Genomic DNA, 115,343 nt, shown 5'->3' with positions numbered 1-115,343 from the left:
AGGCTCATGGGGCGGAGATTTTTATCAATTTGATTTGGACGATGATGGTAACTTCTTTTTAGGAGTCTGCGGAAATTTGGGTTTAGATTACAAATTTGATGGAGCTCCTATTAATCTCTCCGTAGATTGGATCCCAACTTTTCATTTTATCGGTTGGGGCAATGGCTTCAATGAAGAAGCTGGTGGATTTGCAATTCGCTATACTTTTTAAAAAATAATATTTTTATAATATTTAAAAACCGCTTTGGATCAAAGCGGTTTTTTTTTTGCCTTATCAGCGCAACTAATTTTTTGCAAGTCGGGAACGGTGTTTCCTCCATATCATAGCCAAGACAAAAACCATAAGGTAAGGTATCGCCAACAAATACAAAATTCCTGTATTTAAACCTTTACCTGCAGATCCTCCACTTTCTAAATTGGATTCTGCGGCCATTCTGCACATTGGGCATTGCGCAAATATATCATTCGAAACCACCAGTATAACAAGAATAAGAGTGAAAATAAATTTCATATAATTGATCATAGTGCAGTGGGCTTAAATCATACAGGGTCGCAACATCAAATAACAAGCAGGGCCTGAAAAACAAATATACAACCAAATCGGAAATACCCATCTCGCCATCCGCTCGTGTGCCGGATGCTGATGAGTCAATCCTCTGATGTAAGTAAAAAGTATAAATGGAAAAGCAAAGGCAGACAAAACAATATGAGAAATTAATAATATAAAATAAATTGTTCGTATCCCACCTTCTTTACAAAATCTCACTTCAGGTGTAGTAACGTGGTATAATACATAAGATATTAAAAAGGCTGAAGAGCATAAAATGGCTGCCGTCATAAATCGCTTGTGTGCATGAATATTTTTCATGCGAATAAAATAATACGCAATCAATAATAAAACACCACAAAACGCATTTAGACTAGAATGAAAGGCAGGCAGAAAACTAAAATCAATGGAGCTTTCAATTTTAATTTGGCGCATACTCGCTACGACCAATAACACTATAGCTGAAACTAAATAAGCAAATACATTTAATTTTTTGATCGATGAATTGCTCCAGCTCATGTTACTTTTTTAAACTAAGAAAAACTGGAATTTCTCTTACGGCAGTTTTGATTTCTTCCTTGTCTTCAAGTTTGTAATAATTTCTCATTCTGCCTTCTTCGTCGACAAGGGCAATAATATTCTGGTTAGCGTGAGACTCCGGTACCGAAAAAGCATCTGCAGAAAAAGGAAAAACATGATTAGATGCCATATAAGTTTTTACCCAATCAGTTTCTCTGCCAATTTCTAATTTATCAGACATTTCAGTGATCAATTCACCTTGAAACAAACCAATAATGGTAAACACATTTACAGCAAACTCTAGTTTTGCCTGCCCCACCAAATCCCTTAAAGCTTTGATGTGACTAAGTCTCATGGAATCTGCACCAATAATTCCTACGATCCATCTTTTGCCTTGTAAACTTTGACTGTAATATAGAGAGTCCTTTTCTGTAACCGTTTGAAAATTGCCCATTTCAGACTTTGGACTCAAATTTTCCATTGCAGATTTTCGCATTTGAGTACCCTTGTTCAAATAGTACCATGCGAAAGCCGGAAGACCTATGATGATCAAAAGAATAAGACCAAGTTGTATCTTCCTGTTCAAAAGCTATTTAATTATTCGGTTAAGTCCTCATCAATGCATGCCTTTATTGCCATTGGAAGTATCCACAGCTTGATGCAAAGAATCTATTGTTATAACATTTGTTTTAGCTGCTGGTTCACCAACAGGATCTTTATGATGCATTTGCATTTTTTCTAAAGTAAGTTTTGGCCTGTCATTCACATTCGCCCTCCAAACATTCCATGTATGTCCTTCAGAGAAAAAAGCTATGATAGCCCAGATGAGTAGTAAAGTAGGCAACAACACACTTTTTACCAACCCTGGTACTTCATAGCGCATATGCATGAATTCATAGACAATAAAATATGCTTTATATAAGGAAAGTATGATCATCGCTAGGTACATAATAGAACGAGGAAGGTGAAATCCTTCAACGATATAACCTTTTCCCAATAATGCAATGATTACTTCGACAACCGTAACAATACCCAGTAGTACAAACCCTTTAAACGCGGTTTTCTTTGCTTCTTCGTAACTTAAATGTGCCATTGTTGAAAATATATTTTTGAATTAAAGGAGATAAAAAACGAGAAATACAAACACCCATACCAAATCGACAAAGTGCCAATACAAACCGATTTTTTCAACCATCTCATAATGGTTTTTCCTGTTTGCATAGATCCCCGATAATACATTGATTAATATGATTGCTAAAAATACAACTCCACTAAAAACGTGAAATCCATGAAATCCAGTAATAAAAAAGAACAATGCACCAAATGCTTTCGGTCCGAATTGCTGTTCCTTGATATCTCCTGCTTCGTTTTTATAACGCAATGGAGCCCACTCGTCACCATGTTTGTGGATCAGGTAAGATTGACCCGGTTTAAATGTATCTCCAACTTTAATATCATGCCCATCAGCATCCATGTAAGTTCCTGCTTCAACATGTGTTCCGAACGGATTCACCCGAATTGACATATGTTCGGCGCCCATTAAAGTGGTCCACTCCCAAGCCTGGCAACCTAAAAATGTAAGTCCACCAAAAATGGTCATCAACATCCAAAATGCAACTCCTTTTTTGTTATAGCGTTGTCCTTCCTGAACAGCACGAACCATTGTAACACTACTCACGATCAAAACAAAAGTCATAAATGTTACAAAAATCAATGGTTTATGATGAAATCCACCCGGTAAGGTAGAGAATACAAAATCGGGAACAGGCCAGGTTGGACTGCTAAACCTCAAAGTTCCATAAGCTATAAGAAAGCCTGCAAAAGTAAAGGCGTCCGATAATAGGAAATACCACATCATCAACTTTCCGTAACTCGCCTTAAAAGGCTCCTTGCCTCCAGACCAGGACCCTTCGTGTGGATGAGTATCTTGCGCGTGTAAAGAATGATCAGTTGCCATCGAATAATTTTAAACTATTGTAATATGAGAAATATCAATAAGTAAATCCATATCAAATCGACAAAATGCCAATATTGTCTAACGAGATCCATTTTAAAAATCCGCCCGGGTGTCGCTTCGAAAGGCATGGAATATGCTACAATTAATGTTACAATAATAGCAGCAACTCCGCCGAGTACATGCAATGCATGTAATCCCGATAATGCATAAAGAAACGATCCACTTACATTTAAATCAAGCGTAATTCCTTGATTAAATAATGCCTTCCAGGATATTACCTGAAAAACTAAAAACGCAATACCAAAAATACAAGCCAATAAAATCCCCGATTTGTAACCAGCGGAAATATTGTTTTTAAAATTTTTATATGATCGCTCCATAAAAAATGAAGAAAGTAAAATACACATCGTACTTGCAAAAAACTGAACCGGAAGTTTGAATTCATACCAGTTACCTGCTGCCTTACGAACGATGTATGCACTTGTCAGTGCCGCAAACATCATTAATATTGAAGCCATGGCAATCCAAAGACCGAACCTGATCGCATGCAGTCTGCTAGGTTCTAAATTTTTATCGATCATTTGAAATAAAGCCATTATTGCAAAATAGAATTGAAGTAAAATAAAATCAAAAGTAAAGGCAGATAAATAAAAGATGCAAACATCAGCTTTTTGGCTGCAACAGCATTGTTGATTTTGTATAATTTCCAGCCGTAAGCTGCATATATAGCCACTAAGCTCACTAAACAAATGAGTACAACAATATTTATGGGTGAAAAACTATGAAACATTGCAATTAAAAAAACACTCAATCCTGCATAGACTGCAGAATACAATCCATATTTTGGATCCGGGTGCCCATCAACATCATTAATCAATTTAAATCCTGCTCTTTTATAATCTTGATGTCCGATCCATGCAATAGACCAAAAATGTGGAAACTGCCATAAATATTGAAGTCCGAAAATGCAGATTGCCTCAACAGTAAAACCATTGGTTGCTACAATACCGGCGATCAAGGTCGGGAGCGCACCTGGGATTGCCCCTACCGGAATTGCAATGGTAGAATATCGCTTTAATGGCGTATAAATAAAAGCATAAATTACAAATGACAGCATTCCCAAAACAGCCGCTGGTAAGCTGAGCATCACAAAGAGCAAAACGCCGACGGTACAAAACACACCTGCAATAAGTACCCCAAAAGAAAGGCTCATCCGCCCTGCTGCTATGGGTCTGTTTGCAGTGCGCGTCATCAGCTTATCGTATTCTCTTTCGAGGCTTTGATTGAGTGCATTTGCTGCAAAAGTGATAAATAAACCCCCTGCAATCAACAATGAGAATTCAAGAATCGAAAAATTCGATTTCGCAAGGATCAAATAACTCAATGCTGATGATATTACGACCATCAAACTAAGTTTGAATTTGACCAATACTCCAATATCTTCAATAAGAGAGTATTTAACAACTGTTGATTGCGTCTGTCTCAATGTATCTGGTATTACTATTTAATGACTGCTTTCTTCTTCTCCCTCAGCTAATGGTGTATGCTGTGGAATAAATTCTTTACCATCTTTTCCATAATCGTAAGACCACCTTTGAACAGTAGGAATTTTTCCGGGCCAGTTTCCATGTCCGGTATTAATAGGAGTTGTCCATTCAAGGGCGTTTGATCCATAAGGATTTTGTTCGGTCATTTTTTTGCCTTTGTAAATACTCCAGAAAAAGTTTACGACAAAAACCATTTGGCCAAGAAAAGTAATTGCAGCCGCAATGGTGATAAATTTATTCATATCATCGAAATCCTTGAACGCATCAAAATTATCAAAGCGATAATAACGTCTCGGAACTCCAGCCATACCAAGATAGTGCATCGGACCAAAAACAGCATAAGCACCAACCATGGTTACCCAAAAATGGATTTTGCCCAAAGTGTCATTCATAAATCTGCCAAACATTTTTGGAAACCAGTTATATACGCCGGCAAACATTCCAAAAAATGCAGCCACTCCCATTACAATATGAAAATGTGCAACTACAAAATAAGTATCATGCTGTTGAATATCAATGGCAGAATTTCCTAAAAACACTCCAGTCAAACCACCTGATATAAACATGGAAACAAATCCAATAGAAAATAACATCTGCGTATTCAATCGAATGTTCCCGCCATATAATGTACTGATCCAGTTAAATACTTTAACAGCTGAAGGAACTGCAATAATAAGTGTAAATACTACGAAGAAATTGGAAATAAACGGATTGACTCCGGACATAAACATATGGTGTGCCCAAACGATAAATGACAGAAATCCAATCGCGAGAATGGAATAAACCATCGCTCTATAACCAAATATGGGCTTTCGCGCATGCACTGCCATAACCTCTGAAACAATTCCCATCGCAGGTAATATAATGATGTAAACCTCCGGGTGCCCGAGAAACCAAAAAAGATGCTGAAACAAAATAGGGCTTCCTCCAATTCGATCTAAAGCCTGGCCATTGATGAAAATATCTGATAAATAAAAACTTGTACCTAAACTTCTATCGAACATCAATAGGAAAAATCCTGATGCTAAAACAGGAAATGAAAGTAACGCCAAAATTGCGGTCACCAGAAACGCCCAAATTGTCAAGGGCATTCTCCACATCGTCATTCCTTTTGTACGCAAATTCAATACAGTCGTAATATAATTCATCCCTCCGAGTAATACCGAAACGACAAACAGTACCAATGATACCAACCATAAGGTCATCCCCGCTCCACTTCCTATAGAGGCTTGAGGCAATGCGCTTAATGGAGGATATCCGGTCCATCCACCAGAAAACGGGCCGGTGCTGATAAACAAACTGTATAACATCACCACAGATGACATAAAAAAGAACCAGTAAGACAACATGTTTAGAAAGGGAGATGCCATATCTCTGGCTCCAACCTGAAGTGGAATTAATAAGTTGCTAAATGTACCACTTAATCCTGCCGTCAATACAAAAAACACGATAATGGTTCCATGCATCGTAACCAATGCATAATAAAATTCTGCATCAAGCCTTCCTATTCCTGCATATGGTCTTAACCATGAAATATCAGCATCTGGATAACCAAGCTGTATTCTGAAAATTAAAGACATGCCGGCTCCAACAATTGCCCAGAAAATTCCCGTTATGAGAAATTGCCGTGCAATCATTTTATGATCCTGCGAAAAAAGGTAGGTGGTCAGAAAGTTGGTTTGATATTTATCACCATGATGATGTTCATGAAAATGATCATCGTAACCCAACTTTTCTATGAGTTGGTCTGTCTCCAGATGTGTGTTATGGTTTGCTGACATGGTAAATTATTGATTATTAATTCAATTTTTTAATGCTGTTTTGTAGTCGAATCCAAAGCAGGAACCACCTTTGTTGTATCTATCGGATGATTCGTCGTACTATTTGTAGAATCTTTTTTGATCATATGATCTGCCTTGACCGCTTTGCCATTGAAAGGATCTTCATCTGTATTTCGAATGCTTGTCAGGTAAAATGATTTTTGAGTAGCATGCCATTTTTCCCATTCTTCCGGACTCACAATTTTCACGACCCTTCTCATACTGTAATGTCCTTTTCCGCATAATTCTGCACAAGCCAATTCAAAATTAAAAGCTTTCCATTTAGGTTCACTTGCAGGATCATTTGGATCAGAAGGCATTTGATATTCCGGATATTTTCGGAGTTCTTGTCTGAATTCATCAGTAGTTTTAATCGGGGTAAAGATGAAATAGGTAGGAATACCGGGTACTGCATCCATTTTTACTCTAAAATGAGGCAGATAAAAATTGTGCAAAACATCTCTGCCGATGATACGAACGCGTACTTTTTTTCCTTTAGGAAGCACAAGTTCATCCGCGTTGAAATCATCATGATTTCTTTCATCTGTCCAATCCTGTCCCAATTCATTGACGCCAGGTTTGATAAGTCTAAAATCTTTTACTCCTAATTCTCCATCAGGGCCAGGATATCTAAGATTCCATGCAAACTGCCAGCCTGTTGCTTCTATTTCAATATAGGATTCACCTTTCTGAACATCGGACATCACCGCATTCCAGGTAACCAATCCTTTTACCACAAGAATGGTCATCACCAAAGCAGGCACTGCCGTCCAAATAACTTCAAGCCTGTTATCGTGAGGAAAGAACAAAGCTTTGCGGCCTTTTTGATAGCTATATTTATAGGAGAACCAAAAAAGCACGATATGACAAATAATAAATACAATTCCTGTAAAAATCAAAGTCAAATCAAATAAAGAATCTATGGAACTTCCATGTTCGGATGCTGCTTTTAAGGGACCATATCCAAGCATTCTGTTCGCATAATAGAAGGCTCCCCAAAACGAAGAGCCAATAAATACCACCCCAAAAATCAATAACCATTTGGCGTTGGTAAGGCTGGTTTTTTCCTGATGTTCATCGGTGTCCATCAAGTCAGCCGTTAACTCATTAATTTTTGCAATCTGTACCAAAACCACAAAAAGCAAAAGAACTGATAATATCGTAATTAAAGCCGTCATGAGCGTTTAAATATATTTTGTTTGATCAAACATGGTGATGTAAACTTTCCTGCAAAAAAGGATCATTCTTGGGCACTAAAGGTGCTTTCGATAAAAAGTGCAGCGTCACAGTATAAAACAAAGCCAGAAAACCTATCAGTAATCCAATATCCGCCAACCCTGGTATATAATAACCAATATCTGGTTTTAATTCCCCATGATTATTGGACTTAGCTTCATGTCCATGGTCTCCTGTTGTTGTATGCCCACTTTCCTGATGAGCCGTTTGCTCCAATACCGGAGTACTTGAATGATGCCCGGGTCCCATACTAATTTCATGAGCTGTATGAAGGATTCCGGGTTTCAACATTTGAAATGTATCAACCCAGTGACCAAAGAAAACAATCATAGAAACTGTGATGAGGGTGCCGTATTTTCTTTTATTGTCATTTCTCATTAAAATTAAAAAAGGCAAGACAAAATTCAGAACGAGATTTCCATAAAAAAGCACCGGGTACTTTTCAATTCGCGTTTTAAAATATACGGTCTCTTCGCCGATATTTCCATACCATATAAGCATGTATTGAGAGAACCACAAATAGGTCCAAAAAATAGAAAATGCAAACATGAATTTACCCAGATCATGGAAATGTTCCTGATTTACATTATGATAATATCCTCTTGATTTTAAATAAATCAAGAGTAAAATGGTAAGTGCTATCATACTTACGAATGTACTAGCACCAGTATACCATGCATAGAGGGTACTATACCAATGTGGATCTACTGACATATTCCATAACCAAATAACAACAGCACTTGAAAATCCGGCGATAGGAAGGAATATGGCAGCATAGACTTTCATTTTATTATAGTGCTCAAACTTTTGATCTCCATGATCATCTTCTTCGATACTAAGATTGCGCATTTTTACTGCAAAAAATATCCAGGAAGCAAGTATCCCAAGACCAACAAAAGTGTAAAAATTTTTATTGAGGAATGAAGATTTGCCTTGAAGGATTTTGTCGTTTGCTACTACATCCGTATCTGCCCAATGGTATAAATGATGCCATCCCAAATAAACACCCATCGCAATTAAAAACATGATGGCAAAACCGACCCATAAAAACTGAGACATCGCCTCCCATACTCTTTTGAAACCGACATTCCAGCCTGCGTAAGCAGTGCGGCTGACACAGACAAAGAAAATAGCCATCATCGAAATCAGTGTAAAAAATGTTCCATTATGAAGCAAACTGCTCCACAATCTTGTATGATAATCATCGTCATTAGCAACGATTGCTACTAAAGATAAAATCCCTATTAAGCCCATTATTCCCAGGAAGATTTTATCTCTGTTTGGTATTTGTACGGAACTCATTGATATTTTCTTTTCAATTGTTAATGAATCGTCACTTAGTTACTGCTGGTACTAATGCTTTCGCTGCATCCTTTACAGCTACGGAACCTGTAAATGTATTTTCCTTTTCGCTGTATATTAATTTTTTAGAACTTGCCTGAAGCGAACGGATGTAGTGAATCACATTCCACCGTTCTTCGTAAGACAATTTATCTGCATGTGAGCCCATGACATTTCTACCATACATAATCGCATGATAAAATCTCCCTTCTGATGATGCTATAAATTCATCTTTTAAAAAATTTGCCGGCTGCGCAGGGTACTTCCCTCCGTCATCTCTGACAAGATAACCACCACCATCTCCTTTTTCGCCGTGACAGGAAGAACAATAAATATTGTAAAGCAATTTTCCATTGGAAAGTCCATCTGCTGAAATTGGCAATGGATTTGAGCTTATTTCTTTAGTGGCTCTTAACCGTTCGTCTTCCGTATTCTTGTAATAATATTCAACTGAACCATTGATGGGAGTTGCAATCGCATTATGACCCAATTTTCCATTAAACAAATCATTGTTAGGTTTTCCATTGGTCCAACCAAGAGATCCCCTTGCTTTTGTTCCTTGCACAGGCAATTTAGGAGCCGAGTAGTTAGCAATTTCAAGCTCACTTCCCCATGAATGGTAATAGTAATAATTATTTACATTCGGCTCATAGGCGATCGAGTGAGCCATATCTGGCATATATTCTGTACCTGTTCTATTGCCATCTGCAGGTCTGCATTGAAAACAAGCCACGGTCACAAAGATCACCAGTATTCTTTCCATTGGAATTTTCATCATTAAATCATTTTGGTGTTGACTTCTTCTGCTCCTGATGCTGCAAAAAACGCTCTGGCTTCCACATCAGAAACTTCATTTCTATCAAATGCAATACAAAATTTATCATCTGTTGTGCGCAAATCGAGTTGTGGATTACTTACACCTGGCCATAAACCACAAATCGTGTAAAACGTAATGGTCATCCCCCATGCAGCGCATAAAACTGTACATTCGAAAGTAATTGGAATAAATGAAGGTACTGGCCAATATGGTTTGCCTCCAAATATAATCGGCCAATCACTGGTCATCATCCAGGTCATTCCAAGAAATCCCAACATTGCACCCAGCGCACCGTAAACGAATCCGGCCTGATGCAAACGAGATTCTTCTAAACCCAATGCCTGATCAAGACCATGCACAGGAAATGGAGAAAATACATCCATGATTTCAAGATGTTTGCTTTTTGCATCTCTCACTGCGCTCACTAAAATCTCTTCGTCAGAGTAGATTCCATAAATGACATCTTTATTATACTGTCGCATGTAAATTTTATTTTAAATCAATTGATGTTAATGTTTTTCTTGTTTAGAAGAATGCGTCTCATCATGTTTATGATGACGGTTTGCCTTCTCCCCCTATGTATTGATCTCCACCCACTTTCAGAATGTGTTTAACCTCTGCAATAGCAACCACAGGAGCCACTCTGACAAATATCAGATAACATGTGAAAAACAAACCAAGCGTACCGATAAATATTCCGATTTCTACCCAGGTCGGTTTGTAATAACTCCACGAAGAAGGTAAATAATCTCTGGCAAGCGTTGTGGCAATGATTACGAATCGCTCAAACCACATCCCGATATTGACAAATATGGACATAAAAAAGGTCACAAAAATGCTTCTTCTGAATTTGCGAACCCAAAATAATTGCGGAGATATCACATTGCAGGCCATCATTCCAAAATAAGACCACCAATAAACTCCCATAGCTCTATTGAAAAAAGCAAATTGTTCGTAAACGTATCCGGAATACCAGGCAATAAATAATTCGGTCAGATAAGCAACACCTACAATGGTGCCCGTCACCAAAATGACCTTATTCATGGATTCAATATGTTCTAAAGTAATATATTCTTCAAGCTTCAATATTTTACGGGTCATCACCATAAGTGTTTGTACCATAGCAAAACCTGAAAAGATAGCTCCCGCTACAAAGTATGGTGGAAAAATCGTTGTATGCCAGCCAGGAATGACTGAGGTTGCGAAGTCAAAACTAACGATCGTATGTACCGATAAAACCAGTGGCGTAGATAATCCCGCTAATACCAAGGAAAGAGATTCCCATCTTTGCCAATGTTTGGCAGAGCCGGTCCAACCAAATGATAATGCATTATAAATCTTTTTTCGCAAGCCACTCGCACGATTCCTAACGGTTGCAAAATCCGGAACCAAACCTGTATACCAAAATAACAGGGATACAGAAAAATAAGTAGATATGGCAAATACGTCCCACAACAAAGGAGAGTTAAAATTGGGCCATAAAGAACCTCGCGTATTTGGATATGGGAAAAAATAAAATACAACCCAGATGCGACCGACGTGTATGAGTGGGAATAAAGCTGCACATATAACGGCAAATATCGTCATGGCTTCAGCAGCCCTGTTGACCCCTGTACGCCACCTTTGGCGAAATAATAAAAGGATGGCCGAAATCAAAGTTCCCGCATGACCAATCCCGATCCACCAAACGAAATTGGTAATATCATATCCCCAACCAATCGTCCGGTTTAGGTTCCAGGAACCAATTCCCATCCAGATGGTCCAAAGTATACAAAATACACCAAATGATAAGGTTGCTGCTGACACTATAAAGGCAATGATCCATTCCTTACTCGGTGTGCGTTCGGTAGGCGCACACAAATCCTCAGTAATCTGATGATATGTTTTTTGTCCCTCTACTAAAGGTTTCCTTACCGGTGCTACAAATCCTCCTGCCATGCGATTTATTTAATTAGTTATGCATCTAAAGTTTCGTCTCTGTTGTTGACTTTCATCGTATAGTTGACGACAGATTTGACGTTAATTTCTTCAAGAACTATATAATTCAAAGGGTTCTGCAATTTTGAATGCAATTCGCCTTCCTGATTATTGATATCACCAAAAGTGATAGCACCGGTTGGGCAAGAAGTTTGACATGCGGTCTTCACATCCTGATCGCGTAAAGTCCTTTGTTCTTTTTTAGCATTCAATTTTCCTTCCTGTATGCGTTGTACACAGAATGAGCATTTTTCAATGACACCTCTTGATCTCACTGTTACATCCGGATTCAATACCATGCGAACCAAATTATCAGAATAAAAGGGTTGCGTCTTTTCATTGGCAAGATTGTATTGATTTACAGGAAATAAATCCGCTGTAGTATAATCGTACCAGTTGAATCTTCTCACTTTATAAGGACAGTTATTGGCACAATATCGAGTGCCTACACATCTGTTATAGGCCATTTGGTTCAATCCTTCTGAAGAGTGATTGGTGGCATTTACTGGACATACGTTTTCGCAAGGTGCATTATTACAATGCTGACACATCATAGGCTGATAGACTACATTTGGTCTTTCAACATCTCCGTAATAATATCTGTCAATACGCAACCATGACATTTCATGATGTCTTGAAACTTCTTTCTTTCCTACAACAGGCACATTGTTTTCAGCCATACAAGCTACAGCACATGCGCCACAACCAATACACGAATTGAGGTCAATATGCAAGCCCCAATGGTGGCCGGAATTGTATTTATAATCATGTCCCGGATAAAGCGTATTCGAATTTAAATGTTGATGGTGCTCGCGTTCCTTTTGGAGCTTCTCAACGTTTTCTTTGATATCTTTTAGATTTGAATGCCGAATGATAGAACGATCTGTCAATGCACCTTGATATCCTTTGGTGATTCCTTTAAAAGCATCATCCACTAAAGCAGCTTCATCGGCATTAATCACTTTTCCAGAGCTGGTTTCAACCGCCGTCACACCAAAAGTGTGATGGTGTTGTACACAAGCAAAATTCTTCTCTATAGATTTAAGAGATTCAGAGAGACTGGCACTGGTATTATAATACTGTGTATAACCATCCGCACTTGTGCAATGCGAATTAAAATCAGTACCTACTCCGGTTCCGCAATCACCTGCTATCTGACGACCGTAACCCAAAGCAATTGCCACTGTTCCAGCCATCTGGCCGAATTGTTTGACCGCGGCTATTTTAATTTTTACATTGCCAATGGTTAATTCAACTTCTTCTCCATCTTCCTTGACATTGCTCATCGCATTAAATCTTCTGTCGCCATCAAAGGAGATCGGTACTGCCAGATAATTTCCCCATACCGTTCGCATCACCGGATCAGGCAACTCCTGCAACCACGGATTGGTTGCATAAACTCCGGATCCAATACTGATACTTTCATAAAAGCTTATTTCCAAAGCACTTTCAGATGGTTTAGCCAATTTTGAAAATGCCAAAGTAATATCTGCATTACAAACTAACAAACGTTCGTTAGTAGCAGTCTCAAACAACCCGTCGTGGAGTAACCGATCCCAATTGGTTTGCATATTGGCGGTCTCTGCTCCAGTTTTCTCAGCCCAGTTTTTTAACAAATACTCGTAATAAGGTTGCTCAACTTGATGGTTTAAGTTAGGGCTCATACACCAATTCAAAAAGGACTCACCAGCCTGTCGCGTTTTAAAGATGGGATGTATGGTGGGTTGAATAAAACTAAATTGACCACTTTTAGCTTCAACATCTCCCCATGATTCCAAATAGTGATGATCTGGTGCAACATATTGGCATTTAGAAGTGGTTTCATCGAGAGTTGGATTCAGGCTAATAGACAAGCCAACCTTAGACAGTCCTTCTGCAAATTCAGCAGCATTAGGGAGGTCATAACAGGGGTTCGCGTTCCAGATAATAACGGCGTCTACTTGAGAAGCTTTCATATCTGCCATCAATTGCTGCACATCCAAATCACTCCCTTTGCGTTGATAAGAAACACGCTCAAACCGAACTGTTTTATTGATATTTCCCAACATATCATTAATGGCAAATACCAATATCTGATCGCCGGGATTATTATTTCCACATACAATTAAAGATTTGGATTTCTGATCGATCAATTGACCAGCCAATTTAGAAAGTGCTTGCTTGGCTTTATCATTTAAAGCCGGAGCTGGTTGAACTTGTCTTCCACTCTTTGCAGCAATTTCATTATATAAGTGTGCAATTGCAGCACTTTGTTCGGAAGGTCTAACTAATATCCGATTGTCCGCATTCGAACCCGTAAGCGAAAGGTGTGATTCTACCTGAATATGTTTATTCATTTGATATTGCCCACCTTTCAAAGAACGCTTACTCGCATATTGAGCGGCATACTCAATTGGAGAAATCCAGCTTCCTAAGAAATCCGCATTAAAACTTATGATGACATCTGCCTGGTCAAATCTATAATCCGGAACCACGCGTTCCCCAAAACACAATTTCGCAGCATCCAACAATGCAGCACTTGAAACTGCATCGTACATAATGTGTTTTGTATTTGGATATTTCGTGGAGAATTCAGAGACCGCCTTAAGTGCTGATGGACTCATGATCGTAGAACTCACAATACGGATCTTACTATTCGCATTTAATTTGTCCGTTATTTCTTTATCGAAAGCTGACCAATCAATCAATTCAACTTTACCATCTTTCATGATTCCGGGACCTTGGATTCTGTTGTAATCGTACAAACTCAGAACTGAAGCCTGAACTCTGGCACTGGTACCACCTTTTGTTATTGGCGAAGCTGCATTTCCTTCTATTTTAATAGGACGGCCCTCTCTAGTTTTAACCAAAACAGAACAATAATCGCCACCGTTCACAAAACTAGAAGCATAATAATTAGCGATACCTGGAACAATGGTATCCGGTTTGATGATATATGGAATTGCTTTTTTTACAGGAATTTCACATGAAGCTAGCGTAGCTGCACCAATTCCAAATCCAAGCATTTTCAAAAAGTCTCTTCTGTTTGCTTCTAAACTACCAATGCGTTCATCTTCTACTACCGCAAACCCAGGCTCGTCCACAAATTCACTTTGCGTTTCTAAAATAAATTTTTCGTCCTGCAATAAGTCCTTCTCGCCTATCCAAATATTTGATTCGTTATGTTTCATTTGCATCTATGTTGTATTGGATCAATAATGACATTTTTGACAATCGAGACCACCTATATCACTTACTTTAACGGTCGATCTCTTCCCACTTTTCAATTCATCATGATAGGTTTTATAACTTTCGTAGTATTTGTTATCTGTAAACTTTACATCCGTCTCACGATGGCAATTGATGCACCAGCCCATGGACAAAGGTGCATACTGTTTCAACAAATCCATATCCTGCACTTTACCATGGCATTTTTGGCAGTCAATCTTTCCTATACTTACGTGCTGTGAATGATTGAAATACACGTGGTCCGGTAGATTATGAATGCGTACCCATTCTATCGGGCCGGGTATTTGCGGTTTGGTTTCACTTGTCAAGGAAGCTTTAATTTCTTCCCATTGTGTATCTGCTTCTCGCTTCGAACTTTCAGAACCCCCAGTTAGACTATTTTCTTTAATAAAATTGTCTTCAATCCATTTGCGGTAAACCTTTGCAATATCCTCCTCCGCCATTGAAGCATAATTTTCAATATACTTATCTGTACTTGGATCAAAACCAATAGAAGCAAATATTTTGGTAATTTCTGCAGTACCGTATACGCTACCTTTCTTTATGGCCGCATGGCAGTTCATACAAGTATTTGCTGCCGGAATTAGAGATTGTTTAGATCTTCTGGCGCCATCATGGCAATAATTACAATCAATTTTATGTAAACCTGCATGCGTAGCATGACTGAATTTAATGGGTTGTTCTGGAGCATAATTTTGCTGCCTTCCCAATGAAATGGCATTATTTATTGTAGTATAACCACCAAACAAGACCAAAGCAAATATGACAAAACTCACTACGGACTTATTGGTCAAAAACTTCCAAGTTGATACTTTTTGAGCGCTTGGGTCTCCTGCATTTACTTTAAGACTATAAACCAAGTCTGCTGTAAGCCTCCATAAGAATAATGCCAGACTTACTAATAAAACAAAGATTAAAAACATCCAAAATGAAAAACCGCTTTCTTTTTTCACACCTTCACCGGCAGCAGGACCTGTGGCAACTTTAGGACCATAAGTTCCGGAATAAACGCCATCAATGTAAAGCAACAGACTTTCGACATCATCGTCCGTCAAATTAGGAAAAGACGTCATGACCGTAGGTTTAAACTGGTTCCACAACTCCGTAGCTTTCGGATGACCATCTTTGATCATTCCCTGAGAATTGCGGATCCATTTATAGAGATCCTCTTTTGGGTATGCAGCCCATCTTTCTTGTGACCCACCTAAAGAAGGCCCTGTTAAGGCATCCTTCATATTCTTATTGTGACAGGAAGCACAATTATTTTTAAATAGATCCTTCCCCACTTCGATATCCGGAGCGGAAAAAGGAGCCAAGAAAGTCAACAAAACCAAGAAAATAGTAGAAAAGAATTTCTTGTAGCTCATAAAAGATTGGTATATAGTAAGTTACAATGAAGCAAGTAAATATTACAGCTTTTCATGATGTTTCGCCTGCAAAATTAGCCCAGAATTGGATTTTCCAAAATTAAAAGCAACATTAGTTTGATAGATTTCTAAAAAGTTCACTTTTGAAATTATGCAAAGCGTTAAGAATAGTTTAAAATTCAAAGAACAATAATTTCATAAATCCCATCTCTAAATAGCAATTGGAGCTTTTATAGCAGGGTGAGATTCATATCCTATCAACTTAAAATCATGATAATCAAATGAAAATAAGTCTTTTACCTCCGGATTAATCCACATTTGAGGTCCCGGTTTAGGATTTCGCGTCAATTGCGTTTTGGCCTGATCGACATGGTTTAAGTATAAATGTACATCCCCAAAGCTGTGAATAAATTCTCCAGGCTTGAGATTACAAATAGAGGCCATCATTTGCGTCAAAAGTGCGTAGGAGGCAATATTAAAGGGTACACCTAAAAAAACATCAGCCGATCGTTGATAAAGCTGACATGATAATTTGCCTTCAGCAACATAAAATTGAAACAAACAATGACAAGGACTTAAAGCCATTTTTGGCAATTCATCCACATTCCAGGCAGAAACGACCAATCTTCTGGATCCGGGGTTATTCTTAATTTCAGAAATGATATTTGATATTTGATCAATACTTCGCCCCGTTGAACTTGGCCAGTTTCTCCATTGTCGGCCATATACCGGTCCTAATTCGCCATTTTCGTCGGCCCATTCGTCCCATATACTTACTCCATTGTCTTTCAAATATTTAATATTGGTCTTCCCTTTCAAAAACCACAACAACTCATAAATGATAGACTTTAGATGCATCTTCTTGGTACTTACAAGTGGAAAACTTTGCTCCAAATTAAAGCGCATTTGATATCCAAAAATGCTTTTGGTACCCACGCCAGTGCGATCAGGCCTTTCAACTCCTTCGTTTAAAACTTTTTCGAGAAGATCCAAGTAAGTTTTCATATAAATGAACACCACAAAGAAACACATTAAAATATTTATAATATTATTTTTTGATTATTTATAGACTACTCATAATGACTTAACTTTACACGTAATCAAACTCAATGACTTATCAGAGCTTAAGGCACTGTTGTGAGGACCTGGAAAAAAAGGGCCAATTGCTTCGCATTAAAGAAGAATTAGATCCGGATTTGGTAATCCCGGAGCTTCACAGGCGTATTTATCAGATGAAAGGTCCTGCATTGCTGTTTGAGAAAGTAAAAAACAGTCCATTTCAGGCGGTTTCAAATATTTTCGGAACTTCAGAAAGAACATTTTATCTGTTTGAAGATGTATTAAAACGCTTTGAATGGCTGATTAAGGTTAAAATCGACCCATTTTCTCTTTTGAAAAATCCTGGATCTTCTCTGAGGAACCTCCCATGGCTATTTTCTGCAATTCCCTTCAAAAAAAGAAACGTTGCACTTCAATCCATTTGTTCAATTTCAAATCTTCCGAAAATCAGAGCCTGGCCAAAAGATGGCGGATCATTTATTACTTTACCCCAGGTCATCAGTTTTCCACCTGGGTCAATGAATCCAAAACAAGCCAATGTGGGCATGTACCGAATTCAATTGGATGGAAATGACTATTTAGAAGATCAAGAAATTGGTTTGCATTACCAATTACACAGAGGAATCGGCATACACCATCAAAACCATAAATCAGCCCAGTCGAAATTTCAATTGAGCATTGGTGTCGGAGGACCGCCGGCATTTTCACTTGCCTCCATTTTCCCTCTTCCGGAAGGTTTAAGTGAAATCTTATTTTCAGGATTACTCAATTCCAGAAGATACGCGTATGCAATTCAGGATGGATATTTTATTCCTCAGGATGTCGATTTTTGTATCACCGGAACGGTAGAAGATCAAGTATTAAAAGAAGAAGGCCCGTTTGGCGATCATTTGGGTTACTATAGCTTAAAGCACCCATTTCCCGTTCTTAGTCATATCAAAGTATGGCACAAAGCAGATCCCTTATGGCATTTTACAGTGGTTGGAAGACCCCCACAGGAAGACACTTCATTTGGTGCTATCATTCACTCCATCGTTTCAGAACTTATCGGGTCTGAATTTCCAGGAATTAAAGCTGTTCATGCCGTCGATGTTGCAGGTGTACATCCATTGCTATTGGCGATCGGAAGCGAAAGGTATATGCCTTTTAGAGAACGCAAACCGGAAGAGATCCTGACACAAGCAAATCATTTACTGGGCAAAGGTCAAACTTCTTTGTCCAAATATCTCATCATTGCTGCTTCTAACCCTGATCAGGTTCCAGACGTACATCATATTGCAGATTTTTTAAAATATGTTCTTAGACGTGTCGATTTTAAACATGATTTGCATTTTTATACACATACAACTATTGACACCCTTGATTATTCAGGATCTGGTTTTAATGAAGGTTCAAAACTCGTCATTAGCTGCAATCGGGATCCTTTGCGTGAATTATCCAATGAAGTTTCATTATTTACACTACTTCCAACTTCATTTACAAAAGCCAGACTTATCGACCATGGCATTATTGCAATAGAATCAAATGCATTCAGTACTTATGAATTTGCAGAAAAAGAGTTGTTCGAACTCACGAAATTTTTAGACGCACCCCAATTTGAAAATTTTCCTTTGGTTGTACTTACAGAAGATGCAGATTTTATGGCTGCAGATTTTTCAAATTTTTTATGGGTGACTTTTACAAGAAGTAATCCCTCCCATGATGTATATGGCCTAAGAGCTTCACATCAATTCAAACATTGGTCATGTGATGCACCGCTGATCATTGATGCTCGTAAAAAACCACATCATGCAACGGTACTTGAGCCTGATCCCAAAACGATACGCGAAGTAGATCAAATTATTTATCGCAATCCCGAACTTCATAAACTTTTCTCATGAACATCCCAAAGCTATTTATACAAAACATGGAGAAGCTCATTGGTTCTGAGAGTTCAGCATTTTTTGAAGCAATTCATCAAAACCCTAAAACGAGCGTTCGTTTAAATCCATTAAAATCAGAACATAACTTAAATCTAGCTGAAAGGGTCCCATGGTGCGAACAGGGTTATTATTTAAATGAAAGACCCGTGTTTACTTTGGATCCATTTTTTCACGCTGGACATTATTATGTACAAGAAGCCTCATCCATGTTTCTCGATTATGTTTTAAAGTATTTAAATTTACCCAAGGATATTCATGTCCTTGATATTTGCAGCGCGCCAGGAGGTAAATCCACTTTACTGGCAAGTTATTTTTCTGAATCCGCATTTATACACTGTCACGAATTTGACCAACACCGTACCACTGCTTTACAACATAATATGATTAAATGGGGACATTCAAACATAACCATTAGTCAGGGATCATTAAAGGAACTTAAAAACACCGGTATCACGTATGACCTGATACTTTTGGATGCTCCTTGCAGCGGTGAAGGCATGTTTCGCAAAGAACGCAAAGCTTTAGAACAATGGTCGCCAGAAAAAATTCAAAGTTGTCAGAGGATGCAAAAGGAGATCGTTCAAATTGTTGCTCAACTAGGGCATGAAAACTCTATTCTCATCTACTCCACTTGTACTTACAATATGTTTGAAAATGAAGAAGTATTATCCACTTTGATCAGCAACGGAACTTATGATCCCGTAGAAATCAATTCAGATTATAATGTTTGGAAATCAGACAATGAATCAAACCTTTATTCGTACAGATTTATGCCACATCGAATCCAGGGAGAAGGACTGACACTTACAGTTCTGAGAAAGAATAAAAATTCAACTTCAATAGAATATTCGGGAAAAAAAAGCTTCAAAGAGTTTCAAAATCCATTTTCTCCAAAAGCTTGGCTACAAGATTCAGAAGAGTTTATCATTAAAGATTTCAAAAAGCAGCTCCTTGCGATACGCAAATCACATCTTGAAAATAGCAACTTGTGTCTTCAACATTTGAATGTATGGAATACTGGAATACAACTGGGGCAAATAAAAGGACTGGATTTTATACCTCATCATGGCTTGAGTCAATCTGCATTCAAATCGAATGAATTACCGGAAATACAATTAGATTATAAACAAGCTCTTGAATATCTCAGATGTTTACATTTTCCACTCGACGTAAACACTTCTGAAAAATGGTTTGTTGCAAAATTCCAGTCCGCTTCGATGGGATGGATTAAATCTAATTCAAATGGATGGAAAAATTATTATCCAAAGCATTATAGAATTCTAAGTTATTAAATCAAACGCATGTTATACAAATTCAGCTTATCATTTACATTTTTAGTATCAGGGCTTTTATGCGCACAAAATAATTTGCCAGTGCTTGTTCAAAAGAGCGTTGAAATCCAAGGCAACAGGATAACTGTTACTTTCGACGCTACAGACTCCGATGATCAATTATTGGAAATCCAATGCAAACTTTTTAGCTTGGAGGATGCCACATTACATGAAGAAATTGTGCCTATCCAAATTGGAGGTGACATCGGTTATCCAGTAATGCAAGGCCATCAAAAGATCGTTCAAATTACCATAGATCCACTTATTACATATAAAACTATCAGATTGGTTTTAAAAGTGAGCGACAGGGCAGCTTTGGATATTCAGGAATTGTTAGGACAAGTTGATACGGCTTCCTTGTATAATACAGTTAGTATTTTACAAGGCAGAAGGAACAATAATGACAAAATATTTTATGATGCTTCAAGAGATTATATTTTCAATCGCTTGAATGCTTCTGTTAAAACCAAAAAGCACATAGCCCAACAACCACCACTTCAGCTTATAAACATTGAAGGCACACAAACGGGATTTCAAAAACCTGAGGAAGTCATTATCATTGATGCCCATTACGACAGTTTTGGCTCTTCACCAGGAGCTGACGACAATGCTTCCGGAGTCGCAGGAGTTTTAGAAGCACAACGAATTTTGGCACCCTACTGTTCAAATAAAACATTGCGCTATGTCTTGTTTGATCTGGAAGAAGCCGGATTAATTGGAAGTTTGTTATACGTTTCAAATCAGGTATCTAAAAGGGAAAGTATTAAATCTGTTTTCAATTTTGAAATGATTGGATTTTATTCAGAAGAACCCAATACCCAGGAATTACCTACTGGATTTAACATTCTTTTTCCTGATGCCTATAACAAGGTCATACAAGATCAGCGAAGAGGCAATTTTATAACAAATGTGGCTAATACAACATCTTCTGGCTTGAAAAGTATTTTCGATCAGAGTGCTGCCACTTACGTTCCAACTTTAAAAGTCATTTCTGTTGAGGTTCCCGGTAATGGAAGTATAGCGCCAGACCTTAGAAGAAGCGATCATGCAAGTTTTTGGGACAAAGGAATCCCTGCACTCATGTTGACAGATGGCGCCAATTTTAGAAATAAAAAGTACCACACAGCAAATGACTCCCTGCATTATTTACATTTTGGGTTTATGTCAAATGTTATTAAATCAACCATTGCGAGTGTTATTCAGTTGGGCGAAGTGGAACATGCAAGTTGTCTTGAAATTCCAATTTCATTCCCAACCCATGTATCCAACGACAAAGGATTTAATTCTTATGTTTCAGCCTATAAACAAACACTCTACATAAGAACAAGCAGACATTTACAAAATGCAACGATATCTGTTTTTAATCCTGAAGGACAAGTATTGTATCAAAAAAATAATTTGGAATTGAGTCAACAAAGTACGGCGATGTCATGTGCTCCATTAAAAATTGGGATCTATTACATGCTCATAAAAAGTGGTAAAGAAATTTCCGTTTCAAAATTCGTTGTTCATGACTAACAATACAACAGTTCTTGGTTTAGGATCCAATCAGGGGAATAGAATTGAATCTTTAAAAAAAGCGGTGCATTTACTGAATGAAAAAGGAATAATACATCAAACGCATTCATCTTATTACGAAACAGAACCTTGGGGAAATCATCAACAGCCAGATTTTATAAATGCTGTCATTGTAGCCACAACTCATTTAGATCCTCAACAAATTTTAAAAGAAATTAACGAAATAGAATTAAGCATGGGCAGGACTCGAAATATCCATTATGGACCCCGTACTATAGATATTGACATCCTATTTTATAATCAATTGATCATAGAAACAAAATTACTTACCATTCCCCACCCTCAAATCCAAAAACGCAAGTTCGTACTCTACCCTTTGCAAGAACTTATTCCTTCTTATATACATCCAGTGCTTCAAACTAGTATTGAGCAACTTTCTCAATTGTGTAATGACCCATGCAGGGTTGTAAAATTACAATGGCATGAAACTGTTTCCTAACAAATATATTAGCATTGAAGGCAATATAGGAGCCGGCAAAACCAGCTTTTGTCAAATGATTTGTTTGGATTTTAATTGTAAAATCGTCCTTGAGGAATTTGCACAAAATCCATTTTTGGAATATTTTTATAAAGATCCAACACGCTATGCACTTACCGTTGAATTATTCTTTCTTACAGAACGTCAAAAACAAATTCAATTGGAAGTTTCAAGCACCGATTTATTTTACGACTTTACGATATCCGATTACACGATCCTAAAAAGCCTATTATTTGCCAGAGCCAATCTCAGTGCAGAAGAATACAAATTGTATTTCAAAATCTATACTGCGCTAACACACAGTTTACCAAAACCTGATCTGATCGTATATCTGCACAGAGATGTTCCTCAGGTTCAAAGCAATATTGACAAACGGGGTCGTTTATTTGAAACACATATCAGTAACGAATATTTATCAAAAATTCAGGAGAGTTATTTTTATTTTTTTAAAAATCAAACGCAACTACCTGTTGTTGTTATCGATTTGCACGATCAGGATTTTATTCATGATCAACATATTTATAATGAACTCAAAAGCATTTTGACTAAATCATATGCCCCTGGCTTACATCACATTAAAATCTTAAATACTTAAATTTATGAAATCATTTTTCTCTAACGTTTTTTCTTCTTGTCTGGGAACAATTTTGGCGCTGATTGCAGTTATATTGATCTTTACTGCAATTGGCGCAGGGATCATCGCCGGTGAAAAATCAGGTGTTGATATCACTGATTCTACAGTTCTGAAATTTGAATTTCAGGAACCCATTCCTGAACAAAGTAACAATATTCCGCTGAGTGGTTTTTCCCTCAATAACGAAGGAACTATAGGACTCAGGGATTTGGTTAAAACCATAGAAAAGGCCGGCAAAGATTCAAAAATCAAAGGAATATATATGAATATCAATTCCTCTGCAAACGGCTATGCGACCCTCAAAGAAATCAGGGATGCGCTTTTAAAATTCAAAGAAAGCGGCAAGTTTATTTTAAGTTACCACTTATTTTTAGATCACAAAAGCTACTACCTGGCCTCAGTTGCCGATGAAATCCATCTTCATCCCATTGGTTTTGTTGATTTAAAAGGGTTTAGTTATTCCATCCCGCATTACAAAGAATTTACCGACAAAATCGGTATGGATTTTAACATCTACTATGCCGGCGATTTCAAAAGTGCTACAGAGCCCTTCCGAATGAATAAAATGAGCGATAGTAACCGGGTTCAGCTACGTGAATACCAAAATGAAATATTCAACTATTACACTCAAGAAATAGCCGCATCAAGAAATATTAGTTTTGAAACTTTAAGAAATAATTTCGATCAATTTCTTAGTTATTCCCCGGACAAAGCTAAAGAACATAAGTTGATTGACATGTTGTCAAATGAATCTGATGCCTATCAGGCCATACGTACAAAACTGAGCCTTGACGACGCTGCCAAAATTAATTTCATTTCATTAAATAAATACTTTGAATCAAAAAAAGATGATGATGAAGATTATTCAAGTTCCAACAGGATTGCATTGGTTTTTGCAGAAGGAAGCATTAATGATGAATATGGCGAAGAAGGAGAAATAGGCAGAAAATATCTAAACGTTCTTCGCGACATCCGCAAAACTTCAAGTTTCAAGGCAGTAGTTCTTCGCGTGAATTCACCCGGAGGTTCTGCAATCATGAGCGATGATTTTCTGCAGGAAATAAAATTAATCAAACAATCAGGAAAACCGGTAGTGGTATCAATGGGCGATTATGCCGCTTCAGGTGGATATTATATCTCCAGTTTTGCGGATACCATCATCACGAATCCCTATACCTTAACTGGTTCAATAGGCGTATTTGCACTCATCCCCAACATGGCGAAATTATCAGGAGACAAAATAGGTATTGATTTTGATACTGTTGGAACCGGTGCATATTCTAATGCATTCCAACTAACATTTCCATGGGGAAGCATCGAGAAAAAGATCATGGAAGAAAATATTGAAAACGTCTATAATCGATTTCTCAATATCGTATCAGAGGGCAGAAACATTAGTATCGATGATGCCCGCAAGATTGCAAAAGGCAGAATATGGAGCGGCACCAGAGCTGTTCAATTGAATTTAGCAAATATGACTGGATCCCTTCAGGATGCAATAGTGCTCGCCGCAAGGATGGCAAGTGTTGAAAAATTCAGAGTCAGTGAGTTCCCTACTCAAAAAGATCCGATCCAAAAATTCATGGATGAACTTCAGGGAAACAAAGAAATTGAAACAAAAATTACAAATCGCCAAATTCAAAAAGAATTAGGCAAATGGGGGCCCGTTTATAAAAATCTAAATGATTTAGAAAAATCATCGGGTAAGGCCCAGATGAGGCTTCCATTGTGGTTACAACAATAAAAAAAAGTCTCCATTCTTTATGAATGGAGACTTTTCATTTTCTTATTAAACTGCTAATCGCTTAGTCAAGTATCACCATACGCTTCGTTGCAGTACGGTCGGCAGCATCCAGTTGATAGTAATAAATACCAGCACCTGGAAGATCGGATTTTTGAACTTTGATTGAGTTCAAACCTTTGTGCGCTTTTAATTGATTGAGATAAATTACTTTACCAGTTACATCATAGATACTAAGTTGCGCATCTGTTGATTCATTCAATTTAAAGCTTATTGTTGTTTCCTTGTCAAATGGATTAGGTGTATTCTGGTATAGTTCAAACACAGTAGTTTGTGTTTGTACATTTCCGGAACGTGCACTTAATTGAATATCCTTCACATTTAAACCAAGGTCATACGCTTCAATGCGTGTGATTGTATTGTTCAATGCAATTGCTGAACCAGCTTTCGCATTTGCCAAAACTATGAATTTCAAACTGAACAAGACTTCATTTTGAGTAGCCGTTGTTGCTTTTTGATCATTCCAGCTCATGGCCAACAATCCTTTATCAATGCTCTGGAATCCAAAATTTGCATCATCAAGACGAATTGCACCAGAAGCATAAGATTCAAAAGCAATTACTTTGTCATCGAATTGGAATGTCATCTGCATGCCGCTTATCTGATGAAAATCAGTAGCTTTAATATCCATTTGATAGGATTCTCCTGCAATCAATTCCTTTTCGTCAATGAATAAATTCAATGCATCTGAACGACCTGAAGCATTCAACAAACCACTGGCAGAAGCTGAATTGTTAACGTCTCCCATTTTGACTGCAATAAAATCAACTTTGGTAGATGGGTTTAAAGTAACAAAATTTTTCTCCGTTGGAAAATCCCATGGTTGTTGTGGATTGCTAAATGTAAAATCTGAAGGAATCATCAACCATGAACTCACTTTAGGAAATTCTGCATTCACACCAAGAATCAATTTACGAATTTCAGAGATGTCAGCAGCAGTCACAGAATAGGTCTTATTAACATCCGCAGCAATCATTTTATATGGGCTGCTTAATAATTCCATACCTAATATGTGGCGTTGAATTTTAACGATATCTGCAGTTGTTACACCATTTGCAGCATCATCCAATCTTCTGGATTTGATGTTATAGTTAGCATTCAAGCTCAAATCTCCAAAGAGATAATTACCCGTGTTATTGGTTGTTGATTGTCTTACCAATGCATTTGCATTATAGAGTTCCACTGCAGCTTTTGCTGTGAATTCTCCATTTTCTGTTTTTACAAATCCATTGACGTTGCCTGAATTTAAAGTCGGCGGATTCGGACAAATGTTTTGATTATCTTGTACGATAACTACAGTTGTACAATAGTCTTTATTGCCTTCTTCGTCTTCAACCCACATTTGAACTTCAATGGTAAGTTCATCCGCTTTTTGTTTAGCAACAAAATCATCACAACATACGCGTATACTTCTCTTGGATGTATCACCATCAAAATAAAATTTCAATTTATTCTTTGGTGTACAATTGTCAAAGCTGTTAAAATCAAGGTCTTTAGCCCAAATGTCTACACAGCCGGTTGTTGGCATTGGAACTGTTATGATTCCAGTTAAACAATAAGGAGTTGGAGCTTTACAATCTTTGATTTCGAATAACGTGCAAAATGTTCCAAGATTTCCGCATCCATCTTCTACATAGTAGCAAATTTTATGTACGCCTTCAGGATAAGTACCAGAAGCTTCAAATGGATTGTTATTGTCATCTGCGTATGGATTGTCATTAAATAATGGAGTGCGACCTGCAGCAAATTCTTTTTTAGTTAAAGGACCAACTGCTAAATCATTTCCAGAGTGGCTTCCATTTCCATCATTGTACAAGTCGATTTTGTACTCAAAATTCAACCAATCCTCAGGAGTACAGTTATCAGTAACTTCCGGTGTAATGCTCAGGTGACCATAACAAATACCATTTGTCTTTTCAGCTGGCTCACATTGTCCGATACTTATACCTACAACAGGTTTATCTAAATCACGAACTTTGATAATTTGGGTAAACTCCCATCTTCCATTTTCAGCAGAATAATTTGGATCATATTGACACCAATCAATTACTACCCATTTTCTCAGTATTTTAAAACATGCATCAGGTTCTATCGTAAACACTTCATCAAAATGCTCAATAGCAATCAGACTACATTGGTTTCTTGCACCAGACACCACATAAGGTTTACCAAGTAAAGGATTTTCTGGGCTGATATCAGCTCCACATCCTTGTATATAGGTACCATTTCCCTGGCAATCCGGCCATACGATATCGTCATTGTCATCACAGAAATTTGCTCTGTTCACATAGAATGGATCACAATTCACCACCCAGATCGTTTGCGTTGCAGTTATCACCTGGCCATTAGGACCATTTACAGAAATATCGCGCAATATCCTTCCCTGTCCGCATTCACGTAAATCTCGAACTTCAATATTTGGATTTGCACTGCATGAAGCTAGGATATAGCCATCAAAACCCCACACCAATTCATATTTATTATTTGGATGTGCAGGATTAAAGTAACTGTTATAATAATTGCATGCATTCGTTGATGCAGGAATTGGATTAGGAGGAGTTACAGGAATGTAACCGGGGTATCCCGTAATGTGGTTAGCATCACAATACTGGCTACAAACCATATCCGTGGTTTTTACTTTTGCCCTTAATGCCAGATCACTGACAATTTTACCAAACACATCGTTGTTTGGATTTTTAATAGCATCAATATCAAACCAAAACATACAACTCACTACTATATCAGGAGGTGCAACTACGGTTGGAATACTTTTATCTTGAACTTCAACTTCGACCATACAGTCTGAAAATCGTCCAAATAAATCACCACCTTGATTCATTCTACCTGGGTGAACAGGACCTGTTCCAGGATCGCGGTCATAAACTCGAAAAACTACCATTATTGATTTTCCGGCATCTGCACAGCAGAATTTAACAAAATCATCAAAGTAAATCTGATGGCCGTTTAAACGAGCATCATCATCTCCATTAGTACCGTTACAAGTTTGTATGTTGTTCCCTTCGCTTCCATTGTTGGTTCCTAAAAGTTCATCCATTCGGATCACTTTATAAAATAAATGCGGATTGCAATTATCGAATGAACCATCATCAAAAGTTGATGCAAATACTTTTGCAGTATTGTCACCTGGGCTTTGAGAGCCAGAAATTGTTACTACAGTTTTTTGATCACAAACTGCAGTTGGAGGAGTATTGTCTTGTACATCAAGGACAACTCTTCTCTCGGTAATATTACCGCAGCAGTCCTCTGCAACAATGTAAGCGTTTTGGATACCAAGAGGAAGATTTACCACGACATAACCTTGAACATCACTGCCCAAAACTGTTCCGCTCTCTACTCTTATTGAGTAACGGATGTCATTTGAACAATTATCAATAACCCATGCTGGAGCAACATCCCAGCGACCTTCGCATCTCCAAGGGTCTGTATTGATTACAAGGCTGTCAGGGTAAAGGACTGTAGGTGGAACCAAGTCCATGACTTTAATAATTTGATTTGTGTCTTTGACTTCTCCAGTACACCAATTCAATAATGTCCAAACCCGAAGTAATTTATAACAACCAACGGGCCCAGCATCACAACCTGGTTTGGTGATATCAATTCGTATATCGCGAAATGTTACTGCTATATTGGAACATCCAGAATTGCCCGGTTCACCAGTACCTTCCCACATAATGATATCGTTATCTCCCCAACAAGCGCCATTCGCCGGGTAGAATATCGGATGTGGATTTGGATGGCCTTCATAAGGTCCGGTAGCTATACAATTCCATCCTAATTTCTTAGGAACTCTTGCACCCGAACCAATGAAAATTGCCGAATCAATTAAATATCCATCTACACATTGTGGATAAGGCAAAATATGTGAAGAAACATTTTTAGAAGGATTGTATTTTCCATCACAACTCAATGCATATGTATGACCAGGTAAAACCAGGCCATCATAATTTAAAGGATAGGTAAGATTGTTCAAATCACCTAATTCAACCGTAATCGTTTGAATACAAGTATCTCTGTTTCCGGAACCATCAACTGCAATAAAATAACGGGTAATGATTCTATCATATCCGCTAATACAAGAACCTTTACTCACTACGTCTTTATACGTAAGTGTATAACCGCTACATCTTTCAAAAACAGACGGAGTCCCTGTAAATGCTGGATCTGTACTCTCAAAACATTCGATACTCAGATCTCTTGGACAATCTAATCTTGGAGGTAGTTTATCCTCCACACACACTTTTCCCCAACAGGAATTCCCTGTTGAAATTTCGCGAATTGTTACTCGCAGACATCTTCCTATTTGAGCAGCACCTAATTGTAAATAAGGTGCAACAGGATCTTCGTCCACAAGTTTATTCGTTTCCCAGTCCCTCGCAGTGACTTCATACAGAAAGTTGAATCCAAACTGCTCCAGCAAATGCTGTGGCAACACTGTTGCCTGGCAATTTTCATCCAAACTCACCTGTATGTGGTCATGACACACCATTTGTGAAACAAGGGCCTGGTCCTTTGGCTCATTTGCTGCATTGACTTGCAACACGACAAACAAAGCCGCCATAGGCATCAGACAATTCTTTTGAAACTGTCTTCTCAAATTAAGTAAGCATAGTCTAATCATACTCTTGGAATTTGTTATTGTACTCTTCATTAAAAAATTGCTTCATCTTGTCCGAAACAACAGCATAGCCGTTGCCAGGACAGTTGAGTACTGAGTGGTTACAAATAAAGTATGAGCTGTGGTTATAAAAATTGGGTGTTACTATTCTGATGGGTCTTGTATGAATGCAATAATTACATCTACAATGCCTTTAGAATCCTTATAGCGACAACACAATAATCTATCATTTGGAATAAGTCGTCAAGCAATTGATGATATTTATTTTACAGCCATATTTAAGAGTATTGATCTTAAAGCTGTAAAATATTTAACCCCCTGCTATTTTTTTAGCTAAGGGTTGAATCAAATTAAATATTTATTGATGGTAATGACTTACCAATAAGGGTAGGATTTTATGAAAAGAGAATCCGAGTATGGAATTCCATAATAATATTACCAAAACTGTGCCAATGTCAAAAAAAATGGGGATCATGTTAGTGATCCCCATTTACTTATGCTAAGTTATTTAGTTCATTAATCCAAAATAACCATCCTCTTCGTGGCCGTATGATTGGTAGCATCCAACTGATAATACAATACTCCACTGGCATTCAATTCAGACTTCTGTACCTTGATGGTATTTAAGCCTTTTGTGCCCTGTGTTTCATATACTCTCAATACTTTGCCGGTTACGTCATAGATGCTCAGTTTAACAGCTCCAGCTTCTGGTAAACGGTAACTTACTACGGTCTCCTTAGCGAATGGATTTGGAGAGTTCTGATATAATTCGAATACACCAGATTCTACAACTCCTCTTTCTGTGCGTACACCTAAGTTAACATCTTTGATATTCAATGATGCATCATAAGCTTCTGCCGCTGTAACATCAGAAGTGATTGCCAACAAGTTGCCAATACTAGCCTGATTGCTTGCACGGAACACAACTGTAAACAAGGTAGCATCTGCATCTATACTTTGAGCTACTTTGTTATTCCAGCTCGTAGTTAAAATGCCTTCCTGGATGCGGTTATTTCCAAAGTTGCTTTCATCAACATTTAAAACACCTGCTTCGATTCCTTCGAATGTCAATGCCTGACGGTCAAATCTCAAAGTAAACTGGTAACCAGAGATATTTGTGAAGTTGCTTGATTTGAATTCAACTTTGTACAGTTCGCCTGCAACAGTTGTGTTGTTTTCTACTTCAAGATTCAATTTACCATTACTTCTAGTGCTACTTCCAGCTACATTATGGCCCCTTGCATTATTGGTAACATCTCCCATTTTAACAGCAACGAAATCAGCAATGTGTTTTTCATCGTTTACAATTGTAACTCCGGCTTCTCGTGGTGTACCATTCCATGGAAGTGTTGGGTTCGGGAATACAAATGACTTAGGTATAAATGTCCAAGACTGAACTTTACTAAATTCACTTGCAACACCTAATACCAGTTTTCTAATTTCAGTAACATCAGATGCTGTAATACTTGAACTATTGTTCACATCAGCAGCTATCAATCTGTATGGTGTATTTAATGTTTCAATTCCGAGAATATGGCGCTGAATCTTAACGATGTCTGCAGTACTTACACCATTCACATGGTCATCATTTCTGCTGACTTTTACATTATAACTATTTGGCTCTAAATCACCAAATAAATACTGTCCAGCGTTTGTTGTCATCAATTCACGCTTCATGTTTGCAGAAACATATAATTGAACATTAGATAATTCCATTTCATCATCGTTCTCAGTTTTCAGATTACCTGAAATTCTTCCGTTGAACGAACCTGTATTTGGACAGATATCCTGATTATCCTGAACGATAACTACTGTTTTACAATAATCTGTATTGCCTTCTTCATCTTGAACCCACATTTGAACATCTACTACTAATTCATCATTAGCACCTGCTGCTACGAAATCTGAACAACAGATAGTGATTCCAGTTTTTGTAGGATCTCCGTCGAAGTAGAATAATAAGTCATCTGCATCTGTGCAATTGTCGAAGCTACCTCTGTCAAGGTCTTTAGCCCAAACAGTAACACAACCACTAGATGGCATAGGTACGGTAATAACACCTGTCAAACAGTATGGAGTTGGTGCTTTGCAGTCCTTCACTTCGAACAACTGACAAGTAATACCAACATTTCCACAACCGTCTTCAACGTGCCAGCAAATATTGTGTATACCTACCGGGTAAGTACCACTTGCACTGAATGGATCATTTTCATTGTCTGCATAAGGATTATCATGGAACAATGGTGTACGACCAGCAGCAAATTCTTTACGCGTTAATGGACCTACAACGGCATCTTTACCGGAATATGCACCTTTCCCATCGTTAAAGAAATCGATCTTATACTCATAGAATAACCAATCTAATGGGCTACAGTTATCTGTTGCATCAGCAGTAATGTTCAAATGTCCATAGCAAATTCCATTTGTTTTAGTGGCAGGCTCACAATCTCCAACAGTGATCGTAACAACAGGTTTATCTGTATCCGTTACTTTGATGATTTGTAAATACTCCCATCTTCCGTTGATTGGATCTAAACTAGGATCGTACTGACACCAGTCAATTACAACCCATTTACGCAGTATTTTAAAGCATGCATCTGGCTCAATAGTAAAAATTTCGTCAAAATGCTCAATGCTGATCAATGCACAAAGATCATCTGCACCATTTTCAACAACTGGTCTTCCTAATAAAGGATTATCAGGGCTGATGTTTGCACCACAACCAGCGATGGTTGTAGCTTGACCTGTACAGTTACCTGGCCAGGTAATATCATCATCAGGATCGCAATTGTCTGCACGATTGATATAGAATGGATCACAGTCAACAACCCAGATGGTCTGAGTAGCTGTTACGCTGATACCGTTAGGTCCGCGTGCAACTACAGTTCTGGTTAATTGTCCCTGACCGCATTCGCGATTGTCATTTACACTGATCGTAGGATTGTTTCCGCATGCGCTAAGAACGTATCCATCAAATCCCCAAGTTAATTCATGTTTTCTATCAGCGTGAGCTGTGTCAAATAATGAACGATAGTATTCACAAGCTCTGTTCCAAGCTGGTGGATTTGAAGGTGGTGCACCAGGTACGAATCCTGGGTAACCAGTGATATCATTTCTTACGCAATAGTTATAACATACTAAGTCATTAGTTACGACTTTCTTTCTATTTGTCAAATCAGTAACAACTCTACCGAAAGTAGGATCGTTAGGATCATCTAAATTGTCAACATCAAACCAGAACCAGCAGCTCACCACGATATTCGGCGGAGCAACTACTGTAGGTATGCTCTTATCCTGAACTTCAACTTCAACCATACAATCACTGAAGCGGTTGAATAAGTTTCCACCTGGGTTCATTCTTGATGGAGCAATGGGTCCGTCGCCTGTTTCGCGATCAAATACGCGGAAGACAACCATTACTGTTTGTCCAACATCTGAACAGCAGAATTTAACATGGTCATCGAAGTAAATTTGGTTTCCATCGAGGATTGCATTGTCATCACCATTGATTCCGGCACAATTGGTACCATCATCTGCCTGGTTTGCGTTGCTACCATTATTGGTTCCTCTCAAATGATTCATGCGAATCACTTTAAAGAATATGTGTGGAGCGCAATTGTCAAAACTTCCCTGATCGAAAGACTCTGCAAATACTTTTGCAAAATTTTCTCCAGGAGACTGATTTCCATTAATAGATACAACCGTTCTTTGTTCGCAAACTGCAATCGGTGGCACATTGTCTTGTACGTTCAATGCCAATCTTTTCTTGGTAATATTTCCACAGCAATCTTCAGCAATGATGTAGCCTTCCTGGATTCCCATAGGCATATCCACCACAACATAACCTGATGTTTCATTTCCTAAAACAGTTCCGTTTTCAACTTCAACTGTATAGTGAATTTCATTGCTGCAATTATCAACCAACCATGCTGGTGGAACTTCCCAACGACCGGTACATGTCCATACTTCCATATTAACAATAACGGTATCAGGGTATAAAACTTTAGGACCTTCGGAATCAGCAACTTTTATGATTTGGTTTGTTCCGCCAATCACGCTAGTACACCAATCCAAGACTGTCCATTTTCTTAATAATTTATAACAACCAACCGGACCTGCGTCGCAATTTGATGTTTGAATATCAATAACGATATCCACATAATTCACTGATAGATTTCTGCAATTAGCACCACCGGGATAACCTGTTCCGTGCCACATTACAATTTCATCTGGTCCCCAACAAACCGGATTTGTTGATCTCCAGCTAGGGTGCGCAGGATAATAAATTGGATATGGACTTGGGTGACCTTGATAAGGACCTGAATCCAAACAATTCCAACCCAATACTTTTGGCAAACGCTCGCCTGCTAAATCACCGGCGGGGCTTGGCAAGAAACCACCTGTGGCAAACCAATGTGCGGAATCAAGTAAATAACCATCCACGCAATATGGGTTAGGTAAGTAGTGCGGAGTAACATCTTTATCGTAGATTTTACCATCACATGATAACATTGGATTTTCGATATTATCCCAGCTCAATGGAACATCAATATCAGTAAGCGTTCCAAGGCTCACAGAAATATCCTGAATACAGGTACCTCTGTTTCCCCAAGGATCTATAGCTGTAAAAGTTCTTGTGATGATGCGGTCAAATCCACCAGCACAACCGATGTAGGTGATGTTGTCCTTATAAGTAAGCGTATAAGATCCACAATTTTCATCAACAACAGGAGATCCTGTGAAGCTTGGAGCAGTTGCTGAATAACAAGGTACGCAAGTATCTGCCGGACAAGCCAGGATTGGAGCTAATTTATCTTCTACAGTAGCGTGACCCCAACAAGTGTTACCTGTCAGTGGATCGCGAACAGTCAGTTTCAATTCTCTGCCAATGTCCTGATTGCCAACCTGAGCTCCTGGTACATTAGTTTGTCTGTCGACCAAGGCATTTGTAATCCAATCTCTGATCTCAACTATATAATCATCATAACATCTGTAAGGGCCACCTGTCAATACTTCATCAGCAGAAATAGTAGCAAAGCAATCTTCATCCAGACTTATTTGAATTTCATCATTACAAGCCAATTGTGTTACTGTATTAGCATATTCGTTTACACAAACATCAAACTGGCAAGTGGCAACATTTCCTTGGGCATCTGTAGCAGAATAACACAAAGTTGTACAACCAATCGGGAAATATGTACCCGGACCATATGGCGCTCCGCAAGTTTGAACGACATCTATCATGCCATTTCCAAATACGTAATCCACATTACCATTAAACATTCTTCCAGCGAAAGTACCTGATACCTGGAACCAAGTCGTTCCATATTGTACAAGACCTCCTACCAAATCAATCTTCAAGTTAGCATCACCTTGCTCAACTGTTGAGCAGGGAGCAATTGCATTTACATAATACTGAGAAACTCCAGGCAGAGCACCATAAATGGCAATACCCCTTCTTTCTCCCGGTGTCAGGATAACTGGAGTTGTAAAATCAAACTGAGTTAACAACCTTGGAATAGGTGGTGGGAAAGTAGACTGCCCAATTTTGACCATATCCCCAGCAACCTGTGTCCAGGCAGCAGCATTGTTTGCTACCGGCTGCCAGTTACCTGGTGCAGTTGTAGCATATATTCTATATAAATTTCCTACTCCATTATGAGGCATAAAGCTCAAACCTGTTACGCCCATGTTCATCGCACTTGCGTTCCGAATATTAAACATTAAACCTATATACAAACCGCCTGCAGTCAAAAAGTTATTTGCACCTAATGGGCAACCCATGGAAGTCATTTTGGCTCCCCGAAATTGGTCCCTGAACAGTTGTCCATAGCCATTAATGGAGGTGCGTCCCAAGAAGCTTCACACTCACCGGGTCCCAAATTTAGTATAACTGCTTTAGGGCAACCAATAATAACCGGAGGTTCAAGATCTCTGACTGTTACTGTAAAAGTTATAGTAATACAACCATTTTTTGCAGTCACAGTTGTAACGCCACCTCTGAAAGTGGGACCTGGAGGATCGAAAACAGCAGTACATCCCCTTGGAGATATGTAATCATTCAAATTGACATTTGCTTCGCAAGTTCCGGGAGCCATACTAACTGTAATGTTTGGCATGGAGAACCCAGGGCATGCGGGCGGAGGAGGTGTGAATAAAAAGCAATCTCCATTATTTAAAAACGAAGTATTAAAGCTTAACTGTGAATTTTCACGAGGCGTAGCAACTATATTTTCAAAACCTACAGTCGCGCTTAATCCTCTGTCAAATGCAACCTGCGTACCACCAAAAAATACATCCAAATATTGAAATTTAAACTGATTGCTGGTTTCATAAAGTTTCACCTGAAAGGTTACATGCTGACCGGAAACTTCGTTAAAGTGACCATTTTCAAACCATTCTATTGTGAAAATTCTATTCGGCGCAATACCATCTGTCCTAGAGTATATACCAGAGTTGGCAGATGGCAATGTTCCGGCACCTGAATCCAGGTCATCCCAAAAAGGATACATGGCAGCACCTATTTGTGTAGCTGCCGTAGGAAGTGCAGTATTTGTCAACGCTCTTGTAGTTCCCGTACTAGGAAGCACTATAAAACCGTTGTTACTTACTTTTATATTCGTGTAATTTACACAATAATAATTAAAGGTAAATGGCAGATTCACAGTAAAAAAAACGTCATCGCCACGACCTACTAAGGTCGTCCCAGCTTGCCCTTGAATCTGGACATAAGGATCTGTACAATTTGTACGTGTATAAAACTGGGCATGTGCGCTTGAGAAAGCGAAACATGCGATTAGCATGAGCATGATCTGCTTTAAAGATGCAGCAAATAAGCTATTTTTCATGAGATTGAGTTTTGGCTATTAATGGTTTATAAATGGGAAGGATTATATTTTTAGGAGATTGACCAGATCCTGGAATTCCTGCCTCCAATGTTTTCGGTTAAAGCGCATGAAAGCTTCCGTATCATTTGCTCCGTAACGGTTCACTTCATGATTTAAAAAGGCTGAAGTCACTGCATAAGAGGTAGTTTGAGGTATGATGGTCTTTTCATTGAGGAAATTAAAGGCCAGTTCATACAATTCCAACTTCGAATGTATGTCTGCAGTGGGGTTTGCATTGTAAGCGGTTTTTAAATTCGTCAATTCAACTTCGAGCAGCTGATTTGAGATTTCGTTCGACTTTAAAGCAGGTAATACGGACTGCGCCTGAAGTCCTAAAACCAAAAAAAGTGAAACAAAAAGGATGTTAATTCTTTTCATGAGAATATGGTTTAAATATTTTTTACAAACAATATAAACCAAAACTCAAGTTCAATCCACAGAGGATAACAAGCTGTTTTACATGGCTTTACACCATGAATACCGAATTTTGAATGACTGAAATCAACAGGATGCTTCGTCCGGAGATTTTCGCCTTAAGTTTTGGTTAAAATACATTTTAATGGACTGGCCCCTTCGAACCATTCCAATGCAAATGTAAAGTGCATTTTAACATTTCCAAAAAAAATCTATATAAAATAAAAAAAAATTATAAAATATTTATTTTCTGACCCTTAAATATGCAAATATTTGTAATAAGTACGGGCCTTTACAAGCTACTGTGTAAAATAAGAAAAATTTGTCTTAAATAACATTGTCAGACCCCTTGATTCATGCCGGATCTTTGTTTCCGAGAAGAGCTTAGATAAAATTTCACTCGCTTTTGGACGGATAGTCGACTTATCTGCTTTGAAATTGCTGTATGGTAAATCTAAAATTAGCTGTTCTTGATCTCCGTGACCAGTTTGGTCAGGGAATCTTTAGCATCGCCAAAAAGCATAAATGTTTTCGGTTCGAAAAATAAGGCATTGTCGATACCGGCATAACCAGCTTTCATTGATCTTTTGAGGATAATGATGGTTTTAGCATCCTCCACATCCAAAATGGGCATCCCGTATATTGGACTGGCAGGATCTGTTTTCGCAGCCGGGTTCACCACATCATTAGCTCCTACGACCAAAACCACATCGGTGGTTGCGAATTCAGGATTGATGTCTTCCATCTCAATGAGTTTGTCATAACTTACGTTGCTTTCAGCAAGTAAAACGTTCATATGTCCGGGCATACGTCCCGCTACGGGATGAATAGCATATTTTACAATTACACCTTCGTCTTCCAACAAATTTTCAATCTCATGGCAAACGTGTTGTGCCTGGGCAACAGCCAAGCCGTATCCCGGAACGATAATGACTTTCTTGGCGTATTTCATTAAAACCGCGGCATCAGACATTCCAATTTCCTTGATGTTGCCATGTATGCTCAATCCGGGACCTCCTGATGCCCCGCCACCGAAATTGCCCACCAAAACATTGGTCAATGACCTGTTCATGGCTTTACACATGGCCACCGTGAGTATGGTTCCCGCTGATCCTACCAGAATTCCTCCGATGAGCATTACATAGTTGTCGTAAAGAAATCCACCGCAGGCTGCGGCCACACCTGTAAATGAATTGAGCAGTGAAATCACAACCGGCATATCCGCTCCTCCAATTGGAAAAACGAATAACAAACCATAAATCAGGGATAAGCCCAAAATGATATAAAACCAAAAGCTCCCTTCAATTTGTCCAACGGAGAACAAAACGGAAGAAACCAGAATACTCAACAACAATCCAATATTTATGAATTGCTGACCTTTTATACTGAAGTCATTTATTTTTCCTTCCAATTTCCCAAATGCAATCATACTGCCCGCAAAGGATACTGAACCAATGACCAAACCAGCCAGAATAATGACGATCTTTTGACTCACCGCCTCTGCATTATCCATTCCATTTCCATGGGCTAAATGTCCGTATTCAATAAGTGAAATCATGGCTGCACAAGCGCCCCCCATTCCATTGAAAAAAGAAACCATTTGCGGCATGGCCGTCATCTGTACTCTTTTCGCCATGATATAACCTATCAATGTACCAACGATCAGCGCTACGAAAATCCACAATAAATTACCAAGGTGTTGGCCCTGATCATTTTGATATAAAAGATGGTTGCAAATATGGCAATGGTCATTCCGACTGCAGCAATGGTATTCCCTTTGCGCGCTGAATCAGGTTTGCTCAGCATTTTAAGTCCGAGCATAAATGTAACCGCTGCAATTAAATACAGTAATTCAAGTATATGTTCCATCATTTTTTCTTCTTAAACATTTCCAACATTCTGTCGGTCACAACAAATCCACCAACAACATTTAAAGTACCTAAAACCACTGCGATAAAACCGAGTATTAAATGCAAAGTTTCTTCCGCCTGTCCCATCACAATGATGGCACCGATGATCACTACTCCATGAATGGCATTAGCACCCGACATGAGTGGCGTATGCAATACTGAAGGCACGTGTGATATCAATTCAATACCAACAAATATCATGAGAATGATCATATAGATCATTTCAATATTTTCATTGATCAGTTGTAGTATTCCCATTATGATCTCATTATTTTTCCTTGGTGTACAATTCGTGTGGCCTGTGTGATTTCTTCCTGAAAATCATCCACAAAACCATCTTTAGTTGCAAGGTGGGTTAATAAATTAAAAATATTTTTTGCATAGAGTTCACTCGCATTGGTTGCAAGACTGGAGGGCAAGTTGGTCAAACCAACAATGCGAACTCCATTGACCTGCACGACTTCGCCCGATTTAGTCAATTCACAATTTCCACCTTGTTCAGCGGCCATATCGACAATCACCGAACCATATTTCATTTTTTCAACCTGAGCCGCCGTGATGAGTGTTGGAGCTTTTTTACCCATAACCAGTGCCGTCGTAATGACCAGATCGGCGTTAAACAGTGATTTATTGACTGCAGCTTTTTGTTTTTCTAAATATTCCGCTGTGACTTCCTTAGCATAGCCCCCTTCTGTAACGACTCCATTATCTTCCACGGAAATAAATTTGGCGCCAAGTGACTCTGCCTGTTCTTTCGTCTCGGCTCTGACATCTGTGGCTTCTACAACGGCTCCGAGTCGCTTCGCAGTGGCAATGGCCTGCAATCCTGCAACACCTACTCCAAAAATCAAAACCTTTGCGGGCGTAACCGTTCCTGCAGCCGTCATCATCAATGGGAAAGCCCGGGTCATATAGTCTGAACCCAGCAAAACGGCTTTATAGCCGGCAAGGTTGCTTTGGCTGCTCAAGACATCCATGCTCTGTGCTCTTGAAATGCGAGGGATGGCATCCATTGAAATGGCAGATTGTCCTGCGTTTGCGATACTTTGACAAATTTCAGGATGGATCAGGTGGTAAAGCAGAGACATCCAAACCAGGCCCGGTTTACCTTCAGATATTTCAGTTTGATTCGGAGGATTGATCTTGATTGCCACATCTGCTTTTTGAAGCAATGTTTTCCGGTCTGATATGATTTGTGCTCCGGCCTGTTCATAATCCTGGTCTCTGAAGGCAGAACCTTCTCCGGCAGCTTTTTCAACGAGCACGGAGTAACCTTTTGCCAAAAGTTGCTTCACGACTTGTGGTGTACCTGACACCCTCAATTCACCTTCTCTGCTTTCTTTGAGAATACCAAGAATCATTTCTTTAATTTTTTGAAGGTGCAAAAATAAACTAAAACAGTTATTCAGGAAGACTATTTTAAGCCAATAAAAAGCAAAGAACTAAAGCATTGGCACATACCAACTTGAACTCAAAGGATATGATCAAAGAATTTAAAAATATTTGGAAAATCTCGCAACCGACAATTCTTTAGGAATTTCTGCGGCTGCAAATAACATTTGGCTTAAAACCTTTGCACAATAAGGAGCCAATGAAGCACCTTTGGTACCCAGACCATTAAATACTATTAATCGCGGATCCCCGGGGTGTTTGCCTAAAACTGGTCTTCTGTCTTTAACCGCAGGCCGAATACCTGTCTGCATTGATAGCATTTGAAATTCGACGGGTATCACATTTTTTAAAAACTCATATTGCTGTTGAATTTCTTTCTGATTTATTTCAACTGAGAGTTCATTCATTTCAAAATTTGAACCGCACCAATATTGGTGATCGCCAAGTGGGATGATGGAATAAGCATCTTTAAGTACAAAATTCCAATTTAAGTCTTTTGCATAAAAGATGATGCAATCCCCTTTCAAGGGCATGAGAGGAATTTTATTGAAATATGAATTATCCCTGATCCTAAATCCTTCGGCAAAGATGATCGCCTTATGTATGGCAACATCCCGCCACTGCAATTGTTTTTCGGAGATCTTCAAATCATGCTCCTCAAAAACTACGTTTCTGAATTTACCGGAATCATTTAATGACTTCCTAACAACTGTTAGTAAGGTATCTGTATGTAATCGATAAGCTTTCTCAATTTTACCGTAGTTGTTCATTTTTAAAGATTCAATATTTGCCGGCAACTTCCGTACGACTTTTGATAGATAGGGTTCATAATAAGGATCTGCCAACCTTGCCATCCATGCATTACAGTCCATTTCCAAATATAAGCGTTGATAGATTGGATGTTCAAACAACAATTGAATCTTATATTTATTTTCAAGCCTCTTATAAAACTCTAAAAAATCGGCCTCCAATTGTGTATAATTCCAACTCAAAACAAAACGCATACCTGTGACCGGATTAATCATCCCGGCACTGACGGCAGTTGCCTTACCGGGAAGTGGAGCGTCTACCAAGAGGAAATCCTGAGCTGATTGCTCAAATGATTCTGCTAACACCAAACCTGCAATTCCGCCACCGACGATCAAATAATCTGTAGCGCTCATTAAAATCTATCTTTTACAGGCAGAGATGCGGCCACCAATTGATACGAGTGATCTAAAAGTTCCTTTAGGATTTTCGAAGAGAGATTCCGTTCAAAATCTATCGTATTCCAGTGTTTTTTATTCATGTGGTAACCCGGTTGTACTTCCATATGATTTTCTCTGAGTAAAATGGCTTTTTCCGGATCACATTTCAGATTGACCTTTAGACTTACTTCATTCAATCCAGTGATTGCAAAGATTTTACCTTTTACTTTATACACCAATGTTTCTGGTCCAAAAGGAAACTCTTCAGTCACAAATGATTTGTTCAGACAATACAATCTAAAATCTTCAATATGCATAAGGCAAATATCCAGGTAAAATTCCGATATTTACACGATGATTTCGCAAAAGGCAAGTCTTATTTTGTTATTGGTCTCTACTTTGATGTGGAGTCAAACTGTAAATGGGCAATACCAACAACAAAAACTCTTTCCAACAGATAGTGGTTATTTATTAATTCAAAAACTGGTCTCTTCCTTCAAACCTGCTACTGTACTCGATTATGCAAATGCACGTGTAAAAATGTATACCGAAATCTACAATATAAAAGATACTGTAGAATGCGTCTATACCAAACACGCACTTTATCTTGATCCGCAATATTCAGATCCGATAGGATATCTATCAAAAAACGGAAATGACAATGGCATCAATTGCGAGCATACATTCCCACAAAGCAAAGGTGCAGAAAACGGAAATGCCAAATCAGATATGCATCATTTGTTTCCATCTCGTGCAGCTGTAAATGAAGCCCGAAGTAATTATCCTTTCGGAGAAATAGATGATCCAAAGACAAACAAATGGTTTTATAAATCTATCTCACAAAGCTTTGTTCCCGGCACCAACAAAAACGAATTTAGTGAATCCATTTCCGGCTTGTTTGAACCCAGAGAAGATCATAAAGGCAATGTAGCTAGAGCCATCTTTTATTTCTTTACGATGTATGAGTTGCAGGCAGATGTATCTTTTTTCGAAAACATGAAACCCATTTTGTGTTCCTGGCATTTACAGGATCCCGTTGATTCATTGGAATGGAATCGAAGTCAGCAAATAGCCCAATTTCAAGATCAAAAACCAAATCCATTTGTGCTGGATTGCAGTTTGGCAAGAAGGTGTTATTGTGCAGCTAATGCTGAATGTTTTCCGGTAACTCATGTGAGTACTTCTGAAAGTGCCGAGCAAATTATTTATCCAAATCCATTTCAACAAAATTTATATTTGAATTCAAACATATCAAAACAAGAATTGAATATTCAGTTGTTTGATTTAAATGGACAACTCAAATTTGAGCGTAATATTGAATCCCAACTCCATGCAAAAGCAGAACTTCCATTAGCAGATTTACCCAAAGGATATTATACACTTGTGCTAAGTCATCGACATCAGGTCTTCCAAAGAATCCGGGTTCTTAAATTTTAGGTGAAAGTTTTTAGCCTCTTATTTTACTTCTTTTTTACATATTAGTTATTATACTTATTCGTATTTAATTGTTAATCAATTAAATACATACAATAATTTTATGAAATTTTATTTTCTTGCTAAATGTGGCACAATTTATGTGCATGCATTGCCATGGCAATCAACTTAAAAGAAATCAATCGCAAGCATCTTTTAAAATCAGATGTAGTCTATAGAATAAACCATGGTTTGTGTAGCCGTTTGGTAAATTTCAGAAATGGAATCATTTACCTGGAAGTGATGTTTACCAATAAGTGGAAAAAAGACTACGAAGAAACAACAGAAGAGTTGGCTTTTTGCTGGAAAGAGCGCAATGAAGAATTGCAAAAAGCAATTGGTTGTAAAGTTTATATCATTGATGCCAGAGAATTCCCCTATAAGAAGGAACTATATCTTCAATCCGGAGTGGCCAGCTATGATGCCAAAAAAGGAATGTTATTTGATATAGATCATCTAAATTAAAATCAGTCCGTTTTCAATTTTAGAAAAAAATTATTCTACCCAATCAGCCATAAATAAGTTGGTATCATGAGTACCGCCATTATTTCTATTGGATGACCAAACAATTTTTTACCATCCGGTGAAAACATAGGAAAAGAATCAAAAATCGGATCGAAAGTAATTTTTTCAAGACCCTTACCATCCACATTGATCATGTATAAATTAAATTGGAATCCCCTATCGCTTGCGTGATTTGAAGAAAAAATGATCTTTTTACCTGAAGGATGGTAAAAGGGCGCCCAATTGGCTTTCCCGAGTTTTGTAATCTGTTTGTAATTACTTCCATCTATGTTGCAGGTAAAAATTTCCATTTCAGTTGGTTCCACCAGACCCTGAGCTAATAAATTGTAATATTCCATCCGCTTTTCAGAAGTAGGTGGTCTTGATGCGCGAAACACAAGAGAGTTCCCATCAGGCGAGAAGAACGCGCCCCCATCATAGCCGGGAAGAAAGGTCACCTGCTTTTTATTTTTGCCGCTGATATCCATGGTCCATAAGTTCAGATCTCCTTGCCGGAGTGCGGTATACACTATTTTATTGCCTTTTGGGGAGACCGTTGGTTCGGCGTCATATCCTTCAATATTGGTAAATTGAATCTTAAGATTACCCTTCAAATCTGCCGCATAAATGTCATAAGTTTTATAAATAGGCCAAACATACTTCCCCCCCTTTTTTCGATCAGGAACGTGCGGACAGCCAATGGTATCAGAATGCGTGGATGCAAAAATGATCAGACTATCTCCTGGCATAAAATAAGCACAGGTCGTGCGGCCGTCTCGCAAAGAAATTCTTTTCGGAGGATTTTTTGAAAGGTCGTCTGTATGAGGATTAAAAACAAAGATCTGATCGCAGGAAACGCCCCATGCTGCATTATCTGACTGGAAGACCAGCATTTGTCCATCAGAACTCCAATAGGCTTCCGCATTATTTCCTCCAAATGTCAATTGTTTCACATTTTTAAGATGAATTTCTTCCGGATAATGAATGCGTCCAGTATCCATTGCTGTAGTAGCAGGGGTACTCTCTGCTTGCTTTTGTTCTTCCTTTGGTTTGCAGCTGGCAAAGAAAAAAATGCCCAAAAGAACAATTGGTGTAATTTTTGATATATGCATATTTCTGAATCTTAAATCATGAATCAAGTTAAAGTCCCCTCTGATATCGATATTGCTCAATCAGTAAAGCTCGTTGGAATCGTAAAAATAGCTCAAAAGTTAGAACTGAATGAGGATCAGCTCCAATTATACGGCTCCTACAAAGCAAAACTTCCTTTGGAGCTTATCGACGAACAGAAACTCAAGAAATGCAAACTCATATTGGTATCTGCTATATCGCCAACACCAGCAGGTGAAGGTAAAACAACAACCTCTATAGGACTGGCCGAAGGACTTAATAAACTTGGTAAAAAGACCACTGTAGTCCTTAGAGAACCATCATTAGGACCTGTATTTGGAATCAAAGGCGGTGCTACTGGAGGTGGATGGTCACAAGTTTTGCCGATGGAAGATATTAACCTGCATTTTACAGGAGACTTTTCGGCTGTAGAAAAAGCACATAATCTGCTTGCGGCGCTCATCGACAACAATCTTCAAAATAAGAAATACGGCCTCGGACTTGATCCAAGAACCATATCCTGGAAACGAGTGATGGATATGAACGATCGTTCGTTGCGAAAGATTACGATTGGATTAGGAGGTACCGGAAATGGCATTCCGCGCGAAACTGGCTTCGATATTACAGCAGCCTCAGAGATTATGGCTATCCTTTGTTTGGCTAAAGACCTCATGGATTTAAAAACAAGGATGGGAAATATTTTTATAGGATTTACCTGGGATCGAAAACCCATCTATGCAAGAGATCTCAAAGCAGAAGGTGCTATGGCTGCTCTTTTAAAAGACGCCATCAAACCCAATTTAGTACAAACACTTGAAGGCAATCCAGCCATCATACATGGAGGCCCATTTGCAAATATTGCACAGGGAACCAATACCATTGTTGCAACAAAACTAGGTATGTCCTTATCTGATTATGTTGTCACTGAAGCTGGATTTGGATTTGATTTAGGCGCAGAAAAATTTTTAGATATTAAATGTAGAACTGCAGGAATTTCTCCGAATGCTGTTGTCATCGTTGCTACAGTTCGTGCATTAAAATATCATGGTGGCAAGTCTTTGAAAAAGCTTTCAGAACCGGATGCAGCGGCCGTGAGCAAAGGCTGTGAAAATTTAGAAAAACATTTGGAAAATGCAAAACAATTTGGCTTACCTGCGATTGTTGCTATCAATCGGTTTACAGCTGATACTGATGAAGAATTACAAACCATTAAAACTTCCTGTGAAAAATTAGGAGTACAAGCAGTATTCTCTGAAGTCTGGGCCAAGGGCGGAGAAGGCGCACTCGAACTTGCAGAAAAAGTCGCCGCTCTTGCAGAATCCTGGACCAGTCCTTTTATTCCATGTTACGACAACTCCTGGCACCCTATTGATAAAATTGAAGCAGTCGCGCGCAAAATATATGGCGCCTCTAAAGTAGAATACAGTGTAGAAGCCAAAGCAGATTTGAAAAAAATTGAAAGTTTAAATTTGAATCATCTTCCTATTTGCATTGCTAAAACACAAAAATCACTATCTGACAATCCAGATCTCATTGGTCGTCCTACCAATTTTACTTTAACTGTGAGACAAATCGAAATTGCTGCCGGTGCAGGATTTATCGTACCCATCACCGGAGAAATGATGCGGATGCCAGGTTTACCTGATGAACCGTCTGCAGAAAAAATAGATATTGATGCGAACGGAGTGATCAGTGGATTGTTTTAATGGATGACAGAAATTCAGTATTTGAGACCGGTGATTTTGCAAAAAAGTGCAAAGATGATGGAGTCCCGACATGAAGATCATGTTCAATAAAATGGAGATGATTATGTCGGGAGGAGGATGGAGTATAGATTATGGAGTATAGAGTATGGATTATGTAGTATGGAGTAAAGATTATGGAGCAATGTGTTTGCAGAAATAATTATGGGGATTTAAGATTGATGTTTCTGAATAACTTAATGCTGTAATCCGTTTAGTTATTAGCATTTTACTACCCAAGATACTGTAGCGTACCTACGGCACGCTGTGGAGCGTTGTTACCTTTTTTTTACCAATATTTTGTCCCTACGGAACATGAACATTTGTCAAGAGTTAATAGTCAATTGTTATCCCGACAGAAGAAGCCTTTTATTGATAATAACTTAATGATGTCGGGAGCACAAAGCAATATTCTTTGAATAAGTCAAGTTACAAAAACAAATTGAAAATAATTGTATTATTGTTGAACGAACATTCGTTAGTGCGTGTTGTTTTCTAACAGTCTAACAGACTGGAACAATGGTCAATAATTAAGGGTCAAGAGTCAGTTAAAATTCTACACACTTACAATACTCCTTGCAGACTAACAGACTATCAGACTAACAGACTATCAGACTATCAGACTGGAACAATGGTCAATAATTAAGGGTCAAGAGTCAGTTAAAATTCTACACACTTACAATACTCCTTGCAGACTAACAGACTAACGGACTAAGACCATCAGACTGGAACAATGGTCAATAATTAAGGGTCAAGAGTCAGTTAAAATTCTACACACTTACAATACTCCTAACAGACTATCAGACTATCAGACTTCTTCCAACATCCCTCCTTCCTCACCTTACTAACGTCAGATTAAGCGCTCCTCTTTAATCAATAATTAAACAACAGCATTTTTTTAGATCCGATTTTCTTTCCATTAATATACAAGCTATAGATATAAGTTCCGCATTCATAAGCATGCCAGCCATAATCGTAAAGCACTTCATTGACTCCTTGCTTTAAATGCAAGGGAATATTTTTAATAAATCTACCTTCATCATTATTGATGGTCAACAAAGCTTCCTTAATTGCTGAAATCTGATTCACCATAATGGGGATCATGGTCAGTTCATCGAAAGGATTGGGTTGATTTTGCAATAATTCAACGACAGGTTTGCTTTCTTCCAAATCTTTTGTCCGGGAAGGAACGCGAATATTGTATTCCTGACCGAACATGCTTATCCAATTGAACTCATCTATACCGGCTGCAGTAATATAATATTGAGTTGGAGTCAATCCTTTCATTTCCACAATGGGCTTGTCAGAAATAATAAGTGTATCGTAATACACACTATTGATTCTCCTCAATCCGAATATAAATTGTCTGGCAGATAGAGGATTTAAAATTTCTGCAATCAATGTTCCGGGACTGGTGCTGAGTTGCAATACAAAGGGTGACAGCACATTGCTTGCAGCATTACATGCAGCTAAAGCATTTACTAAAGTATTATTGCGCATATAATTGAAATTGACAAAAAAACTATCCATCTTTCCGTCGCCATTCCGGTCGACACCCAAGATATCACGTGTGCTGTGTTGCCTGTCTTCGTAACCCGGCTGATCGGGATTACCATCACCGTTCTCATATGAAGATGTAAACCGAATTGAAGTATAACCTTGCTCTCTGAACGGGATGTGATCTCCTCCCCGACCGGTTCGATCTTCGCCGTACATCACATCGATCTTTGGAGCTTGCGGGTAGACGGGTAGCAGATTTTTTTCTACCAATAAACGAGTCATCCGTGCTAGATTCTTAGGCATACTGTTGGTAATACCGGAAGAAAATATGCGTAGCCTCAAACTGTCAACCAATGCCGGGCCGGGACAACCCGGAGGAGAAGAAGTTATTCCACACTCTATCCCACCCACAATGTCGTTATTGAAAACGGCTTTAATTTGAATATTGTTTTGTTTGCAAAATGTTGCAAAAGCTCTTGACCCCCCAAGACCTTGTTCTTCGCCCGTACACCAAATAAGAACGATCGTACGGTTTAAATGCATAAATCTCAAGACACGTGCCATTTCCATTAAGAGTGCACTGCCGCTCGCATTATCATCAGCGCCCTGCGCCATACAACTGGTATCGCAAGGTTCTTCGCACCTACTGTCCAAATGGGCTTCAATGATGACCAGTTCATTTCTCAAATCACCGGTACCCGGAATGACTGCCAGAGCCTGTGTATGCCTTAAACGCTGACACATGACATAATCAAACGAAAATTCTGCGGGTATTATAGTTGAAGCGGGTTCCGCACGCCATTGATTTAACAGATTGAGGATATGATTTCGTGCGGCCAGAATACCTTTATTTGGATAGACCGGGTCATCGTTGATCGTATTCCTGTTTTCAAAGGAAACTATGGCTTCAATGTGTTGTTTTAATGAATCAATCGAAATCAGGTTTACCAGAGTTGCAGGCAATTCTGCATCGGCCAAAATCAGCCTGTTATCGAAAGAATCCGCTGGAAAATTTCCTTTTAGCAAATTCAGAATATTGGGATCTGATAAACTAAAATTGGATTGTGAAAAACCGAGACTCACAAGACCAAATATCATCAATATGGCACTTACATAAACTTTCATACAAGAGGATTTATGTCCGAAGATAATTTTATTCTATGAAATGATTGCGAGTATTTCACCTCACCTCCAGCTCCTCTCCACTATGTGGTGAGGAGGGTTGTTTCGTGTTATTATTGAAATATTGGTTTCGTTTTGATGATAAAATTCTGGCTATTTCAAATTTGCTCTCATTGGGAAAGGGTGTTTCAATATCTAAAATTTTATCATATTGTGTTCTTTATTAAATTTCACAGATTCTGAAAATGAAAACAGAAGCAGGTATCCGGCATGTAAAAACTATTCAAACCCATGGACAATTTTTAATACATGATGATGTGGTCAGTGTTGAAGAACCGCTGGAGATCGTACTTCGTTATTTCCAAAATGAGCAAATCCAACATAAAACCTTAAGCATAAGCATGCGGACGCCGGGTCATGAAAAAGAATTGATTTATGGATATTTATTCAATGAAGGCGTTCTTAACAAGCCCGCAGAAGAGATCAGCCAACTTGAATATCGCTTTGATTGCAATGCCGAACAAAGTGAACAACAAACCATAGTAGTTCATTTAAAAAAAGGTGTGATTCCCAATATTGAGTCCTCAAACAGGCACTCATTTAGCAATTCCAGCTGCGGCGTTTGTGGTAAGACTTCTATAGATCTCATGTTGGATCAATGTATATATCTTCTTAAGAAGGGTTATCCAAAAATGAGTATTCAAAACATTTATAAACTTCCAGAAAAACTATTCAATGTACAAGCCTCATTTCGCAAAACTGGTGGCATTCATTGTTGCGCATTATTTGATACAAATGCAAACCTGTTACATTGGGCTGAAGATGTAGGTAGACACAATGCCATGGACAAACTCTGCGGCAAACAAATGCTTGATAATGGAATTCCACTTCAGGATCACATCATACTTTTAAGCGGCAGAGCCAGCTTTGAATTGGTATATAAGGCTAGCATGATTGGTTGTCCATTACTCGTATCCATCGGAGCGCCTTCAAGTCTGGCAATTGATACAGCTGAATCTTTTGGAATGACTTTGTTAGGCTTTGTAAAAAGCAATAGCGCTAATATTTACACACATCCAGAACGCATCCTTGAATTCAAGAGTCTTTAAAATTATGAACCATTAAGAGGATTGGATTAACTCAGTTTGTTTTCCAAAATGTTCGATAAATGATCTGAAGTCATTTGCAAGTTCCGTGTTATTTGTCGCACGCATATAAGTGTCGCATAACGAACGCAAACTATAGTACATAAATCTATCCATTTCACTCATTTGAAAATCGCTGGTCCACAGGTCCAACTTCATGGTATCTTTTGATTGCTCTTCAAATATGGATAATAAAAATGCTTTCGCTTTAACCCAGGATTCCTGATTTTCATCAGCTCTCCATTCGATTTGATCAGGGATTTGCTGCTCGTCGAGGTGAACTCTTAATTGTATGTATCTGTGTGCTTCCATATTATTGTTTTGGAACCAGTAAAGTATAATTTCTGCAATGTTGTGTGCCAAAAATACCTAATGCATTTGGTACATTTCCTTCAATCCGGATATAAGATGAAAAAGGGCCCTGTCTGGTTCTACTTGCTTCCAATGAATTCCAAAACTGGAAATGATCGCCGGTAATATTGCACCATTTAATTTGAATCGTATCCCCTCTTTTAAACAATCCGGAGTTATCGCCAAAATCTTCATCCAAACTCTGGGCCTTAAACAAAGGAAACTCAAATCGCTTTCCATCAAAGAAAACATCATCTGTTACTGAATTTAGATCTGGTATTAGGCGTTCTCCTTGCCCTGCAGTAAAATACCGATAAAAATCGGTGCTAAGCGGATTGTCGGCAATTATGCAAAAGAGTTGGGCAAAGGTATCGTTGTTATTGCGACCGGGTGGTTTTTCGAACCAAAAACTATCTATAGAATTGTAAAAGGCATTTCAGCATTTGCAATGGTCGTATCTCCATTACTTATAATTTCAAGTGTATACTGGCGACCTGCCTGTAAATTTATTTCTCGTGATATATCAATATAGGCACAAAAGTCAGTCAGCACACTGTCAGGATTAAAACCAAATTGTCGAATCAGCTCCGTTCGAAAAGGTTCCTGGATATCTTTCAAACAAAACTCTTGCAAAATAACCTTATCAGTGCCCTGGATAACTGCAACCTGAGCTCCGCGAACGTAGATATTGTTGATCACATCGGGACCAAGGTCATTATTAAATGGGAGCGAATAGGTAAGTATGCAGTATGGCGGAATAACATCATTACTTAGTTCCAGATACGATTCTACTACCAACTGCTTTTCGTAAATTTTAGTGGAAGGAAAATATTCATCCTCACATGAAATCATCATTAGCACAACGATGGAAAGTAGCCATTTATTTATTACATTAATCATTCTCATATTTTCTTGAAAGGTTCCAATAAAAATTCCATGTTACAGAAGGTATAATGGTGAAGATAGTTACTTCGTATGCCTTAACTGATGCATTTCCTGTAAGTACATCAGAAGAAAAATCATTATAAGTAAAAAAGGAATTTCGGTTATTATAGACATTATAAATACTGAACGCCCAACTTGAATGAAAGGATTTTTTTGATTTAGATTTTTTCTCATAAACAAAAGAAAGATCCATCCGATGATAGTCATCGAGCCGTTGGCTGTTTCGTGGTCCATACTCGACATTAGGTCGGCCTTCGATGATAAATAAACTCTTTATAGGTGTGAAAGTTTTGCCACTTGCATAAATAAAACTTGCTGAAACATCCCAGTTCTTCGACAAACTATAATTCAATACCAATGACAAATCATGAGGTCGATCATAAACAGCAGGATAAACTCTGCCATTTTCAATTTCGTCAAACCACCTTTCCGTTTTTGAAAGCGTATAGCCTATCCAACCTGTAAATGCGCCTTTGTTCTTTTTGATAAATAGCTCTACTCCGTAGGCCCTTCCATCCCCTTCTACAAATTCAGTTTCCACATCTGCGCTAAAATTTTCGACATAACTTTCCCGATAGTCCAGTTGATTATCCATTCTCCTATAGTAAACTTCTACAGAGGTTTCAAAAGCATTGTCCATAAAATTTCTGAAATATCCGGAAGCAATTTGTAATCCTTTTTGTGGTTTTACTTTTTCGGTACTTGGCACCCAAACATCTGCCGGCAAAGTACTACCGGAATTGCTCACCAGATGAATGTATTGGTTGCTCCAGGTGACTCCAGTTTTCAAAGATGAATTTTGCCCGATAAGCCAATTGGCAATCAGACGGGGCTCGGGGTTAAAATATGTTTTAATGATCTCGCCACTCTGAAACTCTTTTTGTTGAAGCAAAGAAGTATACGGACCTACATGCATAAACGCTGATAATCTAATCCCTAAATTCAGTTTCAACTGGCTGTGAATACGCCATTCGTCGAGCGCATACAATTCAAGTTCATGTCCAAACTTTGGTGTGAATTCAGTTGAAAAATCAACTTCACCATTTGTAGCAGTGACCACATTCGGACTCAATTTATGGTAAGTATATCTCGAACCAAATTTCCATTGATTGTAAGGATTTGGATAATAATCAGCGTCTGTTTTTACAGTGATGTTTCGAACACCAGACTTAATATTAAATTGAAAAGCTTCCTGTCCGCCGCTTAATCTAAAATCATAATTATTGGTTATCAAAGAAACATTTGAAAAGAATTTATCAGACCATAAATGATTCCATCGAACTGTGCCGGTTGCATTCCCATAAGGAAGCTCGATACTAAAATCACGCTCCACATTTTTAAACTTAAACACATCGCGACCAAAATAACCACTCAAGTAAACGCGATCCCGATCACCAAATTTATAATTGACTTTGGCGTTGAGGTCATAAAAAAAGTAATTCGTGCCTTCAAATTTGGTTTTGTTGATAAAAGGTTGGGCCAGGTCCAGGGCATAGGTCCTTCTTCCTGATAGAATAAAAGAACTTTTGTTGCTTGCTAATGGGCCTTGCACCGTCAGTCTACTTGCGATAAGACCTATTCCGCCTTCAGCAACAAAATCTTCATTATTTCCTTCCTTCATTTGAACATCAATGACCGAAGACAATCGTCCGCCATATTGTGCAGGAATAGTGCCTTTGATAAGGGTTACATTTTTAATGGCATCTGAGTTAAAAACGCTAAAAAAACCAAACAGATGCCCCGTGTTGTAAACAATTGCTTCATCCAATAAAACGAGATTCTGATCTGGACCACCGCCTCTCACATAGATCCCGGATGTGCCTTCTGATGCCGATGAAATACCTGGTAAAAGTTGCAAAGACTTTAATAAATCTACCTCCCCAAAAAGTGCAGGCAATTTTTTCACGGTTTCCATATCCAGATCGATGGTTCCCATTTCTGCATTTTCCACATTTTTTCGCGGATCTTCTGCAGTTACTACAACTTCATTTATTTGCAAGCCTTCTGAAAGAATGATGTCTTTATGGATATTATCATTTAATTGAATTGACAATAAGTTTGGATGATAGCCCAAATAAGAAAAAACAAGTTTATGATCTCCTTTTGGCAAGCTAATTGAATAAAATCCATAGAGATTACTAACAGTCCCTATTTGAGGTTTATCTGCAAGAAATATATTCACACCAATCATGGTTTCACCTGTACCAGCTTCTTTGACATACCCGCTAATGGTATACGATTCTTGTGAAAATGCTTTTGTATAAAATAAAAATGCAAAAAATAGAATTTTTAGGGATTGCCTCATTTTAAATATTAAGTGTTAACTATGGTCATCAAACAAACGAAAGGCTGATCGGTTTTAAATGAAAACCATTATTTTTTAATTTTCTTAAAATGCCGAAAGCACCATACAAATGGGCGGCGCCGCAGGTATAAAAGCATTTTTGATGCGGAATGGTTTTTAAAATTTTTAACAACATAATTTCATTGCGTTCATAGAGCATACTTTTTCTGTTTTTACCAAGCATGCGCTTGCTTTCCTTGTACAAAAAGGAAATGTTTTCCTTTTCATAATGAGCAATCATTTTTTTTAATTTAATTCTGGCTTCTCTGGATTGCGTTAATAATTTTTTTAACAATTTCAGTTGTTCGGAAATTGGATAATCGTGTAATACATTAAAATGTTGATGGATCTCTTCCAGGCCAAATGTAGTTAGTCCCGATGCCTGTGCCAAATCCCATAATGACTGATCAAAGCTCTTTGATTGGGATTCGCCAAGCATATTCATGGTGATCAAATGAATGAGTAAAATTGGATGAAAGCTGTGGTAATCGCTTAAAGAATAGCCAAATTGTTTTTGACAAGACTTACTGAGTTTCTCAAATTGATTTTTTCTCCATAAATGACTCCATCCACTACCGTCCCTGATTTGAAATAATTCAAGCATCGGTACAGATAACATATCATCAAGGTCCACTTCTGCAGCGAATGCATCACATTGAGAAATTAAATCCTGAAAGAGTTGACTGTGTTTTTCAAAAAAAACACTATTCATATGAATGGTACCTAAAATAAATGATGACTTATGATCGGGTTTGTCTATGGACCACAGCAAACCTTCATTAAAACCCATAATAAGCCGACATCATTTCACACATTTATTCTATATCCTCTAAGCGGATTGGTAATTTATTAGAAGATTTTACAATAGACAAGGTCATTAAAGTTTTTAGTCTTTCGACTTCTTTGATTTGCGAAAGTTTGCGAAACAATAAATTTTCATAGGCTTGAATATCTTTACAGACGACTCGCATGAGGATATCGGCATCACCTGTTATAACATAACAATCCGTAATTTCATCAATCTCTTTAATCTTAGCGACAAAGCTGTCCATAGAACCCGGAATATGCCAGGCGAGATTAATCAATACAAATGTGCTGATCGATAAATTTACTTTGTTCGGGTTGATCTTTGCGTGATAACTTTCAATGATCTCCAATTGTTCAAGTTTCTTGACTCGCTCTAAGGTAGGTGCTGGAGATAAGCCAATTTTACGGCTTAATTCGAGGTTTGTGATTTTGCTATTTTCCTGCAAAAAATTAAGTATTCGAATATCTACTTTATCTAGTTTGTCTGCCATAATTAGAATAATAATTTGTAAATTACCTCAATTAACGGCAAAAATAAAATATTATTTTGAAATTACCTTATAAACTAAAAAAATATGAGGTTAGCTTCTTAAACTCAGAATCGTTATTAGAATTCTATTAGGTGCAAGACTTAAAAACACTTCCGGCTGGTTTAGCTTTTCAGCAAGGCTGGATTTAAGCAAATTATGTCCGGCTGGGCTTACAGGTTAGCATTACAACTTATGACGAGTTAGGCTCATGGCTTACTCTTGAATTCTTCCATTTCCATTGTTCAGAAAAACGAAAGTATTGTAAAACGCAAAGTCTAAAGTTATCTATGGAAAAATTCCCAAACTGGCGTAATCGTTGGAGATTTTATCCAGGGCAGCTACGAATGCGGCACTTCTCAATCCGTCGATTTTAGGATTCCCTTTATAAGTTTCCCAAATTTGCTGGAATGCGGTGACCATCGTTTCTTCCAAACCTGAACGAACCAGATCAATTTCATCAGCACCTCTGGTCAGGAATTGCCTTTCTTTTTCTCCAATGGTTTTGGAAGTCAATTTCTCAATCAATCCAACAAAATTTGAGTACGTATTGGAGTCGAAACGTTTTTCCATGCGGCCAAAACGCATATGAGACAAGTTTTTAAGCCATTCGAAATAAGAAACCGTAACTCCACCGGCGTTCAGATACATATCCGGCACGATGAATACGCCCTTTTTGAAGAGTACTTCTTCAGCTTCGGCTGTAACCGGACCGTTTGCAGCTTCCCCAATGATCTTTGCTTTAATTCTTGAAGCATTCTCGATGGTGATTTGATTTTCCAAAGCAGCGGGAATGAGCATATCACATTCGAGTTCCAAGGCTTCCTCCCGGGTATTTAAAGTTTTTGAACCTGGAAAACCGATAATACTTCCATTGTTTTCAGTGCGGTATTTTAAGAGCTCTGTGAAATTGATACCATTTTCATTATAAATAGCGCCTTCATATTCACTCACAGCGATAATCTTGATATCACCTTCTTCCTGCATGATGCTACCCGTATAAGAACCCACATTACCCAAACCTTGGATAACTACTTTTTTTCCTGCCAAGCCTGTGGACAAGCCTATTTTCTGCATTGCATCTTTGGTGTCGCACATTTCGCGAAGTCCATAAAATACACCTCTACCTGTAGCTTCTGTTCTTCCCCTGATACCATTTTGACTAATGGGTTTGCCGGTAACGCAACCAGCTGCATCAATATCACCACCTCTAAAAGTCAGAAAGGTGTCGTAAATCCAGGCCATTTCTCTGGGACCTGTCCCATAATCCGGTGCAGGAACATCGATACCAGGACCAATGAAATTTTTGCGAATGAGTTCAGTGGTGTATCTTCTTGTAATTTTTTCCAATTGTTCCTCAGTATATAACTTTGGATTAATTTTTACGCCCCCTTTTGCACCGCCAAATGGCACATCGACGATGGCACATTTATAGGTCATCAAGGCCGCAAGTGCTTCTACTTCTTCTTTGTCAACATGCTCATTGTAACGGATCCCTCCTTTAGTCGGCAACCGATGGTGACTGTGCTGGGCGCGAAATGCATTGATGACTTCAATTTGATCTCCAACGCGTACTGGAAATTTCATTTCATAAACTGCATTGCACACTTTAATTTGTTCAAGAATACCCTTTGGGATAGTAGTATATGAAGCAGCTTTGTCAAAGTTTTGGTTGACACTGCCCAAAAATGATTGCGCCTTATTGTTGCCCATTGTTTATTTTTTTTTCAATTTTTTGAATGCGTTTCTCTAGATATAATAAGAACAGAACAATTCCGATGAAAATTATTGATATGACCCCGTATACAACATACATTTTGCCTGCTTGCCGCATAAAATCGGCAGAACTTATGGTCATAAGAGGATTCAAATGATCCCATAAATTAAATCCGATCCAGGTTGTTATTTTAGTCATTTTTCATAAAATACTGCGCGAAATTGAGCTTAAATTCTTAAAATGAAAAGTATTTTAGAAATTATTCTCAGATTCGTCTAAATGCGATTTAATTTTATCGAGTCTATAAAGCAAACTTGCCAGCCACAGTCCCATCAACATCAATGCAAATACGGAAGGATAAAAGATCAGGCGTAAGGCATTATCCATATCGTCAGATCCAAAAGCGGGATTACCGCCGTTGCCTGGATGCAGGCTATCTGTAAGCCTTGGCAATACAAATATTAATGGGATGACTGCGACCAATGCGAAAATATTATAAGCAGCTGCAATCCTTCGTTTTCGGTCAATATCTTCTACAGAAGCCCTCAATACCAGGTAAGCTAAATATATTAAAATGCTCAAAGCGGCCATGTTGAGTTTGATGTCAGTTGTCCACCAGGTTTCCCAGGTATAACGTGCCCATAAGGAACCCGTAGCGCAGCCCAAGAGTCCAAAAAATATACCGGTACGTACCAAGGCAAATGCTTTTAAATCATACTCAGGGTCTGGATTTTTTAAATACCGGAAACTAAAATACACGGACATACCGAGTAATAAAAACATAGCAAACCACAGGGAAACATGAAAAAAGGTATTTCTGATGGTTTCAACGAGAATGTTCCGATAGGGAAAATGCAATTTATTTTTTTGGTGAAATTCATTCAAATTGCCAGGAGACCAGGCGAGCATTCCATTTTCAAAATGAATGCTATCCTGGACAATGATTACTTTGGCAGGTATTACCGCAGCGCCATCCAGCGGGCTATCAACGATGACACTAAACAAAGAAACTTTAACAATATCCGGCAAAAACTCAGGCAATTTGAAATGCGCTCTTAATTGGACTGGGCTTAGCACTTCCACTTTACTGGCTGCGAGCATTAAACGCTTACCAAGATGGTGATCCTTTTGCAGAGGTTTCAGGAAAACGGAAAGCTCACTGGCAGCATTGTATTGACTATTGTAAGCATAGATATCGAGCTCTATTTCCTGCCCTGCCTGGAATCTATCTGGTTTGACGTCAACGATACCATGTTTTAGAGGTGTCAACAAGCCTCTGTTGAGTACTATTAAAAATAACACCGCCCCTAGAATTTTCCACCAGATCTGATTTGGATGCATGATCAATTTTTCCAGCTCAAAGGTAAAAGGATTAAGACGAAAGCAAAAGCAAACAAATCGATTGCTATAATGGGATAAGACTTGGTCAAAATAACATTCAAATCATTTCCTGAAAGAATTGCCGCAGAACAGGCGAATGCAGTGCCTAAAAGCGGAAAACAAAGAGGTAAAGTGATAACGACCATCAGCATTTGCCTTGAGTTGCCATGACTTGCAATAAAAGAAGTAAAGCTGGTCAGACAAGCAAATCCAAGACTCACCAGCGTTAGTAAAAACAGCCAGCTCAAATGCAATCCCTTTTCAATCGGCAAAAGGATATTATAAACAAACAATAATAAAATCCCCAACACCATCAAGGTCAATGTGAGAAAGATCCATTTGGCCAAAAACAGCTGCATGGGACTGTAAAGCGTAAGATTATAAATTCTGTATTTGATATTATCCTCTTCATAAACTCTGGCTGCAGAGAAAAAACTGAGAAAAAGAAAGACCAGCCAGTACAACAGATTCCAGACCTTAGGCTCGATGTTTCCGGAAAAGAAATAGACTAAAAAACTGACACCAGCCAGAAAGCTGATTAAGCCACCAATCTGAAAAGGATTTCTCCACTCGGAAATCACTTCTTTTTGGAGCAGGTGAAATATTTGCATTAGACAAATGTAAGCTGAATATCAGTATATTATATAATGATTTTTTATAAATTATAAATTTATGTCCCACAATGAATTATAAATTATAAATATTTATAATATATTTGTATCCAAAATAATTGATATGCGCAGCATTATCATCAGTCTGGTATTTTTACTTTTATCAGGAAATCAAAATATTTCCGCTACGCCCAGTCCATTATCGAAAGCGAGTTATGTGACCATCAAAGCCCGAGAAGGAGATGGTGTATATTCTATGCTTCGAAAATATAAGCTTTTGGAAGATCCGGCCAATCTCAAATTATTTTATGCCATCAACAAGATGAAACCTAATTCTGAGCTAGTGAAAGGCAGGATCTATAAACTTCCATTATTTGCTCATCCGCATGATGGGAGAAGTTTAAAAAGCAGTTTAGGCTGGAATGATGGTACCCTCCTAAAAGGGCTTGAAAATTATAACAATTACCTTGTAAAGGAAAAACTCAAGCCTGGAAGCAAAACACCAAAGACACAAAAAATTTATGTGCCTGAGATAAATAAAATTTTGCGATCCTGGGCTGATCAAAAAATTGAAAAAACGACTAACTCCGATGATAAATCAGATAAATTTGTTGCCGCACAATATTTAAAAAATGATAAACCTATTGTATCTCAAAAAGAAACTCAAAAACTCGACCGCAAGCAACAATATTTAATCGCCGGGATGGGAAAATCCTCTGCTGTTTCAAATCTGGTTGCTGAAAGAAAGTTAAGTCCAGGTGAAGTAGAATTATTGAACCCGGAAACGAATCTAACCTCATCACTAGCAATTGGGAGTGCTGTGAAAGTGTCCTCAAAATCGCTGAATGTACCCTTGTTTGGAAAACGATACGAAAAAGTAGATGTAAAAACTGCAGATCTGAATAATCAGGTCTTTTACATCGTACCCGGTCATGGCGGACCAGATCCGGGTGCTATTGCTAAGAATGTAGATGGTCAATACACTATTTGTGAAGATGAATATGCTTATGATGTGAGTTTGCGTTTGGCTAAAAACCTAATGGAGAATGGCGCCATTGTTTACATCATCGTTGAAGATGAAAATGATGGTATTCGCGATGAAATGTATCTGGATTGCGATCAAGATGAGACGAATATTGGCGGATATAAAATTCCGATTAACCAGAAGAAAAGATTAAAACAGGGAATATCTAAAGTGAATAAACTGTATAAAAAATATAAAAAGAAAGGTTTTGCAAAACAATGGATGTTATCATTACACATAGATGCTCAAAGTGAAGCAAATAGGCAAGACGTTTTCTTTTATTATCAATCAGAAAGTACTGCCAGCAAGAAAAAAGCAATAGATATTCAAAATGTATTTGAAGAAAAGTATCAGGTCTATCGAAAGACCCGGGAATACAATGGAACGGTGAGTGCACGGCCTTTGTATGTAGTCCGAAATTCCGATCCAGAGCCGGTATTTATAGAGCTGGCCAATATCCACAATCCTGAAGATCGAAAGAGGATACTTTTCCCAAAAAACAGACAACTGTTAGCTGATTGGATCACGGAAGGATTTATGAAATAATCGTTCAGACTTTAGTTATTCTTATAGTTCATGATAAAAGTTCTGATTGATGATCCGTTTGGAAAACTGAGTTTTTCTATCGCTCCGATGCAGTCTTTGACAGAGCAGAGCAGATACCCTTTGATTTAACTGTCTTCATAAAGCAAACCACATCCGCGAGATTCAGACGAGTCTAATCTACCCAATATCTGCAGTGACCCATCTGAAGAAATGACACCCATATCTGAAGTTTGCAAAAACGAACAAGTGTTTATGTTTGCCAAATCCACAATTCGGATACAACCGCGTTGGCCTACAGATAAGGGAATCCCAGGAATCGTAGGATTGGTTACAGAAAATTTCAACCAAGGTGCAGCCCGAAATTTTTGAGGCTCCAAGGCATAAGCTTGTGAGGTCAATTCCGTCATTCCATATTCACCAATCATCCGGATTCCCTTCATTTTTGAATACATATCCTCCAAAAAATCTTCGTTGCTGACTTCCCGTCGTCTCCCCTTCATGCCTCCCGTCTCGATGATGTGCAGTCCGGAATAATCACCAGGAAAGTGATCTGCAAAGTCCAGCAGTGCAAACCTGACTCCGAAAAGTACGGGCACTTTGTTTCCCGAATTCATTTTTAAAAAAGATTGCAATGCATTAAATTCATTTATAAAAAATGCACCCTTATTTTGACTTCCCGATTCATCCATAAAATATTGCACCATATTGACAAGAGAGGAATGTTTCCGCTCCAAATAACCTGGCAATAAAGCACTAAATGTAAAATTGCTCAAGCTACCAAAGTGACACTCAAAACAATTCTTTGCAATGAAATGATACCAGTCAAGAGATCTGATCAGATGTTTTGCTAAATATTGTTTTGTGGTTCCACTTGATTCAAAATAAGTTTGCGGTATCCAGGTTCCGGTTTTAAGCTCCCTATATTTAAATACTTCAACTGGCATATGAGGAATGTGATCTAAACTCTTGATTTTAGCTGGTTCTGTCGATAAATTTTTCAAAAATTCAGCATAAACAAGATTATGTGTTGCCTGATATTGAAAAATTTGGAGGGCAATCTCCTCAAACGATGTTTCGTTTACATTCAAAAGTCTATCTTCGAAGTTCATATTCGTCAAATGTCTTGTCACAAAGCTCAGTATATTTCAGCAAAGACCTGTATTGCAGGGTTTATTGGCTGCTGCCTCCTTTTTTCTTTGATCCATTGTACTTCAGAAAATCCAGGAGATAAAACACCAAAGATAGAGCTCATTGGTTTAAGTAAGTCTAGCATGATCCAAGGAGATTTAAACCAGGATTCATTGTGGCTGGAGTTTCGCTTCGAAGATGGAGATGGTGATTTTGGATTTGGAAGCACTGATGCAAGGTCTGAAGTTTTTGTTTACGACGAGCGAACCCAAAGTATATATGATCGTTTTAAAATTCCAGATCTTCCACCTTCAAATGGTGCTTTGCAAAAAGGCAATATCCAAGTTTTATTATTCACGACCTGTTGCCTGTTTCCAAATGGGATACCTCCCTGCAGCAATCCGCCACAATTTCCAGTAGATAGTCTTCAGTTTAAATTAAACATTTTGGACCGTGCCGGAAATATGAGCAATTTCATTTTCACAGAAAAGATCGCATTACTATGTCTGTGAAACCTTTCGCTTTCCTGGAAAGTCAAGTGGCATTTACCAGATCGATCATGCCTTGTATGGCTTCTTTGGTATGCCCGGCCAAAACCGTTTTTCCGGACCACATGACCGGCCTTTTTAGGAAGGTATAATCTTCCAATATTAATTTCCGATAATCCTTTTCGGTCAGGACTTTATCTTTTAATCCCATGGTCTGATATTTCACAGCTTTTCGGCTAAACAATGCTTCGTAGGATCCTATCAATTTGGCCATTTTATCCAGTTCATCTGCTTTGATCTTCGTTTCTTTGATATCTTGCAAACTGCAAACAGAAGTATCAAATGAGTTTAGTATTTTTTTACACGTACCGCAGTGTGTCAGGTGAAAAACTTTTATTTTCTTCATGTTAGGATAACTTATGGATACAAACTGGATTACAAATAAAGATGGAAGTATTTATCATTTAAATATTTTTCGCGACGATCTAGCAGATACGATTATCACGGTTGGCGACCCAAATCGCGCCGAACAAGTTAGCAAGTATTTTGACACCATTGATATTTGCAAACAAAGTCGCGAATTTATAACTACTACAGGATCTATAGGTTCAAAAAAAATCAGCGTCGTTTCAACCGGCATTGGCGTAGACAACATTGATATTGTGATCAATGAAATTGACTATTTATTCAATGGCCACAGTATTGATGAGTGCACGAAAAAAGGATTCACGCCATTAACTTTTATAAGATTGGGCACTTCAGGTGCTATACAAGATACCATTCCGATAGACAGTCTACTCATCAGTAGCCAGGTCATTCATAGAAGTTGTTTTCTGTCCTATTATCCTTGTGAAGCCATAAAAAGGATGCCGGAAATCGAAGGACTGAGCGGCTTCCCGGCTATGCCGGTCTATCTATGTGAATGTGATGCAGCATTGTTGAGCCATTTCAAATGCCGAGAATTTTTAGAAGGAACAACCATGACCTGTGATGGATTTTATGTACCCCAAGGAAGGAGCAACCGCTTATTAGAAAATAAGCTTTTAGAAGACTGGAGCCGCATAGAAACTGAAGAATTTGGAATCATTTGTAATCTGGAGATGGAAACTGCCGGAATTTATGGTTTGTCAAAATATTTTGGGCATCGTGCTATATCCATCAATGCCATATTGGCTAACAGAATAAACCATCAGTTTTCAGCCAATCCGGAACAAACGATTGAAAAAATGATCAAAATAAGTTTGGAAAAGATCTTAACTCTTTGAAAACAGTTCCTGGGCTTTTTGGTGATCTTCTAAAAATTTTTGCAAACCGATATCGGTAAGCGGATGTTTTAAAAGAGATAAAATGGCATCGAGGGGACAAGTCACCACATCTGCTCCGGCTTTTGCAGCTTCTACGATATGGAGTCCATTGCGAATCGAAGCAGCCAGGATTTCTGTCTCATAACTCTGTAGCGAATAAATGTCGAATATATCGCTGATCAGCTGCATTCCATCCCAATTGGTGTCATCGATACGACCTATAAACGGAGAGATATAAGTAGCTCCGGCTTTAGCGACCAAAATAGCCTGCCCGGCGCTGAATACCAGGGTACAATTGGTTTTAATGCCAAGACCGGTCAATTCGCTGATGGCTTTAATTCCATCTTTGATCATTGGTATTTTAACGACGATATTTTCAGCGATTTCGGCAAGGTCTCTTGCCTCTTTCATCATGCCTTTATATTCGGTGGAGATAACCTCTGCGCTGACATCTCCGGCAACCAAATCGCAGATTTTTTTATAGTGCCGGTAGATATTTTGCCTACCGGTGATCCCTTCCTTGGCCATTAAGCTGGGATTGGTAGTGACACCATCCAATATTCCAAGATCTTTTGCTTCTTTGATATGGTCGATTTTGGCTGTGTCAATAAAGAACTTCATGGGGAGGAGATTTACTGGTAAAATGTAAGAGCTCATCGCACCGCTCGACCACTCACCCTTGCTGCATTTCTGCCCTGGGGGATTCAGCAGGAGCTGGTCGTGAACTCTTACGGCGCAAAAATAAGCGAAATGTTAGGAGCACCAAGTCAATCATTTGCAAATAAGCTTTATTTTGGAGTTGATCAATTTGATAAATGCTTATCAACCAATTATTTAAGCACTTAAATAATTTAATGAACGGAATCCTCAAAGGATGTTCCCTAGGTTTCGAGTACAATAATAATGCGCTAACCGAGCATTAAAAATCGGGCTTTTAGAATAGAAAATAGATTAAGGCAATTTATTAAAGAAGGCCCTAAACTCATACCAAAACTTGCCACTCTTAGGCAAACAGCGAATATGGATGGCTTCCTTGCTGACCGGATGTTCAAAATCTAAGGCGTAGGCATGTAAAGCAAGGTCGCTTTCTACCCCTTTGTGCATTTTACCGTATTTGGTATCCCCGACTACCGGACAAGAGATATGAGCTAATTGCGCTCTGATTTGATGTGACCTTCCCGTTTTCAATTCTACTTCCAATAAACAATGGCCATGGATATTAGCCAATGCTTTGTAATGGAGGATGCATTTCTTAGCATCTTTTCTGGGTTCTTCGTAAACCCGGGTTTTGTTTTTAGCTTCATCTTTGATAAGGTAGTGCTCCAGCGTTGCTTGTTCTTTGATTGGATGACCTTCGCAGATCGCCAGGTAATTTTTCTGAATACTTCCATCCTGCATCATTTTGTGGAGTCGGGCTGCCGCTTTAGATGTTTTTCCAAAAAGAATAATCCCACTGACGGGCCTGTCCAATCTATTTACCAAAGCTAAATAAACATTTCCCGGTTTTTGGTATTTAACTTTAAGATGATCTTTCAATAAATCAAATAAATTTGGATCTCCGGTGTAATCTCCCTGAGATAGAACACCTGAAGGTTTGTCAAGGATAATCAGGTGATTGTCCTCGTAGAGTGTGATTTTATCGAGATTCAACATAAATGAACAGAAGTTTAAAATTAGCTATTTCTCCCTGCCCCAATGATACATATATTTTTGGAGCTTGGATCAACGGTCTTATTAATGAGGATCCAGCTTTTAAGATTCATGCTGAATATTATGATATCCAACAATTAAATGAACTTGCACGTGACGAATCCTATGATCTTATCAAAATCAGTGCCGCTCAAATCAAAAATTTAAGACAGCATTACCAAATTCTTACGGTTGGGGCCGCAATGGGTGAAGATAACGGACCTTTATTGATCTCGCATAAGTGGAAATCAGGACCGCCATCATCATTGTGGACCATTGCGATACCCGGTTATGATACAACAGCATATTTTTTATTGAAGCATTTATTTCCAGGATGTATAAAGACGACACCGCTTCTTTTTTCTAAAATTGAAGACCGAGTAATGAATGATCATTTTGATGCAGGACTGATTATTCACGAGTCAAGATTCACATATCAGTCCAAAAACCTTCATCTGATTGAAGATTTAGGCTCATTGTGGGTAAATCAAACCGGACTTCCCATACCACTTGGGGTCATAGCCATTAGACGAAATCTGGATCCAGAATTAAAAATGATGATCAAAATCCAAATTCAGCGGAGTCTAGAATATGCCTATCAGCATTTTGATAAGCTACTACCCTTTATTAAATCTTATGCCCATGAAATGGATGCTCAGGTTATTCTTGACCATATCCGATTGTATGTAAACAAATACAGTCAAGAAATTGGGCCATTGGGAAAAAAGGCCATTTGTTTTTTAAATCAGCTCCCCACTGAGCCCAACGATGAGCATTTAGAATTATTTATTTAATTGTTTTTTAATATATTATATATTCAATAATATAAATTTATAATAAATATTAAATTTTAATCATTTACATATTAAATATATCCATAATATGTAATATATTTACATTGTGTAAGTTTTGGTTATTAAATGTAAAATTCGTTTTTGCTCGTGAAAAGTCACGAGCTTTTTTATTTAAGGGATATTCCATCCATTAATAACTTGCTTTTCAAGTTATACTTTGGCTCCCCCAAGCCGTCTGTAAACATTACCTTGTTCATATTCAATAAGTTAAATTTAGTTATACAATCTTCTTCGAGTTTTGAGTTTTGGTTATTAAATGAAGATTTGCCCGTATAACTGTATACGGGCTTTCTTTTTTAGGTCCACTCTTTATCATCCAATTCGTATTTTCGCCCCATCGAAAAACAATTCTCATATGATCATTGGAGTTCCAAAAGAAATTAAAAGTAATGAAAACAGAGTCGCACTGACCCCTGCGGGTGCTCTGGAATTAAAAAAAAGAGGTCATGAAGTTTATGTTCAAACTACTGCCGGTATAGGTAGTGGTTTTTCAGACCAAGATTACAAGGATGCAGGTGCTGCCATACTAGCAGATATAGAATCTGTATATGCGAAAGCTGAAATGATTATGAAAGTCAAAGAGCCTATTGCATCTGAATACCCTTTAATCAAAGAGCAACAACTGGTATTTACTTATTTTCACTTCGCATCTTATGAACCTCTAACACAGGCCATGCTCAAAAGCGGTGCTGTTTGTCTAGCGTATGAAACTGTTGAACTTGCAGACAGAAGTTTGCCTTTATTAATCCCGATGTCTGAAGTAGCCGGCAGAATGGCCATACAGGAAGGAGCAAAATTCCTTGAAAAGCCACAGAAAGGCAAAGGTATTTTATTGGGCGGTGTTCCCGGTGTACCTCCAGCAAAAGTATTGGTTCTTGGTGGTGGAATTGTTGGAACCCAGGCCGCTAAAATGGCTGCTGGAATGGGTGCTCAGGTCATTATTCTGGATATCAATTTGCCGAGACTACGCTATTTGGCGGATGTGCTACCGGCCAACGTAACCACGATGTATTCAAACGAGTTGACGATTCGGAATTTGATAAAAACGCACGATTTAATTATTGGAGCTGTGCTGATCCCGGTGCAAAAGCGCCCAGTCTTATCACGCGCGACATGCTTGCAACCATGCAAGATGGAACAGTTCTGGTAGATGTTGCCATTGATCAGGGCGGATGTATGGAAACAAGCAAACCCACAACTCACGACGACCCTATTTACATCATTGATGATGTGGTCCATTATTGTGTGGCTAATATGCCCGGAGCGGTACCATTTACTTCAACTCTGGCACTTACCAATGCGACTTTGCCATTTGCAATCCAATTAGCCGACAAAGGCTGGAAAAAAGCTTGCCAGGAAAGCAAACCCCTCAGTTTAGGTTTAAATGTCCTCGGAGGGCAAGTTGTTTATAAAGGGGTTGCAGAAGCATTTAATTTAGATTATAGACCCGTAGAAGAGTTTCTTTAAACAAACACTTTATTTTTTGTATTAAATACTTGGCGGATTCTAAATTACGTATTAATTTCAAGGGTCCAATTTTAATCACCTAAATTCATCTTTATGAACATCACTTTAGACGAACTCAGAAAGATCAAACACAGTTTACCATCCGGAAGTATCAAAAAGATAGCTGACCAACTTCAACTCGACGAGCAAACCGTTCGCAATTATTTTGGTGCGCATCATCTTGAAAATTCCGGCAATCATATTCAACCAGGCCCTCAAGGAGGGATCGTTCACATAGAAGATATGACGATATTGAATTTAGCGAAACAGATATTGCAAGAAAGTTCTCAGGATAACTAAAAGATTTATTTCCTTACCTATTATATGGGTTTGCTCTGCCAAAAGTAAGCAAACCCATTTTTTTTTGACATGCACAAACTGGACCACAAACAAATCAAGAATATCCTGATTCTTGCCATCCCCATTATTTTAGGTAATCTTTCGCAGATGGCTTTAAACCTCATAGATTCTGCAATGGTAAGCCAGATCAGTTATTTTCATCTTGCAGCAGCAGCTTTGGTAAATAATATCATTAGCTTTCCTTTTGTAATGGCAATGGGATTTACGGTAGCCATTTCTCCATTAGTTGCAGCATTAAGAGGTGCCGGTAAAGTCAGGTTTTGTGGTTCACTGCTCAACAACGCTGTGGTCTTGAATACAAGCTTGTGCCTCGTTGTCGTGAGCATTTTATATTTCTGCGGAGATGTCATTTTTCATTTAAAACAAGACCCTGAAGTGAGTCGCCTGGCACGCCCATATTTGAATTGGATGCTTTGGTCAATAGTACCCATGATTGTTTTTTTAAGCATCAAACAATTTTGTGATGGCCTGAATCATACCAAAGTACCCATGATCCTGGCGCTTTCATCAATTCCATTAAACGCTTTGTTGAATTATTTTTTCATCTTCGGAACTTATGGTTTCCCAAGACTGGAATTGGAAGGCGCCGGTATCGCAACTTTTATAACGCGGATGGTCATTGCAATTCTCATCGGTGCATATGTTTTGTTACATTCCAAATACCAGATATATGGATTGGAAAACAGACGAATTCTGAAGTCTAAACTGGGCAAAATTTTAAAACTTGCACTTCCATCATCTTGGCAATATTGCAGCGAAATAGGCGCATTTGTTGTGTTGGGAATTATGGTTGGTTGGTTTGGCGCCATTCAGCAAGCAGCACATCAGATTTCATTATCCGTGGCTTCATTGACATTTATGGTATCTATTGGATTATCGACTGCAGGATCGATTAAAGTTGGGGAGGCCTATGGTATGCAAGACAGACCACTTGCGCGAAACATAGGAATTACGATCTTAAAAATGGCATTCATTTATGGATTGGTATGTGCGCTGATTTTTATTTTATTCAAAGACCACATCCCCCTTATTTTTTCTAGTGAGCCTGAAGTGATTCGACATGCTGCCTTCTTATTTTATCTGGCCGCTGCTTTTCAATTAGGCGATTCCTTGCAAGCAGTTGGAATTGGCATTCTTCGGGGTATCCAGGACGTAAAAGCCCCTACCCTCTACACGACCCTTTGTTATTGGTTTCTCGGAATTCCGGCTGGATATTTCTTTAGCGTTTGGCTCAAAATGGAAGTCGTGGGTATTTGGATTGGCTTTATTATTTGTCTGAGCATCATGGGAATCCTATTACTCAGGAGGTTTCTAAAAATCACGCATCTGGCTATAAGTAATAATCCTTTGTAAGCGCTGCATATTCTCTGGTTCTTTGATTGTTTTCATCATAGAGCACGATTTCGCTGATCTCTGGTTTGTGTTGACTTTTTGTATATTCACATAAGCACAAACTATTTGCAACATTGGCGCGATGATATACTTTGCACATCCTTTTTAATGTTAGTCCAGCTTTCAAACAAACAGATGTTAGTTTGTATTCTAGCTCATGTGGCAAAACAACAGCCAAGGTTCCAGTTTCTGATAATAATTGTTCGGCTATTTTTACAAGACTGTTAAAGTCAAATTGAGACTGGTGTTTTGCCCTTGATACATTTATATCTTCGGAATTCAATTGCCCTTTAAAATACGGGGGATTACAAATAATTAAATCCAAAGAAAATGGAAGAAAAGGATGTCTTTGCGGAATCAAAATATCAAGTATACTCAAATGAATTACATTCAATTTTGTTTTCCAAGGTGTTTGTAAAAAGTTATTTTTAGCACATTCAACACTTTCCCGGTGCACATCCAATCCATAGATTTGACAATTATCAGCGCTGCGTTGTGCAAGCATCAAACCTAAAATTCCGCTTCCGGTACCCAGGTCCAAAACAGACTCTATCCCTTCACAATGTACCCATGCCCCAAGTAATACAGAATCTGTCGTCACCGGAAATACATTTTCCGCAATCTGCAGTTCAAAATATTTAAACCTGAATACTTCAGATTTCAAAAGCTCCTGAATTAGGGTTTAACATCGTCTGGTGTTCTGATACTCAATTGTTTTGCCAATAATGTACCACCTTGATTTATAATTCCTGTGATACTAACTTTTACGGTAGGAAAATCCTGATTCGAAAAAAGAGCAGCCGGTCGCGTATATAATTCCATTTGCCCTGAAGCATCTGTTACTATACAACTACCTGAATAGCTTGTGCCACTAGTCTTAGATATCTGAACATTATCAATTTGAACCAAAGAAGATTCAAGATCCTCAAAGTTAGTTAAGATGTCATTTATTGAATATTTTTTTGCGATAATTTGGCCGGTACCGGTTTTACTGGCTTTATCGAGCGGCACATTATTTATTTCCAGCAAACCCTGAAATTCTGAAAACTCCTGTCCGCTTATATCGATATCCAATTCATCACCTAGGTTAAAAGTTTGAGTTGCTCCGAATCGCACAACAATTCCTCCTGTACTATCTTGAATATGGATATTGCGCAAGGTAGTGTTTTCGAGAGTGCGATCACTAATGACAATTCCTTTTATTTTCTTATTAGCAGCAACTGATGTAGTTGTGCCTGGAAATGATTTACGCAAAGCTAAAATATTGATGTACTCAGGATTTGAGCTTCCTCCTCCCGTTATATCATTCAAGTTGCGAATTGAAATTTGTTTTGCCTGAGATGTTCCACCTTGATTTATAAAACCAACAATCTTTATTTTTCCAGTTGGAAAACTTGCGTTGGCGAATGCTGCATAACTCTGCGTAAAAAGGTCTAAACTTCCACTGGGATCTGTTATTTTACATGTGCCAGAAAATGAACTTCCAGAAGTCTTACTTAATTCAGCGTCAGCTATTTCAATCAATGTTGACTCGTAGTTTTCAAAATCTGAGAGAATCTGTGCTATCGTTTTAGGTGAAGGCGTTATCAGATTGGTACCCAGCTTTTTTGCACGGCTGATATCCATATTATTCAGTTGAAGTAATCCCTGAAATTCAGATAACTCGACGGTAGAAATATTCAATTCAATTTGATCTCCCAATGAAAAGGTGTTGCTCGTCAGAAAGCGAACTACAATACCCGCAGTAGCATCCTGGATGACGACATTTCTGCTGGTAATATTGGATTGATCCTTATCACTGATAACACTTGCAATGAGCTTTGTGGAATCTGGTGCTTTTGTAGTGGAACCCGTATAAAAAGCTCGAAGTGCTTTTATTGATAATTCTCTTAAGTTACTGGGGCCTGCATTACAGGTTGGCCCATTCAATTTTACATCTCCGGTATCTCTTATAAATAATTGAACATCCGTGCGAAATTTTCCTAGTATACCTACAACAGTACCATTGCCTTCAGGAATATTGATACCTGCAAAGTCAGCAAATCCACTACTTCGAAGGATGATTTCATTCTTATCGCAATCAGACAAAAGCAGATTCACCGAATTCTGGCCAATGGCATCGGCATAGGTTTTACCGATTTCAGATCTCAAAAATTCAAGGCGATCCAATTGAACCAATGTACTGATATCCTGTGCAGTTAATGAATTAATGGTTTTAAGTTTAGGGCTTATGCTCTGATTTTTGGGTCCTTTAAAAACATAACTATCGATCAAAACATCTTCAATGCCGGAGATATTTGTAAAATTTCCATCTTTATAAGTGCCCAGTCCTAGTTGAATGAGGCCATTATAATCGCCAATGGTTAGGCCCTTACATTTCAAACCAACTTTCATGCCTACTGGAAAAGCAGTATATAAACCCGTGCGATTAAGTTTGAGTTCGATACCACCAGTTGAATCCTGAATGATCAGCGTTTTATAAAAATTTCCACTTCGATCATCAGCCACCACAATAGCATGAATGAGCAAATCATTTGGAATATCAACGAACTTGCCGGCTGCATAAAAAGATTTGAGTTCTGCGATAGATGAATTGGCCTGGAAATTCAATTCGTCTGTAATGATGGGTGGTTCATCAAATTCGCGATCTACACATGCAGGGAAAACCCAAGCAAAAAGCATAAAAATTCCCGCTAGTTTTAAAAGGCTACTGTTAAATTTCATATTTTTTAAATTCTCCATGTCAAACTTATATAATAATTGATGCCTTGAAAATAATAGTATTTTGAAGGAAAGGTTTTTGGGTTTTTAGTATCATAATCAAATCTGAATTGTTCAAATCCACCACTCCTGTAATCCTGGCTGTTTAAAATATTTTGGACACTCATTGATGCCGTAAAATTTTTCTTAAACAACTTAAAAGGCTTAAAAGCAAAAAGATTTAAATAAAAAACGGAAGGGAATTTTTCCTGAGCCAAGATTTCTGCAAACTGCTGTGAATTCCGATCAATTTCATCAACTGCTTGAGGGATTCTTCTCAGCGGATTCAATTCCAGGTATTGATCACTCAAATAATTTGCTGTAAGTACAACAAATCCACTTTTAGGCAGGTCGCAAAAAATACCTAAACTCGCAGCTTTCTCAGCTGAACCGTGTACTTTGTAATTTTTAATGTAAATTAGATGAGAGGTAGTAGCCTGACTGAATTTATCAAAGAGGTGTAAGGTGGGCCGGGAACTGATATAGTGATCGCCGAGCGCTCCTGCTGCAATAATTTTTACACCAGCAGTCAATTTTAATTCTGCGGAACCTTCAATACCTAAATGATTCTGATGGTATCCAGTAAAAAATGCATTGATCAAACTACCATCTGACAGATCCGGATTTGCTGCAGATTCCAATTGTTCATCTAAAAAGAAATTTTTATTAATAATCTGGTCTTTAAGTTGCACATAATATGCTCCCAATTGAACTTTAAGATTAGGGCTTCTATAATGATAGTTTATTTCATTGGACATTACCTTTGTGAGATCATCAATAGCTAGCACATCCGCACGCCATTCAGGATTCACAAATATCTGATCAAAGCGATTGGGCAATTGCTGGTAAGCACTATTCAATTGTACATAATTCCGCCCATTCATTTTCCAGGTCAGTAATAACTTGGCAGACAAACCGGTTGATGATATGCTTGCAGACTTTCCATTACTGTTAGAAAAAATAGCATTCTCCCAAAATCCTGTTCTTTGAAAATCAGAATTTTTGACCTGCGCAGAAAAACTTACATCTATATGTTTTCCGTAGTACAAATAGCCTGCCATGAGTGAGATGTTTTTGGAATTGACTTCATAGTCATAGCCATACTTTTCATTTTCCCGGACAATTTTATTACTATGCAGGATATCCGGATGTTGATTTTCCACTTGGTCTATAAAGTCTTCAACATCTACTACAAAATCAGCTCCCAATAAATCACCCACTTCGAGATATTGCCTGAGATTTGAAATTTCGAAGCGATATTTTAAATTGAACTCATGCCTTTTCCGGGTCCAATTTAAATTTCCGAAATGCTCAATTTCTGAAATATTTGAAAATCGCTTACTCAACCAATAAACTGCTCTTTTTCCATTCAGTATTTGATTCGGATCGCCATTAGCGCCAAGAATTGTTTGAAAATTATTATAGTTCGCCTGATAAAGATTCTGCCAGTCTATTTGCCTGGTATGAACATCTGTCTTCCAAAGATTAGCAACACTCATAGCCACGGCACTGTCTTCAATAGAAGACGGCAGTTTTTGATAATAATCAGGGCGGGGATCCGGAGCATTGTGCCAATCCAACTGGCTATCATATCTTTTGGAAGCCAAGCCCATGATCCCAGCTTGAAAGCTAAGAGATTCGCTAATGTTTAAACGATAGTTTAAAAACAATGCGGGGCTGGATGTTTTAACTTCCCTTGAATTTCTCTTTTCTCCATTTTGATAACCCCAATAAGAGTTATAGTAAGGATCGCCGCTTAAATCAAATACTTCCTGAACTCCGGGACTTGATTTGCCCCTGATGACAGGTGCATAAATAAAAAAAGCTGTAAGTTGATTGCGGGTATTGAAAGCTTTTGACAAACCGACATAAGCACCCCAGGCATCGTAAAAGGTACCTGGAACATAAGCTTCCTGGCCCCATCTGCGCGTGGCTCCAGCAACATAAGAGATTCCTTTTTGTTTGATTCCGGAAGCATAGTGGACACCCAATCTATGTGAATAATTTCTGTTGGTATTGGCCACATTTACTGAAAATTCTTTGCGATAAGCAGCAGGATGCGCCGTAATCCATTGACCAATTCCAGCCGATCCAAAATCAAATGCGTTGTCTTTATATCCTATATAATCATCTGAATATCTACTAACAAGTGTTAGTCCAGAGAACAAATGAAAGGGCAGACGACCATATTCAAGATCATTTAATAAAAATCCGTTAAATCCCAATTGATCATAGGCATTAGACAAACCTTTGAGTTTAAATCTGAAAGGACTCCATTCAAATCCGGAAACGCGCAGTAAAATATGATCCGATGATGAAAGTAAACTATATACATCCCCTGTTGATTCCTCATCATTTTCTTCAGACTGCAAATTTTCAAGCCTGGCTTCCGCAGCATTTAAAACAGGATGTAAAAAAAATTCCTGTATTTCACTACCCCAATCTTCTACCCCAATTTGAATTTGAAAGGGTTTGTATTGGTCCGCCATTACTTCTAACTTTATCTGCTGGGAAATCTGGGACCTGTTGACTTCAAAATAACCGGTGGCATCGGAATTTATGGTCTGACCTGAAATGATTTCTGTTATTTTTGCATTCGCTACCGGGTTTTGGTTGTTATTGTCGATTAACTTTCCGCGAAGTGCTTGTGCTTGAAGTGAGATATGACCGGCAATAAGTAAGAATGCCAGGAAAAAGACGTAGTTAAACTTCATTGAATTAAAATTCCGGGTAAATTTGGTTTATTTGCGCAATCTACGGTCAAAGTAACAAAAAATTAATGAGAGCTAAATCATTCTTACTATTATCTTTTTGCAGCCTAATTTCCTCCCTTGTATCGGCACAAGCAAACCAAATCGCCATTGGCTTTTACAATCTGGAAAATCTATTTGATACCCAAAATGATCCTCAGGTATTCGACGAGGAATTTACCCCGGAAGGCGAAAAAAACTGGACTGAGGAGAAATATCAGGACAAATTAGGCAGATTAGCGAAAGTGCTTCAAGCCATGCAGGCTGAATTGAAAGATATTCCCTTAGCCCTACTCGGCGTATGTGAAATTGAAAATCAGAAAGTTCTGGAAGACCTTGTCCGTCACCCCAATTTAAAAGATAAATACCTGAAAATCGTACATCGGGATAGCCGGGATGTGCGTGGAGTGGATGTCGGATTACTTTATCGTTCTGAATTCTTTCAAGTCCTGCAAGTCAAATCTTATCCAATTCATTTGCCTCCGGATGGCGAACGCGAAAGAATTACCCGGGATATTCTTTTGGTAAAAGGAATGCTGAAGAATCAATTGATGTTTATTACTGTGAATCACTGGCCCTCTCGAAGAGGAGGCGAGCTACTGACCAAGCCTTTCAGATTTGAAGCTGCACGTATTAACAAACACATCTCTGATTCCATTCGGCAAATACATCCAGATGCAGGTGTGGTGGTCATGGGAGATCTCAATGACAATCCAGACGATGCATCCTTAAGACTAAGCCTGAAAGCAAAAGCCGGAGCTGATCGTTTAGAAGACTTCGATTTTTATAATCCGTTTTTTGAAAATTATAAAAAAGGAGAAGGTACAGGCGCATTTAATGACAGTTGGGGATTGTTTGATCAAATACTGCTTTCTTCGAATCTCACCACAAACAAAACTACCGGGCAATGGAAATACAAATCTGACAGAATCTTTCGCAGACCATTTATGGTTGAGCGAGATGGCCATTATAAAAATTATCCAAAGCGCACTTTTTCGGGAAATATATACAACTACGGCTACAGTGATCACTTTCCTGTTTATTGCATTTTAAATTCTAAATGAGCCTTCGGGACTCCGTTTACGTTCTTGAATCAGAGCAACATTATGTACTTGATTGCCTGGATCGCCATCAAGGAAACTATTTTTTAACTGGAAAAGCCGGAACAGGCAAGTCAACATTATTAAATGCGTTTAGGAGGTTATCAGATAAAAAAGCAATTTTTTAGCACCAACAGGAGTCGCGGCCATTCAAATCAAAGGTCAAACCATCCACAGCTTTTTTAAATTTCCGGCAAACTTTCTAACGCGAAGTGATTACAAAGCCATTTCACGCCGTTTGCTGGAGTCAGTAGATTGGATCATTATAGATGAGATTTCAATGGTTCGCGCCGATCTTCTCGATCATATAGATCAAGTTCTCCGATTATCTATGAAATCTGACAAACCATTTGGTGGTCTGCCTATGTTCTGGATTGGAGATCTTTACCAATTGCCGCCTGTCATTTCAAGTCAGGAAGAAAAATTTTACCTTCAAAATAAATACGGAAGTCCATATTTTTTTTCTTCGGATGTATTTAAAGAATTACATGATTTTGAATTGATAGAACTCTCCAAAGTTTACCGACAAAAAGAAATGAAGTTTATTCGATTACTGAATAAAATTCGCAACAATGAAATTGATGAAGATGATTTGGACGAAATAAATGCGCAATACAAAACTTCAAATCTATCTGAAGAAGAAGGTCTTTTCCGAATCCATTTATGCACTTTAAACAAAGTCGCGCAGGCCATAAATTTAGATAGACTTTCTAAATTATCAACTACGGCCCATATTTATCAGGCTCAAAAAAGCGGGATTATTCATCACACCCAATTTCCGGCTGACGAGCAACTCATTTTAAAACCAGGTGCTCAGGTCATGTTACTTAGAAATGATCCACAAAAGCGATTTGTAAATGGAAGCCTCGCGATCATCCTTCATTTGAAAACTGATGTCGTTGCAGTACAATTAGAGGAATCAGGTGAAATTGTCGAAGTAGAGGCATTTGAATGGCAAATGATCAAATACAAAACGAATACCAGCGATTTTGGCTCCATCCAGACTGAAATTACCGGTAGTTTTAAGCAATTGCCTTTAAAATTGGCCTGGGCTGTGACAATCCACAAAAGTCAGGGCAAAACCTTTGAGCGCATTTTAGTAGATATGGGCTCCGGCGCTTTTGAATTTGGACAAGCATATGTAGCGCTAAGCCGATGCACCACTTTGGAAGGCCTCCGACTTGCAAAACCTTTAAAACTCTCAGACATTAAAACTGACGAACGAATTGTCGATTTTATGAATCATTATCGGTAATGGAGTCGAAGTCTTTTACTTTCCAGTTTTTTCGCTCCGTCTATATGCTTGAAATAATAATTAGCTTATAGATGAGATCCGGAAAGATTCCAATTTCAGCCGCAACAATATTGCTAATAGAAGTTAAAATCATTTACATTTACCATCAAATGTGAATTCATATGTCAACACACAAAAGACACAGCAAGACCCATGATCAAAAATCCGGAAAACAATTTTTGTGGGTCCTTGTCGCCATCGCGCTTGGATTAATGATCCTTATGTACCTCATGTTTAAAGCAACGACTTAAGAAACCCGAATTTGAAACTCAACCTAGATATTGCATACCCCAGTCCACCGGAGTGGATTGAGGCTGTTATGGCAGATTTCAATAGCTTTCTACAGGATCACGCAGATTGCGAAAGAAAAGCATCGGCTATGGCTATGAGCTTTGTAGCAAAATATCCGAATCGCAAGGAAATCATACCGGAATTGATTGAGACTGCATTAGAAGAACTTGAACATTTTAAGTTCGTCTACGAAATCATGTGCAATAAAGGCATCGGGCTCCCGGATAACATGACTGAAGATCCTTATATCAAAGCTTTGCTTAAACATTGCCATCATGGTATAGAAGAACGCTTTTTAGACAGACTGCTTATCGCTTCAGTTGCCGAAACCAGAGGTGCTGAACGATTTAGGCTCGTAGAAGAACATTTAGAAGATCCTGAGCTTAAAAAATTTTATAAAATGCTCTGGACTTCTGAAGCCAAGCACGGTCACATCTATATAAAAATGGCCTTATGTTATTTTCCAGCTGATAAAGTTTACAATAAATTACAACAGTGGGTTGAACTGGAAGCAGAAGTGATCAAAAACCTTCCCATCAGGTCAGCTTTACATTAAACTAATCATCATGCATCCTCATTATCTGGTACCTTTATTTTCAACACACTGGTTTTTAGGCGCTATACTAAGTTTCATTTTGTTTTCGGCACTCATCTACCTTGGTAGGTATGCCTTAACTAAAGGATTTGAATTAAAATTCCGCTTGTTTTTAGCCGGGATCTTTCTCATTCGCGAAGTTTATTTATTTGCATACATTGCCCAGAAAGGAATGTTTACATTACAAGATTCACTCCCCCTTCATCTGTGTGGAATTTCTTATATGTTTATGATTGTTTTTCTCATAAAACCCAATCATTTCTTATTTGAATTTCTTCTACTTTTGAGTCTGGGCGGGGCCTTACAAAGCATTATCACACCGGAGCTGACACATGGTTATTCTAACTATTTTATCATTGATTATTACTTTAGCCATGCAGGCATCATCTTTGTCCCTATGTATGGACTCTTTGTTTTAAAGTTGAGACCCAGGAAATCCGCATGGTGGAAAGTTTGGCTCTTAGCTCATGTTATTTTAATTTCCGTTTATTTGATCAATCTATGTTTAGAATCCAATTATATCTATCTCATGGAAGCCCCGCTGGTGAGTAATCCGCTGATTTTACATCCATATCCCATGCATTTACTTGGATTTGAGATTTTTGGAACTTTGCATATACTCCTATTATTTTGGATAAGCAGAAAGTTATTGCCTAAACCACATTTTACGGCCACCTAAATTCATTAAATGATTCATGCAATTTCACCTCTGGATGGACGCTATGCTGACAAGCTCAAACCACTAAGCGCTTATTTTTCAGAATACGCACTGATACGCTATCGCCTGAAAATTGAGCTAGCCTATTTTATAAGGTTGATGCAAACACAAATTATTTCAGAAAAATTGGGCCATGAAAAATTTGATTCCCTAAATAATTTAGTCGCTGAATTTAATGAGCAAGAAGCTTTAATGGTAAAAGATATTGAAAGAGTGACCAACCACGACGTGAAAGCTCTTGAATATTATTTGAAAGATAAATTTTCTGAATTAGGGCTCGGACATCTCACTGAATTTATTCATTTTGCCTTAACCTCCCAGGATATCAACAATACCGCAAGTCCATTAATGTTGAAGGAGTTTACGAATGATATACTTTTACCAAAACTTCTAAGCATTTCAGATTTATTCCAACAAAATGGAATAAAATGGCTCAAGATCCCGATGCTGGCAAGAACGCATGGACAAGCAGCAAGCCCAACGACCATGGGTAAAGAATGGCTCGTGTTTGCAGAGCGCTTAGATAAACAAATCGAAGGCCTGAAAAATTATAATTTTAGTGGAAAATTTGGTGGAGCCACTGGAAATTTCAATGCACACTTCGCTGCATATCCCGATGTAAATTGGCCAAAATGGGCCGATGACTTTTTGCAAGAAGATCTTGGTTTGTCAAGACAACAATACACTACCCAAATAGCACATTATGATGAAGTAGCTGAATGGTGCCATATCTTAATTCGGATTCAAACGATACTACTCGACTTTTGCAGAGATATCTGGACGTATATCTCCATGGATTATTTTAAACAAAAAATAAAAGAAGGTGAAGTTGGTTCTTCCACAATGCCGCATAAAGTCAATCCGATTGATTTTGAAAATGCAGAAGGCAATCTGGGATTGGCTACAGCCCTTGGTTCTCATCTTGCAGAAAAGCTGCCCGTTTCAAGATTACAAAGAGACCTCACAGACAGTACGGTCATTAGAAATATCGGAGTTCCATCTGGACATTTATACTTAGCTCTCCAGTCTATTGAAAAAGGAATTTCAAAACTCATTCTCAACGAAGAAAAATTATCAGCAGACCTCGAGCAGCATTGGAGTGTACTGGCAGAACCCATCCAAACCATTCTACGGAGAGAAAATTATCCAAAACCTTACGAAGCACTCAAGGAACTAACGCGCGTTCATGGCAATATTACCAAGGAAACAATCCAACAATTTATTCAACAATTAAATATCTCAGAAGATGTTAAAAAGGAATTACTAGCCCTAAGTCCTTCAAATTACATCGGAATGCTGGCACAAAAATGACTAGTAGCTATTTGAGAAATGAAAACAAAACAAGCAATAACAGTGCTATGATCAACAACAAACTGGCAAGCACATAAGGATTATAGGAAGTTTCCTCTGATTCCTTTAGGATAGGCAGATCTCTATTTTGCCTTTCTTCGCTTGCGTCCAAAAACTGTTGATACACGATTTGTCTTTCGTACCGCGCTTTTACAGCAGGGTCATTTTTAATGAGTGATTCAATAAATGCTTTTTCGCTTTCTGAACATTCATTCCGAATGTATTTCCAAATCAATTCTTGATTGGGTTCATTGCTCATGAGATCAATATCTAAATTCTCCAAGATGTGAACGCAAAAGGACTTCAGAATTTGGTGCAGCCTCCACATGTCCTATGATTTGGGCTTGTAAACCAAACAATGCACATATGTCAAGAATTTGATCAACGGCTACAGCTTTACAATAAATTTCCAAACGGTGACCCATATTATATACCTGATAAAGTTCTCTCGGTGTGCATAATGAATGTTTTTCCAATAATTTAAAAAGCGGTGGCAAATCAAACAATTGGTCTTTGACAACTCTGCAATTAGATATGAACTTTTTTACTTTGGTTTGAGCTCCACCTGTGCAATGAATCAATCCGCTAATTTCGGGCTTACATGCTTCGATAATTTTTTTAAGCACGGGCAAATAGCTTCTTGTTGGAGAAAGTAAAAGCTCTCCAATGGTATAATCCTGCGAACCGTCTACCCATTTATCACTTAACATAAAAGGCCCTGTATAAATATTTTCTTTCGAAGTTTCGGGGGCATATGATTCTGAAAAACTTGCGTATTTTTTATTCAACAAATCATGTCTTGCAGCCGTAAGACCATTAGACCCTATCCCACTATTATATTGGCTTTCATAGATAGTCTGTCCGAATGATGCCAAGCCGATAATGACATCCCCAGCCTTAATGTCATTTACCAATACATCAGATTTTCGCATGCGTGTAAATGCTGTTATTCCAACATCAATGGTTCTGACGATATCACCTACATCTGCCGTTTCTCCACCACCCGATTTAATGTGAATACCATATTCTTCCATTTGATTTAAAAAAGCCTGGGTCCCCAAAATGATCTCTTCTAAAACAGCCCCCGGAATCAGATGTTTATTCCGGCCGATGGTTGAAGAAATAATAATATTCTCTGTACAAGCCACACAGGCGAGATCGTCAAGATTCATCACCAGGGCATCCTGAGCAATTCCTCTCCAAATGGAATAATTGCCTGTTTCTTTCCAATACAAATAAGCCAGACTGGTTTTAGTGCCCGCCGTATCCGCATGGATCAGGTTTACAAAATCATCATCATTATTTAATGTATCTGGAAGCACTTTGCAAAAGGCATTCGGAAACAGGCCTTTATCTAATTTTTCAATGGCTTTATGCACCTCTTCCTTATCCGAAGAGACACCCAAAGAGCTATATCTCTGCATATCCATTTTGCAAAGGTAGTTCATTTATTATCTTCATTCCGCGATCACCTCATTGTTCTACCCACGAATATTACGATGTTCATTTTGCCTAAATCTTAGAAGGTATGGAATTAAAATCAATCCCAATCATAAGTGTGCAACACAAACAACTGTTTATCGACAGCTATTTATCTCCTGAAAAACCCGTAGTTTTTAAAGATTTAATTCAATCCTGGCCAGCTTATGAAAAATGGAATTTTGAATTTTTTAAAAAAAATTATGGTCATTTAATGGTGCCTGTTTTCGATCCAAGTTTTAGTAAAGCCGGAAAAACATATATGAAAGCGTCCTTTCAAATGAAATTCGGAGATTATCTGAGCAAAATTCAGGAAGGCCCATGTGAATTAAGAATATTCCTTTGGAACATCCTAAAATATGCCCCGGAATTGGCAAATGACATTAAGACTCCGGACATTATGAAAGGATTTTATAAAGAGTTTCCCTTTTTGTTTTTTGGGGGCCAGGGTTCTTATACTAAAATACACTATGACATTGACTGTTCGCATGTTTTTCTTTCACATTTTCAAACCCGGAAACGGGTATTGTTATTTTCGCAGGAACAATCAAAATATCTTGGACATATACCCTTTACAGTAGGATGTCTAGCTGATATGAACAATCCTGATGAAAACATGTATCCAGGTTTAAAAATGGTAAAAGGCTGGGAAACTATATTAGAACACGGGGATACACTTTTTATTCCTAGCATGTACTGGCATCACATCGAATATATTGATCCTGGATTTTCAATATCTTTAAGAGCTGCAAATGCAATCTCCCAAAAGTAAAAGGCAGCTTACATTTGGCTAAACACCTGGCTATAGACCGAAGTATGAACTATTTCTTGGGAGATAAGTGGGCCCATTACAAACTGGAGATTGCTCGTAAGAAAACTTTACTTTAAATTCATGGCATGAAATTTGAATTCAAATCATCAACAACGAAACCAATTACTGTAGTTGTTAAAACCAATCTGATAAAAATCCTTTCCTGCAAAGGGAAGGATTTTTTTATTTTGAATGTTCTTGAGACCTGTTCATCTGATAACTTTGATGTTGTATAGACTCTATATGAATAGCTTCAATTAATGAAAAAATAAACTCTTCACTTAAATTTAAAATTTTGCCTTCCTCCAAAAGCCTTGCTACAATTTGTTCCCAACGATCCGGCTGAAAAATCGAAACACCCCGGATCTTTTTTTGGATACCGATATCTTCAGCAAGCAACATTCTCCTGGCCAATAGTCTTACGATTTCCGAATCCACCGCATCAATTTCACGACGGATGTGATTGAGCTTTTGATTGAATCCATCATCATGGCTAAAGCCTTTGCGAAATATAAGTTGGTTTAATATCTGTTCCTCAAAAAACAAAGGCGTGACTTGTTGTTCTGCATCACTGAGTGCTTTTAAAGGATCGGGATGCACTTCAGCCATGATGCCATCATAATTCAGATCAAAAGCAATTTGCGCAATTTCCCTTAAGATGCCCGGATGCCCACCAATATGCGAAATATCAGCTATCATTTGGATACCGGGCAATCGTCGCATCAACTCAATAGGGATTTGCCATCGGGGAACATTTCGGTAAATAGAATTTCCATAAAAGCTGAATCCCCGATGAATCGCTGCAATTCTTTGGATCCCAACATTCAATATTCGTTCGATGGCGCCCTGCCATAAATGCAAGTCAGGGTTCATTGGATTTTTTACAAAAACCGGAATATCAACGCCTTTAAGCACCGAAGCAATTTCATGTACATAAAATGGATTCACTGTCGTTCTGGCCCCAATCCAGATTGCATCAATGCCCGCTTTTAAGGCTATTTCTACATGTTGTGTATTGGCAACTTCTGTGCAGACTTTCAATCCGAACTGCCTTTGTACGGCTTTCAACCAAGCTATGGCATTGGTTCCAAATCCTTCAAAACTGCCAGGTCGCGTTCTGGGTTTCCACAAACCTGCTCTCACATAATCCGGATTTAAATGCTTTAATTGGGCAGCCACACTCAACATTTGTTGCTCAGATTCTGCGCTGCAGGGGCCTAAAATCATTATTTTGCTTCCTTCCTCTTTAACAACTGCTGCATCCATCTTTGACTAAGATTAAATTTTAACATATAAGCAACAAATGTACTCTCAAAATGATGCGTTGGAGCTTTGAATCTTTCCATCTTTGCAATTAAACATTTGTTAGTCTTATGCCTAAATATATATATATCCTCTTTTTTGTTTTAAGCAATTTTTCACTCATATGGGGTCAAAATTCGAGGACCAGCGCAGAAATTATGGAAGACCTTCATAAGTTGAAAGTACTTGGATCTGTTCTATATATTGCCGCACATCCCGATGATGAAAATACAAGATTGATTACCTACTTATCTAAAGGAAAACACCTAAGAACGGCTTATATGTCACTCACCAGAGGTGATGGCGGTCAAAACCTCATTGGTGACGAGCTCGATGAATATTTAGGTGTCATACGAACACAGGAATTGGTCGAAGCAAGAAAAATAGATGGCGGTATTCAATATTTTAGCAGAGCCAATGATTTTGGGTATTCAAAAAATGCCGAAGAAACCTTTGCGATATGGAATAAAGACAGCATCCTTTCTGATGTTTTGCGTTTGGTCAGAGAATTCAAACCAGATGTGGTCATAAATCGATTTGATCATCGCACAAGTGGTCGTACGCATGGGCATCATACTGCATCAGCTATGTTAGGTTTAGATGCATTTAAATATTGTAACAGTCCGCTATTCATGCGAGATGTCATGAAAGGAACCGACGCACACATGGTGCAAAGAATTTTTTTCAATACCTCTTATTTCTTTTATGGCAGAGAAAAATTTGATACGATGGATAAATCCTTCCTGTACCAACTTGACGTAGGAGACTTTTATCCCGCACTAGGTTTATCTAACAATGAAATTGCATCACAAAGCAGGAGCATGCACAAATCTCAAGGATTTGGTATCAATTCAAGCAGAGGATTCATGCCAGAGTATTTTGAAAGACTTGGAGCCCCAAAAGATAAAGATCATATGAGCCCATTTGATGGTTTGGATTTAAGCTGGACCAGGATCAATGGTGGCGGAAATGTGGATCAAGTTCTAGATGAAATAATTCAGAAATATGATTATCAGAAGCCCTGGAAAAGTATAGAACTTTTACAAAAGGCTGAAAAATATATGGAAGATTTGCCAAATCATGACTGGAAAGATATTAAGCTCAAAGAAATCAGATCCCTCATCGCGGATTGTGCCGGAATTTTTGCAGAAGCATCTACCGATCAGCAAATCATTTGTGAAGGTGCGATGTTAAAAATGAATGTAGAATTTATCATTAGAAATCCCATCATTGCCGAGCTCATTCAGATCCAAATACCAAGCTTAAGTTTTGACAGTGCTGTCCAACTTCAGGTCATGACCAATAAATCATATACTTTTCAAAAATCTTTAAAATTGGTAAATGGATTTACAAACACCGCTCCTTTCTGGTTATTAAACGGAAGACCAAATAGTGCATATCAAACAGGTAATGTTCCTTATAAGTTATTGCCTACTGCGCCAAGAGATTTAAAGATCACATTTAAAATAAAAATTGCACAGAAGGAATACACTCTCATTCGAGATATCATTTATAAAAACGATGACCCAGTATTGGGTGAAGTCAAAGAAAATTTGGATATACTTCCACCAAGTTTAATTTTAGCGGATGATCCCATTTACCTTATCCAAGAAAAAACCGCTAAATGTACATTGCGTTTCATTTCAAATGCAGCCAATCAAGATGTGAGTGTCAGTTTGCAATTACCCACCGGGTTTAAATCTTCTATAGGCAATGCCAATATGCATTTTGAAAAAGCTGGAGAAATCAAAGCCTTGATTTTTGATATTTTCTCAAATTCACAGCAATCATTAAGAATTGAAATTCCGGTATTCATCAATGGCAAACAAGGTTTTTTTTACAAACCCATAAAATATCCACATATCCAAAAACAAAATGTATTAACTCCGGCTAAAATTATTTTACTTCAAACAAATATGGTAAGCCACCCCAAAAAGATCGCTTATGTTGATGGCGCCGGCGACTTTATTGATGAAGCTATGTTAAAGTTAGGTCACAAAGTCGATCACTTGTCAGCAGCAGCATTAGATCAATTGGATATTCATAAACACGATGTACTTGTTTTTGGAATTCGGGCACTCAATAATAGAGAAGAACTTAAACATTGTAAAAAGTATATTCTCCCCTTCATAGAACACGGAGGTAAAGTTGTGATGCAATATAATACGACTGCAGATCTTATGACTCCAGATTTTGCACCTTCAGAAATAAAAATTGGGCGCGGAAGAGTCACTGATGAAAGTGCTCATGTCACTTTTCTTAAGCCAGAACATCCGGTATTAAATGATCCAAATTCAATTGACAGTTTAGATTTTGAAAATTGGGTACAAGAACGCGGATTGTATTTTCCATCCAATTATGACAGTAGCTATGATGAAATTTTGGCTATGAATGATCCAGGTGAAAACCCTTTAAAATCAGCCCTGCTCGTAAAAAAATATGGAAAAGGCTATTTTGTATATACTTCGCTTGCATTTTTCCGACAATTAAAAGCAGGAGTTCCCGGAGCCTACAAATTGTTTGATAACATCATATCATTTAGATAATGAAAACAGCCTTAAATTGGAATAGATACTATGCTGTGGTCATCTTAATGCTAATCATATATGTTTTAATCTTACGTGGATTATCATGTAAATTTCCAAAAGCTCAGGAAGCATTTTATAAAACAGAAAAGTATTGAGTACATTAGACTGGATCGTATTACTCGGAGTTCTCGGACTCATTGTCATTTACGGTGTTTTAAAAACCCGAAAACAAAACAGTCTTCAAGAATTCATTTTGGGAGATCAGACGAGTCAGTGGTGGATGGTAGGATTTACGGTGATGGCAACACAAGCAAGTGCAATAACTTTTATTTCAACAACGGGCCAAGGCTTTTCAGATGGACTTCGCTTTGTACAGTTTTACTTTGGACTTCCATTAGCAATGATCGTTATTTGTATTTCTTTTATTCCAAGGTTTTATCATCTGAAAGTACTTACTGCCTATGAATATCTGGAACAAAGGTTTGATTATCGAACGCGGACTTTTGCAGCTATTATCTTTTTAATTCAAAGAGGCTTAGCCGCAGGCATTACTTTGTATGCGCCCAGTATCATTTTGTCTACCGTATTTGGCTGGAATCTTCAATGGACGCATATCATTAGTGGCATAGGAGTCATCCTGTATACCGTAAGTGGTGGTGCAGCCGCAGTTACTAAAACACAATTACAACAACTGTTTGTGATTTTTGCAGGGATGGTTTTCATTTTTTATTATATGCTCAATGAGCTTCCTGTCCATATAAATTTTGTAGATACACTTGAAATTGCTTCCTGGTCGGGCCGGACTGAAGCGGTAGATTTTAGTTTGGATTTTAATAATCGCTATAATTTTTGGGCAGGAATAACCGGTGGATTTTTCCTGGCTTTGGCTTACTTTGGCACTGATCAATCGCAGGTTCAACGCTATTTGGCAGGCAAAAACATTAAGGAAAGTCGCATGGGTTTGATTATGAATGGCATCCTTAAAATTCCGATGCAGGTTTTTATTTTGCTTTGTGGAGTGGTATTGTTTGTGGTGTATCAGTTTCAGACTACTCCAATCCATTTTAATGATAAAGTCACAAGCGCTTTAAAAGAACAGCATACTTCAGCCTGGAATGTTTGGCAATCAAAGAATGACAGCATTCATTACCAAATACAATCGTTGCAGGGAATCACAGACAAAAGCATGCTTCGCGAAAAGTTATCGAACTTACAAGAACAACGTCAACTTTTAAAAACTGAAGTAGAACAATATGTTGGAGAACATTTAAAAAATGAGGAAAAAAATGATCGCGATTATGTTTTTCTACATTACATTATTCATCATTTACCAAAAGGATTTATTGGTTTGATGATTGCTGTTATTTTGTGCGCTGCTATGTCTTCTATTTCGGCAGAGCTCAATGCGCTGTCGGGTACGAGTACAGTAGACATTATGAAGCGATCTTTTCCTCAATGGTATTCTAAATTTTCTGAACTCGGCTGGTCTCGCATTCTAACGAGTGTATGGGGCGTAATCGCCATTTGTTTTGCAATGTATGCACAACTTTTTGAAAACCTGATTCAGTTTATCAATATCGTAGGATCTTTATTTTATGGAACTGTATTGGGAATATTTTTAACTGCCTTTTATTTGAAAAATGTAGAGAGCAAAGCAGTTTTTCCGGCAGCACTGGTTGCCCAAACAGTCACTATCTTATTGTTTTGTTTTTCAGATCTAGGTTTCCTGTGGTATAATGTGATCAGCTGTGGCATTGTCATGGGACTAGCTAGTAGCTTGCAATATTTTCGAAAAGACGAAGCAAAACTTCATGGACGGTAAGCGAACAGGGATATCAATAAAAAAGCCCCAATAAGCGCGTTACTCATTGAGGCTTTATTTCTTAATATTTAATTCTTATTTTTTAATTACTCCATTCCTGGATAGAGCGTTCATTCATTTTAACGTATTCATCGTTATTGGCTTCTATTGACAGGGCTTTTGATTTTTGTGCAATTTCAATAGCCTCAATTTTCCTGCCTAATCCTGCAAGAATTAAAGATTCTAATCTCAATTTCCAAAAAGTAGCTCCCATTTCATTGGATTTATGAGCCCATTGCAATGCAAGGTTTTGATCTTTTTTGGTATCGAAATAATACCTGGCTGCATTATAATAATCATTGCTGGTAGGTCCTGCAAGAACTTTATCAATACTAGCAATTACTTTGCTATCTGTATCAAACTTCAATTTTATAGGGAGCAAAGTAGTTTCCCAAATCAAATTTAGGGTTGCAGATTCATTGCGAATATCATTGATGTCAAAGATCAAATTTTCAAAAGTATAAGGAATGAGCTCAGGAACCACAGTAATATGAGCAACTTCTTTGGTTTTGTCATAATTTTGGGGTACACCAGATACATTAGCATCACTGTACAAGATAACTTCCCAATTGGATTCTCCGGGAATTGAAAAAATTGCATAAGTTCCTTTGGTTACTTTGATACCACCAAATTCCACATCGTCACTAAATGTGATTTTAGTGGCTGCATTAGCTCCGGTCCTCCACATTTTACCATAAGGCACCAGATCTCCAAAAACAATCCGGTCCTTCTTACCGGGACGGCTGTATTCAATAGTCACCGTACCTAAACCCAATTTTTGTTCAATTTTACACATTGGACTAGGGGCCGGTACTGAAATTTGAGAAAATACCGGAAATAAGTATCCGGAAAGGATTAAAACGAGAATTTTTTTCATCATGGCAATAAGTTTTATTTATAAACGCAAATTTCCTGAAATAGATTAAAATTTTTTAAAAAAACATATTATTAAAATTAATAATATATATATACCTTTGTGACTAAGAAAACTCAAAATACATTCATATGATTATAGCTACGACCTGTGTACTCTGCTTTTTGTGCAGCTGGTTTTTATTGCAAATGAAGACCTCAGAGCAAGAACAATAGTCTACCGTATGATCAGGCTCTTAATGAGCTCCTCTCCAAGGTGTTCATTTAATTGTCTGATAATCAGCTTAATACTATAGGAAAGTTCTTTACTCAAAACTGCTGAGTCTAACTCTACGGTCATTTGACCTTCAAAATATCTTATTTTTCGGGTATAGGCTTCGAAATCCTTAAATCTTTCTTTCCAGGCTTGTTCCAACCTTTTTTGAGTCAATTTGGTTTTAAGTTTTTCCTGATTGGAAAACTGCTTAAGTAAGTCATTTAGCTTAATTTCATCATTCCTCATTTATTAAAACTTTAACATTTACCCTCCCTGCTTATTTGGAATTCTTTGAATGTTTCCATTTACAACATTGTAAAGTTCGGCATTTCCAGGCAGTCGTTTCATTAATAATTTGGAACGATCTACGTGCGTGTCAGTAATAAAACATTGTGTAATCTGCTCTTCATTCAAGACTTCAATAAATTGTTGCACTCTTTCCTCATCTAATTTTGCAAAAATATCATCCAGCAAGACAATAGGTTGCTTCCCTTTTTTGGATTTCATAATTGCATATTGTGCAAGTTTCATCGCAGAAACAAAAGTCTTTAATTGGCCTTGTGAGCCCACCCCATGGATAGGAAAATCTCCCATCATACATTCGATTTTATCTTTGTGAACTCCTTTATTGGTTCTTCCCGAAAAATAATCTTTTTCACGGTATTCGCGAAGTACTTGTTCGAAATCGCAAGGCACATCAGCAATATATTTTAGATCTCCCGTTTGACTTCCATTGCTAATTCTGGTTATGTATACTTGGACCCACGGATTTAAAATATCCATGAGTTCTTTTCGACATTTCACAATATAAGCACCATTAGCGGAAAGCCCATAATCTAAGGCATCCAGCACGCCATGATCTATTTTCCCCGCAATTTTCATTTGTTTAACTGCAGCATTTCTTTGTTTCAAAAACTGTTGATAATGGATGCTTCTTCGCAAATATTCGCGATCTGTTTGAACAAGTACCTGATTCAAATATTTTCTTCGGGCTTCTGCGGAATGCATCAATAAATAAATATCATCCGGTGCAACCAAAGCAATTGGAATAAGCCCAATATGATCCGTTAGTTTTTCGTATTTTTTACCATTTAAAATCCATTCCTTTAGCTGTGGTGGCTTGTATTTAATTTCAAGATGTTCCAGGCTCTCTTCAATATTTATCAATGCTTCTATTCTCATAAAATCCCTACCATAATGGATGAGTTCTTTATCGGGTATTGAACTGAAACTTCTGCTCAAAGCCAGGTAGTAAATAGCATCCAGAAAATTAGACTTGCCCGCTCCGTTTTGTCCCGAAATAAAATGAAAACCCGGACTTAAATCGAGTTTGAGTTCCTGAAAATTTTTAAAATGGGTTAAATGAAGAGACTTTATAAACAATGAAAGACAATTAATTCACAAATATGGCAAACTCTGACTAATACCACTGAATTCTAAATGAACCAACGCTTACTTTAGAAATCTAAGCGAAAAGAGATTCCCAAAATCAACTATTTTTGATGCTCAATTTTATCTATGAAATTTAAATATTGTCTATTATTTTTTCTATTCACCCTAAATGGTTTTTCCCAAAGTTTGATGACTGAAGATATCCTTTGGTCATTGGGTCGTGTGAATGGTGAAGCCATTTCTAAAGATGGTAAATCTTTATTTTACAGTGTAAGCCGGTACGACAAAGAATCCAACAAAAGCCAAACTCAACTCTACATGCTTGGAATTCAAGGTGGTAACAGTCAATTGGTATCTGATGCGAAGAATTATGCAGGCAATGTGTGTTTTGATGGCGGCGGCAACCTGATGTACTCTAAAGATGGGCAGGTATTTCACGATTTGGTTCAAAGGAACCTCGGGATCCAAAATCTTGAATATTCCAATCTAATGCCTTCGCCAAACGGTAAAATGATTGCCTTTTCAAGAAGTGTCAAAATAGATAAAATCAAATCTGATTATTATCCGGATCTCGATAAATCTACAGCTATGATTTTCGATGACCTTATGTTCAGGCACTGGAAGGATTGGGAAGACGGATCTTATAACCACTTATTTATCGGCAAACTCACACCCGATGGGATCCAACAGGAATCAGACATAATGCCCGGTGAACCCTTTAATGCGCCTACTTCTCCTTTTGGAGGCCTGGATGATTTGTCCTGGAGTGCCGACAGCAAATGGTTAGCCTATGTTTGTGTAAAAAAGAAGGGAAAGGACTACGCAATAAGCACCAATTCAGAGATTTATTTATACAATCCCGAAAGTAATGAGACCGTAAATATCTCTGAAGGGATGCCCGGATACGACAAAGAGCCCAGGTTTTCTCCAGATGGACGATTCCTCGCATGGTTGAGCATGGGACGAGATGGTTATGAAGCTGACAAGAACAATCTCATCATCATGGAATTAAGTTCGCGAAAAAAATATACCCTTACAAATTCCTGGGATGAGACTATTAATCACTACCAGTGGAGTCCTGACTCAAAATCGATTTTTTGCAATGTGCCTTACAGAGGAAGCATTCAACTATTTGAAATGGTCTGGGATCTGGATTTAAGTCAGAATCCTGCAATCCGTTTTCGCCAGATTACAAAAACAGATCATGACTATAATGGGATCATTGGGGTCGTAAAAAATGAATTGATATGTTCAAGAACAGATATGAATCATGCAGCTGAAATATTCGCTGTTGATATTCAGACAGGCCAGAGTAGAGCCCTCACACAGGTTAATGCTGATGTATATAAACTTTTGCAATTGAGTCCGATTGAAAAGCATTGGATTAAAACAACTGATGGAAAAGATATGCTTTCGTGGGTCATTTTTCCGCCCGGATTTGATTCCACTAAAAAATACCCTACCCTGCTTTATTGCCAGGGAGGACCTCAATCTGCATTAAGTCAATTTTACTCGTTTCGATGGAATTTTCAGTTAATGGCAGCCAAAGGTTATATCGTTGTAGCGCCTAATCGCCGGGGAATGCCAGGTTGGGGCAGCCAGTGGAATGAACAAATTTCGGGAGATTGGGGTGGACAATGTATGAAAGACTATTTATCTGCAATCGATCAAATATCAGCAAAACGATACGTCGATTTAAATAGAAGAGCTGCTGTTGGCGCAAGCTTTGGCGGTTATTCGGTATTTATGCTTGCAGGATTGCATGAAAAAAGATTTAAGTCTTTTGTATCCCATTGTGGCACTTACAATCTAGAATCCTGGTATGCAAGTACAGAAGAATTGTTTTTCGCAAACTGGGATCTTAAAGGACCTTATTGGGATAAAAAGAATGAACTAATTTACACAAAGCAATCTCCACACAAACTCATAAACAAATGGGATACCCCAATCATGATTATACAAGGCGGAAGAGATTATAGAATTCCGGATACGCAGGCTTTTGAGGCTTTTACTGCTGCGCGATTAAAAAATTTAAAGTCTAGAATGCTCTACATCCCCGATGAAGGACATCATGTATTAAAAATCCAAAATGGCTTGGTATGGCAAAAGGAATTTTTTCGTTGGTTAAATGAGACCTTATAAACTGGTAAGCACTATTGCATTTTAAACTATTTTTGCCTTGCTTTTCAATATGTTAGTTTTGAAATCTAAATACTGATGCCTGCTAAAAAGAACATACCAACGAATTATCCGAAAGAAATTTGGGACCACTGGTACCGAACGATGCTCAGGATCAGACGTTTTGAGGAAAAAACCCTCATGATGTATTCTCAACAAAAGATTAGAGGCTTTTGCCATGTTTACATAGGTCAGGAAGCTGTTGCCGCTGGAATCATGTCAGCCATACGTCCGCAAGACGCTATGATAACGGGTTATCGACAACATGGACTTGCTTTAGCCAGAGGCTTATCTGCAAATTCCTGTATGGCAGAACTTTTTGGCCGCACGGATGGCTGTGTAAAAGGGAAAGGCGGATCCATGCACTTCTTTTCAAAAGAACATCGATTTTTTGGAGGAAATGGCATCGTGGGCGCACAAATACCCATTGGCACAGGAATTGCCTTTGCCGAACAATACAAAGGCACCGAAAATCTTTGCGTTACGATGTTTGGAGACGGTGCCGCGAGGCAAGGAGCCCTGTTTGAATCTTTCAATATGGCCATGAACTGGAAACTTCCGGTATTGTACATCGTCGAAAACAACGGATATGCAATGGGCACCTCGGTAGAACGAACCAGCAATGTTGAAGACCTGTATAAAATTGGACTTGCTTTTGATATGCCCTCCGAATCAGTTGATGGGATGCATCCAGCACCCGTTCATGAAGCTGTGAGTCGGGCTGCTGATCATATCAGAGCCGGAAAAGGGCCTTATTTCCTGGAAATCAAGACTTACCGCTATCGCGGACATTCAGTTTCTGATCCTGCAACTTATCGAAGCAAAGAAGAAGTTGAATATTACAAATCCATTGATCCTTTGATCGTCGTTGAGAACGCAATTCTCAGTTCTAAAACATTTACAGACAAACAATTAGCTGATATCCAGGAACAGGTCAAACTAGAAATGGATGAAGCTGTGCAATTTGCTGAAAATTCAGCTTTCCCATTGGAAGCTGATCTATATGAAGATAATTACACGCAAGCAGACTATCCTTTTATTATGGATTAGTTTCATATGAGAAGTGAATAATTCCCAATTTTAATTGGCTGGACTGTATTATTTTTGCCCAGTTTTTAAAAAACCTAAACAAAGCATATATGGCTAGAGGCTACCGTTCGCATGTTACACCTAAAAAAGTGAGTTCAACCGGAGGAAAAGATGATACATTACTCGACATCAGCGAAGTTAAACATCATGCTGAAGATTTTTTCGAAAAATACAGACTCATCATACTAGGCGTTTTTGGAGGCTTGGTACTCATCATTGGAGCTTGGTTATTATTTAAATACATGTATCAGGAACCGAAAAACAAAGAAGCCTTGGAGCAAATGTACCAGGCTGAATTTTTGTTTGAGAAAGACTCCTTCGATCTGGCATTGAATAATCCGGGTGGAGGATTTGCAGGATTTGCTGAAATTGCTGAAAATTACGGCTCTACAGATGCCGGCAATTTGGCTAAATATTATGCCGGGGTTTGTTGTATGCACCTCCGAAAATTTGAGGATGCTAAGTCTTATTTCGAAGATTACAGTGCCTCAGGTAATATAATGCCGGTGCTCAAAAATGGACTTTTGGGAGATGCATATGCAGAACTCAATGATTTTGACAAGGCATTAAGTTTTTATGAAAAAGCAGTTTCTATCAGTGATGACGAATTACTTACACCTGCTTATTTGAAAAAACTAGGCACCCTTAGACAAAAACAAGGGGATAAAGAAGGGGCTTTAAAAGCTTTTAAAACCATAAAAGATCAGTACCCTGATTCACCGGATGGCAATGGTATTGATAAGTATATCATTCCATTAGAGTAATGTTTAGATTCGAAGCAAATGGCAGGTAAACTACCAGGCCATTCATCATTAAGCCAGGATGAAATTATTAAGAGCAGAAAATTCTCGTATGGCATTGCCGTTGCTCAATGGAATGAACATATTACCGATCGCCTTTTGCAAAGTTGTCTCCAGACTTTACATCAAAATGGGATACCTGCAGAGAATATTAAACTCCGGAAAACGCCAGGATCCTTTGAACTTCCTTTAACAGCAAAATGCCTTTTGGAATTCGAACAAGTGAATGCAGTAATTTGCTTAGGTTGCATTATCAAAGGCGAAACAGACCATGATCAATATATTGCACATGCAATTGCCCATGGTATCATGCAATTGAGTTTGGAAACAGGGCATCCCGTGATTTTTGGAGTATTAACAGTTTTATCTGAAGAACAAGCTCTTGACAGGGCCGGTGGTAAATACGGAAACAAGGGTGAAGAAGCTGCCATTTCAGCAATAAAGATGCTTTGTCTGCAAAATGTTTAATATTTTTGAATGACTGGCATTTTAAATTAAGTCCGATTCATGATTAAAGCAATTCATAAAATTATATGCGGATATTTCAAACTGGATGGTGGAGCCATGTTTGGTGTCGTACCCAAAACGATGTGGTCAAAACAAAATCCACCGGATGAAAATGACATGTGTTCATGGGCATTAAGATGCTTGCTTATTGAAACCGACGAAAAACTAATTTTAGTAGATACCGGAATGGGCAATAAACAAGATGAAAAATTTCGTTCCTTTTTTCATCCACATGGAGAACAAAGCTTAATCTCGTCACTTGCTAAAAAAGGATTTACAGCCGATGATATAACGGATGTTTTTTTGACTCACTTGCATTTTGATCATTGTGGTGGTGCAGTGATCCGCAATGAAAATGGGGAATTGGTTCCCGCCTTTTCGAAAGCCAAATATTGGAGCAATCCGCGACATTGGGAATGGGCCATGAAGCCGAATGAAAGAGAACGCGCTTCTTTTCTGAAAGAAAATTTTGTTCCGTTGATGGACCACGGTGTCTTACATTTTATTGAAAACGACAAGGCCACTTTAGAATGGTTGCCAGGCATCGATATTCGTTTCGTATATGGACATACAGAAGCTATGATGCTACCGGAAATTGATTTCGAAAACAGAACTTATATCTATTGTGCAGATTTATTTCCCAGTTCTTTCCATGTACCCATGCCATATATTATGAGTTATGACGTAAGGCCTTTGGTTACCTTACAAGAAAAGGAAATTGTTTTGAATCAAGCAGTCGATCACGAACATGTGTTAGTATTTGAACATGACCCATTTATAGATGCAGCTACGGTCATTCGCGATGATAAAGGAAAGATCAAAGTAGACAGAGCCATTGAACTCAATTAAGTTTAACTTCTTTTAAATTGCAAACGCAATCCAGCTGGCGCTGCACTTAGAATAGAACTCCCATCAAAAACCAAATTTCCATTAACCCAGGTTCGTTTGATTTTACCTTTTAAGTTAAATCCTTCAAGCGGCGACCAGGCGCATTTATAGAAAAGTGAACTTTTATCAACTAAAGTAGCTGAATTCGGATCAACCAAAACGAGATCTGCAAAATAACCTTCACGTATATATCCTCGTTCCTGCACTTGAAAACATACCGCAGGATCATGGCTCATTTTGCGGACAATAAAAGGAAGATCCCAACTGTATTTTTCTGCCAGGCTCAGCATGATGAGTAAACTATGCTGAACCAAAGGCAATCCTGCAGGAGCTTCTAAATAATGCTTCTCTTTTTCTTCAAGCGTGTGTGGAGCATGGTCAGTTGCGACCACATCAATCGCTCCGGATTTTAGTCCATAGGCAATTGCCTCGCTGTCATCAAGCGTTTTAATGGCCGGATTGCATTTGATTTTATTTCCTAAACTAGCATAATGTGAATCGTTAAAAAACATATGATGGACACAGCCTTCTGCCGTTATTCTCTTTTCAGAAAGAGCTAAAGTCGCATCAAATAGGCTTAATTCTTCCTTTGTGCTGATATGTAAAATATGCAATCTCGTGCCATGCTTTTTGGCCAGCGCGACGGCCAGTGATGAAGACTTATAACATGCTTCTCGATTTCGAATTTGTGGATGCATTTCAGCATGCAATGAGGCTCCCCAGCGATTTTGAAAATCCAGAAGATTTGCTTTTACGGTTGCTTCATCTTCGCAGTGTGTCGCAATTAATACCGGAGCATTTTTAAATAAATTTTCAAGCGTATTTACATTATCTACCAACATGTCACCTGTGGATGAGCCCATAAAGACTTTAATACCACAAACCTGATCATAATTAATAGCCAGCACGTCTTCCAGATTGTGGTTAGAAGCTCCCATATAAAAAGAATAATTTGCAGCTGAAGTTTTGGAGGCAATGTTATATTTATCTTCCAATAATTGCTGAGTCAAAGCCTGAGGAATTGTGTTGGGCATTTCCATAAAACTGGTAATACCACCTGCTACGGCCGCCCTTGACTCACTAAAGATGGTTGCCTTATGGGTAAGACCAGGCTCCCTGAAATGCACCTGGTCATCAATACAGCCTGGAATCAGACACAATCCTCCTGCATCAAAGACCTCTTCATTCCTGACACTTATAGAAGGATCAATGCGCTCTATACGTTGCCCTTTTATCAGTAGATCGGCATAAAATTGGCTTCCTTCATTGATTATCAAGGCGTTTTTAATAATTAATTTATTCATAATGTTTGCAAAGGATGTTCAAAGGTCATAAACCTTAATCAAAGCTTTCCGAATTTCGCAAGAAATATGGGAAATTTCAATCCTCGTTCAGTTAAAATCGGCATTCTTGGTGGCGGCCAACTTGGCAAAATGTTAGCCCAGGATGCTGCCAGACTGGATCTCGACATATCATTTCTGGATAAAGACTTAAGTTATCCGGTAGCAAAAGTTTGTCCGCAATTTATCCAGGGTGACTTTAATAATTATGAAGATGTCTTGAATTTCGGAAGAAAGCTGGATGTCATTTCTATCGAAATAGAACATGTAAACATAGAAGCTCTAAAAAAATTGGAACTTGAAGGCAAAAGCGTTTATCCGCAAGCTCATATTTTGGAATTCATTCAGGATAAAGGATTACAAAAACAATTTTATACGAAGCATCATTTTCCAACGGCACCATTCATTTTGTTTGAAAATACTACTCAGATACGGAAATCTGTCGCTGAAAATACTATTAAACTACCTTTTGTACAAAAATTGTGCAAAGGAGGATACGATGGAAAGGGAGTACAAGTAATAAATACATTACAAGATCTGACAAAATTGTTAGAAGGGCCAAGCCTGATAGAATCAAAAGCCAAAATTGCCAAAGAAGTAGCCGTGATTGCTGTACGAAATATCGATGGCGATTGTAAAGCGTATTCACCTGTTTCCATGGATTTCCATAGTGAAGCGAATCTTGTTGAAGATGTTGTTTGTCCTGCCGAAATTCCAATGGCTGCCCAAAAATTAGCTATTGATTTAGCCATTGATATTGCCAATAAACTCGAAATTGTAGGACTACTAGCAGTAGAAATGTTTTACAACGAAGATGGAAGCATCTGGATCAATGAAATCGCCCCAAGGCCCCATAATAGTGGTCATATTACACTCAACAATGGCGCTATTAGTCAATTTGAAAATCACCTCAGAGCCATTTTAGGTCATCCTTTAGGCCAAACGCTTTTTGTGATCCCTTCACTCATGATGAATTTATTGGGTGAACCTGGCTATTCTGGCCATGCGATATACTCTGGTTTTGATGAGATTATGGATATCGAAGGCGTTCATGTATATTTATATGGTAAAGAACAGACAAAACCATTCCGAAAAATGGGCCATATTAACATTACAGGACTTGATTTAAAATCGTGCAAAGAGAAAGCAATTCAGATTAGAAGTACAATTAAAATAATATCATGAAAGATCTTCCTTTAGTAGGTATCATTATGGGTTCAGACAGCGACTTGCGCATTATGAAAGAAGCAGCTGATGTATTGGATCAATTTGGAATCAGTTATGAACTGAGAATCGTCTCTGCTCACAGAACACCAGAACACATGGTAGATTATGCAAAATCGGCAAAAACCAAAGGTTTGAAAGTCATCATTGCCGGTGCGGGTGGCGCTGCACATCTTCCAGGAATGGTTGCATCTATGACCAATATCCCCGTAATAGGAGTTCCTATACGGTCTTCAAATTCTATTGATGGTTGGGATTCAATTTTATCGATTTTACAAATGCCTGCAGGAGTTCCTGTGGCCACTATGGCACTTAATGGATCCAAAAATGCAGGCTTGCTTGCATGTAAAATCTTGGCTACACATGATGAAGTCTTATACTCCGATCTTGAATCAAACCGCTGGGAATTGGCATCTGATGTCATGCGTAAAGACGAAAAAATTTCAGGCAGAATGATTACGAGAAAACCTATTCTATAAGATAATTCGGTTCATATCTATAGGATTTTAATAGCCTGAAATAATCTATTTATTGATAAATAAAGGCTTCACAAATAGATTTGAATTCGACCGGCTTTAGACTACTACCGCCAACCAATACTCCATCAATATCAGGCATCTGGCTAAGCTGTATGGCATTGATAGCAGTAACACTTCCGCCGTATAAAATACAAATTGAACTAGCCTGGTTTTGAAATTTATCATTTATTACAACTCGGATAAACGAATGCATATCCTGAGCTTGTTCAGACGTTGCATGTTGCCCGGTTCCAATAGCCCATATGGGTTCATAAGCAATGATTAAATTTTTTAGATCACCAATGTCTATTTGAGCCAGATCCGCTTGAAGTTGCGATTCAACAAATGTAGATTCCTGATTTAAATTTCTGGCTTCCAATTGTTCTCCGCAACAATAGATCACCTTCAGGCCACAATCGATAGCTCTTCTAATTTTAGCGGGAATCTGCAAGTTTTCGTTTGGATTTCTCTGTCTTGCTTCGCTGTGTCCGATGAGCACATGGGTACAATTTAAATCTACCAGCATTTCAGGCGCAATTTCGCCGGTATATGCACCTAATTTTTCAGAAGAGCAGTTTTGAGCCCCTAGAAAGTAGCCCATTTCGCAGCTTTCCAATAAATTACTGAGATTTGTGAATGGCGCACATACAATAATTTGAGGAAATGATTCATTGAAAGAGATGTCGTATTGATGGATTAAATCCATCGCCTTACTCGGCAAAACATTCATTTTCCAGTTGGCAGCAACCACTTTTTGTCGTTTACTTTGCATCACTCAAAATTAATCGTTTAGACTCGCTGCGTGGGAATTAAGAACAGTGTAAAGTCAATTTAATACAAAAATAAAAGAGTCATTTAGGCCCTTTTGCAAAAGTCCACTACTTTTGAATCGAGTATGTCAGAAATCAAAAATACAACGTTTGATCCGCAATCTACTGTAAAACATGAGTTTATAGATCGCGATATCAGTTGGCTTAACTTTAATTATCGCGTATTACAAGAGGCAAAAGATCCTAATGTGCCGCTTTTAGAGAGGTTGAAATTTTTGGCTATATACTCTTCGAACTTAGGCGAATTCTTCAGAATCAGAGTCGCCCACCATAAAAATCTGGCCAAACTAGGGAAAAATACTAAAAGCCAACTGGATTACAATCCAAAAGTTTTATTGAGGCAACTTTATAAAATAGCCAATAAGCATCTTTTAGAATTCAACGCCATTTTTGAAAATCAAATTATCCCAGAACTTAAACAGCATTCCATTTATTTGCTTTCACATTTGGAGATTTCAGAAGAGCAACAACACTTCGTCGAATTATTTTTTAAAGAAAATTTGCTCCCGTTTGTCCAACCCGTATTATTGATAGATCAAAAAGTAAAACCTTTTCTCAATAATTCAGAACTCTACTTAACTGTAAATTTAATTGATAAAAATACCGAGACCCTGCAAAGGCATTATGCCGTTGTAAAAATCCCATCAGATCATCATCCGCGATTTGTTGAATTACCATGTGAAAAGGGACGGCACGACATCATTCTATTAGATGAGGTTGTTCGCTTTTCACTAAAATGGTTGTTTCCTGGATTTGACATTGTAGATTCCTACAGTATCAAACTAACCAGGGATGCAGAGTTATATATTGAGGATGAATTTAGCGGTGATTTATTAGATAAGATTAAAAAAAGTTTAGTAAAAAGAAATATCGGGCCTGCTTCAAGATTAGTTTATGATGAATCCATGCCAAAAGACATGCTGGCATACTTTCTTAGACTTTTGGAAATCGATAAAGATGACTTAACTCCGGAAGGTAGATATCATAATAACTTTGATTTTCTGAATTTCCCGGATTTCGGAAAAAAGAACTTAAAAACAAGGCTCTCCGTCCGATCGAATATAAAGGATTGCCAAAGGGAACTCAACTATTCAATAACATCGCAAATGCAGAACATTTGCTTTGTTTTCCATACCATAGCTACGAACCGGTCATTCAGTTTTTTGAGCAGGCAGCTAAAGATCCGGATGTCACTGCTATTAAAATCACACACTATAGAGTCGCCAGAAAGTCACGCATCATGGAGGCCCTCAAATTGGCGGCTTCAGAAGGCAAAAACGTATTCGTGTTTATTGAAGTAAAAGCAAGATTTGATGAAGCCAACAATCTGGCCTGGGGAGAAGAATTGGAAAAATTTGGAGTCAAAGTTCGTTACAGCTTTCCGGGATTAAAAGTTCATTCCAAAATTGCTTTGATTACGCGTCGAACTCATGATGACTTTGAGCATTATGCATATTTGTCAACCGGCAACTTCCATGAACAAACATCCCGCATTTATCTCGATTATGGTTTTTTTACAAAAGACGAGGCCCTGACGAATGAAATCAGTCGATTTTTTAGCTTTCTTGAAAACATACGCCTTCCCAATATCGGATTCAAACACTTGTTAGTTGGCCAATTTAACCTTAATGATGAAATTCATTCCTTGATTGAGTTTGAAAAATCTCAAGCACGATTAGGTAAAAAAGCAAAAATAATTTTAAAGCTAAATAATTTACAGGATTTTGAAATCATGGAAATGCTTTACAATGCTTCTGAAGCAGGCGTTGAAATTAAACTGATCATAAGAGGTATTTGTGGAATGGTTATTGGCAAAAAAGGCGTCAGTGAAAATATTGAAGGAATTGCTATCATAGACCGCTATTTGGAACATTCAAGAATTTATTATTTTTATCATGACGGCGAAGAAAAAATATTCCTCTCCTCTGCCGATTGGATGGCTAGAAACTTACATTTCCGGATTGAAACGGCATTTCCAATTTATAATCCTTCTTTAAAGAAAATAATTTTAGACAATATAGATTACCAGCTTAAAGACAATGTCAAAGCCAGATCTTTACATCATGAAAATCTAAATCACTACATCAATCCAGATGGAAAAAAGAAATTCCAATCACAAATTGAAACACATAAATATTTCAAAGATCTAAATGATTCAATGGCTTCAAGATCAAAATAAAATGATATGCTCGTACCAATGGACAATACTTATAATGTAAAGCCATCTCAAGAATTTGAAAATGATTGTTTCACGTTAATAAGAAAATTTTTTCAAGTGAATTCAGGCATAATATATAAAATAATTTCGCCTCAACAAAATTCGAACCAGTCACTAAGTCTATATACTTATGAATAAAATCTTATATTGCTTCTATGTTCCTTACCCGGACTTAACTTCTGCAAAAGTCGCCGGTAAATATTTGGTCGAAAATAAACTTGCAGCATGTATTCAATATTATCCGGTAAACGCTCAGTTTATTTGGAATAAAAAATTGGAAGAAACAGATGAAATCATTCTCATAGCTAAAACAATAAAGTCAAATAACAAGGCATTGCGAAAGGCCATTCGCAAAATGCATCCATATGAAATACCTTGCATCGCGCACTGGGAAGTAAAAGTCAACAAAGAGTATTATAATTGGGTGAAGGCTACAATAAACTATGAATGACTCTAATTGACTGAAATTGTGGATGAATGACTTTGATTGTATAATGATCGATGATGGTATTGCCCATCTAAACTTACAGGCATCAAATCATTTGATTTATCTACTTACAAAGTCTTATGATCCCAAACAATGAATCAATATAATGAGTTGTGAACAAATGCTCCGTGTAAGGTTTTGAAACCATTTTGATTGATCGATGCCTTATTCTTCAGTTGTAATTTGTCGATTCATCAGGAAGGCTTTCAAAAATTCGTCGATATATCCATCCAATACCAATTCAGTCTGTGCTGTTTGATAGCCGGTTCGATGGTCCTTTACTCTGCGGTCATCTAATACATAAGATCGGATTTGCGAACCCCATTCGTTTTTCATTTTAGTAGCTTCTACTTTGCTTTTTTCAAATCTCTGCCGCTCCAATTCCTTTTCATACAATTTTGATTTTAACAATTGAAGTGCCTTTTCACGATTCTGATGTTGCGACCGTTCTTGCTGACATTCGACGACCAAACCACTCGGTAAATGCCGAACTCTGACCGCAGATTCTGTTTTGTTTACGTGTTGTCCACCTGCTCCACTGGATCTAAAAGTATCCCATTCCAAATCTGCAGTATTGATGCTGACTTCTATGCGATCATCGATAAGTGGATGTACAAAAATGGAAGAAAATGAAGTCATTCGCTTTCCTTGTGAATTGTATGGACTGACTCTGACCAGGCGATGTACACCATTCTCACCCTTCAACATTCCGTAAGCATAATCGCCATTGATTTCAAGTTCTGCGGTTTTGATACCGGCTACATCTCCTGCCTGATAGTTGATCTGACTGACTTTGTAACCGTTTCGCTCAGCCCACATCAGGTACATTCGATATAACATTGCAGACCAATCACAGGATTCCGTACCACCTGCACCAGCATTAATTTCTATGACACAACTTAGCTCATCCTCAGGATTATTCAAAGTTGAACGAAACTCAATGTCGTCGAGAATATGCAAACACTCATTGTATTTATCCTCGAGTTCCAACTCGCTGACATCTCCGGATTCAGAAAATTCCCATAAAACCTCCAGATCATTGACAGCAGTTTCAGCATGGATGTAAGAGGACAACCACTTTTTCGCCGACTTGATTTCACGCATAATTTCTTCAGCGCGTTCTGCCTGATTCCAGAAATTGGGATCAAGTGTTTGTTGCTCTTTGTCTTCTATTTGGAGTTTTTTGTGATCGACGTCAAAGAAACCCCCTTAGCTCACCGAGCCTTTTCTTTAAATCTTTGAATTGTTCAATAGTCATGAATAAGATTTAAAACGATGAATGAAAAGGGATTTGACAAAAACTTGCAAATCCCTTTTACTATTTACTTTAATTATTTAATTAGTTTACTTTCTGAACTTCGATGTAAAACATCAATTCAGAATTTCCCGGAATTGTTGGCGGTGCTCCTTCTGCTCCATATCCCAATGCTGCAGGAACAATTAAGGTCGCTTTTGCACCTTCATTCAAATTGGCGACACCTTCATCCCAACCTGGAATGACCTGACCCTGACCCAACATGAATTTAAATGCATCACCTCTTGACCAGGAATCATCAAAACGAGTTCCATCCATCAGGGTGCCATAATAATGTACACTCACCGGCGAACCTGCTTGAGCTTTAGCTCCATTGCCTGCTTCGTGCACGATATAACGCAAACCACTTTCTGTCTTTAAAAGGCTTGCGTCAAATTTACCAGCTTTAAAATCGGCAAGTATTGTTTTTACTTTTTCAGCTACAGCAGCAGCTTCGCCTTGCATGGATACTCTGCGTTCTTCTGCTTTCGCTTGTTCTGCTTCCATGTCAGTTTTATAAGCAGCTTCATCTTTTACATCCACCAATGCAATGTAAAATGAAAGCTTTTCAATATCCTGTATGCCTATTACTTTTTTCATTTCTTCGTCAACAATCTGGTGGACCACTCCACTATCACCCTTTGACATTAAATAAATGGCTTCCAGCATAGGCTGCGCATTTTTGGGCTCCTGTTTTTCAATTTTAGGCAATTTAAAACGGATCAAATCATTTTGCATGGTCGATGAAAACAAGGTTGAATCGCCATTCTTCACATAATAACGAAAATATACGTAATCACCTTCCTTAGGTGAATCGCCGCTTTCATTTTGTATAAACTCAAAATCAAAGCCATTCAAAGTCTTTTGTACAGAATTATTCTGTTTACATCCAGTGATGCCCATAAGCAACATGAATGCTAAAGTTAATGTAAATAAAAAATTTTTCATTGTTATAATTATTTCAGTTAAAATACTCACCAATTTAAGCAATTATTTGGACACCCATTGCTTGCTTCAATTTTACAATGGCTTCTTCAAGTCCTGATTTTGAATATCCACCGGATGCATTTTTGTGCCCACCACCATTAAAATGTTGTTTGCATAGTTGCTGTACGGAAAAATCTCCTTTAGACCTTAATGATAATTTTACAATATTGGGTTGGTTCATCACCAGGGCTCCAACGCGAACATTCTTCAGCATCATCAGATAATTAATGATTCCTTCCGTATCTCCTCTTTTAATATCAAAGGTTCTGTAATCTTCTTTACTAAGCCAAATCAAGCCAAACTCTTGTTCGGGAAAAAGCTCCATGCGGTTGTGAAGACAATGCCCCAATAATTTTAAATATTTTTCAGGCTGACTATTATTGACCAACTCCTGAATTCGGGTGTCATTTAATCCCAAACTCTTAAATTCAGCCAGGATCTGAAATACTTTCGCGCTGGTAGCGTGATGAAAGGATCCAGTGTCTGTCATGATTCCAGTATAAAGACAATCTACGATCAAATTGCTAACAATTTTGTCGGATTGGATAGTCCGGATAATGTCGTATACCATTTCAGATGTAGAACTGGCTTGTTCATTGCTGAATTGGATATCCGCAAATGGCTCCGGATCAATATGATGGTCGATCATGATTTTTGGAACATTTCGCTGTGTCACCATCATTGCCATCTTGTCAATGCGCTCAAGAGAATTGAAATCGAGGCAAAATATCAGATCTGCATTTTGAATGGTTTGTTCCACAACTTTGGGATTCAAATCATAAATCAAAACTTCTGCTGTTTGTGGCATCCATTCAAAATTCACCGGATACTCACTCGGAAATATGACCTTTACATTGTGTTTAAATTGCTGCAGAAAAAGACTTAAACCTAAACTTGAACCTAAAGCATCGCCATCAGGATTTCGATGCGAAAGAATGACGCAATTCTTTGGAGATTGTATAAGATCTTTAAGTTGGCTGATGGCTTCCATAAAGTGGGCAAAATTGCCGAGATTTGATCGTTATTTTTCCTTACTATTTGTTAACAAGAATACAAACTATAGCTTAATCTATTACAAACCTCTTTCCTGCAATAGATTTGCCGCGCAAATAAATCTAAAACATGGGTTCAAGAACTTTTATGATGATCAAACCGGATGCTGTTGAGTCAGGCCACATTGGTGCTATTCTCGATAAAATCCAAAGCGCTGGATTTAAGATCGTTGCTATGAAATACACGAAACTTTCCGCAGAAAAAGCTGGAGAATTTTATGCTGTACACAAAGCTAGGCCGTTTTATGGTGAGTTGGTTGAATTCATGTCCAGAGGCCCCATAGTTGCAGCAATTCTTGAAAAAAGTAATGCCGTTGAGGATTTTAGAAAATTAATCGGTGCAACGGATCCTTCAAAAGCCGAGCCAGGTACCATCCGTGCCCTCTACGCTAAAAATGTAGGCGAAAATGCAGTCCACGGTTCTGATTCAGATGAAAATGCAGCCATTGAAGGCAGTTTTCATTTTGCCGGAACTGAAATTTTCAGCGCAATTTAAAAATAACTCTTTAATAGATTATTGAAGCCTTTTGCTTTTGAATTTAAGGCCTCCTAGTGCTGTTTTCTGTAACGAAGGAAATTCAATATCGCTTCTACTTCTTCATAACTTAATGAATCTACCATGCCATGTGATGTTGAAGATTGCATGGACAATTTTGCCTGATACATATCCAGTTGGGCATTGGTAAAATTGGGAATCTTGTCTTTTCCAGCTGTATTGATTCCATGACACTCCGAACAAAAATCTTTATAAAGTCCTTTTCCTTTATCAAGATATGTGATGAATGAATTTCGTGTATTTGGATGCATTTCGGAAGGCAATAAATACTCACTTCCTTTTTTCGCACAAGCAAGGATAAAAAACAGCAAAAGCAGAAATGAGATTTTTTTCAAAGTCGGAATAATTTTATATTGCTTAATAAACACCACCGGAAATGCGTTGGTTCAATTCTTTGGATTTGCATTCCGGTAATACAGGTGGCAATGGATTTATAACAAGTCGTTCATTTAAAGATTCCAGAAAGTGCACTAATTGCCTTTTTTCTAAATCTGTTAATTGAAGCTGATCCTCCGGCAATGTCTGATGATCCAGTTGGAGTCCTCTGCCTTTACCCCCACCCTTGTTATAAAACTCAATGACTTCCTCCAGACTTTTATAAAGTCCATTATGCATGTAAGGCTTTGTTTTGCCAATATTCCTCAAAGCTCCGGTACGAAAGGCATTTCGCATTTCAGGCACCGGATGGACACCATACCTTCCCTGGTCTGCACTTAGCGCCGTAAAATTGGTATCTACGGGAACACCCAATACTTCAAATTCATTTCCCGTATACGGAGGTTTAATGCCATTAAAATGAGGCGCAAAATGACAAGTGCCACATGCTGCCTTACCCATGAATAAGTTAAATCCCTTTTTGACTTGTTTTGAAACTTGAGTCCTGCCGGTGATGGCCAGATCGAATTCAGAAACAGCGGTATCAAATGAAGTATAATAACTGATGATGGCCTCGGCTACATGTTCAAACGAGAGTTTTTTATCAGAACTATTTTCAACTAACAGTTGTAATTGCTTTTTATAGTCCGGACATGACAGCAACTCTTTCATGGTCGTTTCTTCATCCGCATTCATTTCGTCGACTTTTTGATGAACGGCTTTGAGCTGATCTTTCAAACTTAGGTGAAGCCCATCGTGCATTAATAAATGGTTGATACTTGCATTGATGAGACTTGGAGCATTTCGGCTTAAAATTCCTTTTTGGTCAAAGGCTAAAGGAGCAACGGCATTCGTATCAATAAAAAATTGATTGGGGTGATGACAAGATGCACATGATCTTAAATTATTCCCTGATAAAATAGGATCATGAAAAAGCTGCTCCCCTAATTTTTTCAAATCGTTTTTTGTTGCTAATGTGGCTCTTTTAAATAATGAAAAGTTTTCCTGAGCTCGATACAAATCTTTTGAAAAAATAGAAAGCGCTTTATTGTTTAAGGAATAATCATTGAAACTTTTAGATCGGAGATTTAAGCTATTGATCTGTTGTGCATTTAATGCGTATAGCGGATTTACATAATCTTTAATAAAAGTAAAATGATCAAAATCAGAATAGGAGCTTTGTCCGGAGTTAACAAAAAACAGCATTTTGTAAAACAGATTCATGAATTCCTGAGGCAAGGCAAATGAAGGATACACTCTTGCATAGACTGCATAAATATCCCTTGTGTGGTGAAGTGTTTTTATCAACTCAGGTAGGATTCTTGAAGAATCCGGATTTTCAAATCCACTGGTATAAATTACTGCGAGGTTTAAAATAAACAATCTATTCGCAAAATAGAAATGGGCAGGATCCTTTAGCTGATTTACATTACTATCCTGTTTAAAAGCCTGTACTGCAAAAAGTGACTTTTGTAATAAAGCTTTAATCATTTCAGGATTGGGGTTTTCATCCGTCAGCACTTCTTCAGCAAGAAATAATCCGCCCCCTTCCCTGCGATATGGAGGCTCCCATTTTTCAAATACTTCTACTTCCCACTCTACAGGCAAAACTCCATTAAATTTTCTGTATTGAATGGGATCAACATATCTCCAAAAGAAATCACCGGATTTCAAAGTTTCCCGGGCATTTTTAATAGATTGAAGGATATCTGCCTGATTTGTTTCTAAATTATCACCAACTTTTTGGAGAATAACTTGAATGGAATCTTCGAGCGCAACCAGCTTCTTAGCATAGAGTTCTATGTATTCATTGGATTCAACTAACTCTTGACTTTCGATAGCGCATAAAAAACCATTCCCAGACTTAAAAAAATGTCTTGTGAGTGCTGCAGATCCTATCATTAAAACCAGGCTAAAACTGAGGTAGTAATTTATACTTTTTAAAGGTCTCATGAGTTGCGTTCGAAGATTACAATACTTCCATTACTGGAAGCAAAGGCATTGCATAATTAAGATATTCTCTCAAGAAAAGCTTACTATATAGCACAAATTAACAAAAATTAATATATATATAATAAGTTGGAGAACCAGCTAAACTCCAAATTTTGTTTCTAAAATCCAAAACTGCATTACATATTAAAACGAATTTTAGCACAATTCTGGATCTTAGATGTTTCATAAATATGTTAAATATTTCAAAAATTCAGAAATAAAAATTACCTTTGAAATGACAATTTTAAGACAGAAGTAGAGATAATTTATTGATTAACAAAAAGATATAAATAGTTAAACTTTATATCTGGTCTTGCTTATCATCCAAATGTCTGCTTGTCACGTATTAACCTGAGAAATATGGTTGAAAAACCTGGCTGTCCGGCATTATACCTACATAAGTCATTCCTGACTTATCGGATACCCTATTTCAATTTTCAAATTTCGGTTCAGGAAATTTTTATGATTTCTATTCGATACTATACGCATTGGGCTTGCTTCTTTAGCACGACTCTATTTTCGGTATCTGGCCTTTTGGATTATTTTCAAATAAGGCTTTCAACAAAACTTAAATAACATGAGTTTCACTACCCTTTTGATTTCCAATACTACACAAAATCCCATGACAATGAATCTTCACATTGGCTCAAACCCCGCAGCTAGAAAAACCAATGGTGTTAACAAAATATCACTCCGGCAGAAAATGAAATGCTCTTTATACTATTTTGGACTAATCTTATTAACGCTGGTCTCTACGGCCGACCAAAAGCTAAATGCACAATCCATCAAAAACATGGATGCGGAGGTGTTGGAACAAGTCAAAGGGACTTTGAAAGAAAACGCGAAAATTCTCCGATTTATGGAGAATAAGGGACAATTAGACAATCCAAACGTCCTTTATTATTTGGATGGCAAACAAGGCACTATCCTCATTGAAAAAACAGATTCAGATTCATAGCTGAAGAATATATAAATCACCCTCAAATATCAATGATTCATTTATTTTATGCAAGAAGATCAAGACATTGCAATCGGTCAACACAGTTTTAGCATGTATTTTGATGGCGGCAATTTGGATCCAAATGTGCTCTTGGGTTCACAGCATCGAACAAATTACAACTTTATCAAAGGTCAGGATTCTAAAAAATGGGTATCCGGAGTCAAAGCAGCTACAGATATAACTTTAGAAGATGTTTTCCAGGGAATTGATTTCAGATTTTATAGCGCAAATCATGGAAACTTGAATTTGATTGGATTGTAAAAAATGGCAATTGACTTCAGACCAAATAAAATTAAAGTTTACCGGTCATGATAAATTAAAAATAGACAAAGCAGGAAATCTCGATGTCGGCCTGCGTTTTACAGACGTCAAATTCAATATTCCTGAATCGTATCAGGTCACGCCTGAGGGTAAAAAACTAGTCAGCTTTGAATTCAAGAAAAAATCGGATAACACCGTAGGTTTTGAATGTGATCAAAAATTAAACCCGAAATCTCCGATGGTTATTGACCCTTTTCGTACTTGGGGTACCTATATGGATGGTTGGACCACCCAGTCGCCGGCATTTGATGAGTATTTGTATGCAATTCAACTAGATTCAACAGATATGACCTTGTATTGTGCAGGTTCTACCAACTGGAATTTGCCCACCAATACCGGAAATTACACTGCTGATGGTTATTTGAACACCATAACCGATTTAAATGGCGGACAAATCATTAATCCTTTTGCCGCAACAGTGGTTTACAGAATTAATTTTAATGGAAATGATTTCATGGACCTTACTTGTTTGACCAGATGATAATAATATTGATCAATGGAAATTAAATAATATAGCATATTCACTCAGTTTATCTTAAAATCGCGTATTTGTAGGTGGATATACAACGACCAACATTCCATTAACGGGAACGCCATTTGATGGAGCAAGAACTGCACAAGACGGCTATATTGCTGTATTTTCGAAGGATCTTGGAACATTACATTATTCAACTTACTTAGGTAGTCCAGGTAATGAAACATTTGGTGTTACTTCTATCCAAGCTATCAATGACAGTTCATTTGTTTGCGGATTTACACCAGATGACAGCGATGGTTACATTGGAGTCTTAAGTAGTAATGGTCAAACCATGGAGTATCTAGACGAAATCGGTGGTAGTGCAAACAATTTAAGAGATAGAATTTTTGATATTGAATATTATAGCGATACCCTCTATTGGACGGGCTCAGTAGAATCTGGCTTTCCAACTTCTGCAGGGGCATATGATGTCACTATTAATGGCGGAAGAAAGATGTTGTGTCATAGTTGGTCGAGCCCCGTTGCTGGAACTGCAGGCTATCATGCAACGTTTTATGGCGGAAGGGCAGCAGAACTTGGGAATGGAATTAAACAAGTCTCTTCAACTGGTTGTGGTGGAACAACCAATACTTTTATTTTAGTTTGGGGTACAATTTCGGGCAATGGAACTCCAACGCTTAACATTAACAATGAGGCATTCTATGATGCGAGTATAATGGTGGCCAAGATATGTTTTTTGCAGGATTTCAAAAATAGTTTAGACAGCTTAAAATTTGGTACTTATGTTGGTGGAACTAATAATGACTACCTAGGCAATATTGGGGATCCTCGTGGTGCCAACCATCTTTGGGTAAGTGGAAGTAATATTTACGTAGGAACTACCACACACAGCAATTCCGGCCATACTCCAACTATTGTTGGCGGAGGGCCTCCGGGAGGTTTTGATGTCACCAAATCAAATGGAACCAATGATTCTCACGTCATTTTTGAAATTGAATTGGCATCTGTAGTCGTTTCAGATTTTGGAGATGCCCCAATTTCACTTGGACGACCATTGCATACCCTAGATTGTGAAAATTTATATATTGGAGAATTATTGGACGATGAATCGGGTCCCCAAAATACAAATGATGCCAGAGGTGATAATGATCTAAATCTCGATGATGAAGATGGCGTTGCCAATCCGCCGGCATTCTCTGGTGGAGGTCCTCAAACGATAACTGTAACCATAGACAGTATCCGAAATTCTACTGGTGAAACTGCAACCCTTTATGCTTGGATTAATTTAGATGGTAGTTCCCGATTCGATGCTGCTGAAATTCAAACTGCTACTATTATGGACGGCCATTCAGGTCCGGTAACCTTGACATGGACAAACGTAACAGTAAGTGGCGTAGATACCAACAAATATTTGCGGATTCGCTTAACAACAGACGTCCTTGCAGATGATGGTTCCACCAATTTCGATGAACGTGCAAACACTTCCGCTGTTGACGGTGAAGTAGAAGACTATCGTTGCGTCCAAATGGATTGTCCTGATCCAGTTGAAATTCAGGCCTGTTTATCACAAGACAGCATCAATTCATTATTCAATACCTGGCTGGCAAGCGTAACGGGCGGCGGTGGCTGTGACGGTACCATAACCAACAACAACAATGGAGCACCTTCCTTTTGCGGAGAAACCAAAACAGTTACATTTACCTATAACAGCACTTGCGCGCCACTGACTTATACTTGTAACTCAACTTTTGCCATTTTCGATTCAGTGGGAGTCCCTCCAGTAGTGCTTGTTTGTGCAAGCAATCATACAGAAGCTTCCTGCCAATCCCAATCGACAATCAATGCAGCCTTTACTGCATGGTTGGCAACTGCCAGCGTTTCAGGTGGTTGTAATACCTCCCTCAGCAATAATAACAATGGTGCACCGTCTGCTTGCGGTGGCTCGAAAACAGTCATTTTTACAGCAAACAGCGGATGCGAAGCCCCTGTGACTTGTTCGGCAGTATTTACGGTCACTGCTGCGCCTCCTATTAATTTAATGTGCCCATCCAACAACACACAAGCAGCTTGTCAAACACAAGGAACCATCGATGCAGCCTATACGGCCTGGTTAAACAGCGCAACATATAGCAATGGATGTATAGGAACCAGCATTTCCAATAATGGTGGTTCAGCTCCTTCCGCTTGCGGTGGCTCTAAAACGGTAACCTGGACTGCTACTAACACTTGTGAGGTTTCCAGTTGTTCGGCTGTATTTACAGTAACCGCTCCAGCATCTGTTAGTATAACGTGTGCGGGCAATAATACGCAGGCTTCATGTCAAACCCAGGCAGCAATTGACGCTGCATATACCTCATGGTTAGCCACAACTACTTTTTCAGGTGGTTGCAATGCATCCATCTCCAATAATGGCGGTGCAGCACCTTCAGCCTGCGGTGGTTCAAAGACTGTAACATGGACCGTGACTTCAAGTTGCGATGTCAATAAGACCTGTTCTGCAGTTTTTACAGTAACGGCTGCCCCACTCCTGACTTTATTCTGCCCGATAAACGTTACAGAAGCTGCTTGCCAGACTCAAGCCAGCATCAACACAAAATATTCCAACTGGTTGAACTCAGTAAGCTCGATGGGTGGATGTAGTGTTTCCATCAGCAATAATAATCCCGGAACCCCTTCAGCCTGTGGAGGTTCTGTGACTGTTACTTTCACAGCCACTAGTAGTTGCGAAGGCCCAAAAACTTGTAGTGCGGTATTTACGGTCACCGCAGCTCCTAATCTGGTTGTGACCTGCGCTACAAATAACACACAAGCTGCTTGTCAAACCCAAGGCACTATAGACGCTGCATATGCTGCATGGTTAGCGACAACTACTCTTACCGGTTGTTGTAATGTTTGCCATTCAAATAATGTAGGTGCTGCCCCACCAGCATGTGGTGGCTCAAAAACGGTTACATGGACGGTTACTTCTTCCTGTGCAGCTACTGTAACTTGCTCCGCAGTTTTTACTGTAATAGCTGCCCCGGTTATCAATCTTACCTGTGCAACGAATAACACCCAATCTGCCTGTCAATCACAATCAGCGATCAATGCAGCCTATACTGCCTGGTTAGTCACGACTACATTCACAGGTGGTTGCAACGCCACAATTAGCAATAATGGTGGTCGCGCTCCTCTGGCCTGCGGTGGTTCAAAAACAGTAAGCTGGACGGTCACTTCATCTTGTGAAGTCGATAGAACTTGCTCGGCAATATTTACCGTTACAGCTGCGCCAACGGTCACCCTCAATTGTGCAACAAATAATACGCAACCGGCTTGTCAATCACAAGCAGCCATTGATGCTGCTTATGCAACTTGGTTGGCCTCGGCTGGTTTTTCAGGTGGCTGTAGTGCAGCTATTTCTAATAATGGTGGCTCTGCTCCGCTTGCTTGCGGAGGTTCAAAAACAGTGACTTGGACCGTAACATCTAGCTGTGAAGCCAATGTTACATGTTCTGCAGTGTTTACAGTGACCGCAGCAACCACAGTAGCATTAACTTGTCCATCAAACAATACACAAGTTGCTTGCCAGACACAGGCTGCAATAGATGCCGCATATTCAGTATGGTTGGCTACCGGAAATTTTACAGGTGGATGTAATGCCATGATTTCAAATAACGGCGGCTCCGCACCTCTCGCCTGTGGAGGTTCTAAAACGGTAACCTGGACGGTAACCTCAACATGTGATGTTACCAAAACCTGTTCAGCTATTTTTACAGTTACGGATGCACCATTAGTCGTTTTAAGCTGTCCTTCCAACAATACTCAGTCTGCCTGTCAGACACAGGGAGCCATCGATGCTGCTTATGCCGCTTGGTTATCTACTGCAACTTTTACAGGTGGTTGTAATGCATCCATGAGCAATAATAGCACCGGAGCCCCTGCTCGCTTGTGGGGTTCTAAAACTGTTACCTGACGGTAACTTCAAGCTGTGATGTCACCAAAACATGTTCGGCCGTATTTACGGTTACCAACGCACCGGTTGTAGTTTTAAACTGCCCTGTAAATGTATCTGAACCTGCATGTCAATCTAAAGCTGTAATAGAGGCCAAGTTTGCAACATGGTTGGCTTCAGCCAATTTTTCAGGTGGTTGCAACGCCACCATGACGAATAATAATAGTGGCGATTTTCCTCCATGTGGTGGTGGAAAAACAGTAACATTTACGGTAACCAGCACTTGTGAGCCTCCGGTAACTTGTTCTGCCTCATTTACAGTTGAATTCGACACGATAGTGCCAACATTTACCAAACCTGCAAACATCACACTCTATAAAGGTTCTGTAAATCCAGACACTGCAACTTTGGTCAATTACAATTTTAATGCCGGTAGCAGTTATGATGATTTATGCCCGGAATTATTTGCCGGTGTTGCTTCAGAAGTTGATGCAAGTTCAAATAGTTTTAAAACAGATATAGGTGTTGCAAGTGGCAGTTTTGCTTTTACACAAAATGCGATTGGCGGAAGTGCTTTACTCGTCGATTCATCGCACACCTCCGGTCATTGGCAATTTAATTTAACCGGCGAAAATCTTCCGAAAGCAACGGATATTGCCGTTTATGTTCAAGCCAGAAAAAATGGGACTAACAGCGCCGACAGTTTAAAACTACAGTATAGTCTCAATGGCACCATCTGGACTACTTTTAGAACAAGAGCACTT

Annotated in this window: 93 protein-coding genes and 5 pseudogenes (2 of these 98 only partly in view); 42 read left to right on the top strand and 56 right to left on the bottom strand. The window is 38.3% G+C overall.

Going from position 1 to position 115,343, the window contains the following annotated elements; all coding sequences use genetic code 11:
* Positions 1–211 carry the 3' portion of a hypothetical protein gene (locus IPM92_05875; GenBank protein MBK9107908.1) on the top strand. The gene continues 287 nt to the left of window position 1, outside the view, so only the last 211 of its 498 coding nucleotides appear in the window; its start codon lies beyond the left edge, outside the window; its stop codon occupies positions 209–211.
* Between the two features lie 72 nt (positions 212–283).
* Here the strand turns inward: IPM92_05875 and IPM92_05870 are convergent, their stop codons facing one another.
* The 16 genes from IPM92_05870 to IPM92_05795 all read right to left on the bottom strand — a co-directional run bounded on the left by IPM92_05870 (position 284) and on the right by IPM92_05795 (position 17,361).
* The gene (locus IPM92_05870; protein MBK9107907.1) at positions 284–523 is read right to left on the bottom strand and encodes a hypothetical protein; all 240 of its coding nucleotides are present in this window, start codon (positions 521–523) and stop codon (positions 284–286) included.
* A gap of 12 nt (positions 524–535) precedes the next feature.
* Positions 536–1,066 carry a DUF420 domain-containing protein gene (locus IPM92_05865; protein MBK9107906.1) on the bottom strand — a complete coding sequence of 177 codons (531 nt, stop codon included), beginning with the start codon at positions 1,064–1,066 and terminating at the stop codon, positions 536–538.
* A gap of 1 nt (position 1,067) precedes the next feature.
* A complete protein-coding gene (locus IPM92_05860; protein MBK9107905.1) occupies positions 1,068–1,652 on the bottom strand; it encodes a hypothetical protein in 585 nt (194 codons plus the stop codon).
* Between the two features lie 30 nt (positions 1,653–1,682).
* Entirely contained in the window at positions 1,683–2,159 is a 477-nt protein-coding gene (locus IPM92_05855) for a cytochrome C oxidase subunit IV family protein (GenBank protein ID MBK9107904.1), read from the bottom strand.
* A gap of 21 nt (positions 2,160–2,180) precedes the next feature.
* A complete protein-coding gene (locus IPM92_05850) occupies positions 2,181–2,924 on the bottom strand; it encodes a cytochrome c oxidase subunit 3 (protein MBK9107903.1) in 744 nt (247 codons plus the stop codon).
* Positions 2,925–3,037: 113 nt separating this feature from the next.
* Positions 3,038–3,619, bottom strand: a complete 582-nt coding sequence (locus IPM92_05845; GenBank protein MBK9107902.1) for a cytochrome c oxidase subunit 3 — start codon at positions 3,617–3,619, stop codon at positions 3,038–3,040.
* Positions 3,619–4,428: a protoheme IX farnesyltransferase gene (locus IPM92_05840; protein MBK9107901.1), complete on the bottom strand. Its 810-nt coding sequence runs from the start codon at positions 4,426–4,428 to the stop codon at positions 3,619–3,621. The genes IPM92_05845 and IPM92_05840 overlap by 1 nt, the downstream gene beginning before the upstream one ends.
* 99 nt (positions 4,429–4,527) lie before the next feature.
* Complete coding sequence (locus tag IPM92_05835; protein ID MBK9107900.1) at positions 4,528–6,351, bottom strand: cbb3-type cytochrome c oxidase subunit I; 1,824 nt, start codon at positions 6,349–6,351, stop codon at positions 4,528–4,530.
* A gap of 29 nt (positions 6,352–6,380) precedes the next feature.
* The gene (locus IPM92_05830) at positions 6,381–7,478 is read right to left on the bottom strand and encodes a cytochrome c oxidase subunit II (GenBank protein MBK9107899.1); all 1,098 of its coding nucleotides are present in this window, start codon (positions 7,476–7,478) and stop codon (positions 6,381–6,383) included.
* Between the two features lie 115 nt (positions 7,479–7,593).
* Entirely contained in the window at positions 7,594–8,880 is a 1,287-nt protein-coding gene (locus IPM92_05825) for a hypothetical protein (GenBank protein ID MBK9107898.1), read from the bottom strand.
* 79 nt (positions 8,881–8,959) lie between these two features.
* Entirely contained in the window at positions 8,960–9,745 is a 786-nt protein-coding gene (locus IPM92_05820) for a cytochrome c (GenBank protein MBK9107897.1), read from the bottom strand.
* A complete protein-coding gene (locus IPM92_05815) occupies positions 9,745–10,266 on the bottom strand; it encodes a DUF3341 domain-containing protein (GenBank protein MBK9107896.1) in 522 nt (173 codons plus the stop codon). The genes IPM92_05820 and IPM92_05815 overlap by 1 nt, the downstream gene beginning before the upstream one ends.
* Positions 10,267–10,333: 67 nt before the next feature.
* Complete coding sequence (nrfD, locus tag IPM92_05810; protein ID MBK9107895.1) at positions 10,334–11,722, bottom strand: polysulfide reductase NrfD; 1,389 nt, start codon at positions 11,720–11,722, stop codon at positions 10,334–10,336.
* A 17-nt stretch (positions 11,723–11,739) separates the two neighbouring features.
* Positions 11,740–14,931 (bottom strand): 4Fe-4S dicluster domain-containing protein, encoded by a 3,192-nt coding sequence (locus tag IPM92_05805; protein ID MBK9107894.1) that lies wholly within the window; start codon positions 14,929–14,931, stop codon positions 11,740–11,742.
* A 21-nt stretch (positions 14,932–14,952) separates the two neighbouring features.
* Positions 14,953–16,356 carry a c-type cytochrome gene (locus tag IPM92_05800; protein ID MBK9107893.1) on the bottom strand — a complete coding sequence of 468 codons (1,404 nt, stop codon included), beginning with the start codon at positions 16,354–16,356 and terminating at the stop codon, positions 14,953–14,955.
* A gap of 210 nt (positions 16,357–16,566) precedes the next feature.
* Positions 16,567–17,361: a thymidylate synthase gene (locus IPM92_05795; GenBank protein ID MBK9107892.1), complete on the bottom strand. Its 795-nt coding sequence runs from the start codon at positions 17,359–17,361 to the stop codon at positions 16,567–16,569.
* A gap of 104 nt (positions 17,362–17,465) precedes the next feature.
* Here IPM92_05795 and IPM92_05790 point away from each other — a divergent pair, with 104 nt between their 5' ends.
* The 6 genes from IPM92_05790 to sppA are packed head-to-tail and all read left to right on the top strand — an operon-like array spanning position 17,466 to position 25,102.
* Positions 17,466–19,295 carry a UbiD family decarboxylase gene (locus IPM92_05790; GenBank protein MBK9107891.1) on the top strand — a complete coding sequence of 610 codons (1,830 nt, stop codon included), beginning with the start codon at positions 17,466–17,468 and terminating at the stop codon, positions 19,293–19,295.
* Positions 19,292–20,629, top strand: coding sequence for a hypothetical protein (locus IPM92_05785; protein ID MBK9107890.1), 1,338 nt, complete (start codon positions 19,292–19,294; stop codon positions 20,627–20,629). Before IPM92_05790 ends, IPM92_05785 begins: the two co-directional genes overlap by 4 nt.
* A gap of 9 nt (positions 20,630–20,638) precedes the next feature.
* Positions 20,639–22,186, top strand: a complete 1,548-nt coding sequence (locus tag IPM92_05780; protein MBK9107889.1) for a M28 family peptidase — start codon at positions 20,639–20,641, stop codon at positions 22,184–22,186.
* Positions 22,179–22,685 carry a 2-amino-4-hydroxy-6-hydroxymethyldihydropteridine diphosphokinase gene (folK, locus tag IPM92_05775; protein MBK9107888.1) on the top strand — a complete coding sequence of 169 codons (507 nt, stop codon included), beginning with the start codon at positions 22,179–22,181 and terminating at the stop codon, positions 22,683–22,685. The genes IPM92_05780 and folK overlap by 8 nt, the downstream gene beginning before the upstream one ends.
* Positions 22,669–23,319: a deoxynucleoside kinase gene (locus tag IPM92_05770; GenBank protein ID MBK9107887.1), complete on the top strand. Its 651-nt coding sequence runs from the start codon at positions 22,669–22,671 to the stop codon at positions 23,317–23,319. Before folK ends, IPM92_05770 begins: the two co-directional genes overlap by 17 nt.
* 4 nt (positions 23,320–23,323) lie before the next feature.
* Positions 23,324–25,102, top strand: a complete 1,779-nt coding sequence (sppA, locus tag IPM92_05765) for a signal peptide peptidase SppA (GenBank protein ID MBK9107886.1) — start codon at positions 23,324–23,326, stop codon at positions 25,100–25,102.
* 61 nt (positions 25,103–25,163) lie between these two features.
* On the opposite strand, the gene IPM92_05760 is transcribed toward sppA, so the two are convergent.
* The 9 genes and pseudogenes from IPM92_05760 to IPM92_05720 form a co-directional block, all read right to left on the bottom strand.
* A complete protein-coding gene (locus IPM92_05760) occupies positions 25,164–29,798 on the bottom strand; it encodes a T9SS type A sorting domain-containing protein (GenBank protein ID MBK9107885.1) in 4,635 nt (1,544 codons plus the stop codon).
* Positions 29,799–30,311: 513 nt separating this feature from the next.
* Positions 30,312–35,579 (bottom strand): T9SS type A sorting domain-containing protein, encoded by a 5,268-nt coding sequence (locus IPM92_05755; GenBank protein MBK9107884.1) that lies wholly within the window; start codon positions 35,577–35,579, stop codon positions 30,312–30,314.
* 5 nt (positions 35,580–35,584) lie between these two features.
* Entirely contained in the window at positions 35,585–36,643 is a 1,059-nt protein-coding gene (locus IPM92_05750) for a hypothetical protein (protein ID MBK9107883.1), read from the bottom strand.
* Positions 36,644–36,685: 42 nt separating this feature from the next.
* Positions 36,686–37,060: a hypothetical protein gene (locus IPM92_05745; protein MBK9107882.1), complete on the bottom strand. Its 375-nt coding sequence runs from the start codon at positions 37,058–37,060 to the stop codon at positions 36,686–36,688.
* Between the two features lie 496 nt (positions 37,061–37,556).
* Positions 37,557–38,968: pseudogene (locus IPM92_05740) on the bottom strand (NAD(P)(+) transhydrogenase (Re/Si-specific) subunit beta).
* Entirely contained in the window at positions 38,965–39,264 is a 300-nt protein-coding gene (locus IPM92_05735) for an NAD(P) transhydrogenase subunit alpha (protein MBK9107881.1), read from the bottom strand. The pseudogene IPM92_05740 and the gene IPM92_05735 overlap by 4 nt, the downstream one beginning before the upstream one ends.
* Complete coding sequence (locus IPM92_05730; GenBank protein ID MBK9107880.1) at positions 39,264–40,367, bottom strand: Re/Si-specific NAD(P)(+) transhydrogenase subunit alpha; 1,104 nt, start codon at positions 40,365–40,367, stop codon at positions 39,264–39,266. Before IPM92_05730 ends, IPM92_05735 begins: the two co-directional genes overlap by 1 nt.
* A gap of 132 nt (positions 40,368–40,499) precedes the next feature.
* Positions 40,500–41,561 carry an FAD-binding oxidoreductase gene (locus IPM92_05725; GenBank protein ID MBK9107879.1) on the bottom strand — a complete coding sequence of 354 codons (1,062 nt, stop codon included), beginning with the start codon at positions 41,559–41,561 and terminating at the stop codon, positions 40,500–40,502.
* On the bottom strand, positions 41,561–41,902 hold the full coding sequence (locus tag IPM92_05720; GenBank protein MBK9107878.1) for an MmcQ/YjbR family DNA-binding protein: 342 nt from the start codon (positions 41,900–41,902) through the stop codon (positions 41,561–41,563). The genes IPM92_05725 and IPM92_05720 overlap by 1 nt, the downstream gene beginning before the upstream one ends.
* 37 nt (positions 41,903–41,939) lie before the next feature.
* On the opposite strand from IPM92_05720, the gene IPM92_05715 reads away from it, so the two are divergent.
* Complete coding sequence (locus IPM92_05715; protein ID MBK9107877.1) at positions 41,940–43,022, top strand: endonuclease; 1,083 nt, start codon at positions 41,940–41,942, stop codon at positions 43,020–43,022.
* Between the two features lie 123 nt (positions 43,023–43,145).
* Complete coding sequence (locus IPM92_05710) at positions 43,146–43,523, top strand: hypothetical protein (protein MBK9107876.1); 378 nt, start codon at positions 43,146–43,148, stop codon at positions 43,521–43,523.
* A gap of 30 nt (positions 43,524–43,553) precedes the next feature.
* Here IPM92_05710 and IPM92_05705 read toward each other — a convergent pair.
* Positions 43,554–44,674, bottom strand: a pseudogene (locus IPM92_05705) (PD40 domain-containing protein).
* Positions 44,675–44,692: 18 nt separating this feature from the next.
* Here IPM92_05705 and IPM92_05700 point away from each other — a divergent pair.
* Entirely contained in the window at positions 44,693–46,378 is a 1,686-nt protein-coding gene (locus tag IPM92_05700; GenBank protein MBK9107875.1) for a formate--tetrahydrofolate ligase, read from the top strand.
* A 909-nt stretch (positions 46,379–47,287) separates the two neighbouring features.
* Here IPM92_05700 and IPM92_05695 read toward each other — a convergent pair.
* Complete coding sequence (locus IPM92_05695; GenBank protein ID MBK9107874.1) at positions 47,288–49,039, bottom strand: M28 family peptidase; 1,752 nt, start codon at positions 49,037–49,039, stop codon at positions 47,288–47,290.
* Between the two features lie 242 nt (positions 49,040–49,281).
* Between IPM92_05695 and fdhD the strand changes: the two genes are divergently transcribed.
* The gene (gene fdhD, locus IPM92_05690; GenBank protein MBK9107873.1) at positions 49,282–50,145 is read left to right on the top strand and encodes a formate dehydrogenase accessory sulfurtransferase FdhD; all 864 of its coding nucleotides are present in this window, start codon (positions 49,282–49,284) and stop codon (positions 50,143–50,145) included.
* 12 nt (positions 50,146–50,157) lie between these two features.
* Here fdhD and IPM92_05685 read toward each other — a convergent pair whose 3' ends face one another.
* The 9 genes from IPM92_05685 to IPM92_05645 all read right to left on the bottom strand — a co-directional run bounded on the left by IPM92_05685 (position 50,158) and on the right by IPM92_05645 (position 58,863).
* The gene (locus IPM92_05685; GenBank protein ID MBK9107872.1) at positions 50,158–50,493 is read right to left on the bottom strand and encodes a gliding motility protein GldC; all 336 of its coding nucleotides are present in this window, start codon (positions 50,491–50,493) and stop codon (positions 50,158–50,160) included.
* Between the two features lies 1 nt (position 50,494).
* A complete protein-coding gene (locus tag IPM92_05680) occupies positions 50,495–50,950 on the bottom strand; it encodes a DUF4249 family protein (protein MBK9107871.1) in 456 nt (151 codons plus the stop codon).
* Complete coding sequence (locus tag IPM92_05675) at positions 50,947–51,432, bottom strand: DUF4249 family protein (GenBank protein ID MBK9107870.1); 486 nt, start codon at positions 51,430–51,432, stop codon at positions 50,947–50,949. The genes IPM92_05680 and IPM92_05675 overlap by 4 nt, the downstream gene beginning before the upstream one ends.
* Complete coding sequence (locus IPM92_05670; GenBank protein MBK9107869.1) at positions 51,425–53,782, bottom strand: TonB-dependent receptor; 2,358 nt, start codon at positions 53,780–53,782, stop codon at positions 51,425–51,427. Before IPM92_05670 ends, IPM92_05675 begins: the two co-directional genes overlap by 8 nt.
* Positions 53,783–53,810: 28 nt before the next feature.
* The gene (locus IPM92_05665) at positions 53,811–54,611 is read right to left on the bottom strand and encodes a TraB/GumN family protein (protein ID MBK9107868.1); all 801 of its coding nucleotides are present in this window, start codon (positions 54,609–54,611) and stop codon (positions 53,811–53,813) included.
* 25 nt (positions 54,612–54,636) lie between these two features.
* Positions 54,637–55,119, bottom strand: a complete 483-nt coding sequence (locus IPM92_05660) for an Lrp/AsnC family transcriptional regulator (protein ID MBK9107867.1) — start codon at positions 55,117–55,119, stop codon at positions 54,637–54,639.
* A gap of 324 nt (positions 55,120–55,443) precedes the next feature.
* Complete coding sequence (locus IPM92_05655) at positions 55,444–56,868, bottom strand: Glu/Leu/Phe/Val dehydrogenase (protein MBK9107866.1); 1,425 nt, start codon at positions 56,866–56,868, stop codon at positions 55,444–55,446.
* Between the two features lie 256 nt (positions 56,869–57,124).
* Positions 57,125–58,213 carry a cytochrome c biogenesis protein CcsA gene (gene ccsA, locus IPM92_05650; GenBank protein MBK9107865.1) on the bottom strand — a complete coding sequence of 363 codons (1,089 nt, stop codon included), beginning with the start codon at positions 58,211–58,213 and terminating at the stop codon, positions 57,125–57,127.
* A gap of 2 nt (positions 58,214–58,215) precedes the next feature.
* Positions 58,216–58,863: an ABC transporter permease gene (locus IPM92_05645; protein ID MBK9107864.1), complete on the bottom strand. Its 648-nt coding sequence runs from the start codon at positions 58,861–58,863 to the stop codon at positions 58,216–58,218.
* A gap of 124 nt (positions 58,864–58,987) precedes the next feature.
* Between IPM92_05645 and IPM92_05640 the strand changes: the two genes are divergently transcribed.
* Positions 58,988–60,433, top strand: coding sequence for an N-acetylmuramoyl-L-alanine amidase (locus IPM92_05640; GenBank protein MBK9107863.1), 1,446 nt, complete (start codon positions 58,988–58,990; stop codon positions 60,431–60,433).
* A gap of 125 nt (positions 60,434–60,558) precedes the next feature.
* Here IPM92_05640 and IPM92_05635 read toward each other — a convergent pair whose 3' ends face one another.
* On the bottom strand, positions 60,559–61,542 hold the full coding sequence (locus tag IPM92_05635; GenBank protein ID MBK9107862.1) for an acyl transferase: 984 nt from the start codon (positions 61,540–61,542) through the stop codon (positions 60,559–60,561).
* 9 nt (positions 61,543–61,551) lie between these two features.
* Between IPM92_05635 and IPM92_05630 the strand changes: the two genes are divergently transcribed.
* Positions 61,552–62,073, top strand: a complete 522-nt coding sequence (locus tag IPM92_05630) for a hypothetical protein (protein MBK9107861.1) — start codon at positions 61,552–61,554, stop codon at positions 62,071–62,073.
* Positions 62,074–62,095: 22 nt separating this feature from the next.
* Here the strand turns inward: IPM92_05630 and IPM92_05625 are convergent, their stop codons facing one another.
* The gene (locus IPM92_05625) at positions 62,096–62,455 is read right to left on the bottom strand and encodes a hypothetical protein (GenBank protein MBK9107860.1); all 360 of its coding nucleotides are present in this window, start codon (positions 62,453–62,455) and stop codon (positions 62,096–62,098) included.
* A 13-nt stretch (positions 62,456–62,468) separates the two neighbouring features.
* Between IPM92_05625 and IPM92_05620 the strand changes: the two genes are divergently transcribed.
* Positions 62,469–63,314 (top strand): nucleoside phosphorylase, encoded by an 846-nt coding sequence (locus tag IPM92_05620; protein MBK9107859.1) that lies wholly within the window; start codon positions 62,469–62,471, stop codon positions 63,312–63,314.
* On the opposite strand, the gene fsa is transcribed toward IPM92_05620, so the two are convergent.
* On the bottom strand, positions 63,303–63,974 hold the full coding sequence (fsa, locus tag IPM92_05615; GenBank protein MBK9107858.1) for a fructose-6-phosphate aldolase: 672 nt from the start codon (positions 63,972–63,974) through the stop codon (positions 63,303–63,305). The genes IPM92_05620 and fsa overlap by 12 nt on opposite strands.
* Positions 63,975–64,304: 330 nt before the next feature.
* Entirely contained in the window at positions 64,305–65,006 is a 702-nt protein-coding gene (locus tag IPM92_05610) for an RluA family pseudouridine synthase (protein MBK9107857.1), read from the bottom strand.
* 2 nt (positions 65,007–65,008) lie between these two features.
* On the opposite strand from IPM92_05610, the gene IPM92_05605 reads away from it, so the two are divergent.
* From IPM92_05605 to IPM92_05590, 4 genes and pseudogenes are all read left to right on the top strand, one after another.
* Entirely contained in the window at positions 65,009–65,836 is an 828-nt protein-coding gene (locus IPM92_05605; GenBank protein MBK9107856.1) for a 1,4-dihydroxy-6-naphthoate synthase, read from the top strand.
* 415 nt (positions 65,837–66,251) lie between these two features.
* Positions 66,252–67,363, top strand: a pseudogene (ald, locus tag IPM92_05600) (alanine dehydrogenase).
* 93 nt (positions 67,364–67,456) lie between these two features.
* Entirely contained in the window at positions 67,457–67,702 is a 246-nt protein-coding gene (locus IPM92_05595; protein ID MBK9107855.1) for a DNA-binding protein, read from the top strand.
* A gap of 69 nt (positions 67,703–67,771) precedes the next feature.
* Positions 67,772–69,115: an MATE family efflux transporter gene (locus IPM92_05590; GenBank protein ID MBK9107854.1), complete on the top strand. Its 1,344-nt coding sequence runs from the start codon at positions 67,772–67,774 to the stop codon at positions 69,113–69,115.
* On the opposite strand, the gene IPM92_05585 is transcribed toward IPM92_05590, so the two are convergent.
* Genes IPM92_05585 through IPM92_05575 form a run of 3 tightly spaced genes read right to left on the bottom strand, consistent with a single transcriptional unit; the run spans position 69,093 to position 74,628 of the window.
* Positions 69,093–69,818, bottom strand: coding sequence for a methyltransferase (locus IPM92_05585; GenBank protein ID MBK9107853.1), 726 nt, complete (start codon positions 69,816–69,818; stop codon positions 69,093–69,095). The genes IPM92_05590 and IPM92_05585 overlap by 23 nt on opposite strands.
* Positions 69,819–69,829: 11 nt before the next feature.
* Positions 69,830–71,878 carry a hypothetical protein gene (locus IPM92_05580; GenBank protein MBK9107852.1) on the bottom strand — a complete coding sequence of 683 codons (2,049 nt, stop codon included), beginning with the start codon at positions 71,876–71,878 and terminating at the stop codon, positions 69,830–69,832.
* 5 nt (positions 71,879–71,883) lie between these two features.
* A complete protein-coding gene (locus IPM92_05575; protein MBK9107851.1) occupies positions 71,884–74,628 on the bottom strand; it encodes a hypothetical protein in 2,745 nt (914 codons plus the stop codon).
* Positions 74,629–74,693: 65 nt separating this feature from the next.
* On the opposite strand from IPM92_05575, the gene IPM92_05570 reads away from it, so the two are divergent.
* The 6 genes from IPM92_05570 to purB all read left to right on the top strand — a co-directional run bounded on the left by IPM92_05570 (position 74,694) and on the right by purB (position 79,973).
* The gene (locus IPM92_05570; GenBank protein ID MBK9107850.1) at positions 74,694–75,728 is read left to right on the top strand and encodes an endonuclease/exonuclease/phosphatase family protein; all 1,035 of its coding nucleotides are present in this window, start codon (positions 74,694–74,696) and stop codon (positions 75,726–75,728) included.
* Positions 75,725–75,892, top strand: a complete 168-nt coding sequence (locus IPM92_05565) for a hypothetical protein (protein MBK9107849.1) — start codon at positions 75,725–75,727, stop codon at positions 75,890–75,892. The genes IPM92_05570 and IPM92_05565 overlap by 4 nt, the downstream gene beginning before the upstream one ends.
* A 20-nt stretch (positions 75,893–75,912) precedes the next feature.
* Positions 75,913–77,019, top strand: coding sequence for an AAA family ATPase (locus tag IPM92_05560; protein ID MBK9107848.1), 1,107 nt, complete (start codon positions 75,913–75,915; stop codon positions 77,017–77,019).
* Between the two features lie 301 nt (positions 77,020–77,320).
* Complete coding sequence (locus IPM92_05555) at positions 77,321–77,905, top strand: tRNA-(ms[2]io[6]A)-hydroxylase (protein MBK9107847.1); 585 nt, start codon at positions 77,321–77,323, stop codon at positions 77,903–77,905.
* 10 nt (positions 77,906–77,915) lie between these two features.
* Positions 77,916–78,623: a TIGR02206 family membrane protein gene (locus IPM92_05550; GenBank protein MBK9107846.1), complete on the top strand. Its 708-nt coding sequence runs from the start codon at positions 77,916–77,918 to the stop codon at positions 78,621–78,623.
* Positions 78,624–78,632: 9 nt separating this feature from the next.
* Positions 78,633–79,973 (top strand): adenylosuccinate lyase, encoded by a 1,341-nt coding sequence (gene purB, locus IPM92_05545; protein ID MBK9107845.1) that lies wholly within the window; start codon positions 78,633–78,635, stop codon positions 79,971–79,973.
* Between the two features lie 7 nt (positions 79,974–79,980).
* Here purB and IPM92_05540 read toward each other — a convergent pair whose 3' ends face one another.
* Together IPM92_05540 and IPM92_05535 are read right to left on the bottom strand one after the other, a co-directional pair.
* Positions 79,981–80,295 carry a hypothetical protein gene (locus IPM92_05540; GenBank protein MBK9107844.1) on the bottom strand — a complete coding sequence of 105 codons (315 nt, stop codon included), beginning with the start codon at positions 80,293–80,295 and terminating at the stop codon, positions 79,981–79,983.
* Entirely contained in the window at positions 80,276–81,442 is a 1,167-nt protein-coding gene (locus tag IPM92_05535; GenBank protein MBK9107843.1) for a phosphoribosylformylglycinamidine cyclo-ligase, read from the bottom strand. Before IPM92_05535 ends, IPM92_05540 begins: the two co-directional genes overlap by 20 nt.
* A gap of 98 nt (positions 81,443–81,540) precedes the next feature.
* Between IPM92_05535 and IPM92_05530 the strand changes: the two are divergent.
* Positions 81,541–82,379: pseudogene (locus IPM92_05530) on the top strand (cupin-like domain-containing protein).
* A gap of 106 nt (positions 82,380–82,485) precedes the next feature.
* Here IPM92_05530 and IPM92_05525 read toward each other — a convergent pair.
* On the bottom strand, positions 82,486–83,568 hold the full coding sequence (locus IPM92_05525) for a bifunctional 3-deoxy-7-phosphoheptulonate synthase/chorismate mutase type II (GenBank protein ID MBK9107842.1): 1,083 nt from the start codon (positions 83,566–83,568) through the stop codon (positions 82,486–82,488).
* 107 nt (positions 83,569–83,675) lie between these two features.
* On the opposite strand from IPM92_05525, the gene IPM92_05520 reads away from it, so the two are divergent.
* Together IPM92_05520 and IPM92_05515 are read left to right on the top strand one after the other, a co-directional pair.
* A complete protein-coding gene (locus IPM92_05520) occupies positions 83,676–86,150 on the top strand; it encodes a PIG-L family deacetylase (GenBank protein MBK9107841.1) in 2,475 nt (824 codons plus the stop codon).
* A gap of 133 nt (positions 86,151–86,283) precedes the next feature.
* Positions 86,284–87,954: a sodium:solute symporter gene (locus tag IPM92_05515; GenBank protein MBK9107840.1), complete on the top strand. Its 1,671-nt coding sequence runs from the start codon at positions 86,284–86,286 to the stop codon at positions 87,952–87,954.
* 82 nt (positions 87,955–88,036) lie between these two features.
* Here the strand turns inward: IPM92_05515 and IPM92_05510 are convergent, their stop codons facing one another.
* The 3 genes from IPM92_05510 to recF form a co-directional block, all read right to left on the bottom strand.
* Positions 88,037–88,870, bottom strand: coding sequence for a DUF2911 domain-containing protein (locus IPM92_05510; GenBank protein MBK9107839.1), 834 nt, complete (start codon positions 88,868–88,870; stop codon positions 88,037–88,039).
* A 213-nt stretch (positions 88,871–89,083) separates the two neighbouring features.
* On the bottom strand, positions 89,084–89,368 hold the full coding sequence (locus IPM92_05505) for a DUF721 domain-containing protein (GenBank protein MBK9107838.1): 285 nt from the start codon (positions 89,366–89,368) through the stop codon (positions 89,084–89,086).
* 18 nt (positions 89,369–89,386) lie between these two features.
* On the bottom strand, positions 89,387–90,505 hold the full coding sequence (gene recF, locus IPM92_05500; protein MBK9107837.1) for a DNA replication and repair protein RecF: 1,119 nt from the start codon (positions 90,503–90,505) through the stop codon (positions 89,387–89,389).
* Positions 90,506–90,640: 135 nt separating this feature from the next.
* On the opposite strand from recF, the gene IPM92_05495 reads away from it, so the two are divergent.
* The 5 genes from IPM92_05495 to IPM92_05475 all read left to right on the top strand — a co-directional run bounded on the left by IPM92_05495 (position 90,641) and on the right by IPM92_05475 (position 95,937).
* On the top strand, positions 90,641–92,656 hold the full coding sequence (locus IPM92_05495) for a S9 family peptidase (protein ID MBK9107836.1): 2,016 nt from the start codon (positions 90,641–90,643) through the stop codon (positions 92,654–92,656).
* Positions 92,657–92,731: 75 nt separating this feature from the next.
* Positions 92,732–93,742, top strand: a complete 1,011-nt coding sequence (gene pdhA, locus IPM92_05490) for a pyruvate dehydrogenase (acetyl-transferring) E1 component subunit alpha (protein ID MBK9107835.1) — start codon at positions 92,732–92,734, stop codon at positions 93,740–93,742.
* 89 nt (positions 93,743–93,831) lie between these two features.
* Positions 93,832–94,545: a tetratricopeptide repeat protein gene (locus IPM92_05485; protein MBK9107834.1), complete on the top strand. Its 714-nt coding sequence runs from the start codon at positions 93,832–93,834 to the stop codon at positions 94,543–94,545.
* Between the two features lie 18 nt (positions 94,546–94,563).
* The gene (locus IPM92_05480) at positions 94,564–95,049 is read left to right on the top strand and encodes a 6,7-dimethyl-8-ribityllumazine synthase (GenBank protein ID MBK9107833.1); all 486 of its coding nucleotides are present in this window, start codon (positions 94,564–94,566) and stop codon (positions 95,047–95,049) included.
* 39 nt (positions 95,050–95,088) lie between these two features.
* The gene (locus IPM92_05475) at positions 95,089–95,937 is read left to right on the top strand and encodes an MBL fold metallo-hydrolase (protein MBK9107832.1); all 849 of its coding nucleotides are present in this window, start codon (positions 95,089–95,091) and stop codon (positions 95,935–95,937) included.
* Between the two features lie 2 nt (positions 95,938–95,939).
* Here the strand turns inward: IPM92_05475 and IPM92_05470 are convergent, their stop codons facing one another.
* Positions 95,940–97,280, bottom strand: a complete 1,341-nt coding sequence (locus tag IPM92_05470) for a dihydroorotase (protein ID MBK9107831.1) — start codon at positions 97,278–97,280, stop codon at positions 95,940–95,942.
* A gap of 66 nt (positions 97,281–97,346) precedes the next feature.
* Between IPM92_05470 and IPM92_05465 the strand changes: the two genes are divergently transcribed.
* Both IPM92_05465 and purE read left to right on the top strand, forming a co-directional pair.
* Complete coding sequence (locus IPM92_05465; GenBank protein ID MBK9107830.1) at positions 97,347–98,501, top strand: 5-(carboxyamino)imidazole ribonucleotide synthase; 1,155 nt, start codon at positions 97,347–97,349, stop codon at positions 98,499–98,501.
* Complete coding sequence (gene purE / locus IPM92_05460) at positions 98,498–99,019, top strand: 5-(carboxyamino)imidazole ribonucleotide mutase (GenBank protein ID MBK9107829.1); 522 nt, start codon at positions 98,498–98,500, stop codon at positions 99,017–99,019. The genes IPM92_05465 and purE overlap by 4 nt, the downstream gene beginning before the upstream one ends.
* A gap of 49 nt (positions 99,020–99,068) precedes the next feature.
* Here the strand turns inward: purE and IPM92_05455 are convergent, their stop codons facing one another.
* The gene (locus IPM92_05455; protein ID MBK9107828.1) at positions 99,069–99,830 is read right to left on the bottom strand and encodes a triose-phosphate isomerase; all 762 of its coding nucleotides are present in this window, start codon (positions 99,828–99,830) and stop codon (positions 99,069–99,071) included.
* A 123-nt stretch (positions 99,831–99,953) separates the two neighbouring features.
* Between IPM92_05455 and ppk1 the strand changes: the two are divergent.
* Both ppk1 and IPM92_05445 read left to right on the top strand, forming a co-directional pair.
* Positions 99,954–102,067, top strand: a pseudogene (ppk1, locus tag IPM92_05450) (polyphosphate kinase 1).
* A 169-nt stretch (positions 102,068–102,236) separates the two neighbouring features.
* Positions 102,237–102,557, top strand: a complete 321-nt coding sequence (locus IPM92_05445; protein MBK9107827.1) for a divalent-cation tolerance protein CutA — start codon at positions 102,237–102,239, stop codon at positions 102,555–102,557.
* A 201-nt stretch (positions 102,558–102,758) separates the two neighbouring features.
* Here IPM92_05445 and prfB read toward each other — a convergent pair.
* The 3 genes from prfB to IPM92_05430 all read right to left on the bottom strand — a co-directional run bounded on the left by prfB (position 102,759) and on the right by IPM92_05430 (position 105,865).
* A protein-coding gene (gene prfB / locus IPM92_05440; GenBank protein MBK9107826.1) for a peptide chain release factor 2 occupies positions 102,759–103,851 on the bottom strand; the annotation gives its coding sequence in 2 pieces (ribosomal slippage) (positions 102,759–103,790 and positions 103,792–103,851; 1,092 coding nt in all).
* Between the two features lie 81 nt (positions 103,852–103,932).
* Positions 103,933–104,835, bottom strand: a complete 903-nt coding sequence (locus IPM92_05435; protein ID MBK9107825.1) for an FKBP-type peptidyl-prolyl cis-trans isomerase — start codon at positions 104,833–104,835, stop codon at positions 103,933–103,935.
* A 34-nt stretch (positions 104,836–104,869) separates the two neighbouring features.
* Complete coding sequence (locus IPM92_05430) at positions 104,870–105,865, bottom strand: DHH family phosphoesterase (protein ID MBK9107824.1); 996 nt, start codon at positions 105,863–105,865, stop codon at positions 104,870–104,872.
* Positions 105,866–105,996: 131 nt separating this feature from the next.
* On the opposite strand from IPM92_05430, the gene IPM92_05425 reads away from it, so the two are divergent.
* A complete protein-coding gene (locus IPM92_05425) occupies positions 105,997–106,422 on the top strand; it encodes a nucleoside-diphosphate kinase (protein MBK9107823.1) in 426 nt (141 codons plus the stop codon).
* Positions 106,423–106,475: 53 nt separating this feature from the next.
* Here IPM92_05425 and IPM92_05420 read toward each other — a convergent pair whose 3' ends face one another.
* The gene (locus IPM92_05420) at positions 106,476–106,817 is read right to left on the bottom strand and encodes a hypothetical protein (GenBank protein ID MBK9107822.1); all 342 of its coding nucleotides are present in this window, start codon (positions 106,815–106,817) and stop codon (positions 106,476–106,478) included.
* 22 nt (positions 106,818–106,839) lie between these two features.
* The gene (locus IPM92_05415; protein ID MBK9107821.1) at positions 106,840–108,810 is read right to left on the bottom strand and encodes a cytochrome C peroxidase; all 1,971 of its coding nucleotides are present in this window, start codon (positions 108,808–108,810) and stop codon (positions 106,840–106,842) included.
* 616 nt (positions 108,811–109,426) lie between these two features.
* On the opposite strand from IPM92_05415, the gene IPM92_05410 reads away from it, so the two are divergent.
* The 5 genes from IPM92_05410 to IPM92_05390 all read left to right on the top strand — a co-directional run.
* Positions 109,427–109,807, top strand: coding sequence for a hypothetical protein (locus tag IPM92_05410; GenBank protein ID MBK9107820.1), 381 nt, complete (start codon positions 109,427–109,429; stop codon positions 109,805–109,807).
* Positions 109,808–109,855: 48 nt separating this feature from the next.
* Positions 109,856–110,110 carry a hypothetical protein gene (locus IPM92_05405; GenBank protein ID MBK9107819.1) on the top strand — a complete coding sequence of 85 codons (255 nt, stop codon included), beginning with the start codon at positions 109,856–109,858 and terminating at the stop codon, positions 110,108–110,110.
* Positions 110,100–110,651, top strand: coding sequence for a hypothetical protein (locus tag IPM92_05400; GenBank protein ID MBK9107818.1), 552 nt, complete (start codon positions 110,100–110,102; stop codon positions 110,649–110,651). Before IPM92_05405 ends, IPM92_05400 begins: the two co-directional genes overlap by 11 nt.
* 328 nt (positions 110,652–110,979) lie before the next feature.
* Positions 110,980–114,600, top strand: coding sequence for a hypothetical protein (locus IPM92_05395; protein ID MBK9107817.1), 3,621 nt, complete (start codon positions 110,980–110,982; stop codon positions 114,598–114,600).
* Positions 114,601–114,749: 149 nt separating this feature from the next.
* Positions 114,750–115,343: the 5' end (the start) of a hypothetical protein gene (locus IPM92_05390; GenBank protein ID MBK9107816.1), read on the top strand. 9,168 nt of this gene lie beyond the right edge of the window; 594 of the gene's 9,762 nt are visible here — the first part of the coding sequence; its start codon is at positions 114,750–114,752; the stop codon falls past the right edge of the window.

The sequence above is a fragment of the Saprospiraceae bacterium genome, from assembly GCA_016719615.1.
In the GTDB taxonomy this organism is placed as follows: domain Bacteria; phylum Bacteroidota; class Bacteroidia; order Chitinophagales; family Saprospiraceae; genus Vicinibacter.
Note: the sequence above shows the minus strand (reverse complement) of the source record. Positions and strands in the feature narration are given on the sequence as shown.

What these genes read in the sequence shown, in the direction of transcription:
- IPM92_05870 (MBK9107907.1), bottom strand. Translation starts at nt 523, where the DNA reads ATGATCAATTATATGAAATTTATTTTCACTCTTATTCTTGTTATACTG.
- IPM92_05865 (MBK9107906.1), bottom strand. Translation starts at nt 1,066, where the DNA reads ATGAGCTGGAGCAATTCATCGATCAAAAAATTAAATGTATTTGCTTAT.
- IPM92_05855 (MBK9107904.1), bottom strand. Translation starts at nt 2,159, where the DNA reads ATGGCACATTTAAGTTACGAAGAAGCAAAGAAAACCGCGTTTAAAGGG.
- IPM92_05850 (MBK9107903.1), bottom strand. Translation starts at nt 2,924, where the DNA reads ATGATGTGGTATTTCCTATTATCGGACGCCTTTACTTTTGCAGGCTTT.
- IPM92_05845 (MBK9107902.1), bottom strand. Translation starts at nt 3,619, where the DNA reads ATGGCTTTATTTCAAATGATCGATAAAAATTTAGAACCTAGCAGACTG.
- IPM92_05840 (MBK9107901.1), bottom strand. Translation starts at nt 4,428, where the DNA reads ATGGTCGTAATATCATCAGCATTGAGTTATTTGATCCTTGCGAAATCG.
- IPM92_05835 (MBK9107900.1), bottom strand. Translation starts at nt 6,351, where the DNA reads ATGTCAGCAAACCATAACACACATCTGGAGACAGACCAACTCATAGAA.
- IPM92_05830 (MBK9107899.1), bottom strand. Translation starts at nt 7,478, where the DNA reads ATGGACACCGATGAACATCAGGAAAAAACCAGCCTTACCAACGCCAAA.
- IPM92_05825 (MBK9107898.1), bottom strand. Translation starts at nt 8,880, where the DNA reads ATGGGCTTAATAGGGATTTTATCTTTAGTAGCAATCGTTGCTAATGAC.
- IPM92_05820 (MBK9107897.1), bottom strand. Translation starts at nt 9,745, where the DNA reads ATGATGAAAATTCCAATGGAAAGAATACTGGTGATCTTTGTGACCGTG.
- IPM92_05815 (MBK9107896.1), bottom strand. Translation starts at nt 10,266, where the DNA reads ATGCGACAGTATAATAAAGATGTCATTTATGGAATCTACTCTGACGAA.
- nrfD (MBK9107895.1), bottom strand. Translation starts at nt 11,722, where the DNA reads ATGGCAGGAGGATTTGTAGCACCGGTAAGGAAACCTTTAGTAGAGGGA.
- IPM92_05805 (MBK9107894.1), bottom strand. Translation starts at nt 14,931, where the DNA reads ATGAAACATAACGAATCAAATATTTGGATAGGCGAGAAGGACTTATTG.
- IPM92_05800 (MBK9107893.1), bottom strand. Translation starts at nt 16,356, where the DNA reads ATGAGCTACAAGAAATTCTTTTCTACTATTTTCTTGGTTTTGTTGACT.
- IPM92_05795 (MBK9107892.1), bottom strand. Translation starts at nt 17,361, where the DNA reads ATGAAAACTTACTTGGATCTTCTCGAAAAAGTTTTAAACGAAGGAGTT.
- IPM92_05790 (MBK9107891.1), top strand. Translation starts at nt 17,466, where the DNA reads ATGACTTATCAGAGCTTAAGGCACTGTTGTGAGGACCTGGAAAAAAAG.
- IPM92_05785 (MBK9107890.1), top strand. Translation starts at nt 19,292, where the DNA reads ATGAACATCCCAAAGCTATTTATACAAAACATGGAGAAGCTCATTGGT.
- IPM92_05780 (MBK9107889.1), top strand. Translation starts at nt 20,639, where the DNA reads ATGTTATACAAATTCAGCTTATCATTTACATTTTTAGTATCAGGGCTT.
- folK (MBK9107888.1), top strand. Translation starts at nt 22,179, where the DNA reads ATGACTAACAATACAACAGTTCTTGGTTTAGGATCCAATCAGGGGAAT.
- IPM92_05770 (MBK9107887.1), top strand. Translation starts at nt 22,669, where the DNA reads ATGAAACTGTTTCCTAACAAATATATTAGCATTGAAGGCAATATAGGA.
- sppA (MBK9107886.1), top strand. Translation starts at nt 23,324, where the DNA reads ATGAAATCATTTTTCTCTAACGTTTTTTCTTCTTGTCTGGGAACAATT.
- IPM92_05760 (MBK9107885.1), bottom strand. Translation starts at nt 29,798, where the DNA reads ATGATTAGACTATGCTTACTTAATTTGAGAAGACAGTTTCAAAAGAAT.
- IPM92_05755 (MBK9107884.1), bottom strand. Translation starts at nt 35,579, where the DNA reads ATGGGTTGCCCATTAGGTGCAAATAACTTTTTGACTGCAGGCGGTTTG.
- IPM92_05750 (MBK9107883.1), bottom strand. Translation starts at nt 36,643, where the DNA reads ATGAAAAATAGCTTATTTGCTGCATCTTTAAAGCAGATCATGCTCATG.
- IPM92_05745 (MBK9107882.1), bottom strand. Translation starts at nt 37,060, where the DNA reads ATGAAAAGAATTAACATCCTTTTTGTTTCACTTTTTTTGGTTTTAGGA.
- IPM92_05735 (MBK9107881.1), bottom strand. Translation starts at nt 39,264, where the DNA reads ATGGGAATACTACAACTGATCAATGAAAATATTGAAATGATCTATATG.
- IPM92_05730 (MBK9107880.1), bottom strand. Translation starts at nt 40,367, where the DNA reads ATGATTCTTGGTATTCTCAAAGAAAGCAGAGAAGGTGAATTGAGGGTG.
- IPM92_05725 (MBK9107879.1), bottom strand. Translation starts at nt 41,561, where the DNA reads ATGAGCGCTACAGATTATTTGATCGTCGGTGGCGGAATTGCAGGTTTG.
- IPM92_05720 (MBK9107878.1), bottom strand. Translation starts at nt 41,902, where the DNA reads ATGCATATTGAAGATTTTAGATTGTATTGTCTGAACAAATCATTTGTG.
- IPM92_05715 (MBK9107877.1), top strand. Translation starts at nt 41,940, where the DNA reads ATGATTTCGCAAAAGGCAAGTCTTATTTTGTTATTGGTCTCTACTTTG.
- IPM92_05710 (MBK9107876.1), top strand. Translation starts at nt 43,146, where the DNA reads ATGTGGCACAATTTATGTGCATGCATTGCCATGGCAATCAACTTAAAA.
- IPM92_05700 (MBK9107875.1), top strand. Translation starts at nt 44,693, where the DNA reads ATGAATCAAGTTAAAGTCCCCTCTGATATCGATATTGCTCAATCAGTA.
- IPM92_05695 (MBK9107874.1), bottom strand. Translation starts at nt 49,039, where the DNA reads ATGAAAGTTTATGTAAGTGCCATATTGATGATATTTGGTCTTGTGAGT.
- fdhD (MBK9107873.1), top strand. Translation starts at nt 49,282, where the DNA reads ATGAAAACAGAAGCAGGTATCCGGCATGTAAAAACTATTCAAACCCAT.
- IPM92_05685 (MBK9107872.1), bottom strand. Translation starts at nt 50,493, where the DNA reads ATGGAAGCACACAGATACATACAATTAAGAGTTCACCTCGACGAGCAG.
- IPM92_05675 (MBK9107870.1), bottom strand. Translation starts at nt 51,432, where the DNA reads ATGATTAATGTAATAAATAAATGGCTACTTTCCATCGTTGTGCTAATG.
- IPM92_05670 (MBK9107869.1), bottom strand. Translation starts at nt 53,782, where the DNA reads ATGAGGCAATCCCTAAAAATTCTATTTTTTGCATTTTTATTTTATACA.
- IPM92_05665 (MBK9107868.1), bottom strand. Translation starts at nt 54,611, where the DNA reads ATGGGTTTTAATGAAGGTTTGCTGTGGTCCATAGACAAACCCGATCAT.
- IPM92_05660 (MBK9107867.1), bottom strand. Translation starts at nt 55,119, where the DNA reads ATGGCAGACAAACTAGATAAAGTAGATATTCGAATACTTAATTTTTTG.
- IPM92_05655 (MBK9107866.1), bottom strand. Translation starts at nt 56,868, where the DNA reads ATGGGCAACAATAAGGCGCAATCATTTTTGGGCAGTGTCAACCAAAAC.
- ccsA (MBK9107865.1), bottom strand. Translation starts at nt 58,213, where the DNA reads ATGCATCCAAATCAGATCTGGTGGAAAATTCTAGGGGCGGTGTTATTT.
- IPM92_05645 (MBK9107864.1), bottom strand. Translation starts at nt 58,863, where the DNA reads ATGCAAATATTTCACCTGCTCCAAAAAGAAGTGATTTCCGAGTGGAGA.
- IPM92_05640 (MBK9107863.1), top strand. Translation starts at nt 58,988, where the DNA reads ATGCGCAGCATTATCATCAGTCTGGTATTTTTACTTTTATCAGGAAAT.
- IPM92_05635 (MBK9107862.1), bottom strand. Translation starts at nt 61,542, where the DNA reads ATGAACTTCGAAGATAGACTTTTGAATGTAAACGAAACATCGTTTGAG.
- IPM92_05630 (MBK9107861.1), top strand. Translation starts at nt 61,552, where the DNA reads ATGTCTTGTCACAAAGCTCAGTATATTTCAGCAAAGACCTGTATTGCA.
- IPM92_05625 (MBK9107860.1), bottom strand. Translation starts at nt 62,455, where the DNA reads ATGAAGAAAATAAAAGTTTTTCACCTGACACACTGCGGTACGTGTAAA.
- IPM92_05620 (MBK9107859.1), top strand. Translation starts at nt 62,469, where the DNA reads ATGGATACAAACTGGATTACAAATAAAGATGGAAGTATTTATCATTTA.
- fsa (MBK9107858.1), bottom strand. Translation starts at nt 63,974, where the DNA reads ATGAAGTTCTTTATTGACACAGCCAAAATCGACCATATCAAAGAAGCA.
- IPM92_05610 (MBK9107857.1), bottom strand. Translation starts at nt 65,006, where the DNA reads ATGTTGAATCTCGATAAAATCACACTCTACGAGGACAATCACCTGATT.
- IPM92_05605 (MBK9107856.1), top strand. Translation starts at nt 65,009, where the DNA reads ATGAACAGAAGTTTAAAATTAGCTATTTCTCCCTGCCCCAATGATACA.
- IPM92_05595 (MBK9107855.1), top strand. Translation starts at nt 67,457, where the DNA reads ATGAACATCACTTTAGACGAACTCAGAAAGATCAAACACAGTTTACCA.
- IPM92_05590 (MBK9107854.1), top strand. Translation starts at nt 67,772, where the DNA reads ATGCACAAACTGGACCACAAACAAATCAAGAATATCCTGATTCTTGCC.
- IPM92_05580 (MBK9107852.1), bottom strand. Translation starts at nt 71,878, where the DNA reads ATGAAATTTAACAGTAGCCTTTTAAAACTAGCGGGAATTTTTATGCTT.
- IPM92_05575 (MBK9107851.1), bottom strand. Translation starts at nt 74,628, where the DNA reads ATGAAGTTTAACTACGTCTTTTTCCTGGCATTCTTACTTATTGCCGGT.
- IPM92_05570 (MBK9107850.1), top strand. Translation starts at nt 74,694, where the DNA reads ATGAGAGCTAAATCATTCTTACTATTATCTTTTTGCAGCCTAATTTCC.
- IPM92_05565 (MBK9107849.1), top strand. Translation starts at nt 75,725, where the DNA reads ATGAGCCTTCGGGACTCCGTTTACGTTCTTGAATCAGAGCAACATTAT.
- IPM92_05550 (MBK9107846.1), top strand. Translation starts at nt 77,916, where the DNA reads ATGCATCCTCATTATCTGGTACCTTTATTTTCAACACACTGGTTTTTA.
- purB (MBK9107845.1), top strand. Translation starts at nt 78,633, where the DNA reads ATGATTCATGCAATTTCACCTCTGGATGGACGCTATGCTGACAAGCTC.
- IPM92_05535 (MBK9107843.1), bottom strand. Translation starts at nt 81,442, where the DNA reads ATGGATATGCAGAGATATAGCTCTTTGGGTGTCTCTTCGGATAAGGAA.
- IPM92_05525 (MBK9107842.1), bottom strand. Translation starts at nt 83,568, where the DNA reads ATGGATGCAGCAGTTGTTAAAGAGGAAGGAAGCAAAATAATGATTTTA.
- IPM92_05520 (MBK9107841.1), top strand. Translation starts at nt 83,676, where the DNA reads ATGCCTAAATATATATATATCCTCTTTTTTGTTTTAAGCAATTTTTCA.
- IPM92_05510 (MBK9107839.1), bottom strand. Translation starts at nt 88,870, where the DNA reads ATGAAAAAAATTCTCGTTTTAATCCTTTCCGGATACTTATTTCCGGTA.
- IPM92_05505 (MBK9107838.1), bottom strand. Translation starts at nt 89,368, where the DNA reads ATGAGGAATGATGAAATTAAGCTAAATGACTTACTTAAGCAGTTTTCC.
- IPM92_05495 (MBK9107836.1), top strand. Translation starts at nt 90,641, where the DNA reads ATGAAATTTAAATATTGTCTATTATTTTTTCTATTCACCCTAAATGGT.
- pdhA (MBK9107835.1), top strand. Translation starts at nt 92,732, where the DNA reads ATGCCTGCTAAAAAGAACATACCAACGAATTATCCGAAAGAAATTTGG.
- IPM92_05485 (MBK9107834.1), top strand. Translation starts at nt 93,832, where the DNA reads ATGGCTAGAGGCTACCGTTCGCATGTTACACCTAAAAAAGTGAGTTCA.
- IPM92_05480 (MBK9107833.1), top strand. Translation starts at nt 94,564, where the DNA reads ATGGCAGGTAAACTACCAGGCCATTCATCATTAAGCCAGGATGAAATT.
- IPM92_05475 (MBK9107832.1), top strand. Translation starts at nt 95,089, where the DNA reads ATGATTAAAGCAATTCATAAAATTATATGCGGATATTTCAAACTGGAT.
- IPM92_05470 (MBK9107831.1), bottom strand. Translation starts at nt 97,280, where the DNA reads ATGAATAAATTAATTATTAAAAACGCCTTGATAATCAATGAAGGAAGC.
- IPM92_05465 (MBK9107830.1), top strand. Translation starts at nt 97,347, where the DNA reads ATGGGAAATTTCAATCCTCGTTCAGTTAAAATCGGCATTCTTGGTGGC.
- purE (MBK9107829.1), top strand. Translation starts at nt 98,498, where the DNA reads ATGAAAGATCTTCCTTTAGTAGGTATCATTATGGGTTCAGACAGCGAC.
- IPM92_05455 (MBK9107828.1), bottom strand. Translation starts at nt 99,830, where the DNA reads ATGCAAAGTAAACGACAAAAAGTGGTTGCTGCCAACTGGAAAATGAAT.
- IPM92_05445 (MBK9107827.1), top strand. Translation starts at nt 102,237, where the DNA reads ATGAATAAAATCTTATATTGCTTCTATGTTCCTTACCCGGACTTAACT.
- IPM92_05435 (MBK9107825.1), bottom strand. Translation starts at nt 104,835, where the DNA reads ATGAAAAATTTTTTATTTACATTAACTTTAGCATTCATGTTGCTTATG.
- IPM92_05430 (MBK9107824.1), bottom strand. Translation starts at nt 105,865, where the DNA reads ATGGAAGCCATCAGCCAACTTAAAGATCTTATACAATCTCCAAAGAAT.
- IPM92_05425 (MBK9107823.1), top strand. Translation starts at nt 105,997, where the DNA reads ATGGGTTCAAGAACTTTTATGATGATCAAACCGGATGCTGTTGAGTCA.
- IPM92_05415 (MBK9107821.1), bottom strand. Translation starts at nt 108,810, where the DNA reads ATGAGACCTTTAAAAAGTATAAATTACTACCTCAGTTTTAGCCTGGTT.
- IPM92_05410 (MBK9107820.1), top strand. Translation starts at nt 109,427, where the DNA reads ATGAGTTTCACTACCCTTTTGATTTCCAATACTACACAAAATCCCATG.
- IPM92_05405 (MBK9107819.1), top strand. Translation starts at nt 109,856, where the DNA reads ATGCAAGAAGATCAAGACATTGCAATCGGTCAACACAGTTTTAGCATG.
- IPM92_05395 (MBK9107817.1), top strand. Translation starts at nt 110,980, where the DNA reads ATGGAGTATCTAGACGAAATCGGTGGTAGTGCAAACAATTTAAGAGAT.